This window comes from Rhodococcus sp. NPDC076796 (assembly GCF_040702765.1).
Lineage (GTDB): Bacteria > Actinomycetota > Actinomycetes > Mycobacteriales > Mycobacteriaceae > Rhodococcoides.
The window spans coordinates 576,208-691,550 of record NZ_JBFBMS010000003.1; the positions used below are offsets into that span (position 1 = coordinate 576,208).

Here is a 115,343-nt window from a genome sequence, read left to right on the forward strand (position 1 = left end):
CAGACCGGTGGTGAGATCGACGTCGAGCCCCTGGTCGATCGACGCCTTGGCCGCTGCGAGCGCTCGCGATGCACCCGTGGTGAACTGCACGGCCCAGGCGCGGGCGGCGTTGTACACCTCGTCCGGTGCCACCACCTCGTCCACCAATCCGATGCGCAATGCTTCCTCGGCACCGACGAAGCGGCCGGTGAAGACCATGTCCTTCGCACGGCTGGGGCCGATCAGCCGAGCCAGCCGCTGCGTTCCGCCGCCGCCGGGGATGACACCGAGCAGCACCTCGGGGACACCGAACTTCGCGTTGTCGCCGGCGATCCTGCGGTCCGCGCCCAGTGCGACCTCGAGCCCACCACCGAGTGCGTATCCGGTCACGGCCGCAACCACGGGCTTGGGAATGGTGCTGAGCGAGCCGAGGGCGGACTGCAGATCTCCGGCGATCTCGGCCATCTCGGCCGCGGACAACGCCACCATCTCCTTGATGTCGGCACCGGCGGCGAAGACCTTCTCGCCGCCGTAGACGATGACGGCCTTGACGTCGGCATTGACCGTGGCCTCGCGGGCGGCTGCTCGGATTTCCTCCTGCATCTGCCGATCGAGTGCGTTCATCGGCGGACGATCCAGCCGGATGGTGCCGATACCGTCGGATACTTCGAGATTCACGAACTCAGCCATGGGCCGAAAGGCTACCGGGCCGAGGATCAGCGATCCGACCAGGGATGTCGCGTTCCGGCGTAGTACGCATCGTCGCCGTCGAAGAGCACCCGGACCGTCCCGTCCGTGCGAGTGAGAATCGGTAGGACCGGGGCGATCTCGCGGTCGTGATCGACGACCTGGGCGACGGTGTCGAATCGAGACAGTGCGTCCAGTTGGCTCCAGGTCGGCGGCAGGAGGATGGTGTTTCCCGACCGCCAGTCCGCCAGTGCGTCACCGGTCGAACGCCAGCTCACCGATGCTGCCTCGCTGGTCTCCCCGTCCGCATTCTGGCCCTCGGGCAGCACTGCGACGAAAAACCGCGTGTCGTACCGTCGCGCTTCGCCCACCGGGGTGATCCAGTGCGACCACGGCCGGAGCAGATCCGATCGCAGCACCAGGTCGTGGGCGGTGAGGAATTCGGCGAACGACACCTCCCGACGCTCGAGCCGACCCCGCTCCGCAGCGAACGGAGCGGTGTCGGCCACGATCGAATCCGGCGTCGAGCCGGCCAACAGCACGCCGCACTCCTCGAACGTCTCGCGCGCCGCAGCACACACCAGAGCCTGCGCCTTGCCCTCGTCGATTCCGAACCGCTCGGCCCACCACGAGGGCGGCGGACCGGCCCAGCGAACATCCGCTGCCGCGTCCGAAGGGTCGACGCCGCCACCGGGAAACACCGTCATGCCACCCGCGAACGCCATGCCACCGACGCGTTCGAGCAGAAACACCTCGATGTCGGGCCGCGATCGACCGTCACGAATCAAGATGACCGTCGAGGCGTCCCGCGCCTGCACGTGATCGGCAGCACTGTTCGAGCTCATGAAAGGCAACGTACCGCTGCGCTGCGCAGCCCGGTCGCTCGGTCCGCTCTATCGGCGGTGCGCCCCGGCAGCGCGGGTCCGCCGCGCGAAGAACCGACCGTCGACGCGATCGAGCGCGATCGACTGACTGAATGCCTCGGTCAGGTTCTCCGCAGTGATGACGTCGTCGACCAGCCCCTGGGCCACCACCCCACCTTCCTTGAGCAACAACGCGTGACTGAAGCCCGGCGGAATTTCTTCCACGTGGTGGGTGATCAGCACGGTGGCGGGGGCGTCGGGATCGGCCGCGAGGTCGGTCAGGCGTGCCACCAGTTCCTCGCGTCCACCGAGGTCGAGGCCTGCCGCCGGCTCGTCGAGCAGCAGCAGTTCGGGATCGGTCATCAGAGCGCGCGCGATGAGAACCCGCTTCCGCTCGCCTTCGGACAGCGTGCCGTAGGTGCGGGTGGCGAGATGTTCGGCACCGAGGCTCTCGAGCATTTCGACTGCGCGCTCGGTGTCGACCGCGTCGTATTTCTCTCGCCAACGACCCAATACCGAATACCCGGCGGACACCACCAGATCGGACACGAGTTCGTCGGACGGAATGCGCTGCGCCAGCGAGGAGGACGACAAGCCGATCCGCGGTCGGAGTTCGGAGACGTCCGCCTTGCCCATGACCTCACCGAGAACGTGGGCGACGCCGGACGTGGGATGGATCTCGGCCGCAGCGATACGCAGCAGGGACGTCTTTCCGGCACCGTTCGGGCCGAGGACGACCCACCGTTCGTCCAGTTCCACCTTCCAGGTGACGGGTCCCACCAGGGTCGCACCGCCGCGGCGGACGACTACGTCGGTGAAATCTACGAGCAGGTCGGGATCCGGTTCAGACACGACGCCTATCTTCCCGCACATCGACCGTGCATTCACGGCAGGATGTGCACGCGTGTCGCCCAATGACGATCTGCCTCGTAGCTCCCACCGGACCGCCGGCGGCGAGTCCGCCTCGAACCCGCCCGGATCACCGTTCCCACTGGGTGCCACTGCATCGCCGACTGGCACTCAATTTGCAGTCCATGCACCCGAGGCCGATGGAGTCGAGGTATGCCTGATCGATCCGGACGGCGGTGAGCGACGAGTGGAACTGACCACCCGCACGTTCGGAGTTCGACATGCCTTCGTCCCGGGAGTGCGGCCCGGTGACCGATACGGCTTCCGGGCCCACGGGAGATGGGATCCGCACTCCGGGCGCCGGTTCAACGGCGCGAAGATTCTGCTCGATCCAGCGGCACGCCAGGTGACCGGAGCATTCGGAGACCCATCGGCATTGCTCGCCTACGAGGACGACCCGTTCGGCGCGCCCAGTTCTCGCGACTCGCTCGGGCACCTCCCGCTCGGCGTCGTCCGCGCAGCTGCCGATCGCGTGGGCCGTCCCGCGCGGCCCGAGGTGCCCTGGGACCGCACCGTCCTCTACGAGCTGCACGTGGGATCCTTCACGGCCCGCAATCCTGCTGTGCCCCAGCATCTTCGCGGCACATACCTGGGGCTCGCCGAGCCGGCGGTCCTCGAACATCTCGCGCGCATCGGCATCACGTCGGTGGAATTGTTGCCCGTGCACACCACCTTCACCGAACCCGGCGTCCGCGCCCGGGGTATGCGAAACCACTGGGGGTACTCGACGGGTGCGTACTTCGCACCGGATCCACGCTTCGCCGCTGTTCCCGGCGACGAGGTGGACGAATTTCGCACCATGGTCGACGCACTGCACGCTGCCGGGATCGAGGTGATCCTCGACGTCGTCTACAACCACACGTGCGAATCCGCGGTCGACGGCCCCTCGATCAGTTGGCGTGGACTCGATGCGCCCGGCTACTACCTACTCGACGGACGCGGATCGGACGTCGATCTGACCGGCTGCGGCAACACCCTCGATTCCGCGTCGCCCGCGGTCGTGCGGATGGTGTGCGACAGCCTTCGGTACTGGGTCGAGGACATGGGTGTCGACGGGTTCCGATTCGACCTCGCCAGCACTCTCGGCCGGCCCGGTGGTTGGCGATTCGATTCTCGCGCACCGTTGTTGACCGCCATTGCCACCGACCCGGTCCTGGCTCGGGTCAAGTTGATCGCCGAGCCGTGGGATGCCACCGGCGCCGGCTATCAGGTCGGTAACTTCGGAGTGGCCTGGACTGAATGGAACGATCGCTATCGCGACACGGTGCGATGCTTCTGGGCGGGCCAGCACGGCGTCCGCGAATTGGCCTCGCGCCTGGCCGGTTCGGAAGATCTCTTCGCGGGCGGCGGGCGCCTGCCGTGGGCGTCGATCAACTTCGTCACCGCGCACGACGGGTTCACCGCCCGAGATCTGGTGTCCTACGAGCGAAAACACAACGAGGCCAACGGCGAAGAGAACAGGGACGGGACCGACAACAACTCCTCGGTCAACCACGGCGTCGAGGGGCCGAGCGACGATCCGGCCGTCGTCGAGGCTCGGGGACGCCACGTACGGGCACTACTGGCAACCCTGACGCTCTCCACCGGTACACCGATGCTGCTTGCCGGCGACGAACTGGGACACAGTCAGGGAGGCAACAACAACGCGTACTGCGTCGCCGAGGATGCACCGGCGGCCGACGCGTGGGCCATCGACTGGGACAGTGCGGACCAGAACATGATCCGCTTCGTGGGTCGATTGCTCCGTGTCCGAGCGAGCGCTCCGACACTACGTCAGCAGGAGTTCTTCACCGGCCGTGCGACACCGACCGGCCGACCCGATCTGGTCTGGTTCGACTGCGCCGGAGTCGAATTCGACACGGAACGATGGAACGACGACTCGGTGCGCACCATTCAGGCCTGGGTGGACGGTTCCGACGTCCGCTCCTATGCCTCCGACGGCGGGCAGGTGGACGACGCCAGTTCGCTCCTCGTCCTCCATTCCGGCGGCCCCGCCGACATCACTCTGGCGTGCCCGAGTTGGTCGTCGTCGCGGTTCGTTCCGGTCCTCGATTCCTCACGTGTGGACGGAGTGCCCTCGGATACCACTGCGCTGGAACCGGGTTCGACGATATCGGTGACCGGATCGACAGTCCTGGTACTGCGCAGCGCAGGCAGATGAGCCATGAACAATTGCACGAGCGGACCGACTCCGAGCGCATAGAGAACCGTCCCGACGCCGAGCGTCCCGCCGAGCAACCAACCGGTGAGCACCACCGACAACTCGATTCCGGTGCGGGTGAGGCGAATCGACCATCCGGTCCTGGCCACCAGACCGGTCATCAGTCCGTCTCGTGGCCCGGGCCCCATCCCGGCACCGATGTACAGCGCGGTCGCGAACGCATTGACCACGATGCCCGACACCATGGCCAGGGTTCTGATCGGAAGCCCGTCGAGATGCGGCAACACCGCCGACGTCGCGTCCACCGCAACGGCGATCACCACCACGTTGCTCACGGTGCCCAGGCCAGGACGCTGCCGCAGCGGGATCCACATCAGCAGGACGGCCACGCCGGTGATCGCGGTGATGGTTCCGAAGCTGAGCGAGAGGTGACTCTCGAGACCCTGGTGAAAGACGTCCCACGGGTTGACGCCCAGTCCACCGGCGATCATCAACGACATCGACGCCCCGTACAGCCACAGCCCCACGTACAGGGCGGCCAACCGAGAAGGAAGCCGGCGACCGGCGACAACACGACGTGGTGAGATGAACATGCTTCCAGTCTCGGGGCTACTGGATATGTTCGGCATAGCCACTTGTACGACAGTGGACCCCAGATCTAGGGAACGGCAATCACGGTCGTCGAACCGGGTGCCACTTCGGTGAAGCCCGCATCCCGCACCGCGACGGCACGTCCGGCGCGAACCTCGTCCAACGCACGCGTCCATTGTTCCGGGTTCGCTGATCGGACCGAACATGCGAAGCCCGACACAGCCCACTCGCGGCATTGCGCTGTGCTCATCGCACCCGCCAGCAGCATCGATGCGTGCCCCACCTGAGCGGCTGCCTTGCCCACCGTCATGGACAGGGAGGCGTCGATCCACAGCACAGGGCCGGCCGAGACCGAGGGTTCGTCTTCGGCCGACACGTCGGTCCCACCGATCTGCAGCCGCTTGATCCGCGGATCCAGATCGCCGACCCGACCGGGCACGAAAGCGCGTGCCGAGGCTCCCCCGACGTCGACCGTCACACCCGGAACATCCTGCGCCGCACGCCACTGTGCTCCACGTGCACGTCGGGCAACCTTCCGGATGCGAGCCGACGTCCACTCGGTGAAGGCCACGTTCCACGACGCGCCGACGCCCACTCGTGGGTCCAGGCACAGCGCAACGGTTGCTCTGGCAGCTGCCTCGAGCAACTCGCTACGCAGGGGCGGATCGATTTTGGGGATGTGCAACACCAACGGCATGGCCAGAACCTGCGACGGATCTGCCGGGTCCTCGGCTCCGCCGTACCCACGAGCGAGCTCGGCGTGGCGCGAGTCGAACGTGTTGTCCGGTGAGAATTCCTCGGCCGGAGTCTCGACGACCACATCGTCCGGGGCATCGCCGGTCATCGGATCGCCGGTCATGGGATCGGGACGCGGCGGACTCCCCCGTCGACCGCGTCCGCAGCTTCGATCTCGTTGCGGGTGACGCCGAGGATGAACAGGACTGCATCCAGATACGGATGCGAGATGGCCGTGTCGGCGATCTCTCGCAACGCAGGCTTGGCGTTGAACGCGACCCCGAGGCCCGCGGCCGTCAGCATGTCGATGTCGTTCGCTCCGTCGCCGACGGCGACGGTCTGCTCCATCGGCACTCCCGACTGTGCCGCGAACTCACGCAGTGCGGTCGCTTTCGCAGCACGATCGACCACTTCTCCGATAACCCGGCCGGTGAGCTTGCCGTCGACGATCTCGAGGGTGTTCGCTTTGACGTAGTCGAGTTCGAGTTCGTGCGCGAGTCCCTCGATGACTTGGCGAAATCCTCCGGATACGACGCCGCAGGCGAACCCGAGACGTCGGAGGGTGCGGATGGTGGTCCTGGCCCCTGCCGTCAGTTCCAGGCTTTCGCCCACTTCGTCGATGACGGATTCGTCGAGGCCTGCCAACACGGCGACCCGCTGTTCGAGCGACTCCGCGAAGTCGATCTCACCGCGCATGGCAGCTTCGGTGACCGCGCGCACCTCGTCCTCGCGTCCGGCGCGGGCTGCCAACATTTCGATGACCTCCCCCTGAACGAGCGTGGAGTCGACGTCGAACACGATCAGCCGCTTGGATCGCCGTGCGATTCCGCCGCGCTGCACGGCGATGTCGACGCCGATTCCGGCTGCGATGGCCGCCAGACCGGTCCGCAGTCGCAGGTCGGCATCCGGCGAGGTGTCTTTCGCGGTCACCTGAAGTTCGAGGCCCGTGACGGGATAGTCGGCAATCCCGCGAATGGAATCGATGTTCGCGCCCTGTCGGGCGAGTTCACGGGAGATGGTGCTGAAAGCGCGAGCTGTCACGGGTCGGCCCAGAACGACGACGACGTGGGTGGCCAGGCTCTGACCGCCACCCCGCGTGGTGTCGATCTCGACATCGACGTGAACGCCGACCGTCGCCATCGCGTCCTCGAGCTCTTCCTGGAGAGCCTCGGGGTCGCGGGGACACGACAGCAGAACGCCGAGAGTCAGTCTGCCGCGGATGACCACCTGCTCGACGTCGAGGAGGCTGACGTTGTGCCGTGACAGTGCTGCGAACAGCACCGATGTGACGCCCGGCTTGTCGGGTCCCGTCACCGTCACCAGCACTGCGGTGTCGCTCGAAGTCACCGGATCTCCCTTTCGCGCACGGCCAGCGGCCGAATAGGTCTTCGTGTCACCTGTCGTGGACGAGCAAGCCCGAACACGCCACGAGATTGTCGCAAGCGAAGAGCCCCACCCGGTAGCCGGGAGGGGCTCTCGCTGCTGCTGTGGACTACTTGGGGTCCGGGTCTCCGGACCCTTCGTGATCGCTGGTGGCGATCGGAGCCCGACGGGCCTGTTCGAGGACTGCGGTGGTCTTACCGCCGTGCGCTCCCGGCCCGACGTGCGCTTCCGCGCGCATCCGTTCGACCATGTGCGGGTAGTGCAGCTCGAAGGCCGGACGCTCGGAACGGATCCGAGGCAGTTCGGTGAAGTTGTGTCGCGGCGGCGGGCAGGAGGTGGCCCACTCCAACGAGTTGCCGTAGCCCCACGGATCGTCGACGGTGACGACCTCGCCGTATCGGTAGGACTTGAACACGTTCCACACGAACGGCAGTGTCGAGGCACCGAGGATGAAGGCACCGATCGTGGAGATGGCGTTCAACTCGGTGAACCCGTCCGAGGGCAGGTAGTCGGCGTAGCGACGCGGCATGCCCTCGTTTCCGAGCCAGTGCTGCACCAGAAACGTGGCGTGGAATCCGAAGAACGTCAGCCAGAAGTGCCACTTGCCCAGAGCCTCGTCCATCATCCGGCCCGTCATCTTCGGGAACCAGAAGTAGATGCCGGCGTACGTCGCGAACACCACGGTGCCGAACACCACGTAGTGGAAGTGCGCGACCACGAAGTACGTGTCGGTGACCTGGAAGTCGATGGGCGGCGATGCCAGCAGAACACCGGTCAGTCCGCCGAAGACGAAGGTGATCAGGAACCCGATCGAGAACAGCATCGGCGTTTCCAGTGTCACCTGGCCTCGCCACATCGTGCCGACCCAGTTGAAGATCTTCACGCCCGTCGGCACCGCGATCAGGAACGTCATGAAGGAGAAGAACGGCAGCAACACAGCACCCGTGGCGTACATGTGGTGCGCCCACACCGCGATGGAGAGCGCGGCGATCGCGATCGTCGCGTAGATCAGACCCGAGTAGCCGAAGATCGGCTTACGCGAGAAGACGGGGAACACCTCGGAGACGATTCCGAAGAACGGCAGCGCGATGATGTAGACCTCGGGGTGACCGAAGAACCAGAACAGGTGCTGCCACAACAGCACTCCGCCGGTCGCCGGGTCGAACAGATGCGCCCCCAGATGTCGGTCGGCCGCCAGACCGAGCAATGCGGCCGTCAGCAGCGGGAACGCCAGCAGGATCAGAATGGACGTCACCAGGATGTTCCAGGTGAAGATCGGCATACGGAACATCGTCATACCGGGAGCGCGCAGGCAGATCACGGTGGTGATCATGTTGACGCCACCGAGGATGGTACCGAGACCACCGACGGCCAGGCCCATGATCCACAGGTCCGCACCGACACCGGGCGAGTGCAGCGCCGAGGTGAGCGGGGTGTACGCGGTCCACCCGAAGTCGGCGGCACCGCCGGGGGTGATGAATCCGGCCGTGGCGATCAACGCGCCGAACAGGTAGAGCCAGTACGAGAAGGCGTTCAGCCGCGGGAACGCGACGTCGGGAGCGCCGATCTGCAGCGGAAGGATGTAGTTCGCGAATCCGAACACGATCGGAGTCGCGTACAGCAGCAGCATGATGGTGCCGTGCATGGTGAAGAGCTGGTTGTACTGCTCGTTGGACAGGAACTGCATTCCCGGAATGGCCAACTCGGCGCGCATCAGCAGCGCCATGAGTCCACCGACCAGGAAGAACGCGAACGATGTCGCGATGTACATGATTCCCAACACCTTGGGATCGGTGGTCGTCACCGCTTTGTGCAGGAACGACCCCTTCGGTCCCGTCCGCGGCGGGAACGGCCGAGCAGCATCCACCGCGGGAGCGGGCCTAGGCGCTAGGGCAGTCACAGATCCTCCTGATTGCGCGTCGGACCTCGAACCACGAGGCGACGTCATCTAGTCGTGCGCTCCTCGAATCGTAGACCGTCGGACCGACGCTTGCCGAACCGGTCCTACCGTGTGTCGTATTGGGCCGGATCGAGCATGCCCGGATCGCGCGATCTGCCTGCGCTGTCGGCCTTTCCGACGCCGTAGAGAACGCCGCGAGAGTTGCAGATTCCGGACGCTCGACGGCGTCCGTTCGGGTGTTCTGCGACGCCCGCCTTCCGATACTGTGTGAGACCACCCGACCCGTCGAAGGAAGTCCCGCGTTGCCACTCCACCCACGAGTCCCCCGTTCGTGTGCGCCGCGCAGGATCGGCGCCGTCGCCGCCGTGTGCCTTGCCGCCGCCATGGCGCTGGCCGGCTGCTCCGATTCCGAGGCGCAGGACGACGCATCCACCATCATCCGCACCACCACGAACATCGCCGGTGCCGGAGTGGTCGGAAACAACCGGGACACCGTGGGACTGTGCCCCGCGCTCGCACCACTCGACCCGACCGGAATCGAGGGCGACACCCGACCCGTGGGACATGCCGAGGGCATCAGCGCCCTCCCGGCCGACCCGCAGCGCATCGTCGTGCTCGATGCCGCAGGCCTGGACGCGAGCTGCGCAGTCGGAATCTGGGAGCGGGTCGTCGGGGCGGCCACGATCGACCCGGATTTCCGCGGTGACGGCGATCAACCGCTGTACCTGGGCACCGGATTGGCGTCCGTCCCGTCCGTCGGCCCCGTGGGCGCACCGGACATCGATGCCATCGCCGCCCTCGACCCCGATCTGATCCTGGGTGCAGATTCGCTCGGATCCAACACCTACGACGAACTGACGACCATCGCCCCGACCGTCTTCACCGCAACCGGGCTGGGCTGGAAGGACACCTTCCTGCAATCCGCGGCGGCGCTCGGTCGCGGCCAAGCGGGATTCGAGGCACTCGCGTCGTTCTCCGCGGATGCCGAACGGGTCGGTCGCGAGATCGACGCCACCCAGACCCAGGCGTCCGTCGTTCGATTCGATGCGGACTCCATCGAGGTGGACGGACCGAACTCGTTCGCGGGGCAGATACTCGCCGAGGTCGGAGTCGGCCGGCCCCAGAGCCAGCGCGACGCCGCATTCTCGGTCGAGACCGACGACCTCTCGCCGGTCGAGGGAGACATCGTCTACGTGCGATTCGCGGGCCCCGACGGCGAGACGTTCGGGCGCGAGGTGATGGACGGTGACGCGTGGCACGCTCTCGGTTCGGTCACCGACGGTCGCGTGTTCGCCGTGAACGACACGGTGTGGTCGGGCAGCGGCGTCGTCGCTGCGCGGGCCGTTCTGGACGATCTGTCCGCTTCCCTCAACGCCTACGTCTCCTGACGCGATGCCGATTCCCGAGTTCGTCCGCGCCCTGCGCAGTGTCGTCGGTACGTCGCCGCTGTGGTTGTCCGGTGTCAGCGCTGTCGTTCTCGACGACGACCGGCGTGTGCTGCTGACCCTGCGAGCGGACAACAACACCTGGGCCGTGGTCTCCGGAATTCTCGAACCGGGCGAGGAACCTGCCCCGGCCGCCCTGCGCGAGATCGGCGAGGAAACCGGAGTCGACGCCTCGATCGTGCGTCTGACGAGCGTCGACGTGACGGAGCCGATCGCGTACCCCAACGGCGACGTCGCGCAGTATCTCGACATCACGTTTCTCGCTCGGTACACCGGCGGCACCCCTCATGTGGCCGACGACGAGAATCTCGACGTCGCCTGGTTCGCACTCGACGCACTCCCGGAAAACCTCACGGCCACTTCACGATTGCGGATCGAGAAGGCCATCGCCGGTGAGCCGTCGGCGTGGTTCCGGCGCTGACTCGCCCGCCGAACACGAGTGCCCGATTTCGCCGATACGCCGCTCGTCGATCCTAAATGTGATATCACTTTAGTATCACCATCGAGAGGGAGGTTCTCATGTCCGCACCCGCAACCGTCGCCGAGAAGCCGACGGGCACCCCGACCACCACCATCGCCGAGCGCCCGGGTTGGGATCTGCCCGGTTGGTCGATGCTCGGCATCGGCCTCGCACTGTTCCTCGGCGGAATCGCCGCGTTCGCGCTCGGACTCGTGTTCACCGTCGTCTGGCTCGTCGTGACCGGGGTCGTCCTGTTCGTTCTCTCATTGCCTGCACTCATGGGTCTGACGCTGGTGCAACCGAATCAGGCTCGCGTTCTTCAGCTTCTCGGGAGTTCGTACAGTGGCACCCTGCGGACACCGGGTCTGCGCTGGACCAATCCGTTGACGTACCGCAGGGCCATCTCGACGCGTATCCGCAATCACGAGACCGGCCAATCGAAGGTCAACGACGCCGACGGCAATCCGATCGAGATCTCCGCCATCGTCGTCTGGCAGGTTGCCGATACCGCACTGGCATCGTTCCAGGTCGATGACTACGAGGAGTTCGTCGCCGTCCAGACCGAGTCGGCCGTCCGGCACATCGCCGGCAGCTACCCGTACGACGCCGAAGGGCGAATGTCGTTGCGGGAGAACGCCGACGAGATCACCGCCGCCATGTCGGAGGAGGTGCACGCACGGGTACGTTCGGCCGGTGTCGAGGTGATCGAAACCCGAATCAACCGGCTGGCCTATGCCCCGGAGATCGCCCAGGCCATGTTGCGACGTCAGCAGGCCGGGGCGGTCATCGCCGCCCGTCAGCAGATCGTCGAAGGTGCCGTCGGAATGGTGGAGATGGCGCTCGGGAAGCTCGAGGAGAAGCACGTCGTCGAGCTCGACGAGGAGCGCAAGGCCACGATGGTGTCGAATCTGCTCGTGGTGCTGTGCAGCGACCGCGACACGCAACCTGTCGTCAACACCGGATCGCTGTATCAGTGAGCCATGGCCGTCGAACGTAAGAAGATTCTGCTGCGGTTGGACCCAGCGGTGCACGACGCCCTCGCCCGCTGGGCCTCCGACGAATTGCGGAGTACCAACGCTCAGATCGAGTTCCTACTGCGCCGTGCTCTGAGCGAGAAGGGCCGAATGCCCAAGGACGCCGAGGACATTCGCCCGCCGGGACGCCCACCGAATTCGTGAGCGTCCCGGAACGGCGCGGGCGGGCTCAGAAGTCCCAGTCCTCGTCTTCGGTGTTGACGGCCTTGCCGATGACGTACGAGGAACCCGAGCCGGAGAAGAAGTCGTGGTTCTCGTCGGCGTTGGGTGAGAGCGCCGACAGGATCGCCGGGTTGACGTCCGTCTCGTCCTTGGGGAACAGGCCCTCGTAGCCGAGATTGTTCAGCGCTTTGTTGGCGTTGTAGCGCAGGAACTTCTTGACGTCCTCGGTCAGGCCGATCTCGTCGTAGAGGTCCTGGGTGTACTCGACCTCGTTGTCGTACAACTCGAACAGCAACTCGAACGTGTAGTTCTTGAGCTCCTCGCGCTGCGCCTCGCTGACCTTCTCGAGACCCTTCTGGTACTTGTAGCCGATGTAGTACCCGTGCACGGCCTCGTCGCGGATGATCAGCCGGATCAGGTCCGCGGTGTTGGTGAGCTTGGCCCGCGAGGACCAGTACATCGGCAGGTAGAAGCCGGAGTAGAACAGGAACGACTCCAGCAGCGTCGACGCGACCTTGCGCTTGAGCGGATCGTCACCGTGGTAGAAGTTCAGGACGATCTCGGCTTTGCGCTGGAGGTTGACGTTCTCCTCGGACCAGCGGAATGCATCGTCGATGTCGCGGGTGGAGCTGAGGGTGGAGAAGATGGAACTGTAGCTCTTGGCGTGCACCGACTCCATGAACGCGATGTTGGTGTACACCGCTTCCTCGTGGGGAGTGATGGCATCCGGGATGAGGCTGACAGCGCCGACGGTGCCCTGAATGGTGTCGAGCAGCGTCAACCCGGTGAACACGCGCATCGTCAACTGCTTCTCGATGGCGGTCAGAGTTGCCCACGAAGGAATGTCGTTGGATACCGGCACCTTCTCGGGGAGCCAGAAATTGCTGGTGAGGCGCTCCCACACTTCGGAGTCCTTGTCGTCCTGGACCCGATTCCAGTTGATCGCGGAGACGCGATCGATGAGCTTTACCATGGGTGCCTACCTACAGGTCGATGAGCGAAGAACTGGGACGGAGCTACGTGAAAAGTCGCTGATACGAACACTACCCGTTGTGTCCGACAACTTCGGTAGGCACTACAAAGTGTGCCGGGAGTGTTGCCCGCAGGGATGACCCCTACGCCTGCTCCGGTCCGTCACCACCCCACCGAGCACGGTACGGTTCCGGCTTCGATGGCAGCGACCAACTGCGCGTGATCACGCTCGTTCTGATCGGCGTAGGCGTTGGCGAAGGCCACCATCGCCCGATCGACTTTGCCTCCGCGGCCGAGGTAGTCGGCGATCGCCTCCGCATCACCACTACGGGCGTGCGCTCGCGCGAGAACCTCACCGCATGCGGTAGCGAATTCGGTGAGGTACGGCCCGATGATCTCGCCGTCGGGAATGACCTTCATGTCCCGGAACTGCCGAACGTAGAAGTTCATGTCCCCCACTGCCGTCCATCCCACGAACATGTCGGTCGCACTCTGCAGCATTCGCTGTCCGTTGACCACGCGGGCACCGTGATTGTCGTACCGGCTCGGTTCGAGAAACTGCTCGAACACCGACGGACCTGCCTGCTTGATCTGCAGGAAGAACGGATCGGACGTCCGCCGTTCTTCCAGCAAAGCCAGATAGACCCGCATCCCTACGCTCCCGACGCCGACCACCTGCCGAACGACGTCGAGGACTCGGAATCTGGACAGCAGACTCCAGATGTGGTCGTCGACCGACTCGCTGTAGCCGGCGATCACCGCCTGCACCAGCTCGATCTGGGAGTCACCCACATGAGTGCGAAAAGGTGCGTCCTCGCGAATTCGTCGACGTCCGTCCCTCGTCTCGGTGAACTTGCGGGACGCCCCGCGGCTGGTACGGCGCTCGGCTTTCGTTTCGATGAGTTTCTCTGCGTGGCGAGCGATGCCCGACGAGAAGTGACCGAGCAGACCTGCGACGTCGATGCGGTCGTACCAGATGTCGATCTCCGGCGTGTTCGCGTATGCCCTCATCTTTCTGCAGTACGCCGCCGTCATCGCTGACACCGCCCGATCGGAACGCCGCGCGTCGACCCCGTTCTCGCGCCCGAGAACCACGAGAGATGTCGCGAGCCGTTCGAGGTCCCACTCGAACGGGCCGGGCAGCGTTTCGTCGAAGTCGCGGAGGTCGAAGTACAGGTTTCGTTCGGGAGTGGCCCACAATCCGAAGTTCAACACGTGGGCATCGCCACACAGCTGGACCTCGAGGCCGGTGTGCGGACCCGACGCGAGGTCGGCTGCCATCACGGCTGCGGCACCGCGGAAGTAAGTCCACGGCGATGCGGACATTCGGGCATAGCGGATCGGCAGCAGCTCCGGCACCCGAATGACGTTCTGCGCGAGCACCGTTTCGAGCGCATCGTGACCACGCGAGACCGGATCCCATACGCCCAACCCGCTGCGGGGCACGCGCCTGCGGGCGTGGCGACCACGCAAAGATTGCTCGGAAGGACGTACATCCTTCCGAGCAATCTTCACATCGATATCGGATTCGACCTCGTCGTCCGCTTCGGTGTCCATGCCTGATTATGCTCCGCAGCGCACCGCGGTATCGCGGTATTCGCCACAGGTCGACCGACCGGGTCGGCTACAGCATGCAGGACACGCAACCCTCCACCTCGGTGCCTTCGAGGGCCAACTGGCGCAGGCGGATGTAGTACAGCGTCTTGATGCCCTTGCGCCATGCGTAGATCTGCGCGCGGTTGATGTCGCGGGTGGTGGCGGTGTCCTTGAAGAACAGCGTCAACGACAGGCCCTGATCGACGTGTTGCGTTGCGGCAGCGTAGGTGTCGATGATCTTCTCGTACCCGATCTCGTACGCATCCTGGTAGAAGTCCAGGTTGTCGTTGTCGAGATACGGAGCCGGGTAGTAGACGCGACCGATCTTGCCTTCCTTGCGGATCTCGATCTTCGACGCCACCGGGTGAATCGACGAGGTGGAGTTGTTGATGTACGAGATGGAACCGGTCGGCGGGACGGCCTGCAGGTTCTGGTTGTAGATCCCGTGCTCTTGCACGGACGCCTTCAACGTCGTCCAATCCGCCTGGGTGGGAACCGATACGCCCGAGTCGGCGAACAACTTCGCCACCTTCGGTGTGGCCGGCTCCCAGACCTGGTCGGTGTACTTGTCGAAGAACTCACCCGACGCGTACTTGGAGTCGGGGAAACCCTTGAAGTACTGACCACGATCCTTCGCCAGCTGATTCGACGCCTGAAGCGCATGGAACAGCACGGTGTAGAAGTAGATGTTCGTGAAGTCGATGCCCTCGGTCGAACCGTAGTGAATTCGCTCGCGCGCCAGGTAGCCGTGCAGATTCATCTGCCCGAGGCCGATCGCATGAGAATCGTTGTTGCCCTGCTCGATCGACGGCACAGAGAAGATGTGCGTTTGATCCGACACCGCGGTGAGGCCGCGAATGGCCACTGCGATCGTCTTACCGAAATCGGGCGAGTCCATCGTCTTGGCGATGTTCAGCGAGCCGAGGTTGCACGAGATGTCCTTGCCGACATGACTGTACGAGAGGTCGTCGTTGAACGTGGACGGCGTCGAGACCTGCAGGATCTCCGAGCACAGGTTCGAGTGAGTGATCTTGCCCTTCACCGGGTTCGCGCGATTGACGGTGTCCTCGTACATGATGTACGGGTAGCCGGACTCGAACTGCAACTCGGCGAGCGTCTGAAAGAACTCGCGCGACTTGATCTTGGTCTTGCGGATCCGCTTGTCGTCGACCATCTCGTAGTACTTCTCGGAGACGTCGATGTCTGCGAACGGGACGCCGTAGATGCGCTCGACGTCGTAGGGCGAGAACAGGTACATGTCCTCGTTCTTCTTCGCGAGCTCGAACGTGATGTCCGGGATGACGATTCCGAGCGAGAGCGTCTTGATCCTGATCTTCTCGTCCGCGTTCTCACGCTTGGTGTCGAGGAATTTGTAGACGTCGGGGTGATGCGCGTGCAGGTACACCGCGCCTGCGCCCTGACGTGCACCGAGCTGGTTGGCGTACGAGAACGAGTCCTCGAGCAGCTTCATGATCGGGATAACACCCGAGGATTGGTTCTCGATGCGCTTGATGGGCGCGCCGGCCTCGCGAATGTTGCTCAGCAGCAACGCAACTCCGCCACCGCGCTTGGACAGCTGCAGGGCCGAGTTGATGGAGCGGCCGATGGACTCCATGTTGTCTTCGATACGCAGCAGGAAGCAGGACACGGGCTCGCCGCGCTGCTTCTTGCCGGAGTTGAGGAAGGTGGGCGTCGCGGGCTGGAAGCGCCCCGCGATGATTTCGTCGACCAGATCGGTGGCCAGAGCCTCGTCGCCGGCGGCCAGTGTCAGCGCCACCATGCACACCCGGTCCTCGAAACGCTCGAGGTAACGCTTGCCGTCGAACGTCTTGAGAGTGTACGAGGTGTAGTACTTGAACGCCCCGAGGAACGTGGGGAACCGGAACTTCTTCGAGTACGCGTGGTTGATCAGGAACTTGACGAACTCGCGAGAGTACTGGTCCAGAACCTCGGGCTCGTAGTAGTTCTCCTCGACGAGGTAGTCCAGCTTCTCGTCGAGATCGTGGAAGAACACGGTGTTCTGGTTGACGTGCTGCAGGAAGTACTGATTGGCAGCCTCGCGATCCTTCTCGAACTGGATCTCACCGTTGGGGCCGTACAGATTGAGCATCGCGTTGAGCGCGTGGTAATCCATGTCGCCGTCGCCGCGGACGGTGGTGGGTACGGGTCCTGCGTCGGTGATGGTCGGTGCCACGGCGATGCTCCTACTGGGTATGTGGTGTGTGGTGCTCTAGTGCGTGTGGGCGGCGCGTCGGACTTCACGTTCCCAGAAGTCCTCCAGTCCCTCGCGGACCCGCACTACGTCCTCGGGGGTGCCCATCAATTCGAAGCGGTACAGATACGGAACGGCGCACTTCTGCGAAATGACATCTCCCGCAAAGCAGAAGGAATCACCGAAGTTCGTGTTTCCGGCAGCGATGACGGCTCGGATCAACGAACGATTGTGCTCGTCGTTGAGAAACTTGATCACTCGCTTGGGGACGTAGTTGGTGTCGCGCCCGGAGTAGGTGGTCCCTCCCCCGTACGTCGGCACGATGAGAACGTAGGGAGAGTCGACACGAAAGGTGCCGTCCGGATCACGCAGAGGGATACGTGTGGCAGGAATGTCCAGCTTCGAGACGAAGCGATGAGTGTTCTCGGACGCGCTGGAGAAGTAGACCAGTGAGTGGGAGGACTGCGGTTGCGAACTCACCGCTCACTCACTTTCTCGTACTGTTCAAGCAGCGTTCGCTGCGAGGGTCTTGATGCGGTCCGGGCGAAAGCCGGACCAGTGATCGTCACCGGCGACGACAACCGGGGCCTGCAGGTAGCCGAGGGCCATGACGTAGTCACGCGCTTCGGGATCCTGCGAGATGTCGATGACGGAGTACTCGATACCGGCTTTGTCGAGGGCGCGGTAGGTGGCATTGCACTGAACGCAGGCGGGCTTGGTGTAAACGGTGATGCTCATGGTGTCCCTCTTTCCGTTGTCGCCATCGGGTGCACCGACGCGACCGATGTGCTCTGCGTGTGGCACCGAGAACATCTCCCGCTCAGGGCGACTTCGACCTGCTCGAACCCGTTTGTGCACGTTCTTCGAGTTGTGGCCTCTCGGTCGGTCAAACACTACACCTAGTGTCCGACATCTGCCTAGAACACGAGATGTTGCGAACAACATGCTTGGTATTCGCTGGTCACGGCGTTGCCCAGCCGCAAATATCGGTCAGTTTCGGCGTGTCGCGGGTCACAGCACCGGCATGTTGTTCATCACAACGGAACTCCGCCCGGCACGGTGACCGGTGCCGACGACCGCCGACCCTCCCCCGACACGACGAAGGACCCTCGAATTTCTCCGAGGGTCCTTCGTCGGCGATCACACTGTCGTCAGCGCTGACGCGCCTTGAATCGAGGTTCCTTCTTGTTGATCACGAACACCTTGCCGTGACGTCGTATCACCTGCGCCCCGGGCTTGTTCTTGAGCGATTTCAATGAGTTTCTCACCTTCATGCAGCCATCCTACATGAAAACGATTCTCATAACCGACGTGAGTTACGCGCTCACGAGTTCGTCGGCGGCCTTGACCAATTCGGCGACGACGTGGCCGATCTCACCGGAGACCTCGACGTTCTCACGCGGATGGGCCGAACCGAACTTCTCCGCGATGCCGCCGATGGAGAGCTGGACATTTTCGAGAACGGTTCCGCCTGCGATGCGCACGGCCTTGCAGGTGTCCTCGTGCGCCCACTTGGCTCCGTTACCACTGATCGACGCGCTGATGACGACGACCGGCTTGCCCACCATGGCACCCGCACCGTACGGGCGCGAGAGCCAGTCGATCGCGTTCTTCAGCACGGCCGGGATGGTGCCGTTGTATTCGGGCGTGACCAGCAACAACGCCGAAGCCTTCTCGGCAGCGGCCCGCAGAGCGAGCGCGGCCGCGGGCACCGACCCCTCGACATCGATGTCCTCGTTGTAGAAGGGGACATCTCCGAGTCCGTCGTAGACCACTATCTCGGCACCGGCGGGAGCCACTGTGACAGCAGTCTCGGCGATCCGCTTGTTCACCGACTCGGCGCGCAAGCTTCCGACGAGAACGAGTACATGAGCGTCTGACATGAGGTTATTCCTTCGCAAGTTCGGATGACGTGATCGTCGTGTCAATTCCTACCATCCAAACGGACCGTGGTCCATTTATGTTCCCGGCAAGGTAGGCTTCGACTGTGACCGGCCCGATGCTGCCCATAGCGGGCGAGGAATCCGAACGGTGCGACGCAGCGCGCAACCGCCGCCTGCTCCTCGACGCCGCAACGGATCTGGTGGCGACCGTCGGAGCCGACGCCATCACCATGGACGCAGTGGCCACCAAGGCCGGAGTGGGCAAGGGCACAGTCTTCCGTCGCTTCGGGAACCGGGCCGGGCTGATGCGTGCGCTGCTCGACCACACCGAGAAGAAACTGCAGCACTCCTTCATGTTCGGCGACCCGCCGATCGGGCCGGGGGCCGACCCGATCGATCGACTCGTCGCCTTCGGCCGAGCTCGACTCGAATTCGTCAACGTCCAGGGGGAAGTACTGCGCGCCGCGGAGAGCGCCGACGACGCGCGATACTCCGCCCCGGCGCACATGGTCAACTTCACCCACGTCCTGTCGCTGCTCCGCGCAGCCGAGGTGGACGGGGATCTCGAATTGCTCGCGTACTGGCTGCTCACACCTCTCGAAGCCACCCTGGTGCTCCACCAGTACCGAGATCTTGGGATGCCGATGGATCGCCTCGCCGACGGCTGGGAAGACCTGGTACGCCGGGCAACTCGCACTCGGTAGCTCCGGCGCTCAGAGCCTGAGCACGGCCGCGGCCGCCGCGTGCAGCGCGGTGCCGTACGAGCGGCCGTGACCGGCCGCATGAACGGCGAGCGGGTGCAACTGGTGCACCGGTATGCGCTCGCGCCACCCGGCCAGCAACGGCTGCGCCGTCTCGTAACCGTCGACGACGACGTCGAGGTGGGGGCAACCGAACAGCGCCAGCATCGCCAGGTCGGTCTCGCGGTGCCCACCGTGCGCTGCCGGATCGATCAGTACGACGCCCGCATCGGTCCAGAACACGTTGCCGTTCCAGAGATCACCGTGAATACGGCTCGGCGGCTCCGCATCGTCGAAGTCGCCGTCCGCGATGCGTCCGCACGCGGATTCGACTGTCGCGGCCTCCCCGGGCGTCACGGTGCCTGCGTCGATCGCGCTTCGGAGAAACGGCAACACTCGTTCGGCCGCGTAGAAGGCACCCCACGACCTGTGCACGGTGCTGCTCATGGGCCGAGCACCGATGAACAGCCGACCCGAAAAAGCGACGCCGTCGGCATCCACCGGTGGCGCACCGAACCCGTCGGCTCCGGCGGAATGCATCGCGGCCAGTGTGCGTCCGAATCGTTCGGCTGCGCTCGGCGTGGGACGGGCCGCGACCAGCCGGTCGAGTTCGATGTACGTCCGGCCATGCCCGAGAACTCCGACGACAGGGGCTGCCGCCTCGCCGAGCCATCGAAGCCCGGTGGCCTCGGCGGCGTAGAAGTCGGGGTGTGCCTGGCGATTTCGCTTGACGAAAGTATCGGAGGATCCACTCACGACCACCGACACTACGCACGGCGCGAGATCGATACCGGCACTCGTCATTAGGATGACGTGATGGGACACATCAACTCGGAATTGCGCACGGCGATCATGCGCGAACTGGCCGTGCAGTCGACCATCGACCCGATCACGGAGGTCCGCAGGCGAGTCGACTTCCTCAAGGACTACCTGGCGTCGACTCCGGCCTCGGGATTCGTGCTCGGCATCAGTGGCGGGCAGGACAGCACGCTCACCGGCAAGCTTGCCCAACAGGCAGCGACGGAGCTCCGAGCCGATGGACACGAGGCCGAGTTCGTCGCCGTTCGCCTCCCCTACGGCGTGCAGGCCGACGAGGACGACGCATCGATCGCTCTGAAGTTCATCGATCCCGACCGCACGGTGACGGTGAACATCAAGGACGCCGCCGACGCCGCAGCGGCCGCGACGGCCGATGCGCTGGGTAGTGCCGAAATCCGAGATTTCGTCCGCGGCAACATCAAGGCTCGCCAGCGCATGGTCGCGCAGTACGCCCTCGCCGGTGAACTCGGCTACGTCGTCGTGGGCACCGATCATGCCGCCGAGGCGATCACCGGCTTCTTCACCAAGTTCGGTGACGGCGGGGTCGATCTGACTCCGCTCACCGGCCTGAGCAAGCGTCAGGGTGCGGCGCTGCTGCGCGAACTGGGTGCACCCGAGAGCACCTGGCGCAAGGTTCCCACCGCCGATCTCGAAGACGATCGACCTGCGCTACCCGACGAGGAAGCGCTCGGCGTGACGTACGAACAGATCGACGACTATCTGGAGGGCAAGGACGTCACCGACGAGATCGCCGACAAGCTGGAGAAGATGTTCCTCGCAACTCGGCACAAGCGGACGGTGCCCGTGACGCCGTTCGACGATTGGTGGAAGAGGAGCAGCTGAATCGGGCGGCCACCTGTCCGTGGCGCGGCGAAGCGGGTGCGCTCAGCCGCCGGCGAAGGGCGGCAGCACGTCGACCCTACCGCCGATCACGCGCTCCAGATCGCGGGTGAGGTCCTCTCCCACCAGATACGCCGACACCCTGAGAATCGGCTCCATCGGCGCGCCGTGCCGGGACAGGATCAGCTCTCGCAGATCTGCGAGGGTGGCTCCGGTCGGCACGGTCAGGTACTCGGACTCGCAGTGCGACGCGTCGACCGCTGCAGCGAAGTACCGCACCTCCACCTGGGTCTCACCCACCGATGGCTCCCATGCTGCGGGTGGGAGGTACGAAGTCGTCGGCGTCGATGCCGTGACCCGCCCACTTGTTCCACATCGCCCCACGCCACACCGCTGCCAGTTCGTCGTCGGTGGCACCGCCGCGCAGAGCTGCCCGCAGATCGGTCTCGTCGTCGCTGAACAGACAGGATCGAATCGTTCCTTCTGCAGTCACTCTGGTGCGGTCGCAATCACCGCAGAACGAGCGAGTCACCGACGCGATGATGCCGACGGTGGCGTCGGTACCGTCGACGCTCCATTCCTCGGCCGGGGCCGATGGATCGACGCGCCCCACCTCACGCAGGTCGAACTCGGTGGACAGTTCGTCGAGCAAGGTCTGGGCATCGATCATGTTCGCGCGAGCCCACTCGTGATCGGCATCGAGCGGCATCTGCTCGATGAAGCGCAGAGCCACGCCTTCGTCGAGACACCAGCGCAGCAGATCGACGGCACCGGAGAGTGTGTCGCGCATCAGAACGGCGTTGACCTTGACCGGTCCGATCCCGGCTCGCTGCGCTGCCCTGATTCCGGCGAGCACGGACGGCAGCCGGTCTCGTCGGGTCAAGCGCGCGAAATCCTCGCGGTCGACGGAGTCGAGCGAGACGTTCACTCGGGTCAACCCGGCGTCGGCCAAGGACTGTGCCCGGTGTTCGAGACCGACGGCGTTGGTGGTCATCGACAGCGGAACACCCTCGGCCACATCGGCGCACAGCCGCAGAATGTCGTCGAGATCGCGGCGCATCAGCGGCTCGCCTCCGGTGAAGCGCACGTCCCGAATGCCCAGCAGACGTACCGACACCGAGACCACTCGGGCAATCTCGGCGGGTGTCAGCAGTGCCGCCGCAGGGATCGCCGGAAGGCCTTCCTCCGGCATGCAGTAGGTGCAGCGCAACGAGCATTTCTCGGTGATCGAGATGCGCAGGTCGCGGGCCACTCGACCGAAACGATCGATCAGGTGCGGCACGTCCGGCCGGTCGGAGACGGAGTTCGCACTGCGTGCCACCGAACCCGTGGTGCTGCCGAACCCGGGAATGCCCAGCGAGGTGACACTGTCCACCGTCACCTCGTACCTCGTCTCCGTCGAAAATCATGTCTGTCGTCGATGTGTCTACCCATTATGCCGCAGCCCACACCGAGCGGACGGATCGGCGTGCTTAGGATTGGCACCCATGAGGGTTGAGCACACGCACGCGATCACTGGATCCGCACAGTGACCGCTGCATCGGTCGAGAAACATGCCGCCGCGGTCGAGACTCTGCTCGCGGCACTGACCACGAGAACTGCTCAGCGAGTTCCTCTCGACGACGGGCTGGGACGCGTCTCGTTCCACGACGTGCGATCGCCGGTCGATCTGCCGCTGTTCCGCAACTCGCAGATGGACGGCTACGCCGTGGATTCTCGATCCGTGGCCACGACCCCGGTGACGCTTCCGGTCTCGACGATCATCGCCGCAGGCCCGACGGAATCGGCAGTTCTCGCCTCGGGCAGCGCCGCCAAGATCATGACCGGTGCCCCCATTCCGGACGGAGCGGACGCCATCGTCCCCGTAGAAGACACCTCGGTACCGGCGGCCGGTTCGGTGACCATCGAAAGAAGCCGCACAGCAGGTGAATTCGTACGCGAACAGGGCAGCGACGTACGCGTCGGAACAGTCCTGGTCGAGTCGGGCCGTGTGCTCGAACCCCGCCACATCTCCGTTCTCGCTGCCGTCGGCTTCGGCGAGGTCGACGTGCGCTCACGTCCTCGCGTGGCCGTCGTGACCACCGGTGCCGAACTGGTCGACGCCGGGTCGACGCTGACGCCCGGTCAGATCTACGACTCGAACGGCATCACCCTTGCCGCACACCTGCGCGCCAGCGGTGCCGAGGTGGTCTCCGTCTCGCGCAGCTCCGACGAGCCGAGCCGCTTCCGCGAGATCCTCGACGCCGCAGCGGAATCGGCCGAGCTGATCATCACGTCCGGCGGAGTATCGATGGGCGATTTCGAGGTGGTCAAGGACGTGCTCCGGCCGCTCGGCGGCAACTTCGGGTCGGTTCGGATGCAGCCGGGCGGACCGCAGGGCATCACGATGTTCGACGGTGTTCCCGTGCTCAGCTTTCCCGGCAATCCCGTCAGTACAGTCGTCTCCTACATCATGTTCGCGCGCAACATCGTTCGGCGAGCTGCCGGTCTGCCTCCGGTGCTCTCGACCACCGCGGCGCTGCACGAACCGATCGTGTCACCGCCCGGTAGAAGACAGCTGCTCCGTGGCCGACTGCGCGCCGACGGTCGGGTCGAGCTCGTCGCCGGCCCCGGCTCGCACCTGGTCGCGGCACTGGCATGGGCCGATGTGCTGATCGATATCGATTCCGAGACAACCGAACTCGCTGCAGGATCCGACGTGGAGGTGTGGCCGCTGTGACCACCGATGCCCAGCAACCCCAACTCTCTCATCTCGACGATCAGGGCCGCGCCCGCATGGTCGATGTGGCGCACAAGAAGGAAACCTCGCGCACGGCCGTCGCCACCGGTGAGTTCGTCACCACCGCCGAGGTCATCGCGCTCGTGCGCGCCGACGACATGCCCAAAGCCGACGTCCTGGCCACCGCCCGCATCGCCGGCATCTCGGCAGCGAAGCGAACGTCGGAACTGATTCCGCTGTGTCATCAGCTCGCCCTCTCCTCGGTGAAGATCTCCTTCGGATTCACCGAGTCGTCCATCACGGTCGAGGCAACAGCCCGCACCACCGGACGCACCGGGGTGGAGATGGAAGCACTGACCGCGGTCGCCGTCGCCGGCCTGACCCTGCACGACATGGTCAAGGCCGTCGATCCCGGTGCGACCATGAACGGTGTCCGGTTGCTCACCAAAGACGGTGGCAAGCACGGGCATTGGCAACGGGACGACGCAGAGGTCTCCCCAGAGTCCTCGGCCGCACCGATATTCGACTCCTCACGGTCCGCGGTGGTTCTGGTGGCCTCCACCGGCGGCGCGAACGGCACTCGACCGGACACCACCGGCCCCACCATCGCGTCCTGGTTGACCGATCGAGACTTCGCCGTGCGTGGCCCACTGGTGTACGCCGATGCCGATATCGCTGCGGGGTTGCAGGACGCCCTACGCGGCGAACCGTCGCTGATCGTCAGCACAGGTGGCACCGGTGTATCCCCCACCGACGCGACCCCCGAGGCGACGGCAGCACTGCTCGACATCGACATGCCGGGGATCGCCGATGCGATCCGAACCCGCGGAACATCTGCGACGCCTCATGCGGTGCTCAGCCGCGGTGTCTCGGGTCTGATCGGACGCACACTCGTAGTCAATCTGCCGGGCTCGCCGGGTGGCGTGAAGGACGGACTCTCCGTTCTCGACCCGCTCCTCGACCATGTGCTGGCCCAGATCGCCGGAGGAGGCCCCCATGACGAGTGAGCTCGTCGCCCGTATCTCGAACGAACCGCTGAGCACTGCCGAAGTCGAGGCAGCAGTGCAGGATTCGCGTCACGGTGCCGTCGTTCTGTTCAGCGGAATCGTGCGCGATCACGACGGCGGACATGCCGTGGAGACTCTGGAATACCGCGCACACCCCGACGCGGAACGATTCCTGAGCCGGTGCTGCTCGGAGGTTTCGGCAGAGACCGGATTGGCGGTGGCCGCAGTGCATCGCGTCGGCGATCTGCGGGTCGGCGACCTCGCACTCGTTGCCGCCGTCGGCTCGGCTCATCGCGCCGAAGCGTTCGAGGCCTGCGCCCGACTCGTCGAGCGCATCAAGGCCGAGGTCCCGATCTGGAAGCGTCAGGGATTCGAGGGCGGACGTACCGAGTGGGTCGGGCTCTGAGGAACTAACCGGTGTCGAGGTAGCGATGGACCGGAAGCATGGCGGAAGCGTCGTCGGCGTCGTCCGGTCCTCGCACACAGGCACGCAACCGCTGCTCGACGGCCGGTGCATCGAGCTCGGTACCGATCAGCACCAGTGAGGTCTGCACGGGCTCACCCCTGGCCCACGACGCGGCCTCGAATCGGATGTGTCGGCCCACCGTGTGCACCACGAATTTCTGGGTGTGGCCGGCAATGTCGAAGTGTACGAATCCCTTGATGCGGTAGAGATTTCCGGAAGGATTCTCCAGGAACTCGATCAGTCGTCGAGGTTCGACCGGATCCGAACTGACGAACTCGGTGTGCGAGTACTTAGCGTGCAGGTGATGATCGTGGTCGTGATCGTGGTTCTCGCGGAGTAGTTCGTCGAACGACAGCTGCACCGCCATTGCCGAATCCACCGATCGATCCTCGCGCCGATCGAACAGCAGCAACGGGTCGACGCGACCGAAAGCCACCGGCACGACGGGCACATCTGCTACGACGGACTGCACCGTCGACACCACCGCGGAGCGTTCGGACTCGGTCACCGCATCGGACTTGTTCAGCACCACCAGGTCGGCCAATTGCAGGTGCTGGTCGATCTCGGGATGCCGCGCGCGGGTCTGCGGGAACTCGACCGCGTCGACCACCCCGACGAGCCCGCCGTAGACGATGAATTCGTTCTCGCTACCCCGGACCATTCTGATGAGATTGCGGGGTTCGGCCAGGCCGCTGGCCTCCACCACGATCACGTCGATGGCGGACCGGCGGTGCGCGAGGGCGTCGAACATCGCGTCCATATCGCTGATGTCGACGGCGCAACAGATACAGCCGTTACCGAGAGAGACCATCGAATCGACCTGGCCTGCCACGAGCATCGAGTCGATGTTGATCGCCCCGAAGTCGTTGACCACAACCCCTATGCGGATGCCGGAATCGTTGCGCAGCAGGTGGTTCAGGAGGGTGGTCTTGCCTGCGCCGAGAAAGCCCGCAACTATCACCACCGGAATTCGTCGACGCGCCACGGCGTCCGAGACTACCTGTCGGCGAGAATCTGCTTCAGCAGGCCTTGCGCGAACGTCGACACACTGCTCACGTTGTCCGGGGTCGCGAGTCCTTCCAGACCGTCGACGCCGAACGAGTTCACGTACGGGGAGACGCTCTCGAGCAACCGGGACAACGCGCTACGCCCCTCGGTCGCGGGGCCTGCGTCGCTGGGCGCCGTCGCGGCGGGGGCGGCGGTTGTCGCAGTCGTGGTGGCCGCAGGCGTGGTGGCGGTGTCCGCTGTCGTGGACGGGGTTTCGGCCCCGAGCAGGTAATCGATGATTCCCGTCGAGATGGCGATCGCATGCTCGAGCTGACCGTCCGAGCTCTCGAGAAGAGCTGCGTCGTCGGGGTTGGATCCGTTGCCCATCTCGACGAACACGAGGGGCACCGTGGTCAGCGCGGGCCCGGCGACATCGGATCGCTCCTGTATCCCGTTCTCGACCCCTGCGTAGTTGGCAGGCTCGAAGCCGGCGCGCACGTAGGAGTCCCGCATCAGCGTCGATGCCGAACGTCCACCCTCGGACTGGGCAGCGTCGGCAGCCGCGCTCGGAATCGGCAGGGTGGGCACGATCAGATGGAACCCGTGCTTGTCGGCGTCGGTCGTCGCACTCGTGGAGTCCGCATGGATACTCACGGCCACGTCGGCCCCGGACTCGCTGGCGGCCCGCGCCCTGTCGTCCACGCATCCGCCCCAGCCGGTGTCGTCTGCTCGACTCGTCTTCACCGTTGCACCCAGACTCTCCAGGCTGGATCGGACGAGCTCGCTGACTTTCCAGTTGATGGTGTGCTCGGGCACGCCGTCCAGGGTGGTCATGCCGGTGGTCTGGCAATCCTTGGTGCCGCCCCGCCCGTCGTCCACCTGTCGCTGCAGATTCTCCGAATGTGCGGTGCCCTGGTGGCCCGGATCGAGGAAGACCGTCTTGCCGGACAATTCGCTACCTGTGGCGGCCGGTTCGGCGGTGGCGGGCGCAGACACGAGCACCCCGGCACCGAGAATTCCGGCGCATATCAGCGCCGTCAGAGCCGACCTGGTCATCGGTGCAGATTTCATATCGTCTGGCGCAGGCGGTGGAACTCGCTGCGCAACTCCCCTCTCGGCCCCTCGGACACCGCTGATCCGAACGGGTCACCGAATCACGGGACACCACACGTCACAACAGACACTTGCGCATCAAGTGAAGCAGATATCACCGTCGACGCGTATCGAGTGATCTTTCGTTAGTGAAACGATTGCGTTTCGTGACCGATTCGTTGTCGAAATACGGAGATCCCGAGCGTCGCCTGCAGATCTCCGTTCGATCGAACTCGAACCGACCCGAGGATGGCAATACGTATTCAAACCGGACAGTTCGTCTTTCTCACGGATAACGACGAACAGGACCGCCGAGAGAATGCTTCTCGCAATCACCTTGTCGGTTTCGTCGAAGGGACGAGGTGATTTCTGTGGGAATTCTGCGAATCGAGTAACAATCCCCCGACCCGCATGGATAAACACATTGTTCAGCCGTATAGTCGCATCAGTTCGATCTGGACATCCCCGCATCATCCCCTGCATCATTGGAGAGCTTCAGCATGGCCAGAAAAGTCTATGTGCAACTAGTCGATGACATCGACGAAAAACCGATCGAATCCGGTGGCGAACACATAACCTATTCGGTCAACGGAGTCAGCTACGAAATCGACCTGAGCGACAAGAACGCGAAGGAATTTCACCGCAAGCTCGACTATTACATCGAGCACTCCACCAAGGTCGGTGGAAAGCGAACGAAGAAGTCGAGCACTCCCGCAACCGGTGCCAAGCGCGACGCCAATCAGACCAAGGCCATCAGAGAATGGGCCAAGGCGAACGGCCACAATATCTCGGCGCGAGGCAGAATCCCCGCCGAGGTCGAGCAGGCGTTCGACGCCGCTCACTGAGCCGTCGACAGCCGAATCGGCTCCGGGCACGACGAACGGATGCCGATTCGGCGCTCGGTGACACCGAACACGAAAAAAGCGTCGCCCGAGGGCGACGCTTTTTGGTTTGCTCTCTATGGAGCTTGCTTCTCGGTGGAGCTAAGGGGACTCGAACCCCTGACCCCCACACTGCCAGTGTGGTGCGCTACCAGCTGCGCCATAGCCCCGAGTTACTGCGTGCTCCCGCTCATGCGGTTGCTCGAACGAAGTTACACCATCGGTCGCAGCAGCAACAAATCACCTGGTGCGACCGGTACCGATCCTCGAGTACCGGCCGCACCCACGCCCCGAGATCAGTTGATCGACGCAAGCCATTCCGAGTCACCGAGCGCATCGACAACCTGACCGTCGACCAGTACCCCCGGTGTTCCGCGGGCACCCGACGCGGCCAGCGCGTCCCGTCCGGTGTTCGCATCCGCCACCGCGGCGTCTCGCTGTGCGCCGCTGACGATGCACTCCGTTGCCAGCTCGCTCGCTCCGGAGGAACGAGCGAGCTCCGCTAGTTCGGCATCGGTTCGGTCGGAGTCACCACCTTCTTCGGGGCGAAATTCCGGGTCGAACAACCCGGCGTGAAATGCGGAGTAGACCCGCGCGTTCTCCGTCGCTGCCACGCAGTGCGACGCCGCGACGGCACGCGTCGAATAGTCACCCGACGCCGACTGTGGATCCAGGAAATTGACCAGGTGGTAATTCACCGAGACGACACCGTCGTCGATTTTCTGAGCCAACTCCTGGCCGTGTTTCACTTCGAGGTCGCCGCAGAACGGGCACATCGGATCCTCGAAGACATCGATGACACGCTGCGCTTCCGGACGCGACAGCTGCACCACCCCGTCACCCGGCAACGACAATTCGACCGCAGGATTCTTGACCGTGCCGTAGCCGTCGTTGCGTGGAGCGTCGCTTCCGCTCTGCCACATGATCGCCACCCCGATGACGATCACCACTACGACGAATGCGATGCCGCCCAATACGTAGGTCATCGTGTTGGAGGTTGCCTCGGGTGTGTGTTTCGTACTCGATATCTTCTTCTGGCTCACACAGCGAATACTACGGTTGCGCCCGTCAGGTGCGCTCGCGCCCGAGTGTGTCCGGAACTCGCGACCACCAGAGTCCCGCCAGGAGGAGCAGCGCTCCCGTCACGGCGAAAGCCGGACCGAAGGAGACCTGTTCGACGATCATTCCGGCCACGATCGGGCCGATGACCGCGCCGACGTCGGACGCCATCTGGAATGCGGCCAGCACGGGCCCGCCGCGAGCCTTCGAGCCGATCACGTCGGCAACCGAGGCCTGCTGGGCAGGGCTCATCAGACCCGATCCGATTCCGGCGATCAACGACACCACGAGAAACAGCACGGGATCGTGGACGTACCCCATCACGACGGTTCCCAGACCGCACACCACCAACCCACCCATCATGAAGGGCTTGCGTCCGCGCACATCGGACAGGCGGCCGGCAGTGGTGAGAACCAGGGCATTTCCCACTGCGAACACGGTCAGCGCGATACCGACGAATACCTCGGATCGCTGCATCGCCTCGACGACGAACAACGGCACCAAAGCCACCCGGACACCGAAGACCGCCCAACCGTTGGCGAAGTTCGACGCCAACGCGGCCTGATACGACGGGATCCGCAGCGCGGCGAGCAACGACATGGTGGGCGGTGCCGAGCCCTTCTCCGGCTTGACGAGGTCGGAATTGCCCAGGGTGAAATACACGACGGCCGCGGCGATCACGAGAGCCACGGCATAGATGACGAACGGCACCCGCAGACCGAATCCGACGAGCGCGCCGCCGACGAGCGGGCCGCCGATGGTTCCCAACAGGAAGGCGGTCGCATACAGGCCGGAGATGCGGCCACGACTGGTCGGCGGACTGATCCTGATCAGCAATCCCAGTGCCGACACCGAGAACATCGTCGAGCCGATGCCGCCGAGTCCGCGAAACACCAGCAGCTGCCAATACGTCTGAGCCAGAGCGCACGCACCGGTGGACACCGCAACGATCAGCAGTCCGATCAGGTACACCGGCCGCTCGCCGAGCCGCTGCACCAGAGCACCACTGGCGGGTGCGAACAACAACCGCATGAGCGCGAAAGCACTGATGACCGCCGACGCCGCCGTGTAGCCGACGCCGAATTCTCGGGCGAACTGCGGCAGAGCGGGCGCGACGATACCGAATCCGAGCGCGATGACGAACGCCGCCGACACCAGTACCCAGATCTCCGGTGGGAGCTTGCCGCCGGGTTGGAATGCGGGCTCGGGAGCCGAACTGTCGTGGTCGGGTGGAGGTGAGTCGGTCACGAGCTCTCGAGTGCGGAGGACACCAGTTCACGTGCGGCGGCTTGAACCCGGGCCAGATGCTCCTCGCCCTGGAACGACTCCGCGTAGATCTTGTACACGTCCTCGGTTCCGGACGGGCGCGCAGCGAACCAGGCGCTCTCCGTCGTCACTTTCAGGCCACCGAGGGCAGCTCCGTTGCCCGGAGCCTCGGTCAGCGTCGCCGTGATCGGTTCGCCGGCCAGCTCGGTGGCGGTGATCTGGTCGGGCGACAGCTTGGCCAGAACGGCCTTCTGCTCACGGGTGGCAGGTGCGTCGACGCGGGCATACGTCGGATTGCCGAACTTCGCGGTGAACTCGCCGTAGCGCTGCGATGGCGTGGATCCGGTGACGGCGGTGATCTCGGACGCCAGCAGCGCCAGCACGATTCCGTCCTTGTCGGTGGTCCACACTCGGCCGTTGTGTCGGAGGAACGACGCACCGGCGCTCTCCTCGCCGCCGAACCCGAGCTCACCGGCGAGCAGACCCGGAACGAACCACTTGAATCCGACCGGAACCTCGAGCAGGCGACGACCGAGACCTGCGACGACCCGGTCGATCATCGACGAGCTCACCAACGTCTTGCCCACTGCCGCCGTGGGTGACCAATCGGGTCGGTGGGTGAACAGATAGTCGATGGCGACGGCGAGGAAGTGGTTGGGATTCATCAGGCCACCGTCGGGAGTGACGATGCCGTGGCGGTCGGAGTCGGCATCGTTGCCCGTCGAGATGTCGAACCGATCGCGGGCAGCGATGAGCGACGCCATCGCGTTCGGCGACGAGCAATCCATCCTGATCTTGCCGTCGGTATCGAGAGTCATGAAGCGGAATGTGCCGTCCACCAACGGGTTCACCACGGTCAGGTCCAGATTGTGCCGCTCGGCGATGGCATCCCAGTAATCGACACTCGCACCGCCCAACGGATCTGCTCCGATACGCACCCCACCCGCGCGGATCGCGTCGAGATCGAGCACGTTCGGCAGGTCGTCCACATAGGTGCCGAGGAAGTCGTAGCGCGAGACGCTCCCCGCGAACGCCTGTGCGAGGGTCACCCGCTTGATGCCCGAAATACCATCGCGCAGAAGCTCGTTCGCGCGCGCAGCAATGACCGATGTGGCGTCACTGTCGGCCGGACCGCCGTGCGGAGGGTTGTATTTGAATCCGCCGTCCCGCGGCGGATTGTGCGACGGAGTCACCACGATGCCGTCGGCCTGCGCCGACGGGCCGGTCTCGTTGTACCGAAGAATTGCGTGACTGACCGCTGGGGTGGGCGTGTACCGATCGCCCGAGTCGACCAGCACGTCGACACCGTTGGCCGCCAACACTTCCAACGCCGTCGTCCACGCGGGTTCGGACAGCGCGTGAGTGTCCCGACCGATGAACAGCGGCCCGGTGATGCCCTGCGCGGACCGGTACTCCACGATCGCCTGCGTCGTCGCCACGATGTGCGCCTCGTTGAACGCCGAGTCCAGACTGGACCCTCGATGTCCTGAGGTGCCGAACACCACCTGCTGACTCGGTTCCGTCACATCGGGAACCCGCGAGTAGTACGCGGTCACGAGCTGCGAAAGATCCACCAGATCCTCCGGCAGTGCAGTGGTTCCAGCTCTCTCGTGCGCCACGATGCGCCTCCTCGTTGATCGACGAAACCGAACTTCTCGACCAACCCTAACGCCGCCGCCGCACCCGCGAGCTACTTGCTGTGCTGCTTCGGTGGCCGCGGGAGAAAATAGCTGGTTCGCTGCTGGTACTCGCGATAGCCGGGCCGCTTCTCCATGCTCCGCTCGAGCAGACGTGCGCCGGTGGCGAACACCAGGAAGTAGGTCATCGCAATGGGCGACAGAAGTGTGAACACTCCGGGCCACGCCGACGCCGAGACGAGAAACAATCCCCACCAGACTGACGAGTCACCGAAGTAGTTCGGATGCCTGGTCCACGACCACAATCCGCGGTCCATGATCCTGCCCTTGTTCGACGCGTCGGCCTTGAAGGCCGTCAACTGCGCATCGCCCACTGCCTCGAACGTCCATCCGAGAATCCAGACCAGTACGCCGAGTACGACCACCGGCAGAACGGATCCGTGTGCGACAGCGGATACCTGCAGCGGCAGGGACACGAACCACAATGCAGCTGCCTGCGTGAGATAGATCTTCCGCAGGGCATACAGGGTTTCGTTGCCGGTGGCCTTGGCGAGCAGCTCGGTGTAGCGCGGATCCTCACCGTGACCGCGCGAGCGTCGAAAGACGTGCACGGCAAGACGAAGCCCCCACACACCGACGAGGACGAGCAGTAGTACTCGACGCCACAAGTCACCTGTTCCGGTCGCAGCCGAGATCAGCGCGATCAGAACGAACCCACCGCCCCACGTCACGTCCACGACGTTGTGGCGTCCGATACGCGCGCCGATGAGGGCGGTGGCGATCATCAGGAGAGCGATACCGCCGAGGCTCGCCAGCGATACGCTCAGGAAGTCGGACCAGTTCACCGCGGGCACACCCACACCGGCCGAACCGGTTCCATCTCGGACGGTCCGTTCTCGGACCGGACCGCCAGAATTTGGTCGACGCCCATCCTGTTGTCCCGGAACGCCATCCCGCCGCCGACAAGGTACAGCCGCCACACGCGAGCGACCTCTTCCCCGACCATCGCCACCACGTCGTCGAAGCGCGCCTCGAAGCGCTCCGTCCAGACATCGACGGTCCGCACGTAGTGCTCCCGAAGGGCGTGGACGTCGCGAACCTCGAGTCCGGCCTCCTCGATCATTGCGACGGTCCGCCCGACCGGGCGCATGTACATGTCCGGCGCGATGAACGATTCGATGAATGCTCCGCCGCCGGGATTGTCGCCTTCCCGCCGCGACATCTGCTGAATCAGCACGCGCCCACCCGGCTTGACGTTGGTGTGCAGCGCGGTGGTGTAGGTCGGGTAATTGGCCTCCCCCACGTGCTCACCCATCTCGATCGACGCCACCGCGTCGAAGGGCCCGTCCGGAATCTCTCGATAGTCCTGTATTCGGATCTCGACCTTGTCCTGCAGTCCTCGGTCGGCGATTCGCTTGTCGATGAAGGCTTTCTGTTCGCGCGAGATGGTCACTCCGACGACCTGCGCGCCGTACTCCTGAGCCGCGTGCAGGCTCAGGGACCCCCAGCCGCAGCCGACATCGAGAAAGCGTTGCCCTGCACGCTTGTCGAGCCCGATCTTTCGACATACGAGGTCGAGTTTGTCGCGCTGGGCATCGTCGAGGGTGTAGTCCGGCGAATCCGAGGTCCAGTACGCCGACGAGTACGCCATGTGCGAATCGAGTACCAATTCGTAGAAGTCGTTCGACAAGTCGTAGTGGTGGCTGATCGCAGCGCGATCACGCAGTACCGAGTGCAGCCGCCCCTTCACCGAGGCCTGCGATGCGGGCGGCGGGAGTGGGCGGCCGAACACTCCGAGATCCTTGGCCAGTTTCGCCAACCGCAGTAGCGACGCCGGCCCCGGTCGTAGCGCCGAGAGTCGGCGCTCACGCACCACACCCCAGACGTGATCGAGGGCCGCGGCGAGATCGCCGTCGACGTCCAGCTCCCCGGTGACGTATGCCTGCGCAGCGCCGAGTTCGCCGGGGCTCCACAGCAATCGGCGAAGAGCGCTCGGGCTCCGCAACAGCACTCTCGGGGCCGAGGCATCGCCTGCGACGGATCCGTCCCACGCCTGCAGCCGAACGGGAAGCGGACCACCCACCAAGGGTTCTATCAGCTCGGCAATCCGATGTGCGACACCGACACCGCGATCGGTCCGGTCCGCGGAAAGTGTCGAGGTGGTCATCGGTTGTCCCTTCGGTCGAGCACGATCTGCTGAACATCGAGGTACCCGGATCGGAATCCGGCCTCCGAGTAGCACAGGTAGAAGTGCCACATCCGTGCGAACACCTCGTCGAAACCGAGGCCCTCGGCCTCGCTGCGGTATTCACGGAAACTTCTGTCCCACTGAGCGAGGGTTCGGGCGTAGTGATCGCCCATGGACAGACGCTCGCGAACCCGAAGCGAGGTGCTCTGCTCGGTCACCTCCTCGATGGCCCGCACCGACGGCAGGAACCCGCCGGGAAATATGTACTTGTGTACCCAGGTGTACGTGTTTCGGGTAGCCAGCATTCGGTCGTGCGGCATCGTGATGGCCTGGAGGGCAACCCGCCCACCCGGCGCGAGCAGCGCATCGATCGTCTCGAAGTACGTCGCCCAGTACTGATGCCCGACGGCCTCGATCATCTCGACCGACACGATCGCGTCGTACTCGCCGTCGACCAAGCGGTAGTCGAGGAGATCGATCCGGATCCGGTCCCCGTAACCGGCAGCGGCACAGCGCTTACGCGCCAGCTCCTGCTGTTCGGTCGACAAGGTCACCGACCGGACCGTCGCACCACGAGCGGCCGCACGAATGGCCAGCTCGCCCCATCCGGTACCGATCTCGAGCACCCTGGTTCCCGCGCCGACGCCCGCCCGGTCCAGTAGCCGGTCGATCTTGCGGCGCTGAGCGTCGGCGAGCTCCTCACGGTCGTCGCTTCCCGATGCGGCGAACAACGCACTGGAGTAGGTCATCGTCTCGTCGAGGAAGAGTTCGAAGAGGTCGTTCGACAGGTCGTAGTGGCGGGAGATATTGGATCGCGTGTTCTTGGTCGTATTCCGCTCGCTCCGTGGAGGTTTCGGAATATAGAGCCCTCGGAGGCGCTGCAGCGATTTCGGAATCAGCGACGCCATTCGACGGGCGAAGACCTCGAGCACGGCAGTGAGATCCTCGGCATCCCAGTCTCCGGCCATGTATGCCTCACCGAATCCGATGAGCCCGCTCTCGCCGACCCGTGCGGCGAAGTCGTGTGGTCGATAAACGGTCATCAACGGTGCATCGGCCGAGCCGGCCCCGATCACCTCGCCGTCGGGCATCGCGACCCGGACCTGCAATCGCGCGACCGCGCGGCGGAAGAGGAAGTCGGCGACGGGTGCGGCGGCCGCTACCTTCACGCCACCGGGAACATGGGCGATCTGTGGCCAGACCCGCGGATCGACCAGCGGGTTGGGACCGCCAGTGGAACCACCGTACGGGTTCGACACAGAATCGGCCTTCGACACAGTTGTCATCTGTGGGCCCCTTCCTTCTGGAATTCTCGCGCCCCGGGAGGGGCAGGTTTCTGCACGATCTTCAGACCGCGCGCCCAGAGCCGAATGCCTTGCCAGCGGATCTGTATCACCACCCGCAACGGCGCACACGGGATCTCGAGTGCAGTGCGAAGAATCGACCGCGTCGTCACCTCTCGTCGACGGCCGTCGACGGTCGCCACGAACGGGGGCTGACCGGGCCGCTCGAGGACGATCGAGAGCCGAAGTGCGGCGTCAGGCTCGGGTAGCAGCATGGAGTATTCGCCGTCGACGTCGTTGAACGGCGAGACGTAGAACTCCTTGGTCGTGCGGGCCGCGCCACGATGATCGGTGTGCAGCAGATACCGGTATCGCTCGCCGTAGGTGTTGTGCACCTCCGCGACGACGCAGCGGAGCTCTCCGTCGTGATCGTGACACCAGTACACACTCAGTGGGTTGAACGTGTGACCGAACACCCGCGCGCTGGCCAACATCGTGATCCGCCCGCCGCCGAGGTCGATACCGTTCTCCGCCAGGAACGCATCGACGTTCTCGCGAAGGGTGGCGTCGGGGTCACCGAGGTGGTCACTGGGGTCGAACGAGGCCAGCGGTCGCAGCATCCGGGGCAGTTCGGGGAGTGCGTCGAGGTCTACGAACCAGCTGTAACTCTTGTACGAGAACGTGTTTCGGATCGGCGCACGTCGAACGTGGTCGATCCGAGTGCGATACAGAGCCGCCCCGTGTGCGCGGGTGGTCGGCAGAAAAGACTTCAGAGCCACGTGGCCCCCACCCGTTGTGCGGCCCGCGCTCCCGACAACGCACCGTCCTCGTGAAATCCCCAGCCATGGTAAGCACCTGCGAATGCCACTGTGTCGGTATCCAATTCTGGAAGTCGACGCTGAGCTGCAACCGATTCAGGGGTGTACTGAGGGTGTTCGTAGGTCATCTCGTCGAGCACCGCATTCGAGTCGATACGATCCGCTCCACCGAGGGTGACCAGCATTCTTCGATCGGTCTCGCCCAGGCGCTGCAACCTGGTCAGGTCGTAGCTGACCAGCACCCGGTCGGGTTTGGCCGCGCACGACGGGAGGTGATAGTTCCACGACGCCCGTGCTCTCGTATTCTTCGGCAGTACAGACGAATCGGTGTGCAGTTGCGTGTGATTGGTCGAGTACGGCATCGCTCCCAGGATGCTGTGCTCGAGCGCAGTCGGTTCCGCGAGCATCTTCAGCGCGGCACCGGGGTGCACCGCGATCACGGCCGCGTCGAACGTGCGTAGGTGATCGTGGCCGTCCCGGATCTGCACGCAGTCCTCGGACCTGTAGACCGCGCGCACGGGGGTATCGAGCAACACCTCGTCGATATGTTGCGCAACCCGGCGAACGTATTCGATGGATCCACCGGTGACGGTGCGCCAGGTGGGAGACCCGGTGACGGTGAGCATTCCGTGGTGCCGAAGAAAGGTGAACAGGTAGCGGGCCGGGTATGCCAGAGCAGTGGACGGATCGCACGACCACACCGCGGACACCAACGGCGTCATGAAGTGGGACTCGAAGTACGTGGAGAACGAATGATCTGCGAGAAACTGTGCGAGGGTCGTCTCGGACTCCCCCGGTTCGGCACTGTCCAGCAGTTCGTTGGCCAGGCGATGAAAACGCTTGACGTCGAACAACATCGAGACGAATCGAGGCTTGAACACCGCCGTGCGTTGCGCGAGGATTCCGCGCATGCCCTGGCCTCCCGAGTACTCGAGGCCGCACCCGTCGCAGCGCACGGACATGCTCATGTCCGAATCCTGCGTAGGTACATCGAGCTCGTCGAACAGTCGAAGCAGCGTCGGATACGTCCGGTCGTTGTGCACGATGAACCCGGTGTCGACGCCCACCCGTCCGTCGGGGCCGTCCACGTAGTGGGTGTCAGCGTGACCGCCCAGCCGAGAGTCCGCCTCGTACAACGTGACCGACGAGTTCTTCGACAGTGCGTAGGCAGCCGTCAGGCCGGCGATGCCGCTCCCGACCACCGCGATACGACGCCGCGTCACGACGGTTCACCGATGCAGTCGGCCCGCGCATCGGCGGCGATACCGAGAACGAAGTCACGCGTCGCCCTGGACCAGACCCGCGGATTGCGCAGCATGAAATGCCCACCCGGCACTGGGAGGTAGCGAGCGTCCACCCCGCGCGCCGCCGCACGTTCGGTCGCCCGTCGGGACGTTCGAGGATCGGTCCACCTGTCGGCAGTTCCGTGGACCACCAGCAACGCTCGATCTGCGGCGAGTGTGTCGACCTCTGTACCATCCGGCCACCACGGAGCCAAGGCGACGACACCCACGATTTTCTGGGTCGTTTCTGCAGGCTCCACTCCCACGACCGAAGGGTCGTCGATCAGAGCAGCAGCGGTGCGGCCACCCATCGAATGGCCGACGACCACCACGTGAACGTCGGGATACTCGGCGTGTATGCGATCGAGCGCCCACCGCGCATCTTCGATGGGGCTTCGATCGGGGGCGTTCCAACCACGGAATCGGTACTGCAGTTGTTGCACCGAGATGTCGCGTCCTGAGCGCCGCAGCATGAACGTGAACGGCCACATCCTCAGTCCGGCCAGATGCCAGGGCCTACTGCGGGCCCAACTCGAGTCTTTTCCTCCGCCGAGGACCAGCACGACCAGTGACGGCGCGTGCACCCGCCTGCCGGTCCGCAGAACTGGGATGGGCTCGTTGCTCATGACCACTATTCGGCACCGCGGTCGCTTCGGGTGGGATGGGTTCGACCGAGTCGATTGTGACCTGGCCGACACAGAAAGAAGACCGGGCCGAGAGTGTGTCTCTCGGCCCGGTCTTCGTCGGTGGAGCTGCCGGGAATCGAACCCGGGTCCTCTGCTGCATTGCCAGGGCTTCTCCGTGTGCAGTCCGCTATGCCTCTACTTGGATCTCCCGATCTCGCGAACAAGTCAGGATGACGATCCCAGCCACTGTTTGATGTTCCTCATCATCCCGCGGCCGGATGAATCGGTGAGCCCTCTAGCTGATGCCAGTACCCGGACCGAGGGCGAGCCCGGACTGACAGACACGCAGTCGCTACTTAGGCAGCGAGTGCGTAGTCGCGCTGATTGGAATCGGCGCTTATAAGGTTGCGATGACGCTTACGGTGGTCTCTCGCCTGCACCGACACGCTTCCCCTGACTCAACATACAAAGTCGAAACCGTTCAGCCCCGTATGTTCCCGAACACCGTGTCCGGGCTGTTCAGTGTAACGCCTCGCCCGGACACATTCATTCCATTAACGGCCGACACGGCGATCCGCAGAATTCGAGGCCGCATCGGCGTCGACTCGTTGCACCACCGTGCGCAACATCCGACGCGCCATCACCAGGCGTGCAGGCAGCGAGGCGTACCAGACCGCACGACCGGCCAGACCGCGCGGGAAGAACACCAACCGCTGCTCGATCGTCGGCTGCTTCGCAGTTCCCCCGACCGTCAGGTCGAGCCAGGCCTCGCCGGGAAGTCGAGTGGAGGACTTGAGCCGAGTGGTGTGCTCGGTGCCCGACGCGGATGCGTCGGGCCCGGTGACGTCGCGATGCCAGCCGGTGAGAACGTCGGCGTCGGCCAATCGTTCGAGCGCGGGCCTGATCGCGGTCGACTTCGCTGCGCTGCGGGCGACCCGGGTGTCGGTGTAGACGACCTCGCCTGCCCATGCCGGATCCGACGGCAGCGGATCCGACGGCGCCGCGGTACCGGTGGCATCGGTCCAGCGAGTCTCGACCTCACCGTCGTCGATCTTGCGCAGCGCCAATCTCACGGAATCTCGGTAGCCGGTCAAGCCGCCGTCCGGACGCGGTACGACGGCGTCGATATCCATTTCGTGGCCGACGGCGTCGTATTGCAGTGATTCGATGAGCGGCATCGCCAGCCCACGCGGAATGGGAGTCACCAGCCCGATCCAGTGGCCGGCAAGTCGCGGAGTCAAAACCGGCAGAACGATGATCCGACGCTGCCGCAGACCCGCCACGTCCGCGTAGATGTTCATCATCTCGCCGTACTGCATGACATCGGGACCACCGATGTCGAAGGTCCTGGATTCGGTGATCGGCGCGCTCGCGGCCCCGATCAAGTAGTGCAACACGTCGCGCACGGCAATGGGCTGGATGCGGTTGTGTACCCACCGCGGTGTGGTCATCACCGGAAGCCGATTGGTGAGGTGCCGAATCATCTCGAACGACGCCGAGCCGGATCCGATCACGACGCCGGCCTGCAGCACGATCGTCGCCACCCCCGAGTCGATCAGAATGCGTCCCACCTCGGCTCGGGACTTCAGGTGTGGCGAGAGCTCACCGGTCGGCGGGTGCAGACCGCCGAGGTAGACGATGCGGCCCACACCGCATTCCGCCGCCACGGCTGCGACGTTCTCGGCGCTGTCGCGTTCGGTATCGGCGAAGTCCGAGTGCCCGGCGGTCCCCATAGAGTGGACCAGGTAGTACATGATGTCGACTCCGCTGAGCGCTTCCTTCAACGATTCTCGATCGCTCAGATCGCCCCGAACGATCTCGACATCGGCCGCCCACGGCACCGAATCGAGCTTGGCGGGCGTGCGCGCCAGCACGCGGACCGTGTACCCCTCCTCGAGGAGTCGCGGGGCCAGCCGTCCGCCCAGGTATCCCGTGGCACCGGTGACGAGGACGCGCGGCGACTTCTCGGGCGCGGGGGTGTCGGAGGAAGCGTCGAAAGCTGTCATAACCGGAGTCATTACCCCCGCGCGATGCGGTTCAACCAGAGAGCGCGATCATCGCGATCGCACCGAGCGCCAATACCATTCCGATCTTCTGCAACGTGCCGACTCGCTCGCCCAGCATCACCATCGCCAGCAGTACCGTCGCCGCCGGATACAGCGACGCGATCACACTCACCAAAGAGAGCAGACCATCCTGGTAGGCGTAGATCATCGCAGCGTTGGCGACGACGTCGAGGACGCTGACGAAGGCCGCCAATTTGAGCACGCTCCCGTGCGGAGGTGAAAAATGGCCGGACGCCAGGGCCACGATCCACACCACCGCGGTTGCCGATGCGCGCGACGCCGCGAGCGGCCACAGCCCGCTGCCGTCCCCGATCCGGTGCAGAAAGATGAACGCGAACGCAAACGTCACCCCCGAACCGACCGTCAACCAGGCGACCGTTCGGGTGAACTTCATCTCACGTCCACCGGCCACCTCGCCGGTCACCTCATCCGGAGATTCCCTGCTCACCAGCACCACGGCCACAAGTGCGACAGCGATACCGACGAACGCGATGACGCCGGGACGCTCACCCATCGACAGCCCCACCAGCACCGGGATCCCGGCTACCAGCACGGCGGTGACCGGTGAGACCACGGCCATCGGGCCGGCAGCGAGGGCCAGGTAGAACCACCACACCGCGACGCCACCTGCGACACCCGAGGCCAGCCCCCAGAGCATCGCTTGGAGCTCGATGGTGCCGCCGACGAACGGTGCGACGAGCAGAACGATCACCAGTGACAGAGGGTACGACACGATGACCACCCGGAGGGCGGCGACCCGGCGGGACGCGACACCGCCGACGAAATCGCTCACCCCGTAGCCGACGGCGGCTACCAGAGCGAGCAGAACAGCGGTCAGCGCATGCCCTTCACGCGACGACCGAGCTCGCGAGTGACCTCGCGTTCGGCGGTGCGCTTGGCCAGCGACTGTCTCTTGTCGTAATCCTGCTTACCCTTGGCCAGTGCCAGCTCGACCTTGACCTTGCCGTCGGAGAAGTACATCGACAACGGCACCAACGTCAGGTTTCCCTCTTTCACCTTGCCTGCGAGGCGGTCGATCTCGCGACGGTGAAGGAGCAGTTTGCGGTTTCGCCGCGGCGCGTGGTTGGTCCAGCTGCCGAGCGTGTACTCGGCGATGTGCAGTCCGCGTAGCCAGATCTCACCGTCGTCGACGGTCGCGAAGGCGTCGACCAGCGAGGCCTTGCCGTCACGCAGACTCTTGACCTCGGTTCCGACGAGGGCAACTCCGGCCTCGACGACGTCGAGTATGGAGTAGTTGTGCCGCGCCTTGCGATTGGTCGCGATGGCCTTGCGGCCCTTCTCTCTCACTGCAGGGCCCTTTCTCGAGCGTTCGCCGCGTGGAGCGGTTCCACGGGCAACCGCTCCAGCATAGAACCGAACGGCAAGCGGATTTATTCGCGCACGTACAGGCGCAACGTGATGTACGCCGTCACCGCGGCCATTCCGACTCCGACCAGAGCGAGGAACGGCGAGACGAGCAGCACGTCACTGTTCGATATCCGGGCCAGAATGTTGGCTTGATACACATCCGAGAGCACGTCGTCGATGAACATGTTCTTGGCGGTGAACAGGCCCGCGATGGCCAGCGCCGAGCCGATCAACGCCGCCACCACCGCCTCGAGCAAGAAGGGCAGCTGGGTATACCAACGAGTGGCACCGACCAAGCGCATGATGCCCACCTCGGTTCGCCTGGTGAACGCGGCGATCTGAACCATATTGGCGATCAACAGGATTGCGGCGATGGCCTGCACCGTGGCAATGGCGAAGGCAGCGTTGCGCACACCGTTGAGCACACTGAACAAGCGCTCGACCAGGTCGCGCTGATTGAGCACGCTCTGCACACCCGGTCGATTCTCGAAGTTGTCGTTGATCACCCCGAACCGTTCGGGATCACTCAGACGCACCTTGAACGACGCGGGAAAGCTGTCGGCACTGACCAGCTCGGCCAATTCCGGCTGATCCTTGAACACGCGCTCGGTGGCGTCCTTCACCGCGTCCTCACGGTTGAGGTACTGCACCGACACCACCGACGGGGTGTTGTCGAGATCGGAGCGCAGGGTGGCGCAGGTCTCCTGGGCGCAGTCGGGATCGGTCGCGGAGATGTCGTCGGTGAGGAAGATCTGCACCTCGACCCGATCGAGGAAGATCTGCTGGGTTTTTCCCGCCATCTGCACCACGAGAAGTCCGCCGCCGAACAGGCCGAGGGAAATTGCGGTCGTCAAGATCATGGCGATCGTCATGGTGATGTTGCGGCGAAGGCCGGTGAAGACCTCGCTGAAGATGAAACTTGCGCGCATCGCGGAATCCGAGCCCTTCGGTTCGTTCGGTCGTGAAGTCTGTGCGGTCCTGAATCTGCGGCGGCGTCAGCGACCGACGCCGTAGACCCCGCGGGCCTCGTCACGAACGACTCGTCCGTTGTCGAGTTCGACGACGCGTCTGCGCATCGAATCGACGATGTGGTTGTCGTGGGTGGCCATCAGCACCGTGGTTCCGGTGCGGTTGATGCGCTCGAGCAGCAGCATGATGTCCTGGCTGGTATCGGGATCGAGGTTTCCGGTCGGCTCGTCCGCGAGCAGCACGAGCGGACGATTGACGAACGCGCGCGCGATGGCCACTCGCTGCTGTTCACCACCGGACAGCTCGTTGGGCAGACGATCCGACTTGCCGCCGAGCCCCACGAGGTCGAGCACTTCGGGAACGGTGCGCTTGATCATCGACCGCGGCTTGCCGATCACCTCGAGCGCGAACGCCACGTTCTCCACGACGGTCTTCTGCTGCAGCAGGCGAAAGTCCTGGAACACGCAGCCCATGCTCTGCCGCAGCCGAGGGACGCGTCGGGCCGCCAACCGGTTGACGTGGAAGTCGGCGACGTGGATGTCACCGGACGTGGGCGTCTCCTCCTTGAGGAGCAGCCGCATGAACGTCGACTTGCCCGAACCCGACGGGCCGATCAGGAACACGAACTCGCCCTTGTCGATGGAGACCGTCACCTTGTCCAGAGCAGGCCTGGTGGAGGTCTTGTAGGACTTCGAGACATTCGAGGTGCTGATCACGGGTCGCCAGTGTAGTCCTTACTCGCCGGTAACCGCCGGAACCGCTCCGGCGTCGCGGCGAGTCCCGAGAGACGGTAAAGAATGCATCACCGAGACGGCGTCGGCGCTGGTTGGCTGGGTATCAGCGACTGAATCACCGGTGGCAGCGGGACACCGAACGGCGCGGTGGTCGTCGGCGGCAGGGTCGTCGTGGTCGCCGACTGGCCGGATTCGTCGACGCTTCCCGACTGCTCGGCACCGGAGGTGGCGGTGGGAGTCGGTGTCGTGGTCGAACTACCGGAGAAACTGGGCTCGGACTGCGGCTGGGTGTACGGGGTGAGCTCGGACGAATCCACGGCTGTAGGACCCTGAATCTGTTCACTGTCCCTCTCCGCGATCTCGGCGCTGACCTGGCCGTACCACAATCCAGTGAGCACGAAGCAGATGCCGAATGCCACTGTGGACGTGCGGACGCGGCCGTAGATCTTGGCCGGAATGCGCCACTGTCGCCAGTTCCTTTGAGGGCGTTCGGTTCCGGTATCGGGCGTATTCATTGGTCCTCCGTCCGATCTCGTCCCGACGCGTCCGGTGCGACCCCGGCAGTACTGACGTCGGGGGCGACGCTGATGCCCTCGGGTCGTAGCGCGGCAGCGACGCGGACGCGAAGTTCTCGTCCCACCTGGAACTGCTTGCCGGGCAGAGTTCGCGCAACGAGACGAACGTTGACCTGTCCCACCTCGATGCTCTCCACACCCATCACGGTCGGTTCGTCGAGCAACAGGGGCCGCAGCCGGGTGTCCGCGAAGGCCTCGCGGCCGACCGCGCGGAGCAGCGCGTTGACCTGGGTGAGATCCGCAGTGCTCGGCACGGGAACGTCGACGACGGCACGCGCCCAGTCCTTCGACAGGTTGATCGCTTTGACGATCTGTCCGTTGGGGACGGTGATGACCTCACCGTCGACACTGCGCACCCGTGTCACTCGCAGTGTCACGTCCTCGACCGTGCCCTCGGCATCTTCGGCCGAGCCCATGACCGCGATCTGCACTACGTCACCGAAGCCGTACTGGCGCTCTGTGATGATGAAGAACCCAGCAAGAATGTCCTGCACCACGCGCTGAGCGCCGAAGCCCAAAGCAGCACCGATGACCGTCGCGGGGGCCACGAGACCACCGACCCCGAAACCGAATCGGCGTAGCACTTCGATGGTGATCAGAATGTAGATGATGGTGACCAGAACCCAGGTGATCACCTGCGCCAGCGCATGCCGGTGTTTGGCAGCCTCGGACCGCACGAGCGCATCGCTGTGCTGGTAGTTCTGGTCGATTCGAGCGGTGATCCGAGACCCGGTCCAGGTGACGAATCGCGCCGCCAGCATTCCGCCGAGGATGTACAGGACGATCCCGAGGGCGTTCAGCTTCAGGTCGAGCGTCGGGTTGAACCAGCTAGTCATCGGATCGATGGAGTGGAGCCTGCGCAATGACCGGTCATCTACTGCTCCCCTCGCATTCGCCAGCGAATTCCCGATTCCAGAAATCCGTCGATGTCCCCATCGAGAACAGTAGACGGATTGTTCACCTCGTACTCGGTACGCAGATCCTTGACCATCTGATACGGGTGCAGCACGTACGAGCGCATCTGGTTACCCCAGGAGCTACCGCCGTCACCCTTGAGCGCGTCCATCTCGGCGCGCTCTTCCTTGCGCTTGACCTCGAGCAGCTTGGCCTGCAGCACGCGCATCGCCGACACCTTGTTCTGCAGCTGCGACTTCTCGTTCTGGCAGGTCACGACGATCCCCGTCGGGATGTGCGTCAACCGAACGGCGGAGTCGGTGGTGTTGACCGACTGCCCGCCCGGTCCGGACGAGCGGTAGACATCCACACGAATGTCGTTCTCGGGGATCTCGATGTGATCGGTGGTCTCGACGACCGGAAGAACCTCCACCTCGGCGAAGGAGGTCTGGCGACGCCCCTGGTTGTCGAAGGGACTGATGCGGACGAGACGGTGCGTTCCTTGCTCGACCGACAACGTGCCGTAGGTGTACGGGGCCTTGACTGCGAACGTAGCGCTCTTGATGCCTGCTTCTTCGGCGTAGGACGTGTCGTAGACCTCGACGCCGTAGCCGTGCTTCTCGGCCCAGCGGATGTACATGCGCATGAGCATCTCCGCCCAGTCGGCGGCGTCGATCCCACCTGCGCCGGACCGGATGTTCACCAGCGCGTCGCGCGCGTCGTACTCACCGGACAGCAGGGTCCGTACTTCCATGGCTGCGATGTCCTCCCGGAGCGACGCGCGTTCGGCGTCGGCATCGGCAGTGGCCGACGCGGCTGCCTCACCCTCTTCACCCTCGGCGAGCTCGTACAGCACCGGCATGTCCTCGAGGCGCTGGCGGAGCTCTTCGACGCGGCGAAGTTCGGCCTGCGCATGAGACAGTTGGCTGGTCACCTGCTGCGCGTGTTCCTGGTCGTTCCACAGGTCCGGTGACGCGGCCTGGTGCTCGAGTTCGTCGATGCGTCGCCGCAGTTCCTCGACGTCGAGAACCGACTCGACGGTGGACAGAGTGGTGTCGAGCTCGGCCAGGTCTGCAGAAACGTCGGGATGCACGAGAGTCAAGGTTACCGGCACGCGAACCCACGCCCGACCGCCCCCGAGTATCGGCAGGCACAGTCGGCCGTACCCGTCGTTAGTCTTACGCGGTGACCGACTACTCCGAGGATCTTTCTCTCGCCCTTCGACTCGCCGACGAGGCCGACGCCATCACTCGCCGACGATTTCTCGCCATGGACCTCTCGGTGGATTCCAAGCCGGATCTGACACCGGTGTCCGACGCGGATCTGGCCGTCGAGACGACGATCCGCAGCTCTCTCGGATCACACCGCCCCGCCGACGCGTTGCTGGGCGAGGAGTTCGGCGGCACGCCGACGTTGCGCGGACGCCAGTGGGTCGTCGATCCCATCGACGGCACCAAGAACTTCGTCCGCGGCGTACCGGTGTGGGCCACCTTGATCGCCCTGCTCGACGACGGCGTACCCCGGGTCGGAGTCGTCAGCGCACCTGCCTTGAACCGACGCTGGTGGGCCGCGCTCGATCTGGGTGCCTGGACGGCATCGGACGGGGGCACCCCGCGCCGGATCGAGGTCTCGAGGGTCGATTCGCTGGCGTCGTCGAGTCTGAGTTTCTCCAGCCTCAGCGGGTGGTCCGAATTGGGCATCAGGGATCGGTTCCTCGATCTGACCGACGCCGTGTGGCGGGTGCGCGGCTACGGCGACTTCTTCTCGTATTGCCTTGTCGCCGAGGGGGCAGTCGACATCGCCGCCGAACCCGAGGTCTCGCTGTGGGACCTGGCCGCGCTCGACGTCCTCGTACGCGAGGCCGGGGGCGACTTCACCGCACTCGACGGCAGCGCAGGCCCACACGGCGGCAGCGCAGTGGCCACCAACGGCCTACTGCACCACGAGGTCCTCGCGCACCTGTCCCCCAGCGCGAAAAATCTCGCCTAGAGAACTGCAGCCAGAATCAGCGCGATCAGCGGCGTGATGCCCTGGACGAAGGCGGCTCGGAAATACTTCGCGCCGCCGGTGGCCAGAACGAGCGCTGCGCCGACGATGCTGGCGCAGGCGAAGTAGACGATGGCGTGGCCTGCAGACCCGCCCACGATCAGCCCGACCACGATGCCGATGGCGAGAAACAGGTTGTAGAAGCCCTGATTGAAGGCCATCGGTTTCACGACGTCGGCGTCGTTCTGACTCGCGACGCCGAAGCGCCCCCACACCGCGGGCCTGGACCACACCACGCTTTCCATGACGAAGATGACGACGTGAAGGGCCGCGGCGACGGCGGCGAAGACCTGAGCGATCGGATGCACGCGAACAGCCTGTCACACCGATACGACGGGTGATACGAAATGTCGCGCGGGTGTCGAGACCACCGGTACTTACTCGACAGTAGACAGCTAACTTACTCGGGAGTAAGATCTGTGAAGTCCGTGCCCGACGCCGAGGAACTGGTGATCATGAGCAAGCAAGACAGTGTGGTCGACGCGAAGGCCCCGAAGGTGCCCCGCGATACTTCTGCGGTTGGCCTCAACCCGTTCAAGAGAGATGCCATCGGAACCGCCATGCGCGTTCTGACCGCCATCACCGGATCGGAACTGGCGGAGAAGTACAACCTCCGCCAGACCATCGACCGGGTGACGTACGAGAGCACCAAGACCGGGTTCAAGACCCTCGGCGCTGCCAATCGCACGTTCGCCAAGGTCACCGGTGGCGGCAAGCCCAAGCGTCTCGACGACGGTGCCGCCAAGAACCTGAGCTACTTCGACCTGACGCCCGACGACGAACAGCGCATGATCGTCGAGACGGTCAAGGAGTTCGCCGAGGAGATCCTCCGCCCGGCCGCCTTCGACGCAGACCACAGTGCCTCGTCACCCGAGGACCTGGTTCGTCGCTCCGCCGAGCTCGGCATCACGCTCATCAACGTTCCCGAGGAACTCGACGGTGCCGCCACCGAGCGTGGCGCGGTCACCAACTCCCTCGTCGCCGAGGCACTCGCCCACGGCGACATGGGCCTGGCATTGCCCATCCTCGCGCCCAGCGGCGTCGCCGTGGCTCTGACCCAGTGGGGCACCGACGCACAGCAGAAGACCTACCTCCCGGCATTCGTCGGCGAGAAGGTGCCCAATGCAGCAGTGGTCGTCAACGAGCCGCGCGCACTGTTCGATCCGTACGCGTTGCAGACCAAGGCCGTTCGCTCCCCCAGCGGCTACAAGCTCAACGGAGTCAAGAGCCTCGTGCCTGCTGCCGGCAGCTCCGAGCTGTTCGTGATCGCCGCAGAACTCGAAGGCCGTCCGGCATTCTTCATCGTCGAGTCCGACTCCAAGGGCCTCGTCGTCGAAGCCGACCCGAGCATGGGCCTGCGCGCAGCCGGCCTCGGTCGCCTGATCCTGACCGACGTCGCAGTTCCCGAGTCGGCACTGCTCGGTGACGGTGACGCAGACCAGCGGGCCGCCGAGTACAGCGCTGCCATCGGTCTCGCGCGACTCGGCTGGGCATCGCTGGCCGTCGGTACGAGCCAGGCCGTACTGGACTACGTCGTTCCGTACGTCAACGATCGTGTCGCCTTCGGTGAGCCGATCAGCAACCGTCAGGCCGTGGCCTTCATGGTCGCCAACATCGCCATCGAACTCGACGGCATGCGGTTGGTCACGCTGCGCGGCGCTTCGCGGGCCGAGCAGGGACTGTCGTTCGCTCGTGAATCGGCGCTCGCGCGTCGGCTCGCCTCCGAGAAGGGCATGCAGATCGGTTCCGACGGCGTGCAGCTGCTCGGCGGTCACGGCTTCACCAAGGAGCACCCGGTCGAGCGTTGGTACCGCGATCTGCGGTCCGTCGGCGTCGCCGAGGGCATCGTTCTCATCTAGCTCGCCGCCCCGAATTCCATGGCACTCACCCAAGGACATACACGATGATCAATCTTGAACTTCCCAAGAAGCTTCGGGCGCAGGCGAATCAGGCTCACCAGGTCGCTGCCGAGATCTTCCGCCCGATTTCCCGCAAGTACGACCTCGCCGAGCACGAGTATCCGGTCGAACTCGACACCATGGCCTCGATGGTCGAAGGCATGTCCGACGCCGGCGGCGAAATCGGCGGAGCCGCCGGTGGCCGCGAGAAGGACAGCGAGTCGGCCAAGCCCAGCAAGACCGCGAACGCCAACGGGGGCAACATGTCCGCTCTGGTGAACGTGATCGAGACCTGCTGGGGCGATGTCGGCCTGACGCTGTCGATCCCCTACCAGGGCCTCGGCAACTCGGCCATCGCGGCGGTGTCCACCGACGAACAGCTCGAGCGCTTCGGCAAGGTGTGGGCTTCGATGGCCATCACCGAGCCCAGCTTCGGCTCGGACTCCGCAGCCGTGACCACCACTGCTGTCCTCGACGGCGACGAGTGGGTACTCAACGGCGAGAAGATCTACGTCACCGCCGGTGAGCGTTCCACCCACGTCGTCGTATGGGCAACGGTCGACAAGTCTCTCGGCCGCGCGGCCATCAAGTCGTTCGTCGTACCGCGTGACGCTCCGGGCCTGTCGGTTGCCCGCCTCGAGCACAAGCTGGGCATCAAGGCGTCCGACACCGCAGCCCTGCTGCTCGAGGATTGCCGCATCCCGAAGGACAACCTTCTCGGCACCGCCGAGGTGAACGTCGAAAAAGGCTTCGCCGGCGTCATGCAGACCTTCGACAACACCCGCCCACTGGTGGCAGGCATGGCAATCGGCGTCGCACGGGCAGCACTCGAAGAGCTGCGGTCCATCCTGGTGGACGCCGGAGTCGAGATCTCGTACGAGACACCCGCCTACAACCAGCACGCGGCGGCCGCGGAGTTCCTGCGCCTCGAAGCGGACTGGGAGGCAGCACATCTGCTCGCACTGCGTGCGGCGTGGATGGCCGACAACAAGGAGCCGAACTCCCTCCAGGCCTCGATGTCCAAGGCCAAGGCGGGTCGCTCGGCGGTCGACATCACCCTCAAGGCAGTGGAACTGGCCGGCACGTACGGCTACTCCGAGCGCCCGCTGCTCGAAAAGTGGAGCCGCGACTCCAAGATTCTCGACATCTTCGAGGGAACGCAGCAGATTCAGCAGCTGATCGTTGCTCGTCGTGTACTCGGAAAGTCTTCTGCAGAACTGAAGTGACACCTGGCTCGTCGTCGAGCCCAGGAACTACCGCGAAACGGCATCGGACCTCGAGTCCGGTGCCGTTTTTCGTGCGTGAGAAAGAAAATTCCGGGACCGGTGTCGATATCGTGGTCGGTCGAACGTCGTCATCGTGTACGGCGACTCGCGCCGCGACAACGAGGTACCGAACCCAGGAGCGCACCATGAAGTACATCCTTTTGATCAACGCCGACACCGCGCCCGGCGCAGCACCGGGCTGCAGCAGTGTCGAGGACTGGATGACCTACGAGAAAGAGATGAAGGAGGCGGGCGTTCACGTCTCCGGTCACGCGATGGCCGACCTCACGACAGCCACGGCTGTGCGCGTCGACGCCGCCACCGGAGAACGCACCGTCACCGACGGACCGTATGCCGAATCTCACGAGGTGCTCGGCGGCTACGACGTGATCGACGTTCCCGACCTGGACGCTGCACTCGAGTGGGCGGCCCGATGCCCGGGCTCCAAGGACGGCGGCGCGGTGATCGTGCGACCCCTTGCCGAATTCTGACCGTCGCAGTCCCGACACGCAGGCTTCTTCGGTGAACGATCCCGGGGTTCATCGGGCGCTCGAATCGGTCTTCCGAGCCGAGCGCTCGATTCTGCTCGCCTCGCTGGTGCAGCGGTATCGCGACCTCGACCTCGCCGAAGAAGTGACCTCGGACGCCATCGAATCGGCCCTGAAACACTGGCCGGTCGATGGCGTCCCGGTCAGGCCTGGTGCCTGGTTGCTCACCACTGCCCGCAGAAAGGCGGTCGATCGCCTGCGCCGCGACCAGAGTCTGGCCGCGAAAGTCGGAGTGCTGCAATCGGATACAGATCGCAGGGAACCGAGCCGCCTGAATTCGCTCGACGATGCTCTGCCCGACGACCGACTGCAGTTGTTCTTCACCTGCGCGCATCCGGCCCTCGCTGCCGGTGACCGGCTCGCACTGACTCTTCGATGCCTGGCCGGTCTCACCACCGGCGAGGTGGCCCGGGCGCTGCTCATCCCTCCGGCCACGGCAGCGCAGCGAATCGTTCGAGCCAAGAACAAGATTCGGGCCGCACGGATCCCCTTTCGCCTCCCAGGCCCGGACGAGCTGGCAGGCAGGGTGCCGATGGTGCTCGAGGTGGTCTATTCGATCTTCACCGAGGGCTATTCGGCGACGGCGGGTGATCACGTCGGACGAATCGGCCTCACCGACGAGGCACTCGGGATGGGCCGACTCCTGCACGCCGCCTTGCCTGCGGAGCCCGAGGTGACCGGTCTACTGGCGCTGATGTTGCTGGTCGACGCCAGACGCGACGCTCGAATCGGACCGGACGGTGAGATCGTGCTGTTGGCAGATCAAGACCGGCGACTCTGGAACGCCGAGTCCATCGCCGAGGGTAAGGAACTCGTGCTCGAGGCCCTCGGCGGCGGCCGGGGCGGTCCCTACGCCGTGCAGGCCGCCATCGCTGCATTGCACGACGAGTCACCGGACGCCGACAGCACGGACTGGCCCCAGATCGTTGCGCTGTACGACGTCCTCATGACACGGACACCGAGTGCAATCGTCGCACTGAACAGGGCTGTTGCTCTGGCGATGCGCGACGGCCCCGGACCCGGCCTTCGAGAGCTGGACCGGCTTGCCGGCGAGGCGTCGTTGCGTCGTTATCATCCCTATCCCATGGCGAGAGCCGATCTGCTGCAACGACTCGGTAGGTTCGAGGAGGCGGCGATCGAGTATCGCCGAGCGTTGGATGTCGCCCGAACCGCACCGGAGAAGCGCCTGCTCCGACGTCGGCTCGAGGAGGTGACCACCTGCCGCGGTCAGGCCGACAGAACCACGTCCACCTGATCTGCCGTCAACGAGCGGTCTGCGTACACCAGGCGAACAGCGTCGGCGTCGGGATTGCCGACATCGGGTCCACGGGTGATCAACTCCAGGCCCGCGCGTTCGGCCACCCGGGCCGACGCGACGTCGTGTTCGAGCAGGTACGCCACGATCGGCAGTTCGGGCTCGGTTCGGTGCGCGCACTCGACTGCGATCTCACACATCTCCGCGGCATACCCTTTGCCCTGTGCGTCGGGATGGAGGCGATAGCCGAGATTCCAGAACGTGTTCTGCCGCTTCGAGCACCCGCCGTAGCCACCTACCGTGCGGCTGCCGCGCTCACGAATGATCCACGTGGCCAATCCATCCCGCCGCCACTGCTCGGACCAGCCCTGCAACATTCGTTCGGTCACGCTGGGATCGGTGTGCCGCAGGCTCGGAAAGTGGGTCCACGACTGCGGGTCGCTGCAGATCGCGTACAGCGCATCGAGATCGGTGACGACCGGTTCGTCGAGATCGAGACGCGAGGTTCGTGTTCGCACACCGTGGATCCTAGGGGGAAGAAGTCTGGTAGACCGGTGGTACACGATCGAGCGAAGGGTGTGACCGTCATGGCCGAGTGGGTCAAGAAGATCGAAGAGAACGCGAAGGGCTTCATCGCGGAGGCGGAGCAGGAGTTGACGGCGCTCGAGGGTGTGGACACGGTCGATCTCACCGCCGATGCCGCCGACGACGACGCAGAAGACGCAGAAGACACCGCCCATTCCGAAACAGTCACCAGTGACGATGGCCGCGAGCAGGTCTCGGACTGAACCCCCGATGTCCAGTCGTCACACCTGGACCACGACGACACACGACTGGTCGGTGGACGTCGATCTGGATCATCTGTCGCACATCAGGTCTCGACCCGGCGAATACGCGCCCGGCGGAGTCCTGCACCTCGTTCTCGAGGTACTCGCGTACGCGGCGGACGAAGCGGAACACCAGGGCGGTGGTCACGCGACCGTGACTGTGCACTCGGACGGGACGATCGAGGTGTCCGACACCGGTCGAGGCACCGACACCAGACTCGACGACGGCGTTGCGGTACGAAAGCCTGTCGTCAGCACGAAAGATGTTCGTTTCTTCGACGAAACTCGACCCGTTCTGCTCGACGACGGCCATGCCCGACGCGGGATGTCCACCGTCGCGGCATTGTCCGAGATGCTCGAACACACCAACCGGCGGGTCGATGGTGCATGGACCGGACGATACGAGCACGGAGTTCCCGTGACCGAGCTGGTGGCGACCGAACCGACCGAGCACACCGGCACCACCATCAGGTTCCTGCCCGACGCCTCCCTGATACCTGCGTCACCACTGACCCCGGAAGATGTGCGTGCGGCAATCGTGCCTCGTGACTTCTTCACGGTGTCGGTGACGTAGCGGGATCAGTCGAACACGGACCAACAGATACTGTTTCTTCTCTTCTGGTCTTCCAGCACCAGCTGCCGCACGCTGTTCGGGAGCCGGTCGCGCTGCCACTCGAGCTCTTCCCTACCCGCACTCATCTCCCGGCCGGCAGTTGCCGCCGCCCGAGCTGCCTTGATGGCGTAGGCGGCCGCTCCGAGGTCGTGTTCGGGTACGTGAGCCACGCAGGCTGCCTGGCCCGCGGCGTATGCGGCGAAGCGAGAGCAACCGGCCAGCGGCCGTGCCGCTCCCATGGCGTGGCCGCCCAGGGCGCGGGTGGCCATCATCGCGAGTTCGCCGCGAACCCACGCCCGGGTGGCCTCGATCGCCTCGCGCGGTCGGCAATCGGCGGGTTCGACCGTCTCGAACAAAGGGAGAACGTGTTCCGCACACTCGGCCGCCCAGAGCGCGAGGCTCCGGTGGTCGTCGTCGGACAGAAGTCCGCCGCGCTGCACAGTGATGAGGCGAGGGTCCCGAACGGCGGGAAGAATCATACGAGTCGTCCTTTCGGCGGTATCGCGTTCGCCCTTCGTCCGAGCGGCCGTTCATGCACACATGGGAACGGAAAAAAGACCCAGGACACTCGTCCTGGGTCTTCTTCGGTGGTAGCGGGGACAGGATTTGAACCTGCGACCTCTGGGTTATGAGCCCAGCGAGCTACCGAGCTGCTCCACCCCGCGTTGCAACTACGAAGTTACTACCGTGCGTACAGCCAATGCAAATCACGTGACTTCTCTGCGGTCGTGCGCACCCGAACGAGCGCATCGCGACGCGCGAATATCACGCCGGAGGCGGTTCGAAATAGTGCTCCGCGTCTCTTTTGGTGCGTGTTTCGAGTCACATAACGTTCGGGTTACGAAGTAGAAACAATAGCGCCACGAGCGCGTCTGAGCTGGGAAAATACCCCCTTTCATCCCAGCATGTGGACACCAGTCATCCCATTCCGGCTCAGTGACGGTGAGCAGATCCTCGACTACCTTCACGGACGGCCCTAAACCGCTGGGCCTGCACCACCCCGCCGCTTCCTTCGCTCTGCCCCGCGGGTGTGGTCCCCAATACGTACGGGGGCAGAGCCGCGACGATACGAAGCGCCTGGTCACGAACGCCATATATACCCGGCGAGGTGATTGCAGGCCAGTCGCGCCAGTCGAGCGCGGAGAGGATTCACCCCGCATGACCACTCAGAACAATTTCGGTAAGCGCGCACTCGGATTTGCCGTTGTCGCCGGTGCCGCCGTAGCCATCCCCCTCGGCGTCTCTGCCGGAACCGCCAACGCAGCCCCGAACAACTGGGACGCGGTCGCACAGTGCGAAAGCGGCGGCAACTGGAGCATCAACACCGGAAACGGCTACTACGGTGGCCTGCAGTTCTCGCAGAGCACGTGGACGGCCAACGGCGGAACCGGGTCACCGGCCAACGCATCCAAGGCCGAGCAGATCCGCGTCGCGGAGAACACCCTGCAGACTCAGGGACCGGGCGCATGGCCCACGTGCGGAAAGCAGCTGAGCACCGGTGCCTCCACTCCCGCGCCCGAGGCAGCTCCCGCACCGGCACCTCAGCCGGCACCGGCTCCGGCACCGGCTCCGGCACCGGCCGTGGCTCCCGAGGCCGCAGCGGCCACGCAGGCTGCACAGGGCGCGTTCGACGCAGCGTCCAAGCTCGCCGACCAGTACGGCCTGAGCACGCAGTTCCAGCACCTCGTTGCTGCCAACGCCCCGGTGCTCGCGCCCATCGGACGCTGATCACCCGGCAGTTCGTAGAACTGCCTCTCACCTTGCCGCTGCGCCGCGCGCACAAGCCAGGTGACGAACGACGAAAGGGCCGCCTCACCATTCGGTGAGGCGGCCCTTTCGCTCGTATCAACGGGTTCGGGTCAGCAGACCTGACCCGAACCGATCAGTTGCCGGCCCCGTTGTACGTGTCGACGGCGGTCTGCAGATTTTCGAGCGCGGTGCCGAGCTCTGCGAGATCTCCGCTCTGCTGCGCAGTGCGCACGGCTTCGAGCGCGGCATTCAACCCTGTGACCGCAGCGTCCCGTGTTGCCGAGCCGCCGGTGGACGGAGCCGAATTCGGGGAAGCCGGCGTTGTGGCCTCAGCGCCTGAGGTACCTCCCGATTCGGCCGGTTGTGGATCCTCGGGAGCACCACCCGGAGCAGTGGCAGCCGCGCCTGTTCCCGCTCCGAACACCTGATCGAGCGCCTCGGACAACCTGGGCGCGTACCCGACGCGGACGCCACCTTCAGCCCCCGGCTCCCGGTAGCTGACCAGAACCTTCGTCAACTGCGGGAACGTCGAGGTCGAAGCATTCTTCCGAGAGGTGTACAGCGGTTCCACGTACAGGATTCCGCCGTCGGCAATCGGGAGCGTCAGCAAGTTGCCGTACTGCAGTTCGTTCGACTGCTCGAGCAGCGTTCTGTCCGATGCCACCCGCGCGTCGGAGGTCATCGAGTTCTGCGCCTGCTGCGGGCCCTGGGTCTGCGTCTGCGTCGGCAATTGCAGAACCGTGAACTTGCCGTAGTCGTCGGGATCGGACCGCACCGAGATGTACGAAGCCAGCAATTCTCGGTTGAACCCGACCATGGCGCTGGTCAGCCGGAACGACGGCTCTCCGGTCTCAGGATCGCCGACCAGGACGTAGTAGGGCGGCTGATTCAAATCACTGCCGGCACCGCTGTTGCTGGTCGGATCACTCGGTACGGACCAGAACGCGTTGTTGGTGAAGAACTCGTTGGGGTTGTCCACGTGGTACTTCGCCAGCATTTCTCGCTGAACCTTGAACAAGTCCTCCGGGTAGCGGAAGTGCGAACGGAGCTCGTCCGTGATCTCGGACTCGGGCTGGACCGAATTCGGAAACACGCCCATCCATGCTTTCAACACGGGATCGGTGTCATCGACCTGGTACAGCGTCACTGTGCCGTCGTACGCGTCGACCGTCGCCTTGACGGAATTTCGGATGTACGAGACCTCGTCGCGTGGAAGTGGCCGACCTGTCGTCGACTCCACGCTGTCCACGGTCAGACCGTCCAGCGATGCCCGCTGAGCGTACGGGTAGTCCTTCAACGTCGTGTAGCCGTCGACGATCCAGACGATCTTGCCGTCCACGACCGCCGGGTACGAATCGGTATCGGTGGTCAACCACGGCGCAACCTTCTGCACTCGATCACGAGGATCGCGATCGAACAGAATCTTCGAGTCGTCGCCGATAGCTCCGGAGAAGAGAATGTTTCGCTCTGCGTATTTCGCAGCGAACGCCAGGCGGTTGAACCAATTGCCCACCGAGACGCCACCCGAACCGGTGTACGTGTAGTTGGATTCGTCGGTGTCGTACTCGCGGTCCCCGGTACCGGTAGCGCCGACGATCGCGTAGTCCGGATCCGCTGCGGCGATGACTTCGCCGTAGTAGATACGGGGCTGATCGACCGGAATGACCTGCTGGGAATCCTGCGACGCGATGTCGCTGACCGTGTAGATCGGGTAGCCGCTGTTGCTGTTGGCACCCTCGGCGGTCGGATCCTGCACAGCTGCGTTGACCCTGTTGGCAGGAGCTGCAACGAAGCCGTTCCCGTGCGTGTAGACGGTGTGCCGGTTGATCCAGTCCGTCTGGTTGCCGGTCAGGGACTGCGGCGAGAGCTCGCGAGCAGCGACGATGTAGTCCTGCAGCTGCCCGTCGATCTCGTACCGGTCGATGTCGAGTGTGTCGGGGAAACCGAAGAAGTTCTTCAGCTGCTGCTGCTGGGTGAAGGTGCGGGACAACACGTTCGGGTCCAGCAGACGAGTGTTGGCGATGGTGGTCCTGTCCGCCTCGCTCTCGCGCGGATTCTGCGAACTCTCTCCCGAGTAGTCCTGGTACTCGACGACGTCGTCGCCGATTCCGTACGCATCCCGCGTCGCGGTGATGTTCCGCTGGATGTAGGTGCTCTCTTTCTCCGCCGCGTTCGGGCGCACCGAGAACTGTTCCATCACCAGCGGCCAGACGGCTCCGATCAGGATGGACGAGAGCACCAGCAATGCCGTGGCCAAGGCCGGAATCCGGAGATCACGGAGGAAGATCGCCGCGAAGAAGGCGATCGCACAGATCACGGCGATCGCGAGCAGAATCAGTTTGGCCGGCAACACCGCGTTGATGTCGGTGAAGCTGGCACCGCTGAACGTGGGTTCCTTGCGGCTGCTCGACAGCAACGTGTACCTGTCCAACCAATATGCGACGGCCTTGAGCAGAACGAAGCTGCCCGCGATCACCGCCAGTTGAATACGCGCAGCACGAGTGAGTGCACCCTCGCGTCCGGCCAGGCGAATACCACCGAACACGTACTGCGTCAGCAGGTTCGCAAGGAAGGCCAATACGACGGCCACGAACAGCCAGTTGAGGACGAACCGGTAGAACGGGAGGTCGAACGAGTAGAACCCGACGTCGAGGCCGAACTGCGGATCGGTGGTCCCGAAGTCTCCCCCGTGCAGGAACAGCTGCACCGTCACCCAGTTGGCCTGAGCGATCATGCCGGACAGGAATCCGAACACCAGCGGAATTCCGATGCCGAACAGGCGCAGCCGGCTCATCACCGTGGTGCGGTACCGCGCGATCGGATCGTTGGGACCGGCGACCGGGACGAACACCGGCCGATTGCGGTACGCCAACAGCAGTGCCGCGAAGATGATGAGCCCGACGGCCAGGGCAACGACGAGGAAGATCACCAACCGCGTCAGCAGAGTAGTGGTGTACACGCCGCGGAAGTCGACCTCACCGAACCACAGCCAGTTCGTGTAGACGTCGATCAGACGGGGACCGATGAGAAGCAGACCTGCTGCTACCAAGGCCAATACGAGCAAGATCCGGCTTCGCCGCGACAAGGACGGCATACCGGTGGGGGGCCTCATGCCCACGTGCCACACTCCAACTTCGGGCGACGCCGACCGGCGCCGCAGATGACTTCTTCGGCGCACTCGTCGTGCGCCGCATGTCCGTTTCGCCCTACTGTACGTACGTTGATCCTACGGCTGCGACGCCCGTACTGCGGCCACTGCTGGTCGCAGGTCAGGAGCGTCGGCGTCCATGGAACCATCCGGATGCGAGGATAGTGCGGTGAGCAACGACAGCAACGGACTGCCCGGCGAAGACCATTTCGGTGACGAGTTCGACCCCGAGTCGGGTGGGCAGGAAGTGGCCGAGGCTCTGGCTCGATGTGCTCGCGAAGTGGCGGATTTCGTCGAGGCAGGTGGTTGGCACCAGGCCCCGCAGATGTTCGCGTTGGTACCCACCGCAGCGCTCGCCGCGGCAGAGCCCGGACTCCTCGACGATCTTGCCGACGGCGCTGCACTGACTCCCATTCAGCAACATTCGCTGCCCGAGGACATCACCGGCGGCTCCCCCGCCCTGGACGAGTTCCTGGCCACCTCCACATGGCCCGAAGGTGTCGTCGGATGCGCACTGGTCCAGGAGATCGTGGTCCTTCCCCCCGCCGCCGAATCGACACTCGACGATGCCTTGATGCCGTTGCTCGCCGATCCCGATGCGGCCGACGAGGCCGCGCGCTCGGCTGCCGAGAACCATCCCGAGAAACGGGATGCTCGGTTGATCGTCGCCGTACTCAAGGACGGTCCGTCCTTGACTCTGCTGCAGTTGCACCCGGACGAGGACGCCGATCCATTCGCGCCCATCGACCTTCGTATCGCGCCGGACCTGGCCCCCAACGTCGTGCACGGCCTCTACGCGACGTTCGACGTCGTCGACGACGACTAGCGGCCGGGCTGGGTCAGCTGCAGGACGGCGCGTCGCCGCCCGAGCCGATCGCCTGCAGCGAGTCGACAGCACTGTCCAACGATTCGACACGCACCAATCTGAGGCCGTCGGGGACGTTCTGTTGCGCCTCACCGCAGTTGGCGTCCGGCACCAGGAACGTGGTGGCTCCGGCCTCGCGGGCGGCGATCAGCTTGTACGGAATACCGCCGATGGGGCCGACCGTGCCTTCGGCGTCGATGGTTCCCGTCCCCGCGACGAACTCTCCGTTGCTCAGCTCACCGGGACTGAGCTTGTCGACCACGGCCAGGCTGAACATCAGTCCGGCCGACGGTCCGCCGACGTCGGCGAGGTTGAACTTCACCTCGAACGGCACATCGGGCTGCTCCTCGGGCGTGACGCCGAGGTACCCCAACGCGTCGTCGTCGGGCCGGGCTCCGAGTACCACCGAACCCGTCTGTGTGATGCCGTCACGGACGTACTCGATCTCGACGGAATCACCGGGGGCTCGGGAGCTGACCGCCTCACGAACCGCCGACGCCGTGGACACGGGGGTGTCGCCGACCGAGACGAGCGTGTCCCCCACGTTCAGCACGCCGGCAGCGGGCCCGTCATCGGCCACGCTGGCCACCGCCAGCGACACCGGCAGATCCAGATGATGCAGCGCGGCGAGTTCGGCGCTGGACTCCGACTCCTCGAAGTCCGCCTGATTGCCTTCCTGAACTTCTTCCTTCGACTTGTCCGGCGGATAGACCTCCTCGCGCGGAACCAGTCCTTGCCTGCCGCTGGCCCAGAAGCCGAGAGCCTCGAACAGGTTGAGCTGATCGCGCACGGCCACGGTCGTCATGTTCAAGTGGCCCGCGGTCGGATCGACCTCGGTTCCGTCGATCTGCACCACGGGCACCCCGTCGACGTCACCGAGGGTGTTGTACGTCGGGCCGGGGCCGAGAGCGGCGAACGGAACAGTGACGACCGAGCCGGTGACGCCCAGCACCACCACGGGTAACAGCGCAGCGACGAGAGTGGCGATCCTTCGGTTCACTCCGTAGACACTAGATCCGAATACGGTCGACTGTGCAGACCGCCCCTGCCGAGTGCGTCCGCGCCGACTTCTCACGGCCCGGACTGTTCGCCGTCAGCGTGACGATCCACCACTCTCTCCGTTCGTCGGGCTTGTACCGTTGAGTCATGAGCAATTTTGGTTTCGGTGCCTCCGACGACGACCCGGACAAGAAGAAAGATCCGGACGGCTCGGGCAACCCTGCCGGTTTCGGCTTCGGTGGCGAGGGCTTCGACCCCGCACAGCTGGGCCAGATGCTCACTCAGTTCGGCCAGATGCTCAGCGGAATGGGAGCCGCAGGCGGGACCGGGTCGGGACCGGTGAACTACGACCTGGCCAAGCAGCTGGCACGCCAGCAGATGGGCGATTTCAGCCCGGTGTCGGCAGGCGAACGAGAGGCCGTCACCGACGCCGCGCACCTGGCCGAGCTGTGGCTGGACGGGGCGACGACTTTGCCGGCCGGTGCCACCAAGACCGTTGCGTGGACACCGGTCGACTGGCTCGACAACACGATCGACACCTGGAAGCGCCTGTGCGACCCCGTCGCCGAGCAGATCTCGGGCATGTGGACATCGGGACTGCCCGCCGAGGCCCAGCAGATGGCCGGGCCGATGATGGGCATGCTGACGCAGATGGGCGGGATGGCGTTCGGTTCGCAACTCGGCCAAGCTCTCGGCCAGCTGTCCAAGGAGGTTCTGACGTCCACCGACATCGGCCTGCCCCTCGGACCGTCGGGAACGGCGGCGCTGCTGCCGTCGGCCATCGCGTCGTTCAGTGAGGGACTCGAGCAGCCCGACCGTGAGGTGTTGGTGTTCCTCGCCGCTCGTGAAGCCGCCCACCAGCGGCTCTACAGCCACGTCCCGTGGCTGCGGCAGCGGGTTCTGGCCACCGTCGAGGAGTACGCGCGCGGCATCCGGATGGACTTCTCGGCCATCGAAGAGGCCGCCGCCGGGCTCGACCCGTCCGCGCTGACCGATCCGTCGAAGATCGAGGCGATCCTGCAGCAGGGTGCCTTCGAGCCACAGACGACGCCGGAGCAGAAGCACGCACTCGAGCGTCTCGAGACACTGCTCGCCCTGGTCGAGGGATGGGTCGAGACGGTGGTTGCAGCCGCTCTGGGCGACCGCCTGCCCGGTGCCGTCGCGCTCGGCGAAACGATCCGGCGCCGCCGGGCGTCGGGCGGCCCTGCCGAACAGACCTTCGCGACGCTGGTCGGCCTCGAACTGCGGCCCCGCAAGGTCCGCGAAGCAGCCGATCTGTGGCGTCAGCTCCTCGCCGCAGCCGACATCGAGGGACGTGACGGCGTGTGGGCACACCCCGATCTGCTGCCCGACTCGTCGGACCTGGACAACCCCGCGGGGTTCATCGACCGGGTCGTCGGCGGTGGAACGTCGAGCTTCGACGACCCGATCGCGCAGCTCGAAGCCATGGAAGCCAAGGAGGCCGAAGAGCGCGCCGCCGGGAACGACGACAAGGGCACCGACGGTGATCCCGAGAAGGGTTCATCCACAACCTGACCCGGCCGGTTTCGCACCACTTCGATCAAGGTCGTCGAACGCCTGCTCGGAGGCACTTCCACCCTGTGGATAACGTGCCCTGAGCGGGCGTTCTTCGCTGTCGGCGCTGCCAGAGTGTGTTCCATGATCACACCGACCGTTCGACTCGATCCTGCGGTAGCAATTCTGCCGCGTCGAGACGGCACCGTTCAGTTGGGCTGGAATCCCGAGACCAGCGTCGTCGTCACTCCACCTCCCGGTGCCGAGCCGGGCTCGATACTCGAAATTCTCCGACTCCTCGCCGCGGGCCACTCCAGACCTCACATCGTCTGTCACGCAATGACATTGGGGCTGTCCGCCAATCGAACATCGGCGATGCTCGGCGAGCTGGAGGATTCCGGGTTGCTGATGCACGGCACGAGCGAACCGGTGGTGCCCGACGCCTCGCTGCAGGCCTCGCAGACCGGACCGGGGGCGGTGAAGACCGTCCACCTCGTAGGGCGGGGTCCGATCTCGGACGCGTTGGCCTCCGGTCTGAGTCGAACCGGTGTCACGGTGAGCCGAACGAGTCTGACTCCGACTCGGTACCCGCACTCGGTGGTGAGGTCATGGAGCTACGACGTCGTGGTACTCGCCGACGATCTGGTTGCAGAACCTCGACTGGTGACCGATCTGGTGCGTCTGCGCATCCCACATCTGCAGGTGCGGCTACGAGATGGGAAGGGCATCGTCGGGCCCTTCGTGGTGCCCGGTCGGACGAGTTGCCTGCGGTGTGCAGATCTGACGCGCTGCGACTTCGAGCCGGAGTGGCCGCATCTGTCCGCCCAACTGCTCGGCACGGTCGGCCAAGCCAGCAGCGCGACGGTGCTGGCCACGGCAGCGTTCGCGTTCGCTCAGTTGGAGAACCTCATCGGCCGTTCCGACGGCGCCCTTCCCGAGACCGCCGACTGCACCATGGAACTGGACTTCGCAGCGGCCGGAACCACCGTGCACAAACGGCTGTGGTCGAAGCATCCGCACTGCGATTGCTGGCACTGACCGAACGCACCGAAAGTGAGTTCACCTCGACCGATAGGAGTCGGTGCGGGGCGGTCCGAGCAATTGTCGGAAGGTTCAGCCATGATGGAGCTGTGTCTGACATACCGCGCCGTGGATCGACTCGTACTGCAAAACTGGCCAGCATTCCCCTCGGAATGGCCGGTCGTGCTGCCGTAGGGTTCGGCAAGAAGCTCGCCGGCGGCAATCGCGACGAAATCGATGCGGACATGGCCGCCAAAGCAGCAGAACAGCTCTTCTCCGTCCTCGGGGAGCTCAAGGGCGGTGCCATGAAGCTCGGGCAGATGCTCTCGGTAATGGAAGCGGCCGTTCCGGAGGAGTTCTCGGAGCCGTACCGCGAGGCACTGACCAAGCTGCAGGCGCAGGGACCGCCCATGCCCGCGAAGACCGTGCATCGGGTGTTGGACCAGCAACTCGGAACTGCGTGGCGGTCACGTTTTCTCGATTTCGACGACACTGCGATCGCCTCGGCCAGCATCGGACAGGTGCACCGAGCAACGTGGTCGGATGGACGCGATGTCGCGGTGAAGATCCAGTACCCAGGCGCGGACGACGCATTGCGCTCCGACCTCAAGACGCTGAACAGGTTCGCGAACCTGTTCAGCACGGTGCTCGCGGGCACGGACGTCAAGCCGGTGCTCGAGGAATTGACGGCCCGTACCGAGGACGAGCTCGACTACCGCATCGAAGCGGCGAATCAACGCGCCTTCAGCAAGGAATTTGCAGGCGATCCCCAGTTCGCCATTCCCAAGATCGTCGCCAGCGCACCCAAAGTCGTTGTCAGCGAATGGATGACGGGTCGGCCGCTGGCCGATGTGATCGCGAACGGAACGGCCGAGGAACGTAACCAGGCGGGCGAACTGCTCGCGTTGTTCGCATTCGTGTCTCCGGCGCGCGCGAAGTTGCTGCACGCCGATCCTCATCCGGGCAATTTCATGATGCTCGACGACGGACGCATGGGCGTCATCGATTTCGGTGCCTGCGCTCCGATGCCCGACGGTCTCCCGCCCGTCCTGGGTCGGATGGTCTCGCTCGCACGCGACGAGAAGTTCGACGAACTCGTCGAACTGTTCACCGAGAGCGGGTTCGTGGTGCCGGGCCGCACCGTCACGGAGAAGGAGATCGAAGATTATCTGCGTCCCTTCACCGATCCGATCCACACCGAATCGTTCCACTTCACCCGGGCCTGGCTGCAGAAAGCTGCGGGCACCGCTACGGATTTCAACAGCGCGCAGTTCCGCACCGTTCGCGCGTTGAACATGCCTGCCGAGTACGTGATGATCTTCCGAGTCCTCGGCGGGTTGGTCGGAATCTGCGCGCAGCTGGACGCCTACGCGCCGTACATGGCCATCCTCACCGAGTGGCTGCCCGGCTTCGCCGACTGATTCGTTCGGCGAAACCGGGCACCGGTCTCGTGGATCATGCTGCGTTCTTCCGCGGCCGTCCGCGGGGACGCTTGCGGGCGATGACGACACCCTGCTCGAGGATCTCACCGCCCCACACGCCCCACGGCTCGGCGCGGTCGAGGGCCGCGCTCAGGCAGGTACGCCGGATGGGGCATTCGGCGCACAGCGCCTTGGCCTGCTCGAGTTCGGCGGGGGTGTCGGCAAACCACATGTCGGGGTTCGCCGCTCGGCATGGCACCGACAGTGCCAGCTCGACCGATTCGGTCGAACACTGTGCAGCGTAGGCACTCTCGGACTCTGGTCGGCATGTCGTCCGGATCGTGGCGGTTGACACGTCGGTCTCCTCTACTTTTCGTGCGGCGTCGTTATCGGTTCGAGGGGTGATGCGAACCTGTCGGCCTCACGCTCGGATAGAGGAACTACCTGAACGAGAAAGGCCACGGTCCGCGTGTGCGGGTCCGTGGCCTGGTGGGGCTTGTCGAAGCGTCTACCGACAGTGAAGTCGGTGTCTGCTGTCGAGCACGGACGCACAAGGTGCGCGGTGACGTCGGGCTGCCTGAGCAACGGCTTTCGCTCCTGGTGCCAGGGCGACCTGGGCGGAATTCGACCCCGAGGCCGCATATGCGGACTCCTGCATGGGGCCGAAAGCGGAGGAACGAATCCACGTCTGCGCAACAGAGCCTGCGGCGGCGGCATGAGTGCCGAGGGGGGCAACTCCGAAAGGTGCCGTGCCGAGGACAGGGCTGAACGCGACGGTTGCGTGGGCAACGGCGGCGTGCAATGTGTTGATCATTTTCTTCAGCTCCTGTTCTGGTCTCGTTGGCGGATTGGACAGTGCGCGATCTCCCGCGGCACGTGAAACAGACTAAGCCCCCTGCCGATATCTGCACAAGTTATTTTCTACCTGCGGTTTCGCGGAGATTTCCGTACCTCCGTGTCACGTGTCCGAGGCCCGCACCACGGTGAGAACTTCTTCGCCGAACCGCTCCAGTTTCTTGGCCCCGATTCCCGGAATCGCCACCAGCCCACGCTCGTCCTGCGGTTGCTGCTCCGCGATGGCCGTCAGCGTGTTGTCGCTGAACACCACGTACGCGGGCACCTTCAGTTCGCGGGACTTGTCCAGTCGCCACGATTTCAGTGCATCGAGCAGGGCGATGTCGACGTTCGACGGACAACTGTCGCATCGACCGAGCATGGTCGCAGACGTGCCGATCAGGGGCTTGCCGCACAACCGACACTTGGGACCGGACTTCTTGGCCGCGGGCGCGGCAATACGCGAGGCGGGCGAGTCCTCGGGAATCAGACCGTTGAGAAACCTCGACCGGCGCCGCGATTTGCGTCCGCCCTCGTTGCGGGCGAGTGCCCAGGACAGATGCAGGTGGACTCGGGCGCGCGTGACACCGACGTAGAGCAGCCTGCGTTCCTCCTCGACGGCCGCCTCGTTGTTGGCACTGGGGTCGTTGCCGATCGCGTGCGAGATCGGCAGGGTGCCGTCGGCGAGACCGACGATGAACACCGCGTCCCACTCGAGTCCCTTCGCCGCATGCAGCGAGGCGAGAGTGACGCCCTGGACCGTCGGTGGATGCCGCGCCTCGGCACGTGCGGCGAGCTCCCCCAACAACTTCTCGAGGGTCAGGTCCGGCTCGTGCACCAGAAGTTCTTCGGTGAGCTGCACCAAACCGCCGAGCGATGCCCACTTCTCGCGGGCCTGTGCACCCGTCGGCTCGGTTGCCGTCAGGCCGAGCGGAGCCAGCACCGCTCGCACCAGAGCCGGTAGTCCCTCGCCCGCCTGCGCGCCGTCGGGCAGATCGTCGCGACCGCCTGCCTGCCGCAACGCGTTGACTCCCTGCCGCACCTCGGGCCTGGTGAAGAACCCCTCACCGCCGCGAACCTGATAGGGGATCTTCAGCTCGGTCAACGCCTGCTCGTGTGCCTCCGACTGTGCGTTGATGCGGTACAGAATCGCGATCTCGGCCGGCGAGGTGCCCTTCGAGATCAACCTCTTGATCGCACGCGCCACACCGTCGGCTTCCGCAGGCTCGTCGTCGTACTCGAAGAACTCCGGCTCCGGTCCCGGCTCGCGTTGACCGATCAATTGCAGTCGGGTGCCGGCGATGCGACCGCGGGCGGCTCCGATGACGCGGTTCGCCAGCGACACCACCTCGGGCGTCGACCGGTAGTCGCGCTCGAGCCGAACCACGGTGGCCTCGGGGTACTTCCGTGAGAAGTCGAGGAGATACCGCGGAGACGCGCCGGTGAAGGAATAGATGGTCTGGTTCGCGTCGCCGACGACGGTGAGATCGTCACGCTCGCCCACCCAGGCGTCGAGTACCCGTTGCTGCAACGGCGTCACGTCCTGGTACTCGTCGACGACGAAGCAGCGGTAGCGCTCACGGAACTCGTCGGCCACCGACGAATGTTCTTCGAGGGCAGCGGCCGTGTGCAGCAGAAGGTCGTCGAAATCGAGCAACATCGAGTCGCCGCCGCGGGACTTGAGCTCCTCGTAGCCGGCGTACACGGCAGCGACCTTGGTCGCGTCCATCGGAACGTCGCGGCGGTTGCTCGCCGCGATGCGCGGATAGTCCTCGGGTGCGATCAACGATCCCTTGGCCCATTCGATCTCTCCCGCGAGATCTCGGATGGCGTCCGTCGACGTCGACACACCGGCCCGGTTGGCCGCCTGCGAGACAACGGTGAACTTGCGATCGAGAAGCTGCCATCCGGTGTCGCCGACCACCTGCGGCCAGAAGTACTTGAGCTGACGCATGGCCGCGGCGTGAAACGTGCGAGCCTGCACCGGAGGACCGTCTCCCCCGACGCCGAGCTCACGCAGGCGGCCGCGCATCTCACCGGCCGCACGCGCAGTGAACGTCACCGCCAGTACCTGCCCCGAGGACACGTGACCGGCCGAGATGAGGTGGGCGATGCGTCGGGTGATCGTGCGGGTCTTGCCCGTGCCCGCACCGGCCAGGACGCAGACCGGGCCGCGGGGAGCCAGTACCGCCGCGGATTGCTCCGGATCGAGTCCGGCGGTCATCGCGTCGTCAGCCATGGGGTCCATTGTGTCAGTGCGTACCGACAGTTCCACCCGGGGCCGAAGCGGGTGGCCAACGGCCGATGCAGGTGTCGGCCGGAACAATCGCGTCGGCGCTCCTGTTGACTGTTGGCGTGACCACTACCGAGAACACCCCACAGACCCCGGCCGCGTTGACCGTCTACTCCACCACGTGGTGCGGTTACTGCCGCCGGCTCAAGACCCAGCTCGACCAGGCCGGAATCGAGTACGCCGAGATCGACATCGAGCAGAACCCCGAGTCGGCCGACTTCGTCGGCAGCGTCAACAACGGCAACCATGTGGTGCCGACCGTGCTGTTCGCCGACGGCTCGACGGCGACGAATCCCACTCTCGCCGAGGTCAAGCGCGCGCTGTCGCTCTGACCAGCCGTCAGGCCGTCGCCGCCCACGCCTCGAGCATTCCACGGGCGATGGAGATCGAGCCAGGAAGAAGCAGCCGGGAGGTCGAATCCGATCCCCAGTCGCCCAGCTCGAGTGCGGCAACAACCTCTGCTCGATCGAACCAATGGGCCTCGGCGATCTCACCGTCCTGAAAATGCAGCGGTTGCTCCGGGTCGGCGACGGCGGAGAACCCGATCATCACCGACCGTGGAAACGGCCAGGGCTGGCTCCCCAGATACTCGATAGCGGAGACGTCGAGGCCCACTTCTTCTCTGATCTCCCGTGTCACACAGGTTTCCAGCGACTCACCGGCCTCGACGAAACCCGCCAGCACCGAGAACCGACGCTCGGGCCAGGCAGGTGCTCGGGCCAGCAGCACTCGATCGCCACCATCGTGAACCAAACAGATCACCGCCGGATCGGTACGCGGGAATTCCTCGTGACCGGTGGACGTGCTCGTCCGCGACCACCCCGCGCTCGACGGAACGGACGACGCACCGTCGAGTGAACTGAACTGCGCGCTCGCATGCCAGTTGAGGATCGCCAGGGCACCGGTCACCATCGACAACGCGTTGCTGTCCAATCGATCACCGTCGGTACGCAGGTCGCCGACCGCGCCTGCCACGACCTCCACCCGGCGCGCCCACAGGTGTCGATCGCCGTGAATTCCGAGAAAGACCGCATCGGCCGTCGGCTCGGCAGCGACGTCCGCGGCAGGGCCGAGCACGAGGCCGTTCTCGTCCACCGGGAATCTGCCTCTGCCGTCCACGTTCAGGACCCGAGCAGTCGGCCAACCCGCCGCCAACGCTGCGGTGTCTCGGCGCAGTTCCTCTGCCCTGTTCAGTGGCGATCGGGACAGTCGAGGTGGGTGAGCGAGTTGGAATTTCGGCACGCGCACGACCCTACTTGGCTGTGGCTAGTCGCCCACGCGACGGATGTAGAGCAGTCGGTCGGACGCCTCGATCGCGTCGACTTCGGGAGTGCCGACTCGGAACAGTTTGCCGGCCCGCACCACTCCGAGAACGATGTCGGTGAGGTGTCTCGGAGATCCGCCGACCTCGTCACGCTCGACTTCACGCTCTGCGATCGCGAAGCCCGCTTCCGGGGTCAACAGATCCTCGATCATCTCCACCACGGACGGGGTCGACGTGGCGATCCCGAGCAGACGTCCCGCGGTCTCGGACGAGACGACCACCGAATCGGCACCGGACTGACGCAGCAGGTGCGTGTTCTCCGCTTCCCTGATGGCGGCGACGATCTTCGCTTTCGGAGCGATCTCGCGGGCGGTCAGAGTCACCAGAACTGCGGTGTCGTCTCGATTGGTCGCCACGATGATGGCCGACGCGTGCTGGGCACCGGTGAGCCTGAGCACGTCGGACTTCGTCGCCGAACCGTGGACGGTGACCAAGCCCATCGCCGACGCGGTGTCGAGCACCATCTGATCGGTGTCGACCACGACGATGTCGGACGCCGACACGCCGTCTCCGAGCATCGCGTCGACTGCGGTACGGCCCTTGGTGCCGAAACCGATGACCACGGTGTGATTGCGCACGCTGCGTCTCCATCGCTGAATTTTGAATGCCTGCCGGGACCGCTCGGTGAGAACCGACAGCGTGGTACCGACCAACAGAATGAGGAAAAGGACCCGAAGGGGTGTGATGACCAGGATGTTGACCAGTCGCGCCGACGGACTCATCGGTGCGATGTCACCGTATCCCGTCGTGGACAACGACACCGTCGCGTAATAGAACGAGTCGAGGAAGGACAGTTCACCGTCCTGGGTGTCGCTGTATCCATCGCGATCGAGGTACACCACGAACGCAGCCAGGAACAGAATTCCCAACGCCATCAGCACCCGCTTGTAGATGGCGCGCCACGGACTCGATTCCAGTTCCGGTACCCGGAGCACTCCGACGAGGGCGAAGTCGGGCTTGTCGGTCAGCGCGCCACTGTCACTCAGGCGCGCTCGCAACCTACCTGCCACGTCGGCCGCCGAAGTACTCACCGAAGTCGAGATCATTCACGGCACGCAGCGTAACCCCATGCCAGGCTTCCGTGCCGACGACGCAGGGTGTGGCACGGTATGCGTATGACAAAGAGATCGAGTCAGGCAGCCGCGTTGCGTCTCGCGGGACTGCTCGCCGGAGCCGGAGTTCTCCACTTCGTCACTCCGAAGTTCTTCGATGCCCAGGTACCGACCGCATTGCCGGGTTCGGCGCGGACCTACACGCAGGTCTCGGGGGTCGCCGAACTCGCCGTGGCTGCGACGCTGGCCGCACCGCGGACCCGTCGACTGGGCGGCGCACTCGCGGCCGCCCTGTTCGTCGTGGTGTTCCCCGCCAACATCAACCTGGCATACAAGTACGTGCAGAGCCCGAAGACCTCGCCGGCTCTCAAAGCCGCGATGATCGCCCGTCTGCCACTGCAGATTCCATTGGTCACCGAGGCTCTGAAAGCCCGTCGGAACGCACCGTAGCTCCCGCCTGCTCGGGACCGACCGGGCCCTCCAGCAGCTGGGCCAATTCCGTTGCGTCCGGTAGGTTCTCGGGCGCAATGGTGTGACCGCTGCGCACATAGTGGAACGCTGCGCGCACTCGCTCGAGCGGTACCGGTTCGGTGCGCCCGATGGACATCAGCTCGGCCCACGCCAACCGGTAGGCCGCGAGCTGCATCGCTACCGCCCGCTGTTCCGACGCCGTCGGCTCTGCGCCCGTCTTCCAGTCGACGACGGTCCAGCCGCCGTCCGGGTCCGCGAACACCGCGTCGATGCGTCCTCGCAGTACCGTTCCCGCCACGGAGGTCTCGAACGGCACCTCCACTTCGACGGGGCTGCGGAGCGACCACTCCGATTCGAGGAACGCCTGCTGGAGGGTTTCGAGGTCCACGTCGACCGATGCCCCGGTGTCGGCCGAGCCCGGCAATTCGTCGAGGTCGAGCAGTCGAGTCGCGCCGAACCTCCGTTCGATCCAGGCGTGAAACGCAGTTCCCCTGCGCGCCAACGGGTTCGGCGGGAACGGCAGCGGCCTCCGCAGGCGTGACGCCAACGCATCGGGGTCGGCCGCGAGGTCGACCAGCTGCGTCACCGACAGGTTGCCGGGAAGAGCCACGTCGACTCCCGCGACCGATCTCGCGGCCCGCTCGGCCAGCAGAGTGTCGACGTCCGCAGCCCAGTTCTCGGGGCCCTCCGGGGTTCGGTCCTGGACGCCGTCACTCTCTTCGCCCGGTGTGGCCGAGATATCTGCCAGCGCGCGCAGCACTTCCTGCGCTCCGCTCTCGATCGCTCCTCGTCTGGGACCGAGTGGATCGCGTGGCCAGGACGCGGTGTGCGGCACGGCCCCGAGTGGGTTCGACGCCCCGTCCTCCGGGGCCGGTGCCCACTGCTCGATCACCGCGATGTCGGCGAATTCTTCGATGTGCGTGTGCAACTCGTCGAGAAATTCCGACGGCCCACGCGGCTTCGTGGCGGTCTCGTCCCAATGATGCGCGGATACGAGCAGCACCCGTTCGGTTCGGGTGAGTGCCACGTAGAACAGTCGGCGATCCTCGGCGAGTCGACGCCTCGCCAGCGCATCCTTGTGGCTCTTGACGGCGTCCTCGAGGTCCTTGCGATTGTGGAGCCGGTCGAGTTCGAGGACCGGGACCCCTTCCGAGCCTTCGCCGTCGAGCGCGCGGTCACCGCGCAACGACGGCGGCAGCTCGGCCATCGCCCCGAGCCAGGTCGAGGAGGCGTTCGAGGACGGGAACACACCCTTCGCCACGTGCGGGACCGCTACCACCTCCCATTCGAGGCCCTTCGCAGAATGGACGGTGAGCACCTGAACTCGATGTGGGGCGACGTCGACCTCACCGGGGGCGAGGCCGTCCTCGACCGTCGCCGCGGCGGCGAGGAACGACAGGAACCCGGTGACCGTGGCGGTCGGATTGTCGGCGTAATCGGCTACCACATGGGCGAATTCGTCGAGATGTTCACGACCGACCGCGCCTTCGGTGCTGATCGGCGTGCGGGCCTGAGCTTCGACACCGATGCCCATGATCCGCTCGATGTCGCCGACCAATTCCGTCAGCGGCTGACCGATTCGGTCGCGCAGCAGGTGCAGCTCGCCCGCCAGGGCGACGATCCGGCGATGCCCCACCTCCGAGTACCGTTCGGCCGGACCGGGATCGGCTATGGCGTCGGCCAGACCGGCCTGCTCCGACTGCTCGCCGGGCAGGGCGCTACCGAGCGCAGCGTCGAGTGCCTGCGGGTCGTCGACGCGACCCGCGGTGCCGTACCCGCCGCGGATCTCGAGTTCTCGGGCGCGCTGCGAGAGTGCCCGCAGATCCGTCGGCCCGATCTGCCACCTAGAGCCGGTGAGGATGCGCATCGCCGAGCTACCCGCAGTGGGGTCGGCCACCAGCCGCAGCATCGCGATGATGTCGGCCACCTCGGGAACGTGCAGCAACCCACCGAGCCCGACGACCTCCACCGGTAATCCGCGGCTGCGCAGCACCTCAGCGATCGGCTCGGCGTCGGCGTTGCGGCGCACCAGAACCGCAGCGGTGGGCGGCGGCCGATCCTGCTCGAGGGCAGCGCGGTACTCCCCCGCGATCCGGTCGGCGATCCACTCTCGTTCGTCCGGAACGGTGTCGGTGACGGCCAGTCGGACATCACCGGGAACCGCACCCGGGCGGGCCCGCAGAGTCGGCACCGGCACGCCGACGCGGCGCAATGGGTCGGTGATCAGGTTGGCCAGCGTCAATGCCTCGGGCGGATTTCGCCAGCTGGTGAGCAATTCGAGCCGAGGTGCGGGGCTTCCGTCCGCCTTCGGAAAATCGGTGGCGAACCGAGGCAGATTCGCTGCCGATGCGCCGCGCCACCCGTAGATCGACTGCATCGGATCGCCGACGGCAGTCAGGGCCAACTGCGGGTCGCTACCGGATCCGAACAGAGACGACAGCAGAACGCGTTGGGCATGGCCGGTGTCCTGGTACTCGTCGAGCAACACGAGCCGGAAGCGTAGCCGCTCTGCGATGCCCACCTCGGCGTGCTCGGCAGCGACCCGCGCCGCCATCGACATCTGCGAGCCGAAATCCAGTGCGCCCTCGCGCCGCAGAGTCTGCGCCAGCCGTTCCACCAACGGCAGCAACCCGATTCGTTGATGCTGTGCGTCGAGGATGTTCAGCAACTCCTTGGTGGGGCCACCGCGTTGTCGCGGCCCCGGCCCGAGCGTGTGCACCAATTTCTCCAGCTCCACGTGCGCGAGCCGCAAATCCTCGGGATCGACCAGATGCTCGGCCAACTGACCGGAGAGCGCGAGTACCGCCTCGGTCACCGACGTGGGGTTACGGTCGGTGTCCAGGTCGCCGTCCCAGGTACTGACGACCCGGTGGGCCAGCTGCCACAGTTCGGTTTCCGAGAGCAGTGTCGCGGACGGTTCGATCGGCAACAGCAAGCCGTGCTCGGTGAGCAATCGGCCTGCATAGGAGTGGTAGGTGCTCACTTCCGGCTCGGCACCGAGGATTCGCTCGCGCAATCCCAGACCGGGGTCGAGTGCGCGCACCAGATCGGATCCGGCCAGCCGAGCCAGTCGAGCTCTGATCCGAGAGGTCAACTGCTGTGCGGCTTTTCGGGTGAAGGTCAGACCCAGAACCTGGTCGGGGTCGACGAAACCGTTGGCCACCATCCACACCACGCGGGCAGCCATGGTCTCGGTCTTGCCCGCACCTGCCCCCGCGACGACGAGCGTCGGGCCGGGCGGCGCTGCGATCACAGCGGCTTGTTCGTCGGTCGGTGGATGCTTCTGCCCGAGCGCCCGGGCGAGTTCGACCGGCGACACCCGCGCCGAACCGGTCCGTGTCTTCGTCGCTGTCGTCATTGTTCGGTCACCTGCCTACCCGTCTCGTGTGCCGGGCAACTGGACTTGACCGGGCAGTGCCTGCAACCGTCGTTGATCCGCGCCTCGAACGTGGGTCCCTGCGTTGCCGATGCGGCCTGGTGCACGGTGTCTCGCCACTCCTCGAGTTTCTCCGGTGTCGGCACTTCCTGGACACGCTGCGTCGCCCCGTCCTTGTTGTGGGGCTTGGCCACGAACACCAGCCGCGCTCCGCCGGGTTCGCCCGCGGGTTCGCCCTCGATGGCACCGGCTGCCGCCGCGACCTGATAGGTGGCCAACTGATGGTGGTTACGTGCGTCCTCCTTCGACATGACGGTCTTCGCCGTCTTGACGTCGATGATCACCGGCCGACCGTCCGGATCGTGCTCGAGTCGGTCGATGCGACCGCGCAACGCCACCGCAGGCTCGTCCTCGGACCGGGCGTCGAGTATGCCGTCGACGCGCACTTCGACTCCGGCCTCGGTGAGCTCGCCTCGACTGCCCTGCAGCCAGGCCTCGAAGGTCCCGAGCATCGCCCCGGTTCGGTCGAGCTCGTGCCGCGAGTACCACTGCGATCCGAGATCCACTGCATCCCATGCCGTTTCGAGGGCACGCCGGAGTTGCTCCGGCGGTATCCGACCGGCCACTGCCTGGACGAGAGTGTGCACGAGCGTGCCGGTGACCGCATGGGTGTTGGTGCCGTCGTTGCCGCCGTGACGTTCGAGCATCCACCGCAGCGGACAGGTGGTCAATTGTTCCACCGTGGACGGCGACAGCGGCACCGGACCGTCGCCGAGCTGCCACAGCGGCGCGTCGGTACTGGGCCCTGCCACCCCGAACCACTCGTCGGGATGTGCGCCGCGGACACCGGCGTCGGCGAGGGTGGCCAGATGCCGGGCCGCTCGGGCTCGCTTGTCCGGATCCTGTTCGGCGACAGCCGGATCGCACACCACACTCCGCAGTTCGGCCACCAGCATGGGCAGCGCCAACACTCGGTGTGCAGTCTCCGGCCCGGGGAGCTCGGGTGCGAGATCCGACTCCTCTCCGCCGTCGACGCCGCGTAGTTCGTCCACGAATCGCGACCGGACCAGATCGGCATCTCCGGTACTGGAATCGACGGCAGTGACGAGCAAGGTCGATCGAGCGCGGCTGCACGCCACCAGAAAAAGCGTGCGCTCCTCGGCCAGCAACGGAGCCGACTTCGACAGTCGCCCATCGAGCGCTGCAGCGGCATCGACCTTGCCGGACGCGAGGTCGACCAGAGTGTCGGTGCCCAGCAGGCTGCCGCGTGACCGCAGACCCGGCCACAGCCCTTCCTGCACCCCGGCAACCGCGACGAGCTCCCATTCCCGACCCGCGGCAGAATGCGCGCTCAGCAGCGTCACCGCGTCGGCCCGAACCGTGGGGCGGTGTGAGTTCAGAGTGGGAATCTCCTGCTGCGCAATGTAATCGAGGAATCCACCGATCTGTGCCCGCGGCAACCTGTCGACGTATGCTGCCGCCGCATCGAACAGTGCCACCACCGCATCCAGGTCGCGGTCGGCCTGGGCACCGGCCGAACCACCCCAGGCGGACGCGGCGGCCCAACGCCGCTCGAGGCCCGAAGCCTGCCACGCCGCCCACAACACGTCCTCGACACCGCGGCCCGTGCGGGCGAGGGCCCGCGCCTTCCGGATGACACCGAGGGCTCGGCGCAACGGGGCGGACTCCACGTCCGAGAGTCCGTTCGTCCAACCGGCACTCCCCCGAGCGTCGTCGGTGAGTACGACTCTGAGCAACTCGGCCGAGTCGCGCTCGCCGCCCGATGCGAGCTCGAGCCTGCGCACTCCCCGGCGCAATCGCCGCAGACCCACCGGGTCGGCTCCGCCGATCGGCCCGGAGAGCAACGCGAGTGCATCTTCACCGTCGAAGCTCGGGTCGGAGATCGCCCGTAGTACCAGCAGGAGACCCACTGCCCCGTGCTGCCGGTGCAGCGGCAGCTCCGAAGTCGGGGTGATCATCGGAACCCCTGCGCCGTGCAGAGCCCGCCGCAACGGTGCGAGGGTGCGCGGCACGGACCGCACCACGATCGCCATCTCGGACCACGGCATGCCGTCGATCAGGTGGGCCCGACGCATGGCGTCGGCGATGATCGCCGCCTCCTTCGCTGGCGAGGACACGACGTGCACTCGCGCTGCCGGTGCACCGAATCGGGCGGTGCCCACCGGTTCGGGACATCGGTGCCGACCGAGCCCGGGCAGCCGTCCGGCGACGATGTCGGTCAGCTCCGCGACCTCGGGCACCGACCGGTGATTGCGAGTGAGCAGCACGCGACGCGGCGAATCCACCTCGACCAGGTCGGCCACGAAGGTGGGGTCGGCACCCCGGAAGGTGAACACGGCTTGATCGGGATCTCCGGCGACGACGGTGGATTCGGTGTCGGTGCCGATCAGCCGAACCAGCTGTGCTGCCTGCGGATCGAGGTGCTGCGCGTCGTCGACGACGAGGTGCCGGATGCGGGCGCGTTCGCTGCGCAGCAGTTCGGGATCGGTGGCGAAGGCCATGAGCGCGGCACCGATCAGCTCGGCGGCGTCCAGACCAGGTGCAGTGGCTCCGGCCGCTTCCACTCCGACGGCACCGCGCAACAACATGGCCTGCTCGTATCCGGCGGCGAACCTCCCGACGGCAACCCACTCGGGTCTGCCGTGCTTGCGACCGAGTTTGACGAGGTCTTCCGGACCGATCCCGCGTTCGGCGGACCTGAGCATCATGTCTCGCACCGCGGTGACGAATCCCGCGGTGCCCAGTGCCGGACGCAGTCGCTCCGGCCAGTCGCCTGCCCCGTCCTCGAGATCGCCGCGCAGCATCTCGCGCACCACGGCGTCCTGCTCGGCACCGGTCAGCAAGCGCGGTGGCGGATTGCCGTACAGAGAGGCCTGCAGCCGCAGCACGGCGAAGGCGTAGGAGTGCACCGTGCGCACCAACGGTTCACGGGTCGCTCGTAGTGCGTGATCGCCACTGAAGAGACCCGAAGTGATGACCTCGCGCACCGCGGTTGCCGCCCGTTTGGACTGTGTGAGCACCAGAACCGACTCCGGATCACCGGTGACGATGCGCGAGACGGCGTAATCCGCGACAAGGGAGGTCTTACCCGTGCCGGGGCCACCCAGGATCTGCCACGGATTCCATCGCGGAGCGCCTTTCGCGGCCTCGGCTGCCGCGTCGGGAGTCGACGCCAGCAGCCGCGCTGCCGGGCCGTTCCACTCCCGTGCCGGGCGAGCCACCTTGGGTGCACGGACGAGAGTGACCGTCGCGCCGTGTCTGCCGTCCGAGCTCATGACACAGATGCAATCACGAGCCACCGACACATCGACCGTCGCCCGGACGGAGCCCTGGACAACGGTCAGTCGAGCAGCCCGTCGCGCAGCGCACGCAGAACTGCGCTCGTTCTGTCGTTCGCACCCAGTTTGAGAATGGCCGAAGACATGTGGTTCTTGACGGTTCCCTCGGCCAGATGCAATGCATCGGCAATCGACCTGTTGGTGTACCCGCTTGCGACGAGCCGTAGGACGTCGATCTCGCGGGCTGTGAGTGTGTCGGCGACTCCGACGTCGCTCGGGCCGTGCTTCCCGGTCCGAAAAGCGTCCAGCAATCTCTCGGTGATGGCAGGTTGCGCCAAGGTGCGCCCGGCCGCGAGTTCACGTACAGCACCGCCGAGCCGCTCGAAGGTCACGTCCTTGAGCAGATAACCCTTCGCGCCCGCACGCAGCGCCCCGAGCACCAACTCGTCGTCGTCGAACGTCGTCAGCACCAGGACCGGAACCGTGATTCCTCTGTCCTGCAATGCCCGCAGCGTCCACAGTCCGTCGAACCGCGGCATGCGTAGATCGAGCAACACCACATCGGGAGGATCGAGTTCGATCGACGCGACCGCAGCAGCGCCGTCGTCCGCCTCGCCGGTCACCTCGATGTCGGGGTCCAGTTCGAGCAGGCTGCGGATACCCTGCCGAACCAGAGTGTGGTCGTCGACGATCAAGACCGTGATCACGGTGCGGGCACCGTCGCCTGGACCGCGAAACCGCGATCGACCGAGAACGTGACCGTGCCGCCCAGTCCTTCGATGCGTTCTCGGATACCTTGCAGCCCGTGCCCCGGCTCGAAATCGGCCGACGCCCGGCCGTCGTCGCGCACCGAGACCGACAGCGCACCGGCCGGATCCGCAGTCACCTCTATCCACATCTCTTCGGCATTCGCATGGCGAATGGTGTTGGTGATCATCTCCTGCACGCAGCGCACCACCGCCACCGCGCGAGCTTCGTCGACCCGAATGTCGGGGTCGACCGTCAGATGCACAACGGGTTCGGGCAGCTGCGCAACCAGACGATCGAGCGACTCCCCCAGCACCGGAGTCCTGCTGCGCACCTCGCCGACGGTCGCCCGGACGTCGCCGAGCAGGTCACGTGCGATGGTTCGAGCCCGAACGACGTGCTCGCGTGCGGGCCCGGGCACCTGATGGGATGCCACCTCGAGCTCGAGGCTCAGTGCGGTGAGCTGGTGACCGAGCACGTCGTGCAACTCTCGCGCGATTCTCAACCGCTCGTCGGCACGGGAGGAATCGTCCAACAACGCACTGGCGGTGCGCAGTTCGGCATGCGCGACCGCGAGTTCCCGACGCAACCGAGCCTGCCGCAGCTGCGCGGTCACCGACAACGCACTGGCCACCTGCAGCGCACCGTAGATCGATGCGATCAGCGCGATCTCCGAGATCCGTCCACCCCGGATCGCAACCGACACCCCCACACAGCAGGTGAAGACCGCAACGATGACCGCCACCGACGAGCCGGACACCCGATACACGGCGAACGTCGAGGTGAAGACCAGCAGAATGGGCAACCAACCTGCCGTCGGGGCGGTCAGCACCAGAACCGGTGCCAGCACCACCTGTGCGGCGAAGCATGCGCGCACGAGACGATCCGGCAGCCGGTCTTCCCACCACATGCCCGCGGTCTGCGCGAGCAGGAAGGCTGCGAACAGCGCAGCCCAGACCCAACGCGGAGCCGAGAGGCCGTCGGCGATCGACCGATCGAAGACGACGAGAGCGCCCATCGCGACCGCGAGCGCGGACACGAACGCACCGGCCAGAACGTCGGGTCCGAGGCGTCTCATTCTGTCGACCCTATCGCCAGGTCCGCCCGCACACCCCCTGCCGAAAGTCACGATCACCATCGATGACCATCGGCACCTGTGCGCAGGCCACGGCGGATCTAGCGTCGAAATCGACACGATCGAGGAGGGAGCATCGGATGGCAGCGATCGACGTTCGAGACATCACCCAGCGGTATCGGGGGCGGACAGCCCTGGCAGGAGTGCGCCTCACAGTGGCCGAAGGCGAAACACACGGCCTGCTCGGGCGTAACGGCGCCGGCAAGACGACTCTGGTCGAAACCGTTGCGGGCCTTCGTAAACCGAGCTCGGGTGCCGTGCGAGTTCTGGGACTCGACCCCTTCACCGAGCGCGATCGAGTGCGAGCCGTTCTGGGAGTACAGCTGCAGTCCAACGATCTTCACACCGCGCTCACCGTTGCCGAACTGGTCGATCTGTTCGCCTCCTTCTACCGTCGACCTGCCGATCGAGACGCTCTCGTCCGTGCGGTGGGCCTGCACGAGCACCGCCGGGTGCGCTACGAGCGGCTGTCCGGTGGCCAGCAACAGCGGTTGTCGGTGGTCCTCGCCCTGATCGGTTCCCCTCGGGTCGTCCTGCTCGACGAGCTCACCACCGGACTCGATCCGGATGCACGACGCACCGTGTGGCGACTGATCGAGGACCTCCGCGCAGACGGTGTCACCATCCTGCTGGTCAGCCATCACATGGACGAGGTACACCGCCTGTGCGATCGCATCACCGTCCTCGATCGAGGGTCCGTCGTGGCCACCGGCACACCGGAATCTCTGATCGTCGACGCCGGCCTCGGAGGCGACCACCGGGCCACCCTCGAAGACGCATTCCTGACGCTGACGGAACGGAGCTCGGCATGACCACACACGACATCGACGCAGCACCTCGTCCGGGCCTGCGCGCCACCGGCGCACTCGTCGGGGCCGAAATGCGCATGGTCATCCGGGACACGGCCGGACTGATCGTCCCCATCGCCCTCCCGGTTCTCGTACTGGTGATGAACGGCTCGGGTACTTCGGCGGAGATCGTCGGTCCTGGCGCGATCACCGCGTTCGATCGGTTCGTCCTGCCGCTCGCCCTGACCATGATCATCGCCGTCATCGGCATCGTGAACATGCCGAGCTTTCTTGCGCTCTATCGCAAGTCCGGCGTGCTGAAGCGACTGTCGACGACACCGATCCGACCGGCGCAGGTGCTGGCTGCGCAGGTGATCACCAGCGCCGTCCAGGCGACACTCGGAATCGGTATCGCTCTGTCCACTGGCGCCCTGCTCTTCGGAATCACGCCCCCGCACAACCCCATCCTGGTTGCGGCCATCGTGGTGCTCGGTGCCGCCGCGATGTACTCGCTGGGGATCGTGGTGGCTGCCGTCGCACCCACTGCGAACTCGGCCGTCGCGATCGGCCTGACCCTGTTTCTGGCTCTCGGTGCCACCGGCGGACTGTTCGGACCGGTCGCGGATCTGCCGGAGCCTGTTGCGGCCGTCGGTGAGGTACTCCCCTTCGGTGCCACCGTCACTGCGCTGGGATCGGCTTGGGCCGGAACGCCTGTCGACATCGTCGGACCCATCGGGCTCGTGATCGCGGTGATCGCCGGAACCGCATGCGCGATCCGGTTGTTTCGCTGGTCCTAGCGCGATACGGCATAGTGGTCGACGTGCCCGAGTTGAATCTGCATACGTTCGGACCCGCAGACGGTCCCGAAATCCTCGCCATCCACGGTGTCACCGGACACGGTGCCCGGTGGTGGGATCTCGCCGAGAACCACCTACCCGAGGCCAGGATTCTGGCACCCGACCTCATCGGTCACGGGCATTCGATGTCCACGCCGCCCTGGGACATCGACGCTCAGGTCACGGCTCTGAAATCCGTGCTCGACGCCCATTCGCGTGGACCGGTGGTGGTCCTAGGCCACTCGTACGGCGGCGCGTTGGCCGTGCACCTCGCGCAGAGGTTCCCCGAAGCGGTACGCGCCCTGGTGCTGCTCGATCCCGCGATCGCGTTGCCGCCGGAGGAATTGCTCGAAGTGGCCGAGGCGACCGCGAAGTTCCCCGATTACACCGACGCCGACGAAGCGCGCTCGGAGAAGATCCACGGAGCGTGGGCCGACGTGCCGACCGAACTCCTCGACCGCGAGGTCGCCGAACATCTGGTTCCGGCCGAAAGCGGGAAGGTCGCGTGGCGGATGTCCATTCCGGCCGTCGTCGCGACGTGGGGCGAGCTGGCCCGCCCGCTGGTCGTACCGGCCGAGAGCATCCCGACCGTCGTGGTGCGGGCGATGCGCGTCCAACCTCCCTATGTCACAGAGGAATTCCTTTCGGCGCTGCGGGACCGGCTGGGCGAGAACCTGCGTACCGTCGAACTCGACTGCGATCACATGGTCGGCCAGGCCAAGCCGGTCGAGGTCGCCGAACTGGTGCGATCCCTGCTGTAGATGGCCCCGATCACCGAAGCCCAGGTCGAGAGAGTTCGCGCGTTGGTCGCGTCGATCCCCCGGGGGTTCGTTGCCACCTACGGAGACATCGCGGCCGCCGCAGACCTGTCGAGCCCTCGCATCGTCGGTTGGATCATGCGCACCGATTCTGCGGACCTGCCCTGGCATCGAGTCCTCGGCGCGAGTGGAAAGCCGGCCCCGCACCTGGCCTCGCGACAGCTCGAGACTCTGCGCACCGAAGGCGTACCGATACACGACGGGCGCGTGCCACTGACCTCGATTCGATTCGACTTCGGGGCGCTCCCACCGCCACCGCCGCCGACCACTAATCTCGGAGAATGAACATCAGGGACGCACTCGAGCAGTTCGACCCACGCCCCACTGCGAAGTACGCGCTGTCGAAGGCGAGCAGCTTCGTTGCCTCCGCCGGCCTGGTCGTCGACGAGGTCTCGGGCACCAGGGTGTCGGGGCACATCGATTTGACGGACGAACACTTCACTCCGTGGGGCGTCGTCCACGGCGGCGTCTACACCACTGCCGTCGAGAGCGCCGCCAGCATCGGTGCCAGCGAGGCGGTCAAGGATCGCGGTGAGTTCGCGGTCGGCGTCCACAACGGCACCGACTTTCTCCGCGCCAGTAAGGGCGGCCGCGTCGACGTAGTCGCAGAACCGTTGCAGCAGGGCCGCGTTCAGCAACTGTGGGTAGTCACGATCACCGCCTCCGACAGCGGCAAGACCATCGCGCGTGGGCAGGTTCGACTGCAGAACGTGCCGCTGCCGACATGACAGTGCCCGCACCATGACGCCGGCCTGCGACGCGATCGTCCTCGCCGGCGGTCGAGGATCGAGGATGGCAGATCCCGAGCACCCCACTGCGCCACAGGAGGTCGACAAGCCTGCCATGACCGTCGGCGGGCGTCGCATGGTCGATATCGCTGTGGACGCAGTATCGGTCTGTCGCAGAACGGTTCTGGTGGGTCCGACCCGTACCGGAGTGCCCGAGCACGTGGTGCAGACTCGTGAGTCACCCGCAGGCGGCGGTCCCGTCGCCGCCCTCGCCGCGGGACTGCGGTCACTCGACGACTGTGCAGATTCAGAGCGCACTGCAGATCTGGTGGTGGTCGTCGCGTCGGATCTTCCTTTTCTCGACGCTGCCGCGGTCGAATTGCTGATCGGTTCCATATCGCAGTCGCAGACCGAAGCCGTCTTTGCCCGCGACAGTGCGGGCCGCACGCAATTCCTGCTCGGGATCTGGCGACAATCCGCACTGCGTTCCGCGCTGGCACAGCTGGATTCGGTGGAGGGTGCGCCCATGCGCACAATCCTGCCGCCCGATCATCTGGTGATCGCAGTGTCCGGTGTCGAGGACTGCGACACCCCCGCCGATCTTCTCGCCGCCCGCCTCGCCGCACGACCGTCGGAGACGCTAGAGGTGAGCGACGCACTCGAACGCATTCGGAGCCGGCTCTCCGTCCTGCCGATCCGGCGAATTCCCCTGCCGGACAGTGCTGGGACCGTCCTCGCGGAACCGCTAGTGACCCGGACCGCGTTGCCGGCAGTCGACATCTCCGCGATGGACGGTTACGCCGTCTGCGGCACCGAACCGTGGACGCTGCGATCCGACATCGCGTACGCCGGAAGCTCCGACGTCGCCCGACTCACCGAAGGAACGGCCGTGCGCATCGCCACCGGCGCTGCGCTTCCGCCCGGGGCGACATCGGTGGTGCGCGACGAACACATGACCCGCGAGCCCGACGGTTCGGCTCGGCGCATGCCGACGGCCCCGCAGTCCGACGACACGCGTCGACGCGGCGAGGACTGGCTGCCCGGTACCGAACTCGTCGCAGCAGGCACCCCCATCGATGCCGCCGTACGGTCGCTCGCCGCCAGCGCAGAGGTGTTCGAGGTGGCGGTGCGCGGTCCGGTCCGCGGACGAGTGGTCATCAGCGGCAACGAGATTCGATCCACCGGCCCACTCGCTCCCGGCGAGACCAGGGACGTTCTCGGATCGGTGTTGCCGGAGTACCTGGCACACTGCGGCATCTCCGTCGTCGATGTGACGCTGCTCGAGGACACCGCGACGGGGTTTCGAGACGTGCTGACCCGAACCCAGGATGTGGACGTGATCATCGTCGTCGGGGCAACCGGAGGTGGGGCCGCAGATCAGCTCCGCGCGACCCTCGCCGGCCTCGATGCCGAGACCGTCGTCGGGCGGATGCGGATGCGTCCCGGCGGTTCTCAGATCACCGCGGCACTGCCCGACGGCACGGTGGTGCTCGGCCTCCCGGGAAATCCGCTGGCGGCCGTCGGCACCGCGATGCTCACCGCGCCCGCCATCGTCGATGCCCTGACCGGGAGAACGGTGCGCCCCTCGCGGATCGGCCTGTTGTCCAATGCTGCCGAGGTTCGATCCTCGACTCCTCGCATCGTGCCGGTCACCGCGGACGGCACGCGGTGGCGAGCAGACAGCCAGGTCCGCACGGCGCACCTGGCGCACCTCGTCGGCCGCGACGCACTGGCGGTGATTCCGGCCGAGGTCAGCGCCGACGAGCCGGTGACAATTCTTCCGTTGCCGCACCGCTAGATTCAGCGAGAGAGCGAACACCCTCGCGGTAACGCGCGACCACGAGATCGACGATCGCGGCATGTACTCCGAGCGGTTCACCGACACCGTCGGCACCGGCGTCAGCCAAACGAGTGTGGAAGAGCCCGCGCGCCAACAGATACGACGCCACGAACACACGTGGGTGCCCGGCTTCTCGCAGAGTCGACACCGCGTCGGACACGGTGGGGGTACTGGTGGCGACGTAGCCGATGCGTACCGGGACCCGAGCGACGTCGGCCAGCATCGCTGCCGCGCGCCGATGTTCTTCCAACGCACGAGCGTCGGAGGATCCTGCGGCTGCGAGCACGATGCAGTCGCCCGCCTGCCATCCGGCATCGCGCAGTCGGGCGAGCATGACCTCGGCCAGCACGAGGTCGGGTCCGAGAGCGCGGGTGACCGCGACCGACGTGTGAGCGCTGTCGGCGATCTCTCGCGGAACATCGGTGTGCACGTGGTAGCCCGACGCAAGGAAAGCGGGAACCACCACCGCCGACTCGGCGGTGTCGCGCAGTACCTCGGCCGGGGACGGCCCGAGCACGTCCACGAAGGCCACTCGCGTGGTACCGATCTGTGTCGACACCTCATCGGCGAGTGCGGCGATCATCTCGACACCACGGGGGTTTCGGGTGCCGTGTGCAACCAACACCAGAGTCGGTTTCATCAGTACTTTCCCCCTTCTACGACGGCCGCACGCGCGGCCGTCTCGTCGGAATCGCAATCGGTTTCGGTCTCGATGTGATCGAGTGCGATGCGATAGCCACGCTTGACCACGGTCTGGATCGCTTTCGGCGCGCCAAGCGAGGACCTGAGTCTGGTCATCGCGGTTTCCACCGCGTGGGTGTCGCCTCCTCCGCCGGGCAGCGACGCCAACAGGTCCTCGCGGGAGACGACGCGTCCGGGATTGCGGGCCAGCGTCTTCATCAGCGCCATGCCTGCCGGGGACACCGGTCGAACTTCACCGTCGACCACCACGCACTTACCGCGGACACTGACCACGTGTCCGCCTGCGTGCAGCCGACCGGTGCGCCTCGGCAGTTCCTCGGCGATGTGCCGCGCGAGTGCCCCCAGACGCGCTCGTGTGGGCTGTGTGGTGGCCACGTCGAGTTGTTCGAGGGGCGCGGCCGTGACCGGTCCGACGCACACCGGCAGCACCCTCGATCGCATCGATTGCAGCAGGGGTTCGAGTACGCCGTTCTCGTCGGCGCGCATCAGCATCGACGCCACCGCCGGTGCCGAGGTGAAGCTGAGGGCGTCGAGATCCCCGACGATGACGGCTTCGATCATCCGGTCCATCGGGCTCTGGTCGTCGGGTGCGGTCCAGCGGTACACCGGCACCGGAACCACTTCGGCTCCCGCACAGCGCAACACCTCACAGAAGTCGGGGACCGGCTCCCATTCGGTGGTCGCGCCGTGCAGCTGCACTGCGATGCGGGTGCCCTCGACTCCTTCGGCGAGCAGATGTTCGAGTACCTCCGCCGAGGATTCCGAGGCGGGCGACCATTCCTCGCGCAGATCGGCTGCTCGAATGGCTCCTTTGGCCTTCGGGCCGCGAGCAAGCAGCCTGGACGTGCCGAGGGCGCGCCCCAGTTCTTCTGCCCGTCCCCACCCGTCCGCTGCCTCGATCCAGCCACGAAATCCGATTCCTGTTGTGGCTACGGTTATTTCGGGTGGGTCAGCGATGACGGCGGCGGTGACGCGTTCGAGTTCGGCGTCGTCGGCCAGTGGGATGATGCGAATTGCGGGGGCGTGCATCACGGTGGCCCCGCGCCGCTCGAGCAGAGTCGCGAACTCCTCGGCCCGACGCGACGCGGTGATCCCGACGGTGAACCCGGCCAGAGGCATTGCTGCCCCGGCGATTTCGCTCACGTAGATCCGCCGCGGACGAGCACGACGCCCTCGACGCAGGAGACCTCGAACGATCCGAGGGTGACCTGCGGGTCATCGAGGCAGCGCCCGTCGGCCAGGGAGAAGACCTGCTTGAGCAACGGCGACGCGACGGTGGGTTCGCCCCCTCGGTCTCCCACCAGTCCGCGTGACATCACTGCTGCGCGCCCGTACGGATCGATGTTGCCCACCGCGAACAGTCGTCCGTCGTCGAGCAGAAACAGCGCCGCCTGGGTGCCGCCGCGCAGGAGCACCGCCACTCCGCGCCCCGGAATCAGCGCGTCGAGCGTGCAGGCCGGGGTCCAATCACGAGCGAGGTCGTTCGGTACCGCTGTTGGTGACTTCACTGTTGATGAATCGATGACAGTCATGGCGCACCTCCTGATCAGCTATTCCACGTTGCTTGTGTTTCTGGCCCGTTAAGTCGCGATTACTCGTCTGTGCACATGCACTCAGTCTCGTGACCTGCCGGTTGTCAGCTCCCGCGTCGGCTCACGCGCCGATACGTGGCATTCCCATCAGCACGGGTACCTTGCGCGCCCCGGACTCGTCGAACGCGATGGTGGGGTCGGCCTCGTCCGGAGCATTGACGAAGGAGACGAACCGACCGAGCTTCTCGTCGTCGTCGAGCACGCCGGCCCACTCGTCCTTGTACCCGGCGACGTGGCGTTCCATGTCGGCCTCGAGCTCGCCACCGATCCCGAGACTGTCCTCGCACACGACGGCACGGAGGTGATCGAGTCCCCCGTCGAGCGATTCGAGCCACGGCGCCGTGCGCTGCAGCCGGTCGGCGGTACGCACGTAGAACATGAGGTAACGGTCGATGTAGCTGACCAGGGTGGCGTCGTCGAGGTTGGAGGCCAGCAATTGAGCATGCTTGGGTGACTGACCGCCGTTACCGCCCACGTACAGGTTCCAGCCGCCCTCCGTGGCGATGATTCCGACGTCCTTGCCGCGAGCCTCGGCGCATTCTCGCGCGCAACCCGAGACGCCGAACTTGATCTTGTGCGGCGACCGTAGACCCCGGTAGCGGTTCTCGAGATCGACCGCCATCCCCACCGAGTCCTGGACGCCGTAGCGGCACCAGGTGGACCCCACGCAGCTCTTGACCGTCCGCAACGACTTCCCGTATGCCTGGCCCGATTCCATCCCTGCGTCGACGAGGCGCTTCCAGATCGCCGGCAACTGCTCCACTCGGGCACCGAACATGTCGATGCGCTGGCCCCCGGTCACCTTGGTGTACAGCCCGAAGTCGCGAGCGACCTCACCGATGACGATGAGCTGCTCGGGCGTGCACTCGCCGCCGGGCATCCGAGGCACCACCGAGTACGTGCCGTTCTTCTGGATGTTGGCCAGGAAGTGATCGTTGGTGTCCTGCAACGACGCCTGCTCGCCGTCGAGAATGTGATCCGAGGACGTCGACGCGAGAATCGACGCCACGACGGGCTTGCAGATGTCGCAGCCGGTTCCCGTGCCGTACTTGGCGATCAGCGACGAGAAGGTGCGGGTGTTCGTGGCCCGAACGATCTCGAACAGCTCGGCCCTGGACTGAGCGAAGTGCTCGCACAACGACTTCGAGAGCACGACCCCCGATGCCGCCAGCAACGACTTGATGGACGGCAGGCATCCGCCGCAGGTGGTACCCGCGGTGGTACAGCTCTTCACGGCCGCCAGATCGCAGGCTCCATCAGCGATCGCCGAGCAGATGGCACCCTTGCTCACGCCGTTGCAGGAGCAGATCTCGGCGTCGTCGGGCAGCGCACCGATACCGACCTGTTCGGCTGCCGGTGAGATCAGGGCCCCTGGGTCGCCGGGCAATTCCCGTCCGACGAGCGGACGCAACAGCGAGTACGCGGAAGCATCGCCGACGAGGATGCCGCCGAGGAGGGTCTTCGCGTCGTCGGTCACGACGAGCTTGGCGTACGTGCCCTTGGGCGCATCGCTGAACACCACCTCGAGTGCACCCGGTGTGGCCGCCATCGCGTCGCCGAAGCTCGCGACGTCCACGCCCATCAGCTTGAGTTTGGTGGACATGTCGGCACCCGGGAATTGCGCTGCGCCGCCGAGCAATCGGTCGGCCACGACCTCCGCCGTCGAATATCCGGGAGCGACCAGGCCGTAGCACCGACCTTCGACCGCGGCACATTCGCCGATCGCGTAGACGGCCGGGTCGGAGGTACTGCAACCGATGTCGACCATGATGCCGCCGCGCTCACCGACCTCGAGGCCGCTCTCGCGGGCCAGCCGATCCTGCGGACGAACACCGGCGGAGAACACCAGCAGCGCGGCGTCGATGGTGTTGCCGTCGCTCAGTTCGACCGTCAGGCCTGCGCTGTCGTTCTCGGAGATCGACGACGTACCCACTCCCACGTGGACGTTCAACCCGAGTTCGGTGACGAGGCGAGCCAACAGCGCGCCGCCGCCCTCGTCCACCTGCAGTGGCATCAATCGTGGAGCGAACTCGATGACGTGCGGGGTCATACCCATCTTCTTCAGCGCATTCGCCGCTTCGAGACCGAGGAGGCCACCGCCGACCACCACACCGACGGCTCCCGGTCCCGCGGCATCGGCGCGGGCACGGATCTTGTCGAGGTCGTCGAGGGTGCGATAGACGAAGCACGCGGGCAGGTCGTGTCCGGTGATCGGCGGTACGAACGGGTAGGAACCGGTGGCGAGGACCAGAGCGTCGTACTCGACCGTGTCTCCCGCCGAGGTCACGACGGTGCGGTGGTCACGGTCGATGCGCTCGGCCCGTACTCCGGTGCGCATCTCCACGAGTGTGTCACCGGGATAGTCGTTGCCCGCCAGAGCGAGTTCCTTGTGGTCCCAGGCACCGACGTAGGACGACAGTCCCACCCTGTCGTACGCCGCCAGTGCCTCCTCGCACAGGATCGTGATCTTCCACTCGGCCGCCTCGTCGCGCGCACGCAACGCTTCGACGAATCGGTGTCCTACCATCCCGTGACCTACCACTACCGCGTTCTTCATTGCGGGTCCTTCCGATCTACGTTGCCGTGCACTGTGTTTCGTTCTTGCCGGTGATGGATCCTCAGACGGCTACCGGAGCGTCGGCATCGGCGGAGTTGGTCTTGCGCAGGTAGATCGCCCACGTGACGAGGGCGCACACGACGTAGAAGACGAGGAACACCCAGAACGCCGTCGTGGCGGACTTCGCGGTGCCCGAGTACGACGCCCGCAGCACCAGGTTGATTCCGACTCCGCCGAGAGCGCCGATCGCACCGGCGATGCCGATCAGTGCGCCGGACATCTTGCGTGACCAGTGCTGCTGCTCGTCAACCGTCATTCCCTGCAGCGCAACCGATTTCGCGGCGAAGATTGCGGGGATCATCTTGTAGACCGATCCGTTTCCGATTCCGGAGAGCAGGAAGAGTGCGATGAATCCGACGACGAAGAGCACCATCACCGTGCCGCTGGCCGCCCCCGGAGTCGAATCGTCCCAGGTACTGGCCGCGACCAGAACTCCGGTGGCGAACGTCATGGCCACGAACGTGTAGAGGGTGATCTTGCCGCCGCCGATCTTGTCGGCGAGCTTGCCGCCGTACGGACGCGACAGCGATCCCAGCAACGGTCCGATGAAAGCGATCTGTGCGGCCTGCAGCGAAGCCTGCGCCTGCAGAGCGGGAGTCGAGGGTCCGCCGTCGGTGAGTCCGGCGAGGAAGTTGATCTGCAGTACCTGGCCGAACGCGAAGCTGAAGCCGATGAACGATCCGAACGTGCCGATGTACAGGAAGGCGATCCACCACGAGTCCGAGAACTTCAACACGTCGATCATGGAGCGCCCGTTGGTCTTCTGGTTGTCGAGGTTGTCCATGTACAGCGCGGCACCGACAGCGGCGAGCGCGATGAAGACGAGATAGACGGCGCACACGATCTCGGGGGCGGTGTTACCGATGGTGGCGATGACCAGCAAGCCGATGAGCTGGATGACGGGCACACCGATGTTGCCGCCGCCCGCGTTCAAGCCGAGCGCCCATCCTTTCTCGCGTTGCGGATAGAACGCGTTGATGTTCGTCATCGAGGATGCGAAGTTACCGCCGCCGAGTCCGGCGAACGCCGCGACGATGATGTACGTGGTGTACGACGCCGGGTTGAGCATGAAGTACATGGTGAGCACGGTGGGGATCAGGAGCACCAGAGCACTGAAGATGGTCCAGTTCCGCCCGCCGAACTTGGCCGTGGCGAAGGTGTACGGAATCCGCAGGATCGCGCCGACGAGGGTGGGGACGGCCACGAGGAAGAACTTGCCCGCCGCGTCGATGCCGTAGACCGACAACGGCATGAACAGCACCATCACCGACCAGATCGACCAGATCGAGAATCCGACGTGCTCGGCGATGACCGACCAGATCAGATTGCGCTTGGCGATCTGTTTGCCGCCGGCCTCCCAGGCCTCGACGTCCTCGGAATTCCAGTGCGCGATGTGATGGTTGACGGAGACGGGGACTGTTCCGGGCGGAACCGTCGCCGTGGTGGCTGAGCCGGCATCTGCCGAAGCGCTGCGAGAAAGGCTGGTCACGTGTGGCCTCCTGATCGGTGTGTGGACCGAACATAGGAAAGCCATGTTGCAGCGGCGCTGCGTGCGGTGACGCGAAAGATTAACTTGGTCTCACGCGCTCACCGGCACCGACGTGAGATGAAGCGTCAACGGTCGCTGTGCGTCACCAGGTGTCTTCGAGCATCCTCGGTCGGCAGCACAGGAACCCTCCGACCAGCAGAACCGCCACGCATCCGGTCAGCAGCGTCAATGGCAGTCCCCATCCGCCGGACTGCGTGTGCAACAGCCCGAACAGAATCGGGCCGGTCGAGGACACCACGTAGCCGAGCCCCTGAGTGAATCCCGAGAGCGAGGACGATCCCACCGCGGTGCGCGTCCTGAGGTTGATCAGCGTCAGCGACATCGGGAAGGTCATCGTGCCCAGCCCGACCAGGCACACCCAGACGACCGTACCGGCGGCAGGCGACCAGTGCAGTCCCGCAAACCCGCAGAGGTAACACACCGCGGCGACCACGACGAGGCCGAAGGGATTGCGCAGTCTGGCACAGAGGGTCGGCGCGGCCAGCGAGGTGACCAAGCCCATCGCACCGAACGCGGCGACCGAGGCGCCGGCCAGCCCTTCGCCGATACCCGAGTCGATCAACAGCGTCGGCAGCCAGGTGAGCATGGAGTACGTGATCAGCGATGTCATCGCGAACATCGTGACCATTCCCCACGCCAGCGACGAGTGATGAATCCGGCCGCCGGTCCGGGTGTGCACTGCCGCCGAACCGGCCTCGCCCGAGACGTCCTTCTCGTCACGGCTGCGTCGGGATATCACGACGCCGAGCCACGGCAGTGCGGCGGCAACGCCGACGATCGCCCAGACGCCGATCGAGAGCCGCCACCCGTTGGCATCGGCGATGGGGACCGCGAGCAGGGGCGGAATCATGGTGCTGATCTGCATGGCGCAGATGTAGATGGTGCTGACCACAGCGAGGCGATCGGAGAAATACCGTTTGACCAACGGCGGGATGACGACGTTCCCGATTCCCATTCCGGCGAGGGCGATCGCGGACAGGGCGAGCAACGAGACGGTGTTCGGCGCGAATGCACGGGTGGCCATGCCGATGGTGGTCAGCGCCATGGCCAGCAACGCGGCCCGCTCGAGACCGGTGCGCTTGGCGAGAAACGGTGTTGCCAGACCGAACACGGCGAACATCGCCGGGGGCAACATTCCGACGACGCCGACGACCGTGTCACCGAACTCGAGGTCGGTGCCGATCCTGCCGAACAGCGGGCTGATCGACGTCACTGCCGCACGGAGCGTCAGTGCAGACAGAACGATGGCGGCGAAGACCAGAATTCGCCCGCGCAGGAGCGAGGTACCGACGATTCGGCCGGCGGGGACGGTGGGCGCACTCACCGCGCAATCATAGGATGACCGGATCATTGGGTGCAAAGTATTACTATCGACGCTGCAACGTCCCCGGCATGAGGAGCCCACGTGCGGCAGGTCCAGCGATCGAGCCTGATTTCCCAGGTAACGGCTGCGCTGCGCGCGGAGATCACGTCGCAGCGATGGCCGGTGGGTACCCGCATTCCCACCGAAACCGAACTGTGCGAGATGACCGGTACCGGGCGCAACACCGTGCGCGAAGCAGTACAGGCACTGGTTCATGCAGGCATGGTCGAACGCAGGCAGGGTTCGGGCACATTCGTCATGACGTGCTCCGACGTCGGCGGAACCCTGGGAAAGTACTTCTCGGACGCCCGACACCGCGACGTCACCGAGCTACGCGAAACCCTGGAAGTCACTGCGGCGGCTCTTGCGGCCGACCGACGCGACGACGCCGACATCCGTGCCATGCTGGCCGCGCTGGCCGATCGCAACGCGGCGTGGTCCGGCGAGACTCCGCTGGCCGATGCCGTTCGGATCGACGCACGCCTGCACCGCGCCATCGTCGCGGCCAGCCACAACGCCATCTATCTGGAGTTCTACGATTCGCTGCTGCCGGTGATCCACGACGCCATGCGCCACCACGCCACCCAGCACGACGACGATTACGTCGACGAACACACCGCGCTCGTGGCGGCGGTCATCGACGGCGACGCAGCCCGTGCGATGCAGGCCGCGAGGTCACTGTTCCACGAACTCTCCGAATCCCCAGCTCGCGCAGCGGAATTACCAGCTCGCGCAGCGGAACTCACAGAATGAGGCGCACCAGATCTGCCGTTCGCGCCAAGCCGGGGAAGGCCTCCGACGTCGATCGCGGGTGAAGCGCGTGTACTGCGAGACGAAACATCAACGCGCGCAGCAACATCTGCGGCCATTCCGGTAGATCGTCCCAGCGGCCGACCAGACCGTCGTCGGCATCACCCCAGGACAGTGCGTCCACCACGGCCACCCCGGCAGCCCAGGGCGCGGGACGCCAGTACGGGGTGATGTCGCTGATCCCGGGAGCATCGCTTCCGGAGAACAACACCGTTCCGAACAGATCACCGTGCACCAACTGGTCGGGTGACTCGACGGGCTTGCGCAGTGTCGCAAGCTGTTTGACCAATTCCAGGCTGCTCTTGCCATCACTGGACGACGGCTCGGGAGCGCCGGCGCCGCGAGCAGAGCGCAGCGGAACCGCTTCCCAGGCAGCTCTGTCGGCAGCAACGAACACGTCCACATCGGCCCACGGAGCCACGGGAGGCTGAACCAGAAATCGGGGTCGCTCGAGTTGCGCGGTCGCCGCGTGCAACCGCATCGACAACGAGATCACCTCGTCGTGACGGGGCTCCGGTTCGCCGGCGACGAACGTGTCTGCGCGCCAGCCCGACACGACGTATCGGCCGTCGGTCGAGCGCACGGGCCTCGCGAGACGAACCCCGTCGACGGTCAGTGTCTCGCGCACCTTCGCCGACCACGCGGCGCGGGCATGGTCTGCCACCGGAGACAGCACGACGTCACCCAGACGCCATCCACCGTCCCAGTCCGCACCGAGAGGTGCAGGCTCGACATCGCGCAGCCCGAACGTAGAGATCACGTGCTGAGGAGGTTCGACAGAGCTCACGAGCGCCACGCTACCGCCGATCGCGGTGCCACTGCGGACGACGCGCTAACACGGACCGCATCAGTACATGGGCAAACCGGGATCGATCTGCTTGGCCCACTCCACTATTCCGCCGTGCAGATGGGCGGCATCCGAGAAACCGGCACCGACGAGGGCGGAGAGCACCTCCGCGGACCTGATGCCGGTTTTGCAGTAGAGCACGATGGGGATGTGCTGCGGAAGATCTGCCATCACCGCCCCCGACAGGATGCGATCCTTGGGTATCGAACGCGCACCATCGATGCGGACGATGTCCCACTCCACCGGCTCACGCACGTCGATGAGGGCAATCTCGCGACCGGACTCCATCATCGCGTGCAGCTCCGCCGGGGTGATCGACTCGCCGGTGGATTCGGTGGCCGGTACCACTCCGCAGAATGCCTCGTAGTCGATCAGCTCGGTGATCGGCGTTCGATGCGGGTCCCGAGTCAGACCGACGGTTCGATAGCTCATCGCCAGCGCGTCGTAGATCATCAATCGACCCAGCAGCGTCTCGCCGATTCCGGTGATCAGCTTGATGGCCTCGGTCACCATGACCGACCCGATCGACGCGCACAGCACGCCCAGCACCCCACCTTCGGCGCACGAGGGCACCATGCCCGGCGGCGGAGCCTCGGGGTACAGGTCGCGATAGTTGATGCCTGCGTCGCCGGGGGCCTGATCCCAGAACACCGACACCTGCCCCTCGAACCGGTAGATCGAGCCCCATACGTACGGGATTCCGACCAATGCGGCGGCGTCGTTGACCAGGTATCGGGTGGCGAAGTTGTCGGTCCCGTCGAGCACGAGGTCGTACTGCCGAAAGAGCTCGAGTGCGTTCGACGAGTCGAGCCGAACACGGTGCAGCGTCACGTCGACGCCGTCGTTGAGTTCGAGAATCGAGTCCCTGGCGCTGTCGGCCTTCGGACGACCCACGTCGGACCGACCGTGGATGATCTGCCGTTGCAGGTTCGACAGTTCGACATCGTCGAATTCCACGATGCCCAGACTTCCGACACCGGCGGCTGCGAGGTACAGCAGCGCAGGTGAGCCGAGTCCCCCGGCACCGACGACGAGCACGCGGGCGTTGCGCAGTCGCTTCTGACCGTCGGTTCCTACACTGGGAATGATCAGGTGCCGGCTGTATCGGGCGACGTCCTCGGGCGTCAGTTCGCCTGCGGGTTCGACCAGCGGGGGTAGGTGGACCACGACGCAGCGACGCTCCTCGACTCGACACGGCGACCGAATACCCGGCGCGCCACGTTCGAATCTAATCCCCCGGCCTGTCCTGAACCCAGCCGATCAGCCTCGCGGGTAGGGCCACGGATTGAATCGGCACGTCTTGCCGTCCATCGGAACGACGCCCGCAGGGTCCAGTCGCGCGATGTCGTCGTTGGACGTCCCGAATGTCTGCTGCATCATCACCGGAGCGAGCCCACCGTCGGTCTCGCACGGTTGGTGCTGCTGATAACCGATCGCGTGGCCGACCTCGTGATTGATCTGGTACTGACGGTACGAGCCGATGTCGCCCTGGAACGAGATCGCTCCGCGCACCCATCTCGGCTCGTTGAGCACCACTCGCTCGATGCCGGGGTTGTAGCAGGACACCTCGAGCTGGATGTCGTAGCCACAGGCCTGCCGAATCGACAATTGCGAGGTCAGCGAGATCCTGAAGTCGGGGTCGCCCTGATCGATTCGCCGGAACCCGAACCGTGGGTCGTTGGTCCAACTCTTCGGGTTGGCGAGCGTCTGATCCACGAGACGGCCGAACGACTCGTCCCCGCCGAACCCGACCGTGTCCACGCCGTCCTCGACCTCGACCGTGTAGGTGAACACCCGCTCGGTCCCCTGACCCACCTGCTCGGTGGCGCCCGGCACGGTGCGCCACGTTCCGGCTCCCTGCACCGCGAACGGACCACCGTCGGGTAGTTCACCCGACGAGATCGACGCCGCGAAGTTGCCGTCGGCCTGCGGCGGCACACCGATGATCCCGGTACCCGACGTCGTATCCGAACTCAAGGTGCCGAATCCGGGATCGGCGTTGGTGGACTGCGCTGCAGTGCCGGTGACGGGGTCACCGGTACGCACGGCATCGAACACGACGAGCGCGGTCACCACGATCAGAATCGGAACCGCGTACGCCCGCCACCCGTACGTGGACGCGAACTTTCCGAGCTTGCTCTGCTTCTTGATGTCACGATCCGGTCGACGACTGCGTTGCTTGACCTCGCGTTGCGTCGGGTCCCACTGCGCCCGGAGCGGTTGATGCGACCCGCGACTTCCCACGGTGCGTGGGAAGTCGTCCGACCGATCGTCGTCATTGCCGTCGACGCCGCCCGACTGCACACCACCGCGGATACGCGGCCCGCCTCGGTCAGTCACTCGATCACGATCTCACAATCCTCACCGCCCGCTGCTCGGCACGCCGATACCGGGAACGGAACTATCGGGTTTTCGGTACGGAAACATCGTACGAACAAACCGCTCGACATGATCCGGTATTGCGCACTTTCCGCAACGGTCCCCCAGGATCCCGTGGGTGCAGTCGGCCACGAGTATCGTTGCGCGTGATCTGCGCTACGAACGGTCCGAACCGACGGCTACCCGCCGGAAGTTCATGCCGGACCGTTCGTTGTCGAACCAAGACGAGCGCAGCTGTCGACGCGGATGGGAACAGAATTTATGACAGATCTCGACGACCGGCGGTCTTCCGACCGGCCGGCCACCACCGGCAATCGCCGCAGCGCACGGTTGCCGCGCGATGCCCGTCGGGCGCAACTGCTCGCTGCTGCGAGCGAAATATTCGTGACCCGCGGATATCACGCATCCGGAATGGACGAGATCGCAGAATGCGCAGGCGTCAGCAAGCCGGTCCTGTACCAGCACTTCCCCGGAAAACTCGAGCTGTATCTGGCGGTGTTGCAGAGCTACGTCGACACCCTGATCGCAGGAGTACGCCAGGCCCTGCGCTCGACCACGGACAATCGGCAGCGCGTTCGTGCCGCGGTGCTGGCGTTCTACGACTTCGTCGACACCGACACACAGGGATTTCGCCTGGTCTTCGAGTCCGATCTGATGGGTGACCCGCAGGTCAATGCGCGCGTCGAGCAGGCCACCGAAGCGTGTGTCGACGCCGTCTTCGACCTGGTTGCCCACGACTCCGGACTCGATCCCTACCGGGCCCGCGTACTGGCTGTCGGCCTGGTCGGTGCCAGCCAGTTCACCGCTCGGTACTGGCTCGAAGCCGACCGGCCGATCTCCAAGGAAGACGCCGTCGACACCACGGTGTCGCTGGCCTGGGGCGGTCTGTCACACGTTCCTCTACAGGCACCGTAGGTCCGGACCCACGAACGCAACACGCCCCTCACTCGATGCGAGTGAGGGGCGTGTAGTGCGTTCCGAGCCGCCTCAGGCGGTCGCGAAGCCGACCTTCCGAGCATCGGACGGACCGATCTCGACGTACGACACCTTGGAAGCCTGAATCAAGAACTTGCGTCCCTTCTCGTCCTCCAAAGACAGCACTCCGTCCTTACCGGCGAAGGCGGTCGATACGAGCGCTTCGACCTCGGCCGGGGACTGCGTGCTGTTCACGACGAGCTCACGGGAACTCTCCGAAACACCGATCTTGACCTCCACGGTCAACCTCCGAACTCTCGACAACTCTGCTCACGCCAGGCTAGTGCAGCGGCGTCGCCCCAGACGTCCGACGCCCTGTGCTGTCAGCGAACACCGCCCTGTGCTGTCGGCGAACACCGGCCACAGCGATCAGTCCAGGCCGAGTGAGGACATCCGTTCCGCGTGCTGTTCCTGCATGCGATCGAACAGTGCGACCACTCCGTTGAGGTCGCCCGACGCGGTGATGACAAGGTCGGTCAGAGACTCGCGGCGAGCGAGCACGAACTGCGCCTGGGTGATGGCCTCACCGAGCAGACGACGACCCCACAGCATCAGTCGTGCTTTGTCCTGCGAGCTCGCACGAACCCGGTCGGACACCTCGTGCACGACGAACTCCGAGTGTCCGGTCTCGGCGAGCACGTCGCGAACGATCTCGGCCACGTCGGGGTCGAGACTGTGCGCGATCTGCCGGTAGAAATCGGCCGCGATGCCGTCGCCCACGTACGCCTTGACCAACGACTCCAACCACGTCGACGGAGTTGTCGACTCGTGGTATTCGTCCAGGGCGCGAACGAACGGATCCATGGAGGCATACACGTCGAGACCGCGGTCCGACAAGGCCTTCTGCAACGTCTCGAAGTGGCTCATCTCCGCAGCGGCCATGCTCGCCAGCGCGACGCGACCTTCCATGGACGGAGCCATTCGAGCGTCTTCCGCCAGGCGATAGAACGCGGAGATCTCACCGTAGGCGAGCACCGCGAACAGATCCGGAATACCGGGATGATCGTGCGCGATCGCCGGCTCGACTCGGCCCGACTCGACGAGGGTGGTGGGTGAAACTGCGGACGACGGCTCCGACGAATGGGCTCCCATGTGGCAATCGTAGTCCGGTGCCGGGTGCCTCGTCGCGGCGCGCGCCGGACCTGCCGTGACCTGCCGACAATGGAGAATTCCGTTCGGCAAGCTACCATGGTGCTCGATCGTCGCTCGCGGACCGATGAAACGGACCGAAGAAGCACGCGACGGTCATCGATAATGTGTGCGCACCTGATCCGGGTCGCCTCGACAGCTTCGCCGCAGCGGACATCGCAGTTCGCGGCCGCGCTGAGGCTGACGGCGACATCACATCGGATCGAGGGCATCGACTTCGGCCGGCAATAGGCCTATGCCCTTCCTCGTGCGCACGTTCGAACACGAGGAAGGCCAGTCCCCTGAGCAAGATAGTCATCGACCAAGAGTCCGACACCGGCGACACCACGTTGTCGGCGCAGCTGGACGACACGCACGTACCACCGACTTTCGCCGAGCTGAACGTGGACCCCACCATCGTTCGCGCGCTCTCCGAGATGGGAATCGAGCGCACGTTCGCCATCCAGGAGTTGACGCTGCCGCTCGCCATCGCGGGCGACGACCTCATCGGTCAGGCACGTACCGGAATGGGCAAGACGTTCGGCTTCGGCGTGCCCCTGCTGCACCGACTCGCCACGGACAACTCCGGCACCTCCCCGCTCGACGGCACCCCCCGCGCCCTGGTGATCGTGCCGACGCGTGAACTGTGCGTTCAGGTCAGCTCCGACCTCGAGAACGCGTCCAAGTACCTCAGCGGCGCGAACGGCCCCGTCAAGGTGCTCTCCATCTACGGTGGCCGTCCGTACGAGGCGCAGATCAGCGCGTTGCAGAACGGCGTCGACGTCGTCGTCGGCACCCCGGGCCGACTGCTCGACCTCGCCAAGCAGAACCACCTGATCCTCGGCAAGGTCGGGGTCCTGGTTCTCGACGAGGCCGACGAGATGCTCGACCTCGGGTTCCTCCCCGATATCGAACGCATCCTCGGCATGGTTCCGGACAAGCGTCAGACGATGCTCTTCTCCGCCACGATGCCCGGCCCCATCATCACCCTGGCTCGGACGTTCCTCACTCAGCCGACACACATCCGCGCCGAAGAGGCGGAGTCCTCGGCCGTCCACGACCGCACCGCTCAGCACGTCTACCGGGCCCACGCCCTCGACAAGGTCGAGATGGTTGCCAAGGTCCTCAAGGCCGAAGGTCGCGGCGCGACGATGGTGTTCACCCGCACCAAGCGCACCGCCCAGAAGGTCGCCGACGAACTGGCCGAACGCGGATATTCGGTCGGTGCCGTGCACGGTGACCTCGGCCAGGTCCAGCGCGAGAAAGCCCTCAAGTCGTTCCGGACGGGCAAGATCGACGTTCTGGTTGCTACCGACGTCGCAGCCCGCGGTATCGACATCGACGACGTCACCCACGTCATCAACTACCAGTGCCCCGAGGACGAGAAGACCTACGTGCACCGCATCGGCCGCACCGGCCGCGCAGGACGCACCGGCATCGCGGTCACTCTGGTCGACTGGGACGATATCCCCCGTTGGCAGCTGATCGACAAGGCGCTCGATCTCGGCATGCCGGATCCGGTCGAGACCTACTCGAGCTCGCCGCACCTGTTCACCGACCTCGGTATCGCCACCGACGCCACCGGCACCGTGCGCAAGGCACCCTCGCGCGCCCCGGAGAAGGCGGACGAAGACGGCCGGGCGAGCACGCCAGCGCCTGCGGCCGACGCGTCGTCGTCGACCAAGCCGCGCCGCTCGCGCAGTCGCAGGCGCACCCGCGCAGGACAGGACGGCGACAACGCCGCCGGATCCTCCGCGACCACGAACGAATCCACTTCCGCCGCGAATTCGGTTGCCGAACAGTCGGATACGGCAGACACAGCGACCACCGACACGGCCACCAAGACTGCTCCGCGCCGCCGCAGGCGTCGTCGCCCCAGTGGATCGTCCGCCGATGCCGGACCGTCGACTGCGAGCGCATCGGAGTAATCTCCCGCCGTGCTGGCTCCAGAACGTCGGACGAGAACCGACCTCGTCGTCGCCGCCGTCATCGCAGTGGTGGTGGTTGTCGCCGCGAGCATCGCGTGGTTCACCGGTGATGCTCGCGGAACTACCTCGATCCCGGCCGAGGAGCCACTGCCTCAGGCCGAACCCGCGACCGCGGTGCCTACTGCGCTCACGGAATTGTGGCGCGCGCCGAGTGCAGCGACGGATTCGACGCGAACCCCGCTTCCTGTCGTCACCGGATCCACGGTGGTGACTGCGGACGGGGGCTCCGTCCTCGGCCGCGATCCACGGTCGGGTGAGCAATCCTGGTCGTACACACGCGATCTCCCGCTCTGCTCGGTGGTCGCGTCGTGGAACACCGCGGTCGCGGTCTACCGCGACGACCGCGGCTGCTCTCAGGTGACCGAACTCGACGGGCCCACCGGAGAACGCAAGGCCCAGCGCACATCCGACGCCGACGATGCGGTCCGACTGTCCTCCGACGGCACCTATGTGACGTCGAGGGGCGACACCCGCATGGAACTGTGGCGGTCGGACCTGGTGCGCACCCTCGAATACGGTCGAGTCGATGCCCCGGTCAATCCGGGTAGTCAGCCGAGAACCGGATGCACACTACTGTCCTCGGCGTCGACGAACTCACGTACGGCCGTGCTCGAACAGTGCCCGGGAGAGGCCGCTGCCAGATTGTCGCTGATCAATCCTGCGCCCGAGGACGCGAGTGAACCCGAGGAGTACGGGTCGACGGTGGTACCGGAACTCCTACCCGAGTCCGGCGCACCGACTGCCGGGCGGATCGTCGCGATCACGGGCAGCATTGTCGCGCTGTACATTCCAGCGGAGAACGGCGCACCCGACCGGGTGGGATTCTACGACGACGCGGCCGCGCGAATATCCGAATTCGCTCTCCCGGCCGGCTCCTCCCCTACCCCGGATTCCCCCAATTTCCCTGCGACGAAGGCAGGTTCGGTGCTCACCTGGTTCACCGGCGCGGGAGTCCAGGCCTTCGATTCCAACAACCTCGGTCCTCTGTGGACCGTCCCCGGAGCCCTCGGGAGTGGAGCGGTCATGGCCGGACGACTCCTCGTACCCGTGCCAGACGGCATCTCGGTGGTCGATCTCTCCACCGGTGTCAGGGCGGCCGACATTCCGGTCGACCGAGGCGATTACGACGGCCCGATACAGATGTCGGTGATCGGCGATGTGGTCGTCGAGCAACGCGGCTCCGACGTGGTCGCGCTCGGCTGACTCGTTCGCACGAGCTTCGTTCTACTCCGCCGGATCGTAGGTCTTCAGATCGGCTTCGCCGTCCCAGTACGCCAGCAAATTCTCGGCGAGTTCTCGATAGGCCTGCGCACCCTTGTTCTTTCGGCCCGAAAGTACCGTCGCGCCCGATGCACTGGCCTCGGCGAAGCGTACGGTCCGCGGAATCGGCGGCGCGAGCACCGGCAACGAATAGCGGTCCGAGACATCGCCGAGCACGTCCCTGCTGTGCGTGGTGCGGGCGTCGAACAGTGTGGGCAGGGCACCGAGCAGCGCCAGGTCGGGGTTGGTGATCTGTTGCACCTCGGACACCGTTCGCAACAACTGCCCGACCCCGCGATGCGCGAGAGTCTCGCACTGCAGGGGCACCAGCACCGACTGTGCGGCGGTGAGGCCGTTGAGGGTCAGCACTCCCAGCGACGGCGGACAATCGATGACGACGACATCGAAATCCTCGAGGATCGGTGCGAGCGCCCGCTTGAGTGCGAATTCGCGACCCGCACGCATCAACAGCAACGCTTCCGCGCCGGCGAGATCGATCGTCGCCGGCAGCAGCACGATCCCTTCCGCGGTCTCGATCAGGACGTCCTCGACCTTCGCGTCCCCGGTCAGCACTTCGTGCACCGAGGAATCGAGCTTGTCCGGGTTGTGTCCGAGCGAGAACGTCAGACAGCCCTGCGGGTCGAGGTCGACCACCAGGACTCGTCGATCGAGAGCATGCAGCGCAGCCGCGAGCGAAGCCACCGTGGTGGTCTTGGCGACGCCGCCCTTCTGATTCGCTACCGCGAGAATTGTCGTCACGGCCCTGATCCTTGCCTACATCGAGCCGATGAGCGAGGGTTCGGCATCTCTCGGGCGCGTCAGTGCAGCGCGATCGGTGCCGCGGACCGCTCGGTCACGTGCTTCGTCCGGGGCAGGAAGAACGCGGGAACGAACGTGACGACGATCAGAACCAGCGCGACCATGAAGGTGGTGCCGAACGCTCTGGCCGAGATGTCGAACGCCTCGACCTGGCTGGTCGCAGTCAGTGCGGGCTTCTGCTGAGCGGTCAGCACCACCGACATCAGCGCGGTACCTATCGAGCCGGCCGCTTGCTGAACGATGTTCATCAACGTCGAGCCACGTGCAACTGTGTCGTCGGTCAGCGTCTGCAGGGCGGCCGTCATGATGGGCATCATCGTCGAACCGAGGCCGAGGCCCATGACGAACAGTGCGCCGATGAGCAGCGTGTAGGACGTGTTGGTGCCGACCTGCGTGAACACCGCCATCCCTGCGGTGATGAGCACCATGCCCACCAGCACGATCCTGCCGGGACCGAACTTGTCGGCGATCACTCCGGCGATCGGCATTGCGATCATCGCGCCGATGCCCTGTGGGGCGAGCAGCAGCCCGGCCGTCAACGTCGTTTCGCCGCGAAGCAGGAAATAGCTCGGGAACAGCAGACCTGCACCCATGAAGGCGACCATGAAGAGCGTCGTGGTGATCACGGCCACGGTGAGCGATCTGTTCCCGAACAGCCGTAGATCGATCAGCGGATGCTGCACACGCAGGGCATGGAAAACGAACAGGACGATCAACACGAGCCCGACGATGACCGGGACCAGCACCTTGACCGCGAGAATGGTTTCGGTTTCGACGACCGAGGACGCGCCGTAGAGGAACAGTGCGAGGCCGGGCGAGAGCATCAGCATGCCGCGGAAGTCGAAGGACTCGGACGGGGTCGGGTTGTCCTTGGGGAAGATCACCACGGCCGCGATCAGGGCGAGTATGCCGATCGGCAGGTTGATGAGGAAGATCCAGTGCCAGCTCGCTGCCTCGATCAGCCAGCCTCCGAGGATGGGTCCTGCGATGGGCCCGATGAGCATCGGGACGCCCAACACGGCCATCACGCGCCCGATCCGCTCGGGGCCTGCGGCGCGCGTCATGATCGTCATGCCCAGCGGCATCAGCATGCCGCCGCCGAGTCCCTGCAGCACTCGGAAGACGATGAGCGAGGTGATGTCCCAGGCGAAGCTGCACAGCACCGAACCGAGGACGAACAGCACCAGCGCGGTGATGTAGAGGCGCTTGGTTCCGAACCGATCGGCAGCCCACCCGGTCAGGGGTATGACGGTGGCCAGGGCGAGCGTGTAACCCGTCATCGTCCACGCGGCGTTGGCGTAGGTGGTGTCGAAGACGTCGGTGAACGTCCGGAGCGCGACGCTGACGACGGTGACGTCCAGAATCGACATGATGGCCCCGAGGACGACGACCCCGGCGATCTTCAACAACGCACCGTCGAGCTTCTCCGGAGCATCGGGCGACGCGGGCTTGTGCAGGTCGGTCATGGTTCTCCAGGCGATGAGAAGGAGCTGTGAGGCACGACGGGCAGACCTGTGTCGCCCGAGAAAGTGAAGAATCGCAACGAGAGTAACCGGCCGGTAGGTCCGTACTCAATCGACAAATCGGACACATCCGCAGGCCACCTATGACAAGAGCCACATCCTGCGGGCAGGCATGATCGTTGCATGACCACACACGGCGGCGTCGAGGCCGGCAGAGTCGTTCTACTCCGGCACGGCGAGACCGAATGGGCGCTGGCAGGCAAGCACACCGGCAACACCGACGTCCCTCTCACGAGTACCGGCGAGCAACAGGCCGTCGAGGCCGGATCACTCCTCCGACTACTGAAATTGCGTGATCCCCTGGTGATCACGAGCCCGCGAGAGCGCGCTCGTCGAACCGCCGAGCTCGCGGGCCTGCAGGTCGATCGAACGTGGGATGCGTTGTCGGAGTGGGACTACGGCGACTACGAGGGCATCACCTCGACGCAGATCCACGAGACGGTGCCGCACTGGACCGTCTGGACGCATCCGTGCCCGGGCGGTGAATCCATCGGCGACATCGCCGTGCGCGTCGAGCTGGTGCTCTCGGTCGTCCTGCCGTTGTTGAGCGGCCGCGACGTCGTGTTGGTCGGCCACGGCCACTTCTCGCGCGCATTGATCGCGGGCTGGACCGAGGCACCCATCACCGAGGGCAAACGCTTCGCCCTCTCGCCCGCTGCTTATTCGTTGCTCGGCTTCGAGCATTCGTTTCGCCAGCTCGTGGCGCACAACGTGCACCCGTCGATTCTCACCGCCGCCACGGCACCGAAAGGAAACCCAGGATGATTCGCCGCGCCGCCGAGGCCGATGTTCCCGCCATCACCGCTCTGGTGCACGAACTCGCCGCGTACGAGAAGTCGTCCTCGCTGTGCACCGTTCGAGACGAGCAGCTTCGGTCTGCGCTGTTCGGGGCGCAGCCGTCGGTGTTCGCACACGTCGCCGAGCACGAGGGGACGGTGGTGGGGTGCGCGCTGTGGTTCCTGAACTTCTCCACCTGGGACGGTGTCAACGGAATCTATCTGGAGGATCTCTACGTGCAGCCCGCTGCGCGGGGAGAAGGCTTCGGAACCGCACTGCTCGCCGCGTTGGCCGCCGAGTGCGTCGATCGGCAGTACACGAGGTTGGCCTGGTCGGTTCTGGACTGGAACACCCCGTCGATCGGCTTCTACCGATCGCTCGGGGCAGAGCCGCAGGACGAGTGGACCACGTTCCGCCTGAGCGAGGACGCATTGGCAGAACTGGCCACCCGGGCGCGTTGAACGACTATCTCAACGGAGCTCGTCGTCGACGTCGCTGTATTCGGCGGCCATCCACCGGGAGGACGGCGGGCTGAACAGCAACACGAGTACGGCGACGACCACTGCTCCGAGGGCGACGCCGTAGACGGTCTGATGCGATCCGGTCAACAGCGACCACACGACGGGGAGCAGCAGCAGCTGTACGACGGTGGCGATGGACCGTCCCCACCGCTTTCCGAGGATCAGGGCGACGCCCGCCGCCCCCACTCCGATACCGAGGACGCCGAACCACCCCGCGGTGCCGTAGCCGTTGGCCACGGCGTTGTCCCCTTCTCCGGAGAACGCTCGGACGAGTAGGACTATCGCGGCCACCAACGACGCCACGCCCTGCGCTGCGACGAGCGCCCCGGCGGATCTGAACGTGGCCGGAGGGGTGAGGTTCTCGGGTGAGGTGGACACGCGTCCAGCCTAGGCAACCGGGAGTGGAGCCGGCGGAACGACCTAGGCAAGCCGGGAGTGGAGCCTGCGGAACGACCCAGGTGACCGGAGTGGAGCCTGCGGAACGACCCGGTTAGTGTCAGTCCTCGTGCGTGCGCTGCTGATCGTCAATCCCAATGCGACTTCTACGACGGCTGCGGCTCGGGATCTGTTGGCTCATGCGTTGTCGAGTCGGGTGCGGGTGACGGTTGCGCAGACGACTCATCGTGATCATGCGTCGGAGCTTGCTCGGGGTGCCCGTGAGGACGGGATGGGTCTGGTGATCGTTCACGGTGGTGACGGGACGGTCAACGAGGTGATCAACGGTTTGCTCGGGGTGCCGTTGCCGACGTCGATGCAGGCGGTGACGATCGGTGCGATTCCGCCGCTCGCGGTCGTTCCGGGCGGTAGTGCGAATGTGTTCGCGCGGTCGCTGGGGATCGAGGCGGATCCGGTTGCGGCGACGAATCAGTTGATCGGTCTGCTCGATGCGCGGGCACGGCGGACGATCGGGTTGGGGCATTCCGGTAATCGCTGGTTCACGTTCAATGCGGGTATGGGACTCGATGCGGATGTGTGTCGGGCCATCGATGCCAGTCGCAAGGATGGCAAGCCGGTCTCTGCGACGCGTTATCTGCGGTCGGCGGTGCAGGAGTTCTTCAAGCACAAGCGACGGCCTGCTCGGTTGACGGTCGAGGTCCCCGGGCAGGATCCGTTCGAGGGTGTCCACTATGCGTTCGTGTCGAATTCGAGTCCGTGGACGTATCTGAACGAGCGGCCGGTGCACACGAATCCGGGTACCGGTTTCGATTCGGGTCTCGGAGTGTTCGGTATGTGCTCCACTGCTCTGTTTCCCACGCTGCGGGTGTCTCGCCAGTTGCTCGCGAAGGGGGCAGAACCGAAGTCCCGCAAGCTGATTCGGATCGACGATGTACCGAGTGTCCGAATCTCTTCGGCGGAGCCGGTCGGTTTGCAGATGGACGGGGACTACCTGGGTGAACGCACCGAGGCGGAGTTCTTCTCGACTCCCGACGCGCTGGAAGTGGTTGCGCCGAGCCGCTGAGAGGGCTTGTCCCTGGGCATATGGGGCGGCACACAGCGTAGTTCTCGCGAAATCACGAGCGAAATCTGTTCACTCGGGGTACAAAGGAGCGCAGAAGGCTAAAGCGAGCCTAACAGAGTGAGCTTGACCACGGTCACGCGCGTACCCCTTGACTTCACCTGAGTTCGTGAAAGCATTCACAAGCAACAGTGCGGAAACATTGGTTACCCACTCGTGAACAGAAGAGAAACGAAACGGCGCTTCGGCGCCCGGTAAGGAGCAGAGGATGGACTGGCGCCACAAGGCTATTTGTCGCGATGAAGATCCGGAACTATTTTTCCCGGTGGGAAACAGTGGTCCGGCGCTCGCGCAGATCGCCGATGCCAAAGTCGTCTGTACTCGGTGCCCCGTCACCGCTGAATGCCTGTCCTGGGCACTCGAATCCGGCCAGGACGCAGGAGTATGGGGCGCAATGAGTGAAGACGAGCGCCGTGCACTCAAGCGACGCAACGCACGTACGCGCGCACGCAGCTCCGTCTAGGACGCGCAACCAGCAATCGGCAAGGCCCGGTATCCGCCACGGCGGATACCGGGCCTTCTGCGTTCCACGGGCCGTCTGCGTACCGCGAAGAGCCCGTTACGCACTGTTCACCGAACGTGCATCAAGGCCTCGGCACACGCCGTCCGAGAGGAACCCTCAGCAGCGCGTCGGTTCCCCCACCCGCCGCCGGATGCAGGCCGAGCGATCCGTTCAGCTCCACCGAGACCAGCGTGCGCACGATCTGCAACCCGAGACCGTCCGAGCGTTCCAGGGAGAACCCGGTGGGCAACCCGCGACCGTCGTCATGGATGACCACGTCCAGCCACTTCGCGGACCGGTCGGCTCCGATTCGGACGACACCGGCCGACCCGGCGTCGAATCCATGTTCCATCGCGTTCTGCACCAGCTCGGTGAGCACCATCACCAGGGGCGTCGCCCGTTCGGCCGAGAAGACTCCGAGTTTGCCCTCGCGCACCACTCGAACCCTCGGATTGACCGTCGCGATGTCCAGCATGATCGGCACCAGACGATCGACGATCTCGTCGAGGTCCACTTCTTCGTCCACCGACATCGACAGCATTTCGTGCACGAGTGCAATGGAGGTCACCCGACGGACCGACTCGGACAACGCCGTGCGCGCTTCCTCGTTCTCGAGTCGACGAGACTGCAGCCGGAGCAACGCAGCCACCGTCTGCAGGTTGTTCTTCACCCGATGATGGATCTCCCGGATGGTCGCGTCCTTGCTGAGCAGAGCACGATCGCGTCGCTTCACTTCGGTGACATCGCGGATCAACACGGCCGCACCGGCAGACCTCCCCCGGGGCTGCAGAGCCAGCGTGCGCACGAGAACGGTGGCACCGCGCGCATCGACCTCCATCCGGTGGCCCACGTTGCCGCTGAGCGACGATCGGATGTGATCGGCCACCTCCTGCGAGTCGAACGGGTCGGTGACCAGAGACCGCGTGACCGACGCCAGATCTCGACCGGACAACTCCGTCGTCAATCCCATCCGGTGGTATGCCGAGAGGGCGTTGGGACTGGCGTAGTCCACCCGCCCCTCGGTATCGACGCGAATGAATCCGTCGCCTGCGCGGGGGGACGAGTTCACATCGGTGCGCTCCTCCGGGGTGGGAAACGTCCCTTCACTGATCATCAGACACAGGTCGTCGGCACATTCCCGATAAGCGACCTCGAGGGCACTCGGCGGTCGAAGCTGCGCGGGATTGGTGTCGCGGGTCAGCACCGCGATGACGTGCTCTCCGCAGCGCACCGGAATGCTCTCGGTCCGCGTCACGACTCCTCCGTGCACGATTTCCCGCTGCTGCAGCGCGACCATCACGTCGGGGTGCTCGGATTCGGAGATCGTCGTTCCCACGATGTCGTGAGTGAAGACCGTCGGCGCGGTTGTCGGCCGGCACTGGGCCACACAGAGCACGTCGGCAGTCCCACTGGACACGTCGTCGGTGCCGACCCACAGCAGCACGTCGGCGAACGAAAGATCGGCCAGCAGCTGCCACTCGCCTACGACGCGCTGAAGATGGTCGACCGCGACACCGGGGAGGTCGGTGTGTTCGGCCAGAAGGTCACTGAGGGTCGACACGAGATCTCACGGGGACCGATGCTCAGGACACGACGGCGATGAGGTCGCCCTGCTGAATGACGTCGCCGACCGCGACGTCCACCGACGTGACCGTCCCTGCGGTCTCGGCCAGCACGGGAATTTCCATCTTCATCGATTCCAGGATCACGAGGGTGTCACCGACCTCGACGGCGTCGCCTCGGGCCACGACCACCTGAAATACCGTGGACACCATCTCCGCACGAACGTCCTCGGACACCGGCGAACCCCTCTCTCACGTCACCACGAACTGCGCCGGCCACCCATCGGAGACCAGGCCCGTCACAGTAAGCCAATCACACGTGGGAGACTGTAGTGAACAAACGAGAGGAGCCCATCATGGGAAAGCGTGGACGTAAGAAGCGTGCTCGTAAGGGCAACAAGGCCAACCACGGCAAACGTCCGAACAGCTGACGGTTTGCCACAAGCCGCGAGGGGCCGAGAAGCGATTGCTTCTCGGCCCCTCGTCGTTGTGCGACCTGCGACTACTCGGAGTCGGTCTGGCGAATCAGCACGGTCCGTCGAATCTCGACGCTGAGCCGTTCGCGCAGCCCGGCCGGCGCTTGGTCTCCCCCGCATTTGCGTGAGATCAGCCGCTTGACCTTCTCTTCGATTCCGTAGGCCTCGAAGCAGGATCCACATTCGTCGATGTGCTTCTGCAGACGGGATCGGCTCGCTTCGTCGCATTCGTTGTCGAGCATCACCCACACGTCCGCGATCACGGCCGAGCAGTCGAGGCGTTCGAACTGTGCGTCGCCGTCGTCGATCCTTCCGGTGCCCGTCACTGGACTACCTCCTGCTCGTGCCGGTCGACTGCGCCGTCCCGGTTGAAACCACGCTCCCGCGCAACCCCTGCCAGCAGGCCCCGCAGTTGCTTGCGTCCGCGGTGCAGACGCGACATCACCGTGCCGATGGGAGTGCCCATGATCTCGGCGATCTCCTTGTACGGGAACCCCTCGACGTCGGCGTAGTACACAGCCATTCGAAACTCTTCGGGAAGAGACTGCAGCGCGGCCTTGATGTCGTCGTCCGGCAGCGCGTCCAGGGCCTCGACCTCGGCCGAACGCAGCCCCGTGGACGTGTGTTCGGCGGTGGCGGCGAGCTGCCAGTCACTGATCTCGTCGGTCGGGTACTGCGCGGGCTGACGCTGCTTCTTGCGGTAGGAGTTGATGTAGGTGTTGGTGAGAATTCGGTACAGCCACGCCTTGAGGTTCGTGCCCTCACGGAACGACCGGAAAGCCGAGTAGGCCTTCACGAACGTCTCCTGAACCAGATCCTCGGCGTCGGCGGGGTTGCGCGTCATTCGCAGAGCTGCGCCGTAGAGCTGATCGAGCATCGGCAACGCGTCGCGCTCGAAGCGCTCGGTCAACTGTGCCTCGGTCTCGGCAGCTCTGCGCTCCGCGATCGCCTTCTCGTCGTCCACGTCAGCGACGGGATTGCTGGCTTCTGTCACGCTGATCCCTTCGATAGCTTCCACCGCCCAGGCTACCGCGCCCGAAGTCGACTTCTGCGAAGAGATCACCCCCTTCAGCGCGAGGGGACGTCCCGCGGTCAGCACTGCCATTCGTCTTTCCTTCCGCCTGCATCCGTATCTGTTGTTGCACAACACACCGTCGTGCCGCGGTGTTCCCGCGCGGTCGCTAGAGTCCGGTGAATGGCTGCGTCCACACCCGCTCTCGCGCTGCTCATCGCACGGAAGGTGGCGCACACCGTGCATTCGTACGACCACGATGCTCGGGCGCAGTCCTACGGCGAGGAGGCGGCACAGATCCTCGTCGAGCGGCTCGGCGTTCGGCCCGACCAAGTCTTCAAGACGCTCGTCGTCGAACGAGCAGATCGCTCGCTGGCGGTGGCGATCGTCCCGGTGACGGCCATGCTCTCGCTCAAGGCCGCGGCCGCAGCACTGTCCACCAGAAAGATCACGATGGCCGACAGGGCTGCCGCCGAGCGCTCGTCCGGGTACGTCTTCGGCGGTATCTCACCACTCGGCCAACGCAAGCCCCTGCCCACCGCGATCGACGTCTCGGCTCTCGGTTTCGAGACGATCCTGTGCAGCGGGGGTCGCCGCGGACTGGAAATCGAACTCGCACCAGCCGATCTGGTGCGGCTCACAGGCGCAACATCCGCGCCCATCGCCGCGCACTGACAGCGAATGAGAGAAGATGGACGGGTGAGCAATTGGACAGCCCCCGCCGCCGTCGCACCCGTCGACGCGACAGTCACTCTGCCCGGATCGAAATCGATCACCAATCGCGCACTGATCATCGCCTCGCTCGCCACCGGCTCGTCGACGATCACCGGTGCCCTGCGCAGCCGTGACACCGATCTCATGATCGACGCCCTGGCAACCTTGGGAATCGAGATCATCGCCGCGGACGACGACAGGACGGCGTTGCGCGTGACTCCGGCACCGCTGCACGGAGGAGCCGTGGAGTGCGGTCTGGCGGGTACCGTCATGCGCTTCGTGCCGCCCCTGGCTGCCCTTGCCGCAGGCGAGGTGTCGTTCGACGGCGACGAGCAGGCACGTATCCGTCCACTCGACACCATTCTCGACGCTCTGCGCGCGGTGGGGGCCGAGATCGACGGCAGCGCGCTGCCGTTCACGATGCGCGGCACCGGTTCGCTGCGCGGCGGGTCGGTCGACATCGATGCCTCGGGGTCCTCACAATTCGTCTCGGGTCTGATGCTCTCCGCGGCGGCATTCGACGAGGGAATCGAAATCCACCACACCGGCAAGCCCGTTCCGTCCATGCCGCACATCGACATGACAGTGGACATGTTGCGGCGTGCGGGCGTCCGAGTCGACACTCCCGAGTCCGGCGGCGACGCGAACACCTGGCGGGTTCATCCCGGGCCGGTCGCGCCGATCGAGTGGAGCATCGAGCCGGACCTGTCCAACGCCACCCCATTCCTCGCTGCAGCGGTGGTGACGAAAGGCCGAGTGCGCGTGCCGAATTGGCCCGAATCGACCACTCAGCCCGGCGATGTCTTCCGCGAGATACTCACCCGGATGGGCGCTCGAGTCGACCTGACCGCAGGCGTCTTGACCGTCGAGGGCCCCGATACGTTGCGCGGCATCGACTTCGATCTCCACGACGTCGGCGAATTGACCCCGACGGTCGCGGCGCTCGCCGCACTGGCCGAGGGGCCGTCGATTCTGCGTGGCATCGCCCACCTGCGTGGCCACGAGACCGACCGACTCGCCGCACTGACAACCGAGATCGTTCGACTCGGCGGACGCGCAGTCGAGACCGACGACGGCATTCGCATCGATCCGGCACCGCTGCACGCAGGCGTCTGGCATTCCTACGCAGACCACCGGATGGCCACCGCAGGCGCGATCGTCGGACTGCGGGTACCCGGGGTCGAGGTGGACGACATCGGCACCACCGCCAAGACACTCCCCGGTTTCGAGATGCTCTGGGACGCAATGCTGTCCGCATCGACACCGAGCGGGGTCGGCTCCTGACCGCGCGCCGGTACGACGAGTCCGACGTTCGGATCCGACCGGGCAAGAGTTCGCGTCCACGAACCAAGACTCGACCCGAACACAACGACGCCGAAGCAGGCATGGTGGTGTCCGTCGACCGCGGCCGATGGGGTTGTGTGCTCGACGGTGACCCGGCACGGCCGGTCGTGACGATGCGTGCCCGCGAGCTGGGCCGAACTCCGATCGTGGTGGGAGACGAGGTCGGAATCGTCGGAGATCTGTCCGGCAAGGTCGACACCCTGGCCCGAATAGTGCGCGTGGCCGAGCGGCGGACGGTGTTGCGTCGCACCGCGGACGACACCGACCCGTTCGAACGTGTGGTGGTGGCCAACGCCGACCGGCTGCTCATCGTCGCGGCGCTCGCAGACCCTCCTCCTCGCACCGGCTTCGTCGAGCGAGCACTCGTGGCCGCTTACGTCGGCGGACTCGAACCCGTTCTGTGCCTGACCAAGAGCGATCTCGCCGCCCCCGAGGAGTTCACTGCGGCCTTCGCCGATCTGGACGTCCCGGTGGTGCTAGCGGGCCAATCCGAGGACCTCACGGAGCTGACCGCGATGCTGACGAACTCGGTGACCGCGTTGATCGGTCACTCGGGCGTCGGAAAGTCCACGCTCGTCAACCGGCTGGTGCCCGACGCCTATCGCGCCACCGGGGTGGTCTCGGGCGTCGGCAAGGGTCGTCACACCTCGACGCAGTCGGTGGCGCTACCGCTGCCCGGCGGCGGCTGGGTGGTCGACACTCCCGGTATCCGGTCGTTCGGACTGGCACACATCTCCCCCGAGAACGTCGTCGCAGCGTTCTCCGATCTGGCCGACACGATCGAGAACTGTCCCCGAGGATGCACCCACCTCGGCCCACCGGCAGATCCCGAGTGCGCTCTCGACGCACTCACTTCGGACGCCGGTCGACGCGTCGCGGCCGTGCGCCTGCTCCTCGAAGCCGTTCGAACGAACGAAGCCTGGTAGCAACGGACTCCGCTTCGGAATCGGTTGCCACCAGGCTCGAACTCGGCGGAGGGCTTACGCGGCCCTACCGACCAGCCTACGAATTCCCTTGCGCTTCTTCGTCTCTGCGATCGCGGTGCGCAGACCACGACGCTTGCCGGTCTCGGGATCGACGGTGAACAGGCCTGCGGGCGCGTCGGCCCACTTGCGCTCGGACGCGGTCTCGGGAGCGTCGTCGCTGGTCGCCTTCAGGTACTTGTTCGGCAGCGACAGCTTCGCGATGGTTCGCCAGGACAGGAAGTACTGGTGAACGATCGAACCGGTCGTGTACGGCAGGTCGTACTTCTCCGCCAGTTCCAGCACTCGCACCTTGATCTCCCGCAGACGGTTGCTGGGGAGGTCGGGGAACAGGTGATGCTCGATCTGGTAGCAGAGGTTGCCACTCATGAACTCCATGACGGGACCTGCATTGAAGTTCGCGCTGCCGAGCATCTGACGCAGGTACCACTGTCCCTGAGTCTCGCCCTCCATGTCGGACTTGGTGAACTTCTCCGCACCGTCCGGGAAGTGGCCGCAGAAGATGACGGTGTTGGTCCACACATTGCGCATCATGTTGGCGACGATGTTCGCCGTCAACGTGCTCTTCCAGGCGGGACCGGTCAGCAACGGATGCAGGATGTAGTCCTTGCCGATCTGCTTGCCGACCTTCTCGAGCACCTCGCGCCGCTTCTGCTCGAATTCCTCACGCGGCACTCGACCCTTGGCGACCTTGCCCAGTTCGAGGTGCTGAAGCGCCACTCCGTACTCGAAGAACAGCTGCAGCAACAGGTTGTAGACGGGGTTGCCGATATTGAAGGGCTTCCACCGCTGATCGCGTGTGACGCGCAGCAGACCGTAGCCGACGTCGTCGTCCATGCCGAGCACGTTGGTGTACTTGTGGTGGATGTAGTTGTGCGTCTGCTTCCAGTGAGCCGACGGCCCCGTGTTGTCCCACTCCCACGACGTGGAGTGGATCTCCGGGTCGTTCATCCAGTCCCACTGGCCGTGCATGACGTTGTGGCCGAGCTCCATGTTCTCGATGATCTTCGCGACCCCGAGCATGGCGGTGCCGACGAGCCACGCCGGACGACGGCGGCTGGCGAAGAGCACGGCCCGGCCACCGATGTCGAGAGAGCGCTGCAGGCGGATCGTGTTCTTGACGTACCGGGCGTCGCGTTCACCGCGGGACGCTTCGATGTCACGCCGGATGGAGTCGAGCTCGTGGCCCAACGCCTCGATGTCGGCATCGGTCAGATGCGCGTATTCTTTGACGTCCGTAATCGCCATGGGAAGCAACCTCCTGGCAGTCGTGAACACACAGCTCGCGTATCAGGCCATGTGCAATTCCGTCACCTACCGTATCGTAACTTACGGTTCCGTAGGTTACGGGCGGAAATCTGTGTGACGATTCACAACCGAACGCGGTCGCCCGAACGACGAAGAGCCTTTGCCTGACGCTTGGCTTCCTTCTTGGCATTGCGCAAGCTCACGCGCGCCTCCTGCATCGCCGAACGCAGTCCTCGACGCTGCCCGGTGAGCGGATCGATCCGAAGCGCATGAACAGCAGGCGAATCGCCGACGCGCCATCGCCGCTCCGAGGACGTCTCGGGAGCGTTGTCGGACGTGGCCCGCAACCACGAGTCGGGCAGCGACAGCTTGTGGATGGTTCGCAGCGCCAGCAGGTACTGCTTGCCGAGCGACCCCGTGGTGTACGGCAGGTCGTACTTCTCGCACAGAGCGTGCACCTTCTCGGCGATTTCCGAGTACCTGTTGCTCGGCAGATCCGGGAACATGTGGTGCTCGATCTGGTAGCAGAGGTTGCCGCTCATGAACGCCATGACCGGACCGGCTTCGAAGTTGGCACTGCCCAGCATCTGACGCAGGTACCACTCGGGTCGTGTCTCGGTCTCGAACTGCCCGATCGTGAACTTCTCTGCCCCGTCGGGGAAATGACCGCAAAAGATCACCGCGTACGCCCACAGGTTCCGGACGAGGTTGGCCGTCGCGTTGGCCGTCAACGTGGACTTCCACGCCGGGCCGGACAGTGCCGGGAACAGGACGAAATCCTTGCCGACCTGCTTGGCGATCTTGCGCGCGAAGGCGCGGCTGGCCGGAGACTTCAGCAGACCCTTCTCGTCCTCGCCGTCCAGCTGCTTCTGCGCGTCGTAGTCGTGCAGCGCGATGCCCCACTCGAAGGTGGTGGCCAGCACGATGTTGGCGAGCGGCTGAACGAGGTTGATCGGCTTCCACGGCTCGTCGCGGGTCATCCGCAGGATGCCGAAGCCGATGTCGTCGTCCATGCCGACGATGTTGGTGTACGTGTGGTGCGAGTAGTTGTGAGCGCGCTTCCACTGCTCCGACGGTCCGGTCTGATCCCACTCCCACGACGTGGAATGAATTTCCGGATCGTTCATCCAGTCCCAC

The 115,343-nt window shown here is 65.3% G+C and carries 110 protein-coding genes, 2 tRNA genes, 1 other RNA gene and 1 pseudogene (2 of these 114 only partly in view); 42 read left to right on the forward strand and 72 right to left on the reverse strand.

The window, feature by feature from the left end:
• The 3 genes in view from AB0366_RS12925 to AB0366_RS12935 are tightly spaced (at most 48 nt apart) and all read right to left on the reverse strand, a layout consistent with a single transcriptional unit that may run on beyond the window.
• Nucleotides 1–669, reverse strand: the 5' portion of a protein-coding gene (locus AB0366_RS12925; protein WP_366244241.1) for an enoyl-CoA hydratase-related protein. The gene continues 111 nt to the left of window position 1, outside the view; only the first 669 of its 780 coding nucleotides appear in the window; its start codon is at nt 667–669; its stop codon lies off the left edge, out of view.
• 26 nt (nt 670–695) lie between these two features.
• A complete protein-coding gene (locus AB0366_RS12930; protein WP_366244242.1) occupies nt 696–1,511 on the reverse strand; it encodes an NUDIX hydrolase in 816 nt (271 codons plus the stop codon).
• A gap of 48 nt (nt 1,512–1,559) precedes the next feature.
• A complete protein-coding gene (locus AB0366_RS12935; RefSeq protein ID WP_121872500.1) occupies nt 1,560–2,402 on the reverse strand; it encodes an ABC transporter ATP-binding protein in 843 nt (280 codons plus the stop codon).
• A gap of 49 nt (nt 2,403–2,451) precedes the next feature.
• Between AB0366_RS12935 and glgX the strand changes: the two genes are divergently transcribed.
• The gene (glgX, locus tag AB0366_RS12940) at nt 2,452–4,599 is read left to right on the forward strand and encodes a glycogen debranching protein GlgX (protein ID WP_366244439.1); all 2,148 of its coding nucleotides are present in this window, start codon (nt 2,452–2,454) and stop codon (nt 4,597–4,599) included.
• On the opposite strand, the pseudogene AB0366_RS12945 reads toward glgX, so the two are convergent.
• The 4 genes and pseudogenes from AB0366_RS12945 to ctaD all read right to left on the reverse strand — a co-directional run.
• Nucleotides 4,542–5,192, reverse strand: a pseudogene (locus AB0366_RS12945) (membrane protein); the annotation flags it as partial. The gene glgX and the pseudogene AB0366_RS12945 overlap by 58 nt on opposite strands.
• A gap of 65 nt (nt 5,193–5,257) precedes the next feature.
• The gene (locus AB0366_RS12950) at nt 5,258–6,049 is read right to left on the reverse strand and encodes an aminoacyl-tRNA hydrolase (RefSeq protein ID WP_366244243.1); all 792 of its coding nucleotides are present in this window, start codon (nt 6,047–6,049) and stop codon (nt 5,258–5,260) included.
• Entirely contained in the window at nt 6,046–7,272 is a 1,227-nt protein-coding gene (serB, locus tag AB0366_RS12955; RefSeq protein ID WP_366244244.1) for a phosphoserine phosphatase SerB, read from the reverse strand. Before serB ends, AB0366_RS12950 begins: the two co-directional genes overlap by 4 nt.
• A gap of 145 nt (nt 7,273–7,417) precedes the next feature.
• Nucleotides 7,418–9,208 carry a cytochrome c oxidase subunit I gene (gene ctaD / locus AB0366_RS12960; protein WP_366244245.1) on the reverse strand — a complete coding sequence of 597 codons (1,791 nt, stop codon included), beginning with the start codon at nt 9,206–9,208 and terminating at the stop codon, nt 7,418–7,420.
• Nucleotides 9,209–9,591: 383 nt separating this feature from the next.
• Between ctaD and AB0366_RS12965 the strand changes: the two genes are divergently transcribed.
• The 4 genes from AB0366_RS12965 to AB0366_RS12980 all read left to right on the forward strand — a co-directional run bounded on the left by AB0366_RS12965 (nt 9,592) and on the right by AB0366_RS12980 (nt 12,291).
• On the forward strand, nt 9,592–10,596 hold the full coding sequence (locus AB0366_RS12965) for an iron-siderophore ABC transporter substrate-binding protein (RefSeq protein ID WP_366244440.1): 1,005 nt from the start codon (nt 9,592–9,594) through the stop codon (nt 10,594–10,596).
• A gap of 4 nt (nt 10,597–10,600) precedes the next feature.
• A complete protein-coding gene (locus tag AB0366_RS12970; protein ID WP_366244246.1) occupies nt 10,601–11,074 on the forward strand; it encodes an NUDIX domain-containing protein in 474 nt (157 codons plus the stop codon).
• A gap of 98 nt (nt 11,075–11,172) precedes the next feature.
• Entirely contained in the window at nt 11,173–12,090 is a 918-nt protein-coding gene (locus AB0366_RS12975) for an SPFH domain-containing protein (RefSeq protein ID WP_366244247.1), read from the forward strand.
• 3 nt (nt 12,091–12,093) lie between these two features.
• On the forward strand, nt 12,094–12,291 hold the full coding sequence (locus tag AB0366_RS12980) for a hypothetical protein (RefSeq protein WP_037189794.1): 198 nt from the start codon (nt 12,094–12,096) through the stop codon (nt 12,289–12,291).
• Between the two features lie 25 nt (nt 12,292–12,316).
• Here the strand turns inward: AB0366_RS12980 and nrdF are convergent, their stop codons facing one another.
• From nrdF to AB0366_RS13015, 7 genes are all read right to left on the reverse strand, one after another.
• Nucleotides 12,317–13,282: a class 1b ribonucleoside-diphosphate reductase subunit beta gene (gene nrdF / locus AB0366_RS12985; RefSeq protein ID WP_366244248.1), complete on the reverse strand. Its 966-nt coding sequence runs from the start codon at nt 13,280–13,282 to the stop codon at nt 12,317–12,319.
• A 161-nt stretch (nt 13,283–13,443) separates the two neighbouring features.
• Nucleotides 13,444–14,838: a DUF2252 domain-containing protein gene (locus AB0366_RS12990; RefSeq protein WP_366244250.1), complete on the reverse strand. Its 1,395-nt coding sequence runs from the start codon at nt 14,836–14,838 to the stop codon at nt 13,444–13,446.
• A gap of 67 nt (nt 14,839–14,905) precedes the next feature.
• Nucleotides 14,906–17,071, reverse strand: coding sequence for a class 1b ribonucleoside-diphosphate reductase subunit alpha (nrdE, locus tag AB0366_RS12995; protein WP_366244251.1), 2,166 nt, complete (start codon nt 17,069–17,071; stop codon nt 14,906–14,908).
• 36 nt (nt 17,072–17,107) lie between these two features.
• The gene (nrdI, locus tag AB0366_RS13000) at nt 17,108–17,569 is read right to left on the reverse strand and encodes a class Ib ribonucleoside-diphosphate reductase assembly flavoprotein NrdI (RefSeq protein ID WP_366244252.1); all 462 of its coding nucleotides are present in this window, start codon (nt 17,567–17,569) and stop codon (nt 17,108–17,110) included.
• A gap of 24 nt (nt 17,570–17,593) precedes the next feature.
• Nucleotides 17,594–17,827: a redoxin NrdH gene (locus tag AB0366_RS13005; RefSeq protein WP_032398330.1), complete on the reverse strand. Its 234-nt coding sequence runs from the start codon at nt 17,825–17,827 to the stop codon at nt 17,594–17,596.
• A gap of 413 nt (nt 17,828–18,240) precedes the next feature.
• On the reverse strand, nt 18,241–18,363 hold the full coding sequence (gene ykgO, locus AB0366_RS13010; RefSeq protein ID WP_094614314.1) for a type B 50S ribosomal protein L36: 123 nt from the start codon (nt 18,361–18,363) through the stop codon (nt 18,241–18,243).
• 42 nt (nt 18,364–18,405) lie between these two features.
• Nucleotides 18,406–18,972, reverse strand: coding sequence for an NAD(P)H-dependent oxidoreductase (locus tag AB0366_RS13015; protein ID WP_366244253.1), 567 nt, complete (start codon nt 18,970–18,972; stop codon nt 18,406–18,408).
• A 104-nt stretch (nt 18,973–19,076) separates the two neighbouring features.
• Between AB0366_RS13015 and AB0366_RS13020 the strand changes: the two genes are divergently transcribed.
• Complete coding sequence (locus AB0366_RS13020; protein ID WP_366244254.1) at nt 19,077–19,676, forward strand: TetR/AcrR family transcriptional regulator; 600 nt, start codon at nt 19,077–19,079, stop codon at nt 19,674–19,676.
• 9 nt (nt 19,677–19,685) lie between these two features.
• Here AB0366_RS13020 and AB0366_RS13025 read toward each other — a convergent pair whose 3' ends face one another.
• Nucleotides 19,686–20,474: a fructosamine kinase family protein gene (locus AB0366_RS13025; RefSeq protein WP_366244442.1), complete on the reverse strand. Its 789-nt coding sequence runs from the start codon at nt 20,472–20,474 to the stop codon at nt 19,686–19,688.
• Nucleotides 20,475–20,528: 54 nt separating this feature from the next.
• Here AB0366_RS13025 and nadE point away from each other — a divergent pair, with 54 nt between their 5' ends.
• Complete coding sequence (nadE, locus tag AB0366_RS13030) at nt 20,529–21,374, forward strand: ammonia-dependent NAD(+) synthetase (protein WP_366244255.1); 846 nt, start codon at nt 20,529–20,531, stop codon at nt 21,372–21,374.
• A 42-nt stretch (nt 21,375–21,416) separates the two neighbouring features.
• Here nadE and AB0366_RS13035 read toward each other — a convergent pair whose 3' ends face one another.
• Together AB0366_RS13035 and moaA are read right to left on the reverse strand one after the other, a co-directional pair.
• Nucleotides 21,417–21,671, reverse strand: coding sequence for a MoaD/ThiS family protein (locus AB0366_RS13035; RefSeq protein WP_366244256.1), 255 nt, complete (start codon nt 21,669–21,671; stop codon nt 21,417–21,419).
• Nucleotides 21,664–22,722, reverse strand: a complete 1,059-nt coding sequence (gene moaA / locus AB0366_RS13040) for a GTP 3',8-cyclase MoaA (RefSeq protein WP_366244443.1) — start codon at nt 22,720–22,722, stop codon at nt 21,664–21,666. The genes AB0366_RS13035 and moaA overlap by 8 nt, the downstream gene beginning before the upstream one ends.
• A gap of 177 nt (nt 22,723–22,899) precedes the next feature.
• On the opposite strand from moaA, the gene glp reads away from it, so the two are divergent.
• Genes glp through AB0366_RS13055 form a run of 3 tightly spaced genes read left to right on the forward strand, consistent with a single transcriptional unit; the run spans nt 22,900 to nt 25,503 of the window.
• Nucleotides 22,900–24,090: a gephyrin-like molybdotransferase Glp gene (glp, locus tag AB0366_RS13045; RefSeq protein ID WP_366244258.1), complete on the forward strand. Its 1,191-nt coding sequence runs from the start codon at nt 22,900–22,902 to the stop codon at nt 24,088–24,090.
• Complete coding sequence (gene moaCB, locus AB0366_RS13050) at nt 24,087–25,097, forward strand: bifunctional molybdenum cofactor biosynthesis protein MoaC/MoaB (protein WP_366244259.1); 1,011 nt, start codon at nt 24,087–24,089, stop codon at nt 25,095–25,097. The genes glp and moaCB overlap by 4 nt, the downstream gene beginning before the upstream one ends.
• Nucleotides 25,087–25,503, forward strand: coding sequence for a molybdenum cofactor biosynthesis protein MoaE (locus tag AB0366_RS13055; RefSeq protein ID WP_366244260.1), 417 nt, complete (start codon nt 25,087–25,089; stop codon nt 25,501–25,503). The genes moaCB and AB0366_RS13055 overlap by 11 nt, the downstream gene beginning before the upstream one ends.
• A 4-nt stretch (nt 25,504–25,507) precedes the next feature.
• Here the strand turns inward: AB0366_RS13055 and AB0366_RS13060 are convergent, their stop codons facing one another.
• Nucleotides 25,508–26,548 carry a CobW family GTP-binding protein gene (locus tag AB0366_RS13060; RefSeq protein ID WP_366244261.1) on the reverse strand — a complete coding sequence of 347 codons (1,041 nt, stop codon included), beginning with the start codon at nt 26,546–26,548 and terminating at the stop codon, nt 25,508–25,510.
• Nucleotides 26,549–26,559: 11 nt separating this feature from the next.
• Complete coding sequence (locus tag AB0366_RS13065; RefSeq protein WP_366244262.1) at nt 26,560–27,606, reverse strand: N-acetylmuramoyl-L-alanine amidase; 1,047 nt, start codon at nt 27,604–27,606, stop codon at nt 26,560–26,562.
• Nucleotides 27,607–28,142: 536 nt separating this feature from the next.
• On the opposite strand from AB0366_RS13065, the gene AB0366_RS13070 reads away from it, so the two are divergent.
• Nucleotides 28,143–28,487 carry an Lsr2 family protein gene (locus AB0366_RS13070; protein ID WP_037190211.1) on the forward strand — a complete coding sequence of 115 codons (345 nt, stop codon included), beginning with the start codon at nt 28,143–28,145 and terminating at the stop codon, nt 28,485–28,487.
• Nucleotides 28,488–28,620: 133 nt separating this feature from the next.
• Here the strand turns inward: AB0366_RS13070 and AB0366_RS13075 are convergent.
• The 19 genes from AB0366_RS13075 to prfB form a co-directional block, all read right to left on the reverse strand.
• A tRNA-Ala gene (locus tag AB0366_RS13075) sits at nt 28,621–28,693 on the reverse strand.
• A gap of 126 nt (nt 28,694–28,819) precedes the next feature.
• On the reverse strand, nt 28,820–29,566 hold the full coding sequence (locus AB0366_RS13080; protein WP_183130189.1) for a DsbA family protein: 747 nt from the start codon (nt 29,564–29,566) through the stop codon (nt 28,820–28,822).
• Nucleotides 29,567–29,591: 25 nt separating this feature from the next.
• Nucleotides 29,592–30,749 (reverse strand): MFS transporter, encoded by a 1,158-nt coding sequence (locus AB0366_RS13085; protein WP_366244444.1) that lies wholly within the window; start codon nt 30,747–30,749, stop codon nt 29,592–29,594.
• A 77-nt stretch (nt 30,750–30,826) separates the two neighbouring features.
• Nucleotides 30,827–32,467, reverse strand: coding sequence for a phosphoglucomutase (alpha-D-glucose-1,6-bisphosphate-dependent) (gene pgm / locus AB0366_RS13090; RefSeq protein ID WP_366244263.1), 1,641 nt, complete (start codon nt 32,465–32,467; stop codon nt 30,827–30,829).
• Between the two features lie 71 nt (nt 32,468–32,538).
• The gene (locus AB0366_RS13095) at nt 32,539–33,339 is read right to left on the reverse strand and encodes a DUF1295 domain-containing protein (protein WP_366244264.1); all 801 of its coding nucleotides are present in this window, start codon (nt 33,337–33,339) and stop codon (nt 32,539–32,541) included.
• Nucleotides 33,327–34,652 carry a cyclopropane-fatty-acyl-phospholipid synthase family protein gene (locus tag AB0366_RS13100; RefSeq protein WP_366244266.1) on the reverse strand — a complete coding sequence of 442 codons (1,326 nt, stop codon included), beginning with the start codon at nt 34,650–34,652 and terminating at the stop codon, nt 33,327–33,329. The genes AB0366_RS13095 and AB0366_RS13100 overlap by 13 nt, the downstream gene beginning before the upstream one ends.
• A complete protein-coding gene (locus tag AB0366_RS13105; protein WP_366244268.1) occupies nt 34,649–35,959 on the reverse strand; it encodes a cyclopropane-fatty-acyl-phospholipid synthase family protein in 1,311 nt (436 codons plus the stop codon). The genes AB0366_RS13100 and AB0366_RS13105 overlap by 4 nt, the downstream gene beginning before the upstream one ends.
• On the reverse strand, nt 35,956–36,735 hold the full coding sequence (locus AB0366_RS13110) for a DUF1365 domain-containing protein (RefSeq protein WP_366244269.1): 780 nt from the start codon (nt 36,733–36,735) through the stop codon (nt 35,956–35,958). The genes AB0366_RS13105 and AB0366_RS13110 overlap by 4 nt, the downstream gene beginning before the upstream one ends.
• Nucleotides 36,726–37,997, reverse strand: a complete 1,272-nt coding sequence (locus tag AB0366_RS13115; RefSeq protein WP_366244271.1) for an FAD-dependent oxidoreductase — start codon at nt 37,995–37,997, stop codon at nt 36,726–36,728. The genes AB0366_RS13110 and AB0366_RS13115 overlap by 10 nt, the downstream gene beginning before the upstream one ends.
• A complete protein-coding gene (locus tag AB0366_RS13120; RefSeq protein ID WP_366244272.1) occupies nt 37,994–38,683 on the reverse strand; it encodes an alpha/beta fold hydrolase in 690 nt (229 codons plus the stop codon). Before AB0366_RS13120 ends, AB0366_RS13115 begins: the two co-directional genes overlap by 4 nt.
• Before the next feature lie 118 nt (nt 38,684–38,801).
• Nucleotides 38,802–39,172: a transfer-messenger RNA gene (gene ssrA / locus AB0366_RS13125) on the reverse strand.
• A gap of 65 nt (nt 39,173–39,237) precedes the next feature.
• Complete coding sequence (locus AB0366_RS13130; protein ID WP_366244273.1) at nt 39,238–40,689, reverse strand: SDR family NAD(P)-dependent oxidoreductase; 1,452 nt, start codon at nt 40,687–40,689, stop codon at nt 39,238–39,240.
• 31 nt (nt 40,690–40,720) lie between these two features.
• Nucleotides 40,721–41,575 carry a DMT family transporter gene (locus tag AB0366_RS13135; protein WP_366244445.1) on the reverse strand — a complete coding sequence of 285 codons (855 nt, stop codon included), beginning with the start codon at nt 41,573–41,575 and terminating at the stop codon, nt 40,721–40,723.
• An 8-nt stretch (nt 41,576–41,583) separates the two neighbouring features.
• Entirely contained in the window at nt 41,584–42,057 is a 474-nt protein-coding gene (smpB, locus tag AB0366_RS13140; protein ID WP_027496576.1) for an SsrA-binding protein SmpB, read from the reverse strand.
• Between the two features lie 83 nt (nt 42,058–42,140).
• Entirely contained in the window at nt 42,141–43,046 is a 906-nt protein-coding gene (gene ftsX, locus AB0366_RS13145; protein WP_121870240.1) for a permease-like cell division protein FtsX, read from the reverse strand.
• A 66-nt stretch (nt 43,047–43,112) separates the two neighbouring features.
• Nucleotides 43,113–43,802: a cell division ATP-binding protein FtsE gene (gene ftsE / locus AB0366_RS13150; RefSeq protein ID WP_027496574.1), complete on the reverse strand. Its 690-nt coding sequence runs from the start codon at nt 43,800–43,802 to the stop codon at nt 43,113–43,115.
• 86 nt (nt 43,803–43,888) lie between these two features.
• Nucleotides 43,889–44,335 carry a hypothetical protein gene (locus AB0366_RS13155; protein ID WP_366244275.1) on the reverse strand — a complete coding sequence of 149 codons (447 nt, stop codon included), beginning with the start codon at nt 44,333–44,335 and terminating at the stop codon, nt 43,889–43,891.
• Nucleotides 44,332–45,231, reverse strand: coding sequence for a mechanosensitive ion channel family protein (locus tag AB0366_RS13160; protein WP_366244276.1), 900 nt, complete (start codon nt 45,229–45,231; stop codon nt 44,332–44,334). Before AB0366_RS13160 ends, AB0366_RS13155 begins: the two co-directional genes overlap by 4 nt.
• 38 nt (nt 45,232–45,269) lie before the next feature.
• Entirely contained in the window at nt 45,270–46,382 is a 1,113-nt protein-coding gene (prfB, locus tag AB0366_RS13165) for a peptide chain release factor 2 (protein ID WP_027496571.1), read from the reverse strand.
• A gap of 92 nt (nt 46,383–46,474) precedes the next feature.
• Here prfB and hisN point away from each other — a divergent pair, with 92 nt between their 5' ends.
• Nucleotides 46,475–47,278 (forward strand): histidinol-phosphatase, encoded by an 804-nt coding sequence (gene hisN, locus AB0366_RS13170; protein WP_366244277.1) that lies wholly within the window; start codon nt 46,475–46,477, stop codon nt 47,276–47,278.
• On the opposite strand, the gene AB0366_RS13175 is transcribed toward hisN, so the two are convergent.
• Nucleotides 47,275–47,643 (reverse strand): DUF1304 domain-containing protein, encoded by a 369-nt coding sequence (locus tag AB0366_RS13175; RefSeq protein WP_366244278.1) that lies wholly within the window; start codon nt 47,641–47,643, stop codon nt 47,275–47,277. The genes hisN and AB0366_RS13175 overlap by 4 nt on opposite strands.
• A 141-nt stretch (nt 47,644–47,784) precedes the next feature.
• Between AB0366_RS13175 and AB0366_RS13180 the strand changes: the two genes are divergently transcribed.
• The 4 genes from AB0366_RS13180 to AB0366_RS13195 all read left to right on the forward strand — a co-directional run bounded on the left by AB0366_RS13180 (nt 47,785) and on the right by AB0366_RS13195 (nt 52,301).
• Complete coding sequence (locus AB0366_RS13180; RefSeq protein WP_366244446.1) at nt 47,785–49,194, forward strand: acyl-CoA dehydrogenase family protein; 1,410 nt, start codon at nt 47,785–47,787, stop codon at nt 49,192–49,194.
• Nucleotides 49,195–49,238: 44 nt separating this feature from the next.
• The gene (locus AB0366_RS13185; RefSeq protein WP_121870246.1) at nt 49,239–50,459 is read left to right on the forward strand and encodes an acyl-CoA dehydrogenase family protein; all 1,221 of its coding nucleotides are present in this window, start codon (nt 49,239–49,241) and stop codon (nt 50,457–50,459) included.
• A gap of 185 nt (nt 50,460–50,644) precedes the next feature.
• Nucleotides 50,645–50,989 carry a YciI family protein gene (locus AB0366_RS13190; RefSeq protein ID WP_121870247.1) on the forward strand — a complete coding sequence of 115 codons (345 nt, stop codon included), beginning with the start codon at nt 50,645–50,647 and terminating at the stop codon, nt 50,987–50,989.
• A 31-nt stretch (nt 50,990–51,020) separates the two neighbouring features.
• Entirely contained in the window at nt 51,021–52,301 is a 1,281-nt protein-coding gene (locus AB0366_RS13195; protein WP_366244279.1) for an RNA polymerase sigma factor, read from the forward strand.
• Here the strand turns inward: AB0366_RS13195 and AB0366_RS13200 are convergent.
• Nucleotides 52,274–52,819 (reverse strand): GNAT family N-acetyltransferase, encoded by a 546-nt coding sequence (locus tag AB0366_RS13200; RefSeq protein ID WP_366244281.1) that lies wholly within the window; start codon nt 52,817–52,819, stop codon nt 52,274–52,276. The genes AB0366_RS13195 and AB0366_RS13200 overlap by 28 nt on opposite strands.
• 69 nt (nt 52,820–52,888) lie before the next feature.
• Between AB0366_RS13200 and AB0366_RS13205 the strand changes: the two genes are divergently transcribed.
• Nucleotides 52,889–53,089 (forward strand): hypothetical protein, encoded by a 201-nt coding sequence (locus AB0366_RS13205; RefSeq protein WP_366244282.1) that lies wholly within the window; start codon nt 52,889–52,891, stop codon nt 53,087–53,089.
• A gap of 7 nt (nt 53,090–53,096) precedes the next feature.
• Nucleotides 53,097–53,702, forward strand: coding sequence for a hypothetical protein (locus AB0366_RS13210; RefSeq protein ID WP_366244283.1), 606 nt, complete (start codon nt 53,097–53,099; stop codon nt 53,700–53,702).
• A gap of 5 nt (nt 53,703–53,707) precedes the next feature.
• Here AB0366_RS13210 and AB0366_RS13215 read toward each other — a convergent pair whose 3' ends face one another.
• Nucleotides 53,708–54,220, reverse strand: coding sequence for a putative immunity protein (locus tag AB0366_RS13215; RefSeq protein WP_366244284.1), 513 nt, complete (start codon nt 54,218–54,220; stop codon nt 53,708–53,710).
• A gap of 109 nt (nt 54,221–54,329) precedes the next feature.
• Nucleotides 54,330–54,406, reverse strand: a tRNA-Met gene (locus AB0366_RS13220).
• Between the two features lie 493 nt (nt 54,407–54,899).
• On the opposite strand from AB0366_RS13220, the gene AB0366_RS13225 reads away from it, so the two are divergent.
• On the forward strand, nt 54,900–55,469 hold the full coding sequence (locus AB0366_RS13225) for a transglycosylase family protein (RefSeq protein WP_366244285.1): 570 nt from the start codon (nt 54,900–54,902) through the stop codon (nt 55,467–55,469).
• A 154-nt stretch (nt 55,470–55,623) separates the two neighbouring features.
• Here AB0366_RS13225 and AB0366_RS13230 read toward each other — a convergent pair whose 3' ends face one another.
• Complete coding sequence (locus AB0366_RS13230) at nt 55,624–58,608, reverse strand: UPF0182 family protein (protein ID WP_366244287.1); 2,985 nt, start codon at nt 58,606–58,608, stop codon at nt 55,624–55,626.
• A gap of 199 nt (nt 58,609–58,807) precedes the next feature.
• On the opposite strand from AB0366_RS13230, the gene AB0366_RS13235 reads away from it, so the two are divergent.
• Nucleotides 58,808–59,464, forward strand: coding sequence for a PPA1309 family protein (locus AB0366_RS13235; RefSeq protein WP_366244288.1), 657 nt, complete (start codon nt 58,808–58,810; stop codon nt 59,462–59,464).
• A gap of 13 nt (nt 59,465–59,477) precedes the next feature.
• Here the strand turns inward: AB0366_RS13235 and AB0366_RS13240 are convergent, their stop codons facing one another.
• Nucleotides 59,478–60,503 carry a PDZ domain-containing protein gene (locus tag AB0366_RS13240; RefSeq protein ID WP_366244289.1) on the reverse strand — a complete coding sequence of 342 codons (1,026 nt, stop codon included), beginning with the start codon at nt 60,501–60,503 and terminating at the stop codon, nt 59,478–59,480.
• A gap of 146 nt (nt 60,504–60,649) precedes the next feature.
• Here AB0366_RS13240 and AB0366_RS13245 point away from each other — a divergent pair, with 146 nt between their 5' ends.
• From AB0366_RS13245 to AB0366_RS13255, 3 genes are all read left to right on the forward strand, one after another.
• The gene (locus AB0366_RS13245) at nt 60,650–62,038 is read left to right on the forward strand and encodes a zinc-dependent metalloprotease (RefSeq protein WP_366244290.1); all 1,389 of its coding nucleotides are present in this window, start codon (nt 60,650–60,652) and stop codon (nt 62,036–62,038) included.
• A gap of 123 nt (nt 62,039–62,161) precedes the next feature.
• Entirely contained in the window at nt 62,162–63,055 is an 894-nt protein-coding gene (locus AB0366_RS13250) for a hypothetical protein (RefSeq protein ID WP_366244291.1), read from the forward strand.
• Nucleotides 63,056–63,147: 92 nt separating this feature from the next.
• Entirely contained in the window at nt 63,148–64,458 is a 1,311-nt protein-coding gene (locus AB0366_RS13255) for an AarF/UbiB family protein (protein WP_128646729.1), read from the forward strand.
• Between the two features lie 34 nt (nt 64,459–64,492).
• Here AB0366_RS13255 and AB0366_RS13260 read toward each other — a convergent pair whose 3' ends face one another.
• Together AB0366_RS13260 and AB0366_RS13265 are read right to left on the reverse strand one after the other, a co-directional pair.
• Nucleotides 64,493–64,813: a WhiB family transcriptional regulator gene (locus tag AB0366_RS13260; protein WP_032397690.1), complete on the reverse strand. Its 321-nt coding sequence runs from the start codon at nt 64,811–64,813 to the stop codon at nt 64,493–64,495.
• A gap of 603 nt (nt 64,814–65,416) precedes the next feature.
• Complete coding sequence (locus AB0366_RS13265; protein WP_366244292.1) at nt 65,417–67,540, reverse strand: ATP-dependent DNA helicase UvrD2; 2,124 nt, start codon at nt 67,538–67,540, stop codon at nt 65,417–65,419.
• A 107-nt stretch (nt 67,541–67,647) separates the two neighbouring features.
• On the opposite strand from AB0366_RS13265, the gene AB0366_RS13270 reads away from it, so the two are divergent.
• The gene (locus AB0366_RS13270; RefSeq protein WP_032398313.1) at nt 67,648–67,917 is read left to right on the forward strand and encodes a mycoredoxin; all 270 of its coding nucleotides are present in this window, start codon (nt 67,648–67,650) and stop codon (nt 67,915–67,917) included.
• 7 nt (nt 67,918–67,924) lie between these two features.
• Here the strand turns inward: AB0366_RS13270 and nudC are convergent, their stop codons facing one another.
• Nucleotides 67,925–68,827, reverse strand: coding sequence for an NAD(+) diphosphatase (nudC, locus tag AB0366_RS13275; protein ID WP_366244293.1), 903 nt, complete (start codon nt 68,825–68,827; stop codon nt 67,925–67,927).
• Between the two features lie 24 nt (nt 68,828–68,851).
• Nucleotides 68,852–69,919: a potassium channel family protein gene (locus AB0366_RS13280; protein ID WP_366244447.1), complete on the reverse strand. Its 1,068-nt coding sequence runs from the start codon at nt 69,917–69,919 to the stop codon at nt 68,852–68,854.
• Between the two features lie 105 nt (nt 69,920–70,024).
• Between AB0366_RS13280 and AB0366_RS13285 the strand changes: the two genes are divergently transcribed.
• The gene (locus AB0366_RS13285) at nt 70,025–70,411 is read left to right on the forward strand and encodes a hypothetical protein (RefSeq protein WP_366244294.1); all 387 of its coding nucleotides are present in this window, start codon (nt 70,025–70,027) and stop codon (nt 70,409–70,411) included.
• Here the strand turns inward: AB0366_RS13285 and AB0366_RS13290 are convergent.
• The 4 genes from AB0366_RS13290 to AB0366_RS13305 form a co-directional block, all read right to left on the reverse strand.
• Nucleotides 70,374–73,790, reverse strand: a complete 3,417-nt coding sequence (locus AB0366_RS13290) for a UvrD-helicase domain-containing protein (protein WP_366244295.1) — start codon at nt 73,788–73,790, stop codon at nt 70,374–70,376. The two genes, AB0366_RS13285 and AB0366_RS13290, sit on opposite strands and share 38 nt — an antisense overlap.
• Entirely contained in the window at nt 73,787–77,104 is a 3,318-nt protein-coding gene (locus AB0366_RS13295; protein ID WP_366244296.1) for an ATP-dependent DNA helicase, read from the reverse strand. The genes AB0366_RS13290 and AB0366_RS13295 overlap by 4 nt, the downstream gene beginning before the upstream one ends.
• A 65-nt stretch (nt 77,105–77,169) precedes the next feature.
• On the reverse strand, nt 77,170–77,814 hold the full coding sequence (locus AB0366_RS13300) for a response regulator transcription factor (protein ID WP_121870260.1): 645 nt from the start codon (nt 77,812–77,814) through the stop codon (nt 77,170–77,172).
• Entirely contained in the window at nt 77,811–78,932 is a 1,122-nt protein-coding gene (locus AB0366_RS13305) for a sensor histidine kinase (RefSeq protein WP_183130192.1), read from the reverse strand. Before AB0366_RS13305 ends, AB0366_RS13300 begins: the two co-directional genes overlap by 4 nt.
• A 137-nt stretch (nt 78,933–79,069) precedes the next feature.
• On the opposite strand from AB0366_RS13305, the gene AB0366_RS13310 reads away from it, so the two are divergent.
• The 6 genes from AB0366_RS13310 to AB0366_RS13335 are packed head-to-tail and all read left to right on the forward strand — an operon-like array spanning nt 79,070 to nt 83,957.
• The gene (locus AB0366_RS13310) at nt 79,070–79,801 is read left to right on the forward strand and encodes an ABC transporter ATP-binding protein (protein ID WP_366244297.1); all 732 of its coding nucleotides are present in this window, start codon (nt 79,070–79,072) and stop codon (nt 79,799–79,801) included.
• Nucleotides 79,798–80,574 (forward strand): ABC transporter permease, encoded by a 777-nt coding sequence (locus AB0366_RS13315; protein ID WP_121870263.1) that lies wholly within the window; start codon nt 79,798–79,800, stop codon nt 80,572–80,574. Before AB0366_RS13310 ends, AB0366_RS13315 begins: the two co-directional genes overlap by 4 nt.
• A 23-nt stretch (nt 80,575–80,597) precedes the next feature.
• Nucleotides 80,598–81,374, forward strand: coding sequence for an alpha/beta fold hydrolase (locus tag AB0366_RS13320; RefSeq protein WP_366244298.1), 777 nt, complete (start codon nt 80,598–80,600; stop codon nt 81,372–81,374).
• Nucleotides 81,375–81,716, forward strand: a complete 342-nt coding sequence (locus tag AB0366_RS13325) for an MGMT family protein (RefSeq protein ID WP_121870264.1) — start codon at nt 81,375–81,377, stop codon at nt 81,714–81,716.
• The gene (locus tag AB0366_RS13330) at nt 81,713–82,159 is read left to right on the forward strand and encodes a PaaI family thioesterase (RefSeq protein WP_366244299.1); all 447 of its coding nucleotides are present in this window, start codon (nt 81,713–81,715) and stop codon (nt 82,157–82,159) included. Before AB0366_RS13325 ends, AB0366_RS13330 begins: the two co-directional genes overlap by 4 nt.
• 13 nt (nt 82,160–82,172) lie before the next feature.
• Nucleotides 82,173–83,957, forward strand: a complete 1,785-nt coding sequence (locus tag AB0366_RS13335) for an NTP transferase domain-containing protein (protein ID WP_366244300.1) — start codon at nt 82,173–82,175, stop codon at nt 83,955–83,957.
• Here AB0366_RS13335 and AB0366_RS13340 read toward each other — a convergent pair.
• The 6 genes from AB0366_RS13340 to AB0366_RS13365 form a co-directional block, all read right to left on the reverse strand.
• Entirely contained in the window at nt 83,911–84,642 is a 732-nt protein-coding gene (locus tag AB0366_RS13340) for a sirohydrochlorin chelatase (protein WP_366244449.1), read from the reverse strand. The two genes, AB0366_RS13335 and AB0366_RS13340, sit on opposite strands and share 47 nt — an antisense overlap.
• Nucleotides 84,639–85,820, reverse strand: a complete 1,182-nt coding sequence (locus tag AB0366_RS13345) for a uroporphyrinogen-III synthase (protein WP_366244450.1) — start codon at nt 85,818–85,820, stop codon at nt 84,639–84,641. Before AB0366_RS13345 ends, AB0366_RS13340 begins: the two co-directional genes overlap by 4 nt.
• Before the next feature lie 20 nt (nt 85,821–85,840).
• Nucleotides 85,841–86,233, reverse strand: coding sequence for a nitrite reductase small subunit NirD (gene nirD, locus AB0366_RS13350; RefSeq protein WP_128646315.1), 393 nt, complete (start codon nt 86,231–86,233; stop codon nt 85,841–85,843).
• Nucleotides 86,234–86,354: 121 nt separating this feature from the next.
• The gene (gene nirB / locus AB0366_RS13355) at nt 86,355–88,850 is read right to left on the reverse strand and encodes a nitrite reductase large subunit NirB (protein WP_366244301.1); all 2,496 of its coding nucleotides are present in this window, start codon (nt 88,848–88,850) and stop codon (nt 86,355–86,357) included.
• Nucleotides 88,851–88,911: 61 nt separating this feature from the next.
• Nucleotides 88,912–90,303, reverse strand: a complete 1,392-nt coding sequence (locus AB0366_RS13360; RefSeq protein ID WP_366244452.1) for a nitrate/nitrite transporter — start codon at nt 90,301–90,303, stop codon at nt 88,912–88,914.
• 238 nt (nt 90,304–90,541) lie between these two features.
• Complete coding sequence (locus tag AB0366_RS13365; RefSeq protein ID WP_366244302.1) at nt 90,542–91,783, reverse strand: MFS transporter; 1,242 nt, start codon at nt 91,781–91,783, stop codon at nt 90,542–90,544.
• Between the two features lie 81 nt (nt 91,784–91,864).
• On the opposite strand from AB0366_RS13365, the gene AB0366_RS13370 reads away from it, so the two are divergent.
• Nucleotides 91,865–92,575 carry an FCD domain-containing protein gene (locus tag AB0366_RS13370; RefSeq protein ID WP_366244303.1) on the forward strand — a complete coding sequence of 237 codons (711 nt, stop codon included), beginning with the start codon at nt 91,865–91,867 and terminating at the stop codon, nt 92,573–92,575.
• On the opposite strand, the gene AB0366_RS13375 is transcribed toward AB0366_RS13370, so the two are convergent.
• From AB0366_RS13375 to AB0366_RS13385, 3 genes are all read right to left on the reverse strand, one after another.
• Nucleotides 92,565–93,419: a TIGR02569 family protein gene (locus AB0366_RS13375; protein WP_094675282.1), complete on the reverse strand. Its 855-nt coding sequence runs from the start codon at nt 93,417–93,419 to the stop codon at nt 92,565–92,567. The two genes, AB0366_RS13370 and AB0366_RS13375, sit on opposite strands and share 11 nt — an antisense overlap.
• A gap of 60 nt (nt 93,420–93,479) precedes the next feature.
• Nucleotides 93,480–94,646, reverse strand: a complete 1,167-nt coding sequence (gene moeZ, locus AB0366_RS13380) for an adenylyltransferase/sulfurtransferase MoeZ (RefSeq protein ID WP_366244304.1) — start codon at nt 94,644–94,646, stop codon at nt 93,480–93,482.
• A gap of 93 nt (nt 94,647–94,739) precedes the next feature.
• Nucleotides 94,740–95,819 (reverse strand): DUF3152 domain-containing protein, encoded by a 1,080-nt coding sequence (locus AB0366_RS13385; RefSeq protein ID WP_366244305.1) that lies wholly within the window; start codon nt 95,817–95,819, stop codon nt 94,740–94,742.
• 300 nt (nt 95,820–96,119) lie between these two features.
• Here AB0366_RS13385 and AB0366_RS13390 point away from each other — a divergent pair, with 300 nt between their 5' ends.
• Nucleotides 96,120–96,773: a TetR/AcrR family transcriptional regulator gene (locus AB0366_RS13390; protein WP_121872522.1), complete on the forward strand. Its 654-nt coding sequence runs from the start codon at nt 96,120–96,122 to the stop codon at nt 96,771–96,773.
• A 72-nt stretch (nt 96,774–96,845) separates the two neighbouring features.
• On the opposite strand, the gene AB0366_RS13395 is transcribed toward AB0366_RS13390, so the two are convergent.
• Both AB0366_RS13395 and AB0366_RS13400 read right to left on the reverse strand, forming a co-directional pair.
• A complete protein-coding gene (locus tag AB0366_RS13395; protein WP_032397679.1) occupies nt 96,846–97,073 on the reverse strand; it encodes a DUF3107 domain-containing protein in 228 nt (75 codons plus the stop codon).
• A 129-nt stretch (nt 97,074–97,202) separates the two neighbouring features.
• Nucleotides 97,203–97,925, reverse strand: coding sequence for a ferritin-like fold-containing protein (locus AB0366_RS13400; RefSeq protein WP_366244306.1), 723 nt, complete (start codon nt 97,923–97,925; stop codon nt 97,203–97,205).
• A gap of 440 nt (nt 97,926–98,365) precedes the next feature.
• Between AB0366_RS13400 and AB0366_RS13405 the strand changes: the two genes are divergently transcribed.
• Nucleotides 98,366–99,889: a DEAD/DEAH box helicase gene (locus AB0366_RS13405; RefSeq protein WP_366244307.1), complete on the forward strand. Its 1,524-nt coding sequence runs from the start codon at nt 98,366–98,368 to the stop codon at nt 99,887–99,889.
• Nucleotides 99,890–99,898: 9 nt separating this feature from the next.
• The gene (locus AB0366_RS13410; RefSeq protein WP_366244308.1) at nt 99,899–101,152 is read left to right on the forward strand and encodes a hypothetical protein; all 1,254 of its coding nucleotides are present in this window, start codon (nt 99,899–99,901) and stop codon (nt 101,150–101,152) included.
• A 21-nt stretch (nt 101,153–101,173) separates the two neighbouring features.
• Here the strand turns inward: AB0366_RS13410 and AB0366_RS13415 are convergent, their stop codons facing one another.
• Both AB0366_RS13415 and AB0366_RS13420 read right to left on the reverse strand, forming a co-directional pair.
• Nucleotides 101,174–101,968 (reverse strand): AAA family ATPase, encoded by a 795-nt coding sequence (locus AB0366_RS13415; RefSeq protein ID WP_366244309.1) that lies wholly within the window; start codon nt 101,966–101,968, stop codon nt 101,174–101,176.
• A 59-nt stretch (nt 101,969–102,027) separates the two neighbouring features.
• The gene (locus tag AB0366_RS13420) at nt 102,028–103,494 is read right to left on the reverse strand and encodes a DHA2 family efflux MFS transporter permease subunit (RefSeq protein ID WP_366244310.1); all 1,467 of its coding nucleotides are present in this window, start codon (nt 103,492–103,494) and stop codon (nt 102,028–102,030) included.
• A gap of 180 nt (nt 103,495–103,674) precedes the next feature.
• On the opposite strand from AB0366_RS13420, the gene AB0366_RS13425 reads away from it, so the two are divergent.
• Both AB0366_RS13425 and AB0366_RS13430 read left to right on the forward strand, forming a co-directional pair.
• Entirely contained in the window at nt 103,675–104,316 is a 642-nt protein-coding gene (locus AB0366_RS13425) for an acid phosphatase (RefSeq protein ID WP_366244311.1), read from the forward strand.
• Nucleotides 104,313–104,789, forward strand: a complete 477-nt coding sequence (locus AB0366_RS13430; RefSeq protein ID WP_366244313.1) for a GNAT family N-acetyltransferase — start codon at nt 104,313–104,315, stop codon at nt 104,787–104,789. The genes AB0366_RS13425 and AB0366_RS13430 overlap by 4 nt, the downstream gene beginning before the upstream one ends.
• A 9-nt stretch (nt 104,790–104,798) precedes the next feature.
• Here AB0366_RS13430 and AB0366_RS13435 read toward each other — a convergent pair whose 3' ends face one another.
• Nucleotides 104,799–105,227 (reverse strand): hypothetical protein, encoded by a 429-nt coding sequence (locus AB0366_RS13435; RefSeq protein WP_366244315.1) that lies wholly within the window; start codon nt 105,225–105,227, stop codon nt 104,799–104,801.
• Between the two features lie 127 nt (nt 105,228–105,354).
• Here AB0366_RS13435 and AB0366_RS13440 point away from each other — a divergent pair, with 127 nt between their 5' ends.
• Together AB0366_RS13440 and AB0366_RS13445 are read left to right on the forward strand one after the other, a co-directional pair.
• Nucleotides 105,355–106,308: a diacylglycerol kinase family protein gene (locus tag AB0366_RS13440; protein ID WP_366244316.1), complete on the forward strand. Its 954-nt coding sequence runs from the start codon at nt 105,355–105,357 to the stop codon at nt 106,306–106,308.
• A 265-nt stretch (nt 106,309–106,573) separates the two neighbouring features.
• Nucleotides 106,574–106,828, forward strand: a complete 255-nt coding sequence (locus AB0366_RS13445) for a WhiB family transcriptional regulator (protein ID WP_032366305.1) — start codon at nt 106,574–106,576, stop codon at nt 106,826–106,828.
• Nucleotides 106,829–106,949: 121 nt separating this feature from the next.
• On the opposite strand, the gene AB0366_RS13450 is transcribed toward AB0366_RS13445, so the two are convergent.
• The 4 genes from AB0366_RS13450 to AB0366_RS13465 form a co-directional block, all read right to left on the reverse strand.
• Nucleotides 106,950–108,428: a histidine kinase N-terminal domain-containing protein gene (locus AB0366_RS13450; RefSeq protein WP_366244317.1), complete on the reverse strand. Its 1,479-nt coding sequence runs from the start codon at nt 108,426–108,428 to the stop codon at nt 106,950–106,952.
• A 22-nt stretch (nt 108,429–108,450) separates the two neighbouring features.
• Complete coding sequence (locus AB0366_RS13455; RefSeq protein ID WP_008717734.1) at nt 108,451–108,666, reverse strand: biotin/lipoyl-binding carrier protein; 216 nt, start codon at nt 108,664–108,666, stop codon at nt 108,451–108,453.
• A gap of 265 nt (nt 108,667–108,931) precedes the next feature.
• A complete protein-coding gene (rsrA, locus tag AB0366_RS13460; protein ID WP_121872525.1) occupies nt 108,932–109,213 on the reverse strand; it encodes a mycothiol system anti-sigma-R factor in 282 nt (93 codons plus the stop codon).
• A gap of 14 nt (nt 109,214–109,227) precedes the next feature.
• Complete coding sequence (locus AB0366_RS13465; RefSeq protein WP_094642309.1) at nt 109,228–110,010, reverse strand: sigma-70 family RNA polymerase sigma factor; 783 nt, start codon at nt 110,008–110,010, stop codon at nt 109,228–109,230.
• 90 nt (nt 110,011–110,100) lie between these two features.
• Here AB0366_RS13465 and ybaK point away from each other — a divergent pair, with 90 nt between their 5' ends.
• From ybaK to rsgA, 3 genes are read left to right on the forward strand one after another with little or no spacing between them, the layout of a single operon-like run.
• A complete protein-coding gene (gene ybaK, locus AB0366_RS13470; RefSeq protein WP_366244318.1) occupies nt 110,101–110,592 on the forward strand; it encodes a Cys-tRNA(Pro) deacylase in 492 nt (163 codons plus the stop codon).
• Nucleotides 110,593–110,598: 6 nt separating this feature from the next.
• Nucleotides 110,599–111,915, forward strand: a complete 1,317-nt coding sequence (gene aroA, locus AB0366_RS13475) for a 3-phosphoshikimate 1-carboxyvinyltransferase (protein ID WP_366244320.1) — start codon at nt 110,599–110,601, stop codon at nt 111,913–111,915.
• Nucleotides 111,867–112,901, forward strand: a complete 1,035-nt coding sequence (gene rsgA, locus AB0366_RS13480; RefSeq protein ID WP_183130193.1) for a ribosome small subunit-dependent GTPase A — start codon at nt 111,867–111,869, stop codon at nt 112,899–112,901. Before aroA ends, rsgA begins: the two co-directional genes overlap by 49 nt.
• Nucleotides 112,902–112,955: 54 nt before the next feature.
• On the opposite strand, the gene AB0366_RS13485 is transcribed toward rsgA, so the two are convergent.
• Nucleotides 112,956–114,206: a fatty acid desaturase gene (locus AB0366_RS13485; protein WP_037189901.1), complete on the reverse strand. Its 1,251-nt coding sequence runs from the start codon at nt 114,204–114,206 to the stop codon at nt 112,956–112,958.
• A 122-nt stretch (nt 114,207–114,328) separates the two neighbouring features.
• Nucleotides 114,329–115,343 carry the 3' portion of a fatty acid desaturase gene (locus AB0366_RS13490; RefSeq protein WP_121872527.1) on the reverse strand. The gene runs 287 nt beyond the window's last position, so the window shows 1,015 of its 1,302 coding nt (coding positions 288–1,302); its start codon lies off the right edge, out of view — the gene reads right to left on this strand; it ends in the stop codon at nt 114,329–114,331.

Excerpts from the sequence above, each read along its gene's own strand:
- AB0366_RS12930 (WP_366244242.1), bottom strand. The coding sequence starts at position 1,511 with ATGAGCTCGAACAGTGCTGCCGATCACGTGCAGGCGCGGGACGCCTCG.
- AB0366_RS12935 (WP_121872500.1), bottom strand. The coding sequence starts at position 2,402 with ATGTGCGGGAAGATAGGCGTCGTGTCTGAACCGGATCCCGACCTGCTC.
- AB0366_RS12950 (WP_366244243.1), bottom strand. The coding sequence starts at position 6,049 with ATGACCGGCGATCCGATGACCGGCGATGCCCCGGACGATGTGGTCGTC.
- AB0366_RS12965 (WP_366244440.1), top strand. The coding sequence starts at position 9,592 with ATGGCGCTGGCCGGCTGCTCCGATTCCGAGGCGCAGGACGACGCATCC.
- AB0366_RS12970 (WP_366244246.1), top strand. The coding sequence starts at position 10,601 with ATGCCGATTCCCGAGTTCGTCCGCGCCCTGCGCAGTGTCGTCGGTACG.
- AB0366_RS12975 (WP_366244247.1), top strand. The coding sequence starts at position 11,173 with ATGTCCGCACCCGCAACCGTCGCCGAGAAGCCGACGGGCACCCCGACC.
- AB0366_RS12980 (WP_037189794.1), top strand. The coding sequence starts at position 12,094 with ATGGCCGTCGAACGTAAGAAGATTCTGCTGCGGTTGGACCCAGCGGTG.
- nrdF (WP_366244248.1), bottom strand. The coding sequence starts at position 13,282 with ATGGTAAAGCTCATCGATCGCGTCTCCGCGATCAACTGGAATCGGGTC.
- AB0366_RS12990 (WP_366244250.1), bottom strand. The coding sequence starts at position 14,838 with ATGGACACCGAAGCGGACGACGAGGTCGAATCCGATATCGATGTGAAG.
- AB0366_RS13005 (WP_032398330.1), bottom strand. The coding sequence starts at position 17,827 with ATGAGCATCACCGTTTACACCAAGCCCGCCTGCGTTCAGTGCAATGCC.
- ykgO (WP_094614314.1), bottom strand. The coding sequence starts at position 18,363 with ATGAAGGTGAGAAACTCATTGAAATCGCTCAAGAACAAGCCCGGGGCG.
- AB0366_RS13015 (WP_366244253.1), bottom strand. The coding sequence starts at position 18,972 with ATGTCAGACGCTCATGTACTCGTTCTCGTCGGAAGCTTGCGCGCCGAG.
- nadE (WP_366244255.1), top strand. The coding sequence starts at position 20,529 with ATGGGACACATCAACTCGGAATTGCGCACGGCGATCATGCGCGAACTG.
- AB0366_RS13055 (WP_366244260.1), top strand. The coding sequence starts at position 25,087 with ATGACGAGTGAGCTCGTCGCCCGTATCTCGAACGAACCGCTGAGCACT.
- AB0366_RS13065 (WP_366244262.1), bottom strand. The coding sequence starts at position 27,606 with ATGACCAGGTCGGCTCTGACGGCGCTGATATGCGCCGGAATTCTCGGT.
- AB0366_RS13070 (WP_037190211.1), top strand. The coding sequence starts at position 28,143 with ATGGCCAGAAAAGTCTATGTGCAACTAGTCGATGACATCGACGAAAAA.
- AB0366_RS13100 (WP_366244266.1), bottom strand. The coding sequence starts at position 34,652 with ATGACCACCTCGACACTTTCCGCGGACCGGACCGATCGCGGTGTCGGT.
- AB0366_RS13105 (WP_366244268.1), bottom strand. The coding sequence starts at position 35,959 with ATGACAACTGTGTCGAAGGCCGATTCTGTGTCGAACCCGTACGGTGGT.
- AB0366_RS13120 (WP_366244272.1), bottom strand. The coding sequence starts at position 38,683 with ATGAGCAACGAGCCCATCCCAGTTCTGCGGACCGGCAGGCGGGTGCAC.
- AB0366_RS13130 (WP_366244273.1), bottom strand. The coding sequence starts at position 40,689 with ATGACAGCTTTCGACGCTTCCTCCGACACCCCCGCGCCCGAGAAGTCG.
- ftsX (WP_121870240.1), bottom strand. The coding sequence starts at position 43,046 with ATGCGCGCAAGTTTCATCTTCAGCGAGGTCTTCACCGGCCTTCGCCGC.
- AB0366_RS13155 (WP_366244275.1), bottom strand. The coding sequence starts at position 44,335 with ATGAATACGCCCGATACCGGAACCGAACGCCCTCAAAGGAACTGGCGA.
- AB0366_RS13160 (WP_366244276.1), bottom strand. The coding sequence starts at position 45,231 with ATGACTAGCTGGTTCAACCCGACGCTCGACCTGAAGCTGAACGCCCTC.
- AB0366_RS13185 (WP_121870246.1), top strand. The coding sequence starts at position 49,239 with ATGATCAATCTTGAACTTCCCAAGAAGCTTCGGGCGCAGGCGAATCAG.
- AB0366_RS13190 (WP_121870247.1), top strand. The coding sequence starts at position 50,645 with ATGAAGTACATCCTTTTGATCAACGCCGACACCGCGCCCGGCGCAGCA.
- AB0366_RS13205 (WP_366244282.1), top strand. The coding sequence starts at position 52,889 with ATGGCCGAGTGGGTCAAGAAGATCGAAGAGAACGCGAAGGGCTTCATC.
- AB0366_RS13210 (WP_366244283.1), top strand. The coding sequence starts at position 53,097 with ATGTCCAGTCGTCACACCTGGACCACGACGACACACGACTGGTCGGTG.
- AB0366_RS13215 (WP_366244284.1), bottom strand. The coding sequence starts at position 54,220 with ATGATTCTTCCCGCCGTTCGGGACCCTCGCCTCATCACTGTGCAGCGC.
- AB0366_RS13225 (WP_366244285.1), top strand. The coding sequence starts at position 54,900 with ATGACCACTCAGAACAATTTCGGTAAGCGCGCACTCGGATTTGCCGTT.
- AB0366_RS13245 (WP_366244290.1), top strand. The coding sequence starts at position 60,650 with ATGAGCAATTTTGGTTTCGGTGCCTCCGACGACGACCCGGACAAGAAG.
- AB0366_RS13250 (WP_366244291.1), top strand. The coding sequence starts at position 62,162 with ATGATCACACCGACCGTTCGACTCGATCCTGCGGTAGCAATTCTGCCG.
- AB0366_RS13265 (WP_366244292.1), bottom strand. The coding sequence starts at position 67,540 with ATGGACCCCATGGCTGACGACGCGATGACCGCCGGACTCGATCCGGAG.
- AB0366_RS13285 (WP_366244294.1), top strand. The coding sequence starts at position 70,025 with ATGACAAAGAGATCGAGTCAGGCAGCCGCGTTGCGTCTCGCGGGACTG.
- AB0366_RS13290 (WP_366244295.1), bottom strand. The coding sequence starts at position 73,790 with ATGACGACAGCGACGAAGACACGGACCGGTTCGGCGCGGGTGTCGCCG.
- AB0366_RS13295 (WP_366244296.1), bottom strand. The coding sequence starts at position 77,104 with ATGAGCTCGGACGGCAGACACGGCGCGACGGTCACTCTCGTCCGTGCA.
- AB0366_RS13305 (WP_183130192.1), bottom strand. The coding sequence starts at position 78,932 with ATGAGACGCCTCGGACCCGACGTTCTGGCCGGTGCGTTCGTGTCCGCG.
- AB0366_RS13310 (WP_366244297.1), top strand. The coding sequence starts at position 79,070 with ATGGCAGCGATCGACGTTCGAGACATCACCCAGCGGTATCGGGGGCGG.
- AB0366_RS13315 (WP_121870263.1), top strand. The coding sequence starts at position 79,798 with ATGACCACACACGACATCGACGCAGCACCTCGTCCGGGCCTGCGCGCC.
- AB0366_RS13325 (WP_121870264.1), top strand. The coding sequence starts at position 81,375 with ATGGCCCCGATCACCGAAGCCCAGGTCGAGAGAGTTCGCGCGTTGGTC.
- AB0366_RS13330 (WP_366244299.1), top strand. The coding sequence starts at position 81,713 with ATGAACATCAGGGACGCACTCGAGCAGTTCGACCCACGCCCCACTGCG.
- AB0366_RS13335 (WP_366244300.1), top strand. The coding sequence starts at position 82,173 with ATGACGCCGGCCTGCGACGCGATCGTCCTCGCCGGCGGTCGAGGATCG.
- AB0366_RS13345 (WP_366244450.1), bottom strand. The coding sequence starts at position 85,820 with ATGCCTCTGGCCGGGTTCACCGTCGGGATCACCGCGTCGCGTCGGGCC.
- nirD (WP_128646315.1), bottom strand. The coding sequence starts at position 86,233 with ATGACTGTCATCGATTCATCAACAGTGAAGTCACCAACAGCGGTACCG.
- nirB (WP_366244301.1), bottom strand. The coding sequence starts at position 88,850 with ATGAAGAACGCGGTAGTGGTAGGTCACGGGATGGTAGGACACCGATTC.
- AB0366_RS13390 (WP_121872522.1), top strand. The coding sequence starts at position 96,120 with ATGACAGATCTCGACGACCGGCGGTCTTCCGACCGGCCGGCCACCACC.
- AB0366_RS13400 (WP_366244306.1), bottom strand. The coding sequence starts at position 97,925 with ATGGGAGCCCATTCGTCGGAGCCGTCGTCCGCAGTTTCACCCACCACC.
- AB0366_RS13420 (WP_366244310.1), bottom strand. The coding sequence starts at position 103,494 with ATGACCGACCTGCACAAGCCCGCGTCGCCCGATGCTCCGGAGAAGCTC.
- AB0366_RS13425 (WP_366244311.1), top strand. The coding sequence starts at position 103,675 with ATGACCACACACGGCGGCGTCGAGGCCGGCAGAGTCGTTCTACTCCGG.
- AB0366_RS13430 (WP_366244313.1), top strand. The coding sequence starts at position 104,313 with ATGATTCGCCGCGCCGCCGAGGCCGATGTTCCCGCCATCACCGCTCTG.
- AB0366_RS13445 (WP_032366305.1), top strand. The coding sequence starts at position 106,574 with ATGGACTGGCGCCACAAGGCTATTTGTCGCGATGAAGATCCGGAACTA.
- AB0366_RS13465 (WP_094642309.1), bottom strand. The coding sequence starts at position 110,010 with ATGGCAGTGCTGACCGCGGGACGTCCCCTCGCGCTGAAGGGGGTGATC.
- ybaK (WP_366244318.1), top strand. The coding sequence starts at position 110,101 with ATGGCTGCGTCCACACCCGCTCTCGCGCTGCTCATCGCACGGAAGGTG.
- aroA (WP_366244320.1), top strand. The coding sequence starts at position 110,599 with ATGAGAGAAGATGGACGGGTGAGCAATTGGACAGCCCCCGCCGCCGTC.
- AB0366_RS13485 (WP_037189901.1), bottom strand. The coding sequence starts at position 114,206 with ATGGCGATTACGGACGTCAAAGAATACGCGCATCTGACCGATGCCGAC.